This window comes from Phascolarctobacterium faecium (genome assembly GCF_003945365.1).
Lineage (GTDB): Bacteria > Bacillota > Negativicutes > Acidaminococcales > Acidaminococcaceae > Phascolarctobacterium > Phascolarctobacterium faecium.
The window spans coordinates 230,686-345,414 of sequence record NZ_AP019004.1; the positions used below are offsets into that span (position 1 = coordinate 230,686).

The 114,729-nt window shown below is 46.7% G+C and carries 114 protein-coding genes, 2 tRNA genes and 2 riboswitches (2 of these 118 cut by a window edge); of the genes, 51 read left to right on the top strand and 65 right to left on the bottom strand.

The window, feature by feature from the left end; genetic code table 11:
• Positions 1-953: the beginning of a diguanylate cyclase gene (locus PFJ30894_RS01085; RefSeq protein WP_021719077.1), read on the bottom strand. The gene continues 1,177 nt to the left of window position 1, outside the view; 953 of the gene's 2,130 nt are visible here — the first part of the coding sequence; the start codon lies at positions 951-953; the stop codon falls past the left edge of the window.
• Positions 954-1,097: 144 nt separating this feature from the next.
• Positions 1,098-2,294 carry an alanyl-tRNA editing protein gene (locus tag PFJ30894_RS01090; RefSeq protein WP_125668808.1) on the bottom strand — a complete coding sequence of 399 codons (1,197 nt, stop codon included), beginning with the start codon at positions 2,292-2,294 and terminating at the stop codon, positions 1,098-1,100.
• 379 nt (positions 2,295-2,673) lie between these two features.
• Here PFJ30894_RS01090 and PFJ30894_RS01095 point away from each other — a divergent pair, with 379 nt between their 5' ends.
• The 9 genes from PFJ30894_RS01095 (at position 2,674) to PFJ30894_RS01135 (ending at position 14,169) form a co-directional block, all read left to right on the top strand.
• The gene (locus tag PFJ30894_RS01095; RefSeq protein ID WP_125668809.1) at positions 2,674-3,324 is read left to right on the top strand and encodes an HAD hydrolase-like protein; all 651 of its coding nucleotides are present in this window, start codon (positions 2,674-2,676) and stop codon (positions 3,322-3,324) included.
• Positions 3,325-3,572: 248 nt separating this feature from the next.
• Positions 3,573-3,743: riboswitch (cobalamin riboswitch) on the top strand.
• Between the two features lie 170 nt (positions 3,744-3,913).
• Entirely contained in the window at positions 3,914-6,073 is a 2,160-nt protein-coding gene (locus PFJ30894_RS01100; protein ID WP_125668810.1) for a TonB-dependent siderophore receptor, read from the top strand.
• 94 nt (positions 6,074-6,167) lie between these two features.
• Positions 6,168-8,327, top strand: coding sequence for a TonB-dependent receptor (locus PFJ30894_RS01105; protein ID WP_167456995.1), 2,160 nt, complete (start codon positions 6,168-6,170; stop codon positions 8,325-8,327).
• 72 nt (positions 8,328-8,399) lie between these two features.
• Entirely contained in the window at positions 8,400-9,230 is an 831-nt protein-coding gene (locus PFJ30894_RS01110) for a class I SAM-dependent methyltransferase (RefSeq protein ID WP_125668812.1), read from the top strand.
• A 15-nt stretch (positions 9,231-9,245) separates the two neighbouring features.
• The gene (locus tag PFJ30894_RS01115) at positions 9,246-10,805 is read left to right on the top strand and encodes an ABC transporter substrate-binding protein (RefSeq protein WP_125668813.1); all 1,560 of its coding nucleotides are present in this window, start codon (positions 9,246-9,248) and stop codon (positions 10,803-10,805) included.
• The gene (locus tag PFJ30894_RS01120) at positions 10,805-11,746 is read left to right on the top strand and encodes an ABC transporter permease (RefSeq protein ID WP_125668814.1); all 942 of its coding nucleotides are present in this window, start codon (positions 10,805-10,807) and stop codon (positions 11,744-11,746) included. The genes PFJ30894_RS01115 and PFJ30894_RS01120 overlap by 1 nt, the downstream gene beginning before the upstream one ends.
• Positions 11,743-12,567: an ABC transporter permease gene (locus PFJ30894_RS01125; protein ID WP_021719086.1), complete on the top strand. Its 825-nt coding sequence runs from the start codon at positions 11,743-11,745 to the stop codon at positions 12,565-12,567. The genes PFJ30894_RS01120 and PFJ30894_RS01125 overlap by 4 nt, the downstream gene beginning before the upstream one ends.
• Positions 12,561-13,505, top strand: a complete 945-nt coding sequence (locus PFJ30894_RS01130) for an ABC transporter ATP-binding protein (RefSeq protein ID WP_125668815.1) — start codon at positions 12,561-12,563, stop codon at positions 13,503-13,505. The genes PFJ30894_RS01125 and PFJ30894_RS01130 overlap by 7 nt, the downstream gene beginning before the upstream one ends.
• Positions 13,498-14,169 (top strand): ABC transporter ATP-binding protein, encoded by a 672-nt coding sequence (locus tag PFJ30894_RS01135; RefSeq protein WP_021719088.1) that lies wholly within the window; start codon positions 13,498-13,500, stop codon positions 14,167-14,169. The genes PFJ30894_RS01130 and PFJ30894_RS01135 overlap by 8 nt, the downstream gene beginning before the upstream one ends.
• Before the next feature lie 71 nt (positions 14,170-14,240).
• On the opposite strand, the gene PFJ30894_RS01140 is transcribed toward PFJ30894_RS01135, so the two are convergent.
• Both PFJ30894_RS01140 and PFJ30894_RS01145 read right to left on the bottom strand, forming a co-directional pair.
• Positions 14,241-16,658 carry a PAS domain-containing hybrid sensor histidine kinase/response regulator gene (locus tag PFJ30894_RS01140; protein WP_125668816.1) on the bottom strand — a complete coding sequence of 806 codons (2,418 nt, stop codon included), beginning with the start codon at positions 16,656-16,658 and terminating at the stop codon, positions 14,241-14,243.
• A gap of 32 nt (positions 16,659-16,690) precedes the next feature.
• Positions 16,691-17,359, bottom strand: coding sequence for a TetR family transcriptional regulator (locus PFJ30894_RS01145; RefSeq protein WP_113077516.1), 669 nt, complete (start codon positions 17,357-17,359; stop codon positions 16,691-16,693).
• A 275-nt stretch (positions 17,360-17,634) separates the two neighbouring features.
• On the opposite strand from PFJ30894_RS01145, the gene PFJ30894_RS01150 reads away from it, so the two are divergent.
• The 6 genes from PFJ30894_RS01150 (at position 17,635) to PFJ30894_RS01175 (ending at position 25,126) form a co-directional block, all read left to right on the top strand.
• The gene (locus PFJ30894_RS01150; protein ID WP_021719091.1) at positions 17,635-17,817 is read left to right on the top strand and encodes a 4Fe-4S binding protein; all 183 of its coding nucleotides are present in this window, start codon (positions 17,635-17,637) and stop codon (positions 17,815-17,817) included.
• Positions 17,818-17,835: 18 nt separating this feature from the next.
• Positions 17,836-18,972: a 2-oxoacid:acceptor oxidoreductase subunit alpha gene (locus PFJ30894_RS01155; RefSeq protein WP_125668817.1), complete on the top strand. Its 1,137-nt coding sequence runs from the start codon at positions 17,836-17,838 to the stop codon at positions 18,970-18,972.
• 26 nt (positions 18,973-18,998) lie between these two features.
• Entirely contained in the window at positions 18,999-19,820 is an 822-nt protein-coding gene (locus PFJ30894_RS01160) for a thiamine pyrophosphate-dependent enzyme (protein ID WP_044492193.1), read from the top strand.
• A gap of 2 nt (positions 19,821-19,822) precedes the next feature.
• Complete coding sequence (locus PFJ30894_RS01165) at positions 19,823-20,350, top strand: 2-oxoacid:acceptor oxidoreductase family protein (RefSeq protein WP_021719094.1); 528 nt, start codon at positions 19,823-19,825, stop codon at positions 20,348-20,350.
• A 106-nt stretch (positions 20,351-20,456) separates the two neighbouring features.
• Positions 20,457-21,062 carry a pentapeptide repeat-containing protein gene (locus tag PFJ30894_RS01170; protein ID WP_167456996.1) on the top strand — a complete coding sequence of 202 codons (606 nt, stop codon included), beginning with the start codon at positions 20,457-20,459 and terminating at the stop codon, positions 21,060-21,062.
• 203 nt (positions 21,063-21,265) lie between these two features.
• Positions 21,266-25,126 carry a PAS domain-containing hybrid sensor histidine kinase/response regulator gene (locus tag PFJ30894_RS01175; protein WP_125668819.1) on the top strand — a complete coding sequence of 1,287 codons (3,861 nt, stop codon included), beginning with the start codon at positions 21,266-21,268 and terminating at the stop codon, positions 25,124-25,126.
• A 47-nt stretch (positions 25,127-25,173) separates the two neighbouring features.
• Here the strand turns inward: PFJ30894_RS01175 and PFJ30894_RS01180 are convergent, their stop codons facing one another.
• The 7 genes from PFJ30894_RS01180 to PFJ30894_RS01210 form a co-directional block, all read right to left on the bottom strand.
• Positions 25,174-25,605 (bottom strand): VanZ family protein, encoded by a 432-nt coding sequence (locus tag PFJ30894_RS01180; protein ID WP_125668820.1) that lies wholly within the window; start codon positions 25,603-25,605, stop codon positions 25,174-25,176.
• A gap of 18 nt (positions 25,606-25,623) precedes the next feature.
• Positions 25,624-26,454, bottom strand: coding sequence for a bifunctional 5,10-methylenetetrahydrofolate dehydrogenase/5,10-methenyltetrahydrofolate cyclohydrolase (locus PFJ30894_RS01185; protein WP_125668821.1), 831 nt, complete (start codon positions 26,452-26,454; stop codon positions 25,624-25,626).
• 14 nt (positions 26,455-26,468) lie between these two features.
• Positions 26,469-28,139 carry a formate--tetrahydrofolate ligase gene (locus tag PFJ30894_RS01190; protein WP_125668822.1) on the bottom strand — a complete coding sequence of 557 codons (1,671 nt, stop codon included), beginning with the start codon at positions 28,137-28,139 and terminating at the stop codon, positions 26,469-26,471.
• Positions 28,140-28,252: 113 nt separating this feature from the next.
• Positions 28,253-30,274, bottom strand: a complete 2,022-nt coding sequence (locus tag PFJ30894_RS01195) for a penicillin-binding transpeptidase domain-containing protein (protein ID WP_125668823.1) — start codon at positions 30,272-30,274, stop codon at positions 28,253-28,255.
• On the bottom strand, positions 30,274-31,482 hold the full coding sequence (locus PFJ30894_RS01200; protein WP_125668824.1) for an FtsW/RodA/SpoVE family cell cycle protein: 1,209 nt from the start codon (positions 31,480-31,482) through the stop codon (positions 30,274-30,276). The genes PFJ30894_RS01195 and PFJ30894_RS01200 overlap by 1 nt, the downstream gene beginning before the upstream one ends.
• An 11-nt stretch (positions 31,483-31,493) precedes the next feature.
• Complete coding sequence (trmB, locus tag PFJ30894_RS01205) at positions 31,494-32,132, bottom strand: tRNA (guanosine(46)-N7)-methyltransferase TrmB (RefSeq protein ID WP_021719102.1); 639 nt, start codon at positions 32,130-32,132, stop codon at positions 31,494-31,496.
• Positions 32,133-32,329: 197 nt separating this feature from the next.
• Entirely contained in the window at positions 32,330-32,950 is a 621-nt protein-coding gene (locus PFJ30894_RS01210) for a hypothetical protein (RefSeq protein WP_125668825.1), read from the bottom strand.
• 315 nt (positions 32,951-33,265) lie between these two features.
• On the opposite strand from PFJ30894_RS01210, the gene PFJ30894_RS01215 reads away from it, so the two are divergent.
• Positions 33,266-35,110 (top strand): TonB-dependent receptor plug domain-containing protein, encoded by a 1,845-nt coding sequence (locus PFJ30894_RS01215; protein ID WP_125668826.1) that lies wholly within the window; start codon positions 33,266-33,268, stop codon positions 35,108-35,110.
• Between the two features lie 69 nt (positions 35,111-35,179).
• On the opposite strand, the gene PFJ30894_RS01220 is transcribed toward PFJ30894_RS01215, so the two are convergent.
• Genes PFJ30894_RS01220 through PFJ30894_RS01230 form a run of 3 tightly spaced genes read right to left on the bottom strand, consistent with a single transcriptional unit; the run spans position 35,180 to position 38,729 of the window.
• The gene (locus tag PFJ30894_RS01220; RefSeq protein ID WP_113077856.1) at positions 35,180-37,069 is read right to left on the bottom strand and encodes a sigma-54-dependent Fis family transcriptional regulator; all 1,890 of its coding nucleotides are present in this window, start codon (positions 37,067-37,069) and stop codon (positions 35,180-35,182) included.
• Between the two features lie 53 nt (positions 37,070-37,122).
• Positions 37,123-37,803 carry a C40 family peptidase gene (locus tag PFJ30894_RS01225; protein WP_044492197.1) on the bottom strand — a complete coding sequence of 227 codons (681 nt, stop codon included), beginning with the start codon at positions 37,801-37,803 and terminating at the stop codon, positions 37,123-37,125.
• Positions 37,804-37,829: 26 nt separating this feature from the next.
• Positions 37,830-38,729, bottom strand: a complete 900-nt coding sequence (locus PFJ30894_RS01230) for a radical SAM protein (protein ID WP_021719106.1) — start codon at positions 38,727-38,729, stop codon at positions 37,830-37,832.
• A 488-nt stretch (positions 38,730-39,217) separates the two neighbouring features.
• On the opposite strand from PFJ30894_RS01230, the gene rsxC reads away from it, so the two are divergent.
• The 10 genes from rsxC to PFJ30894_RS01280 all read left to right on the top strand — a co-directional run bounded on the left by rsxC (position 39,218) and on the right by PFJ30894_RS01280 (position 47,191).
• Complete coding sequence (rsxC, locus tag PFJ30894_RS01235; RefSeq protein WP_021719107.1) at positions 39,218-40,579, top strand: electron transport complex subunit RsxC; 1,362 nt, start codon at positions 39,218-39,220, stop codon at positions 40,577-40,579.
• Positions 40,580-40,612: 33 nt separating this feature from the next.
• Positions 40,613-41,647 (top strand): RnfABCDGE type electron transport complex subunit D, encoded by a 1,035-nt coding sequence (locus PFJ30894_RS01240; protein WP_125668827.1) that lies wholly within the window; start codon positions 40,613-40,615, stop codon positions 41,645-41,647.
• Entirely contained in the window at positions 41,640-42,224 is a 585-nt protein-coding gene (locus tag PFJ30894_RS01245; RefSeq protein ID WP_125668828.1) for an RnfABCDGE type electron transport complex subunit G, read from the top strand. Before PFJ30894_RS01240 ends, PFJ30894_RS01245 begins: the two co-directional genes overlap by 8 nt.
• Positions 42,225-42,226: 2 nt before the next feature.
• Positions 42,227-42,829, top strand: coding sequence for an electron transport complex subunit RsxE (rsxE, locus tag PFJ30894_RS01250; RefSeq protein WP_021719110.1), 603 nt, complete (start codon positions 42,227-42,229; stop codon positions 42,827-42,829).
• Entirely contained in the window at positions 42,819-43,394 is a 576-nt protein-coding gene (locus tag PFJ30894_RS01255; protein WP_021719111.1) for an electron transport complex protein RnfA, read from the top strand. Before rsxE ends, PFJ30894_RS01255 begins: the two co-directional genes overlap by 11 nt.
• A 12-nt stretch (positions 43,395-43,406) precedes the next feature.
• Entirely contained in the window at positions 43,407-44,312 is a 906-nt protein-coding gene (locus PFJ30894_RS01260; RefSeq protein ID WP_113077859.1) for an RnfABCDGE type electron transport complex subunit B, read from the top strand.
• The gene (locus tag PFJ30894_RS01265; RefSeq protein WP_113077860.1) at positions 44,309-45,334 is read left to right on the top strand and encodes an FAD:protein FMN transferase; all 1,026 of its coding nucleotides are present in this window, start codon (positions 44,309-44,311) and stop codon (positions 45,332-45,334) included. Before PFJ30894_RS01260 ends, PFJ30894_RS01265 begins: the two co-directional genes overlap by 4 nt.
• A gap of 2 nt (positions 45,335-45,336) precedes the next feature.
• The gene (locus PFJ30894_RS01270) at positions 45,337-45,705 is read left to right on the top strand and encodes a NusG domain II-containing protein (protein WP_167456997.1); all 369 of its coding nucleotides are present in this window, start codon (positions 45,337-45,339) and stop codon (positions 45,703-45,705) included.
• Positions 45,689-46,207 carry a Gx transporter family protein gene (locus PFJ30894_RS01275; RefSeq protein ID WP_046431149.1) on the top strand — a complete coding sequence of 173 codons (519 nt, stop codon included), beginning with the start codon at positions 45,689-45,691 and terminating at the stop codon, positions 46,205-46,207. The genes PFJ30894_RS01270 and PFJ30894_RS01275 overlap by 17 nt, the downstream gene beginning before the upstream one ends.
• Positions 46,208-46,288: 81 nt before the next feature.
• Positions 46,289-47,191 (top strand): HlyD family secretion protein, encoded by a 903-nt coding sequence (locus tag PFJ30894_RS01280; RefSeq protein WP_167456998.1) that lies wholly within the window; start codon positions 46,289-46,291, stop codon positions 47,189-47,191.
• 89 nt (positions 47,192-47,280) lie between these two features.
• On the opposite strand, the gene PFJ30894_RS01285 is transcribed toward PFJ30894_RS01280, so the two are convergent.
• Both PFJ30894_RS01285 and PFJ30894_RS01290 read right to left on the bottom strand, forming a co-directional pair.
• Positions 47,281-47,814, bottom strand: a complete 534-nt coding sequence (locus tag PFJ30894_RS01285) for a hypothetical protein (RefSeq protein WP_021719117.1) — start codon at positions 47,812-47,814, stop codon at positions 47,281-47,283.
• A gap of 28 nt (positions 47,815-47,842) precedes the next feature.
• On the bottom strand, positions 47,843-48,571 hold the full coding sequence (locus PFJ30894_RS01290; RefSeq protein WP_021719118.1) for a potassium channel family protein: 729 nt from the start codon (positions 48,569-48,571) through the stop codon (positions 47,843-47,845).
• 188 nt (positions 48,572-48,759) lie between these two features.
• On the opposite strand from PFJ30894_RS01290, the gene PFJ30894_RS01295 reads away from it, so the two are divergent.
• Positions 48,760-49,305 (top strand): zinc ribbon domain-containing protein, encoded by a 546-nt coding sequence (locus tag PFJ30894_RS01295; protein ID WP_125668832.1) that lies wholly within the window; start codon positions 48,760-48,762, stop codon positions 49,303-49,305.
• A 38-nt stretch (positions 49,306-49,343) separates the two neighbouring features.
• On the opposite strand, the gene PFJ30894_RS01300 is transcribed toward PFJ30894_RS01295, so the two are convergent.
• Positions 49,344-50,345, bottom strand: coding sequence for a nucleoid-associated protein (locus PFJ30894_RS01300; protein WP_125668833.1), 1,002 nt, complete (start codon positions 50,343-50,345; stop codon positions 49,344-49,346).
• A 173-nt stretch (positions 50,346-50,518) separates the two neighbouring features.
• Between PFJ30894_RS01300 and PFJ30894_RS01305 the strand changes: the two genes are divergently transcribed.
• On the top strand, positions 50,519-51,664 hold the full coding sequence (locus tag PFJ30894_RS01305) for an AI-2E family transporter (protein WP_167456999.1): 1,146 nt from the start codon (positions 50,519-50,521) through the stop codon (positions 51,662-51,664).
• Between the two features lie 82 nt (positions 51,665-51,746).
• Here the strand turns inward: PFJ30894_RS01305 and PFJ30894_RS01310 are convergent, their stop codons facing one another.
• The 8 genes from PFJ30894_RS01310 to PFJ30894_RS01345 all read right to left on the bottom strand — a co-directional run bounded on the left by PFJ30894_RS01310 (position 51,747) and on the right by PFJ30894_RS01345 (position 58,295).
• Positions 51,747-52,997 (bottom strand): S-layer homology domain-containing protein, encoded by a 1,251-nt coding sequence (locus PFJ30894_RS01310; protein ID WP_125668835.1) that lies wholly within the window; start codon positions 52,995-52,997, stop codon positions 51,747-51,749.
• A 12-nt stretch (positions 52,998-53,009) separates the two neighbouring features.
• Positions 53,010-53,378: a prenylated flavin chaperone LpdD gene (gene lpdD / locus PFJ30894_RS01315; protein ID WP_125668836.1), complete on the bottom strand. Its 369-nt coding sequence runs from the start codon at positions 53,376-53,378 to the stop codon at positions 53,010-53,012.
• Positions 53,371-53,934, bottom strand: a complete 564-nt coding sequence (locus PFJ30894_RS01320) for a UbiX family flavin prenyltransferase (RefSeq protein ID WP_125668837.1) — start codon at positions 53,932-53,934, stop codon at positions 53,371-53,373. Before PFJ30894_RS01320 ends, lpdD begins: the two co-directional genes overlap by 8 nt.
• A gap of 13 nt (positions 53,935-53,947) precedes the next feature.
• Positions 53,948-54,268, bottom strand: a complete 321-nt coding sequence (locus tag PFJ30894_RS01325) for a hypothetical protein (RefSeq protein WP_125668838.1) — start codon at positions 54,266-54,268, stop codon at positions 53,948-53,950.
• A 107-nt stretch (positions 54,269-54,375) separates the two neighbouring features.
• Positions 54,376-55,329, bottom strand: coding sequence for an SLC13 family permease (locus PFJ30894_RS01330; protein ID WP_125668839.1), 954 nt, complete (start codon positions 55,327-55,329; stop codon positions 54,376-54,378).
• A gap of 68 nt (positions 55,330-55,397) precedes the next feature.
• On the bottom strand, positions 55,398-55,826 hold the full coding sequence (locus PFJ30894_RS12065) for a UbiD family decarboxylase domain-containing protein (RefSeq protein ID WP_125668840.1): 429 nt from the start codon (positions 55,824-55,826) through the stop codon (positions 55,398-55,400).
• A gap of 36 nt (positions 55,827-55,862) precedes the next feature.
• Positions 55,863-56,774 (bottom strand): UbiD family decarboxylase, encoded by a 912-nt coding sequence (locus PFJ30894_RS01340; protein WP_125668841.1) that lies wholly within the window; start codon positions 56,772-56,774, stop codon positions 55,863-55,865.
• Positions 56,775-56,798: 24 nt separating this feature from the next.
• Positions 56,799-58,295: an L-lactate permease gene (locus PFJ30894_RS01345; RefSeq protein WP_125668842.1), complete on the bottom strand. Its 1,497-nt coding sequence runs from the start codon at positions 58,293-58,295 to the stop codon at positions 56,799-56,801.
• A gap of 380 nt (positions 58,296-58,675) precedes the next feature.
• Between PFJ30894_RS01345 and PFJ30894_RS01350 the strand changes: the two genes are divergently transcribed.
• Both PFJ30894_RS01350 and PFJ30894_RS01355 read left to right on the top strand, forming a co-directional pair.
• Positions 58,676-59,101 (top strand): Crp/Fnr family transcriptional regulator, encoded by a 426-nt coding sequence (locus tag PFJ30894_RS01350; protein ID WP_125668843.1) that lies wholly within the window; start codon positions 58,676-58,678, stop codon positions 59,099-59,101.
• Positions 59,102-59,214: 113 nt separating this feature from the next.
• A tRNA-Gly gene (locus PFJ30894_RS01355) sits at positions 59,215-59,289 on the top strand.
• 136 nt (positions 59,290-59,425) lie between these two features.
• Here PFJ30894_RS01355 and PFJ30894_RS01360 read toward each other — a convergent pair.
• The 4 genes from PFJ30894_RS01360 to PFJ30894_RS01375 all read right to left on the bottom strand — a co-directional run bounded on the left by PFJ30894_RS01360 (position 59,426) and on the right by PFJ30894_RS01375 (position 63,226).
• A complete protein-coding gene (locus PFJ30894_RS01360; protein WP_021717714.1) occupies positions 59,426-59,920 on the bottom strand; it encodes a hypothetical protein in 495 nt (164 codons plus the stop codon).
• Positions 59,913-60,110, bottom strand: a complete 198-nt coding sequence (locus PFJ30894_RS01365; protein WP_227202832.1) for a hypothetical protein — start codon at positions 60,108-60,110, stop codon at positions 59,913-59,915. The genes PFJ30894_RS01360 and PFJ30894_RS01365 overlap by 8 nt, the downstream gene beginning before the upstream one ends.
• On the bottom strand, positions 60,097-60,921 hold the full coding sequence (locus PFJ30894_RS01370; RefSeq protein ID WP_021717716.1) for a 4Fe-4S binding protein: 825 nt from the start codon (positions 60,919-60,921) through the stop codon (positions 60,097-60,099). The genes PFJ30894_RS01365 and PFJ30894_RS01370 overlap by 14 nt, the downstream gene beginning before the upstream one ends.
• Positions 60,922-60,982: 61 nt before the next feature.
• Positions 60,983-63,226, bottom strand: a complete 2,244-nt coding sequence (locus PFJ30894_RS01375; RefSeq protein ID WP_167457000.1) for a TonB-dependent receptor — start codon at positions 63,224-63,226, stop codon at positions 60,983-60,985.
• A gap of 171 nt (positions 63,227-63,397) precedes the next feature.
• Positions 63,398-63,574: riboswitch (cobalamin riboswitch) on the bottom strand.
• Between the two features lie 118 nt (positions 63,575-63,692).
• Here PFJ30894_RS01375 and PFJ30894_RS01380 point away from each other — a divergent pair.
• Positions 63,693-64,523, top strand: coding sequence for a MerR family transcriptional regulator (locus PFJ30894_RS01380; protein WP_113077873.1), 831 nt, complete (start codon positions 63,693-63,695; stop codon positions 64,521-64,523).
• Between the two features lie 172 nt (positions 64,524-64,695).
• Positions 64,696-65,406 carry a DUF554 domain-containing protein gene (locus tag PFJ30894_RS01385; RefSeq protein ID WP_021717719.1) on the top strand — a complete coding sequence of 237 codons (711 nt, stop codon included), beginning with the start codon at positions 64,696-64,698 and terminating at the stop codon, positions 65,404-65,406.
• 66 nt (positions 65,407-65,472) lie between these two features.
• Here PFJ30894_RS01385 and PFJ30894_RS01390 read toward each other — a convergent pair whose 3' ends face one another.
• Both PFJ30894_RS01390 and PFJ30894_RS01395 read right to left on the bottom strand, forming a co-directional pair.
• A complete protein-coding gene (locus PFJ30894_RS01390) occupies positions 65,473-65,973 on the bottom strand; it encodes a hypothetical protein (protein ID WP_021717720.1) in 501 nt (166 codons plus the stop codon).
• Positions 65,974-66,200: 227 nt separating this feature from the next.
• Positions 66,201-66,446 (bottom strand): hypothetical protein, encoded by a 246-nt coding sequence (locus tag PFJ30894_RS01395; protein WP_021717721.1) that lies wholly within the window; start codon positions 66,444-66,446, stop codon positions 66,201-66,203.
• Positions 66,447-66,610: 164 nt separating this feature from the next.
• On the opposite strand from PFJ30894_RS01395, the gene PFJ30894_RS01400 reads away from it, so the two are divergent.
• Together PFJ30894_RS01400 and PFJ30894_RS01405 are read left to right on the top strand one after the other, a co-directional pair.
• Positions 66,611-67,294: a phosphoribosylaminoimidazolesuccinocarboxamide synthase gene (locus PFJ30894_RS01400; RefSeq protein ID WP_021717722.1), complete on the top strand. Its 684-nt coding sequence runs from the start codon at positions 66,611-66,613 to the stop codon at positions 67,292-67,294.
• A 126-nt stretch (positions 67,295-67,420) separates the two neighbouring features.
• Positions 67,421-68,524: an amidohydrolase gene (locus tag PFJ30894_RS01405; protein ID WP_125668844.1), complete on the top strand. Its 1,104-nt coding sequence runs from the start codon at positions 67,421-67,423 to the stop codon at positions 68,522-68,524.
• 115 nt (positions 68,525-68,639) lie between these two features.
• Here the strand turns inward: PFJ30894_RS01405 and PFJ30894_RS01410 are convergent, their stop codons facing one another.
• The 6 genes from PFJ30894_RS01410 to PFJ30894_RS01435 form a co-directional block, all read right to left on the bottom strand.
• Positions 68,640-69,185, bottom strand: a complete 546-nt coding sequence (locus tag PFJ30894_RS01410) for a cupin domain-containing protein (protein WP_021717724.1) — start codon at positions 69,183-69,185, stop codon at positions 68,640-68,642.
• A 46-nt stretch (positions 69,186-69,231) separates the two neighbouring features.
• Positions 69,232-69,639 carry a MerR family transcriptional regulator gene (locus tag PFJ30894_RS01415; RefSeq protein WP_021717725.1) on the bottom strand — a complete coding sequence of 136 codons (408 nt, stop codon included), beginning with the start codon at positions 69,637-69,639 and terminating at the stop codon, positions 69,232-69,234.
• Positions 69,640-69,641: 2 nt separating this feature from the next.
• A complete protein-coding gene (locus PFJ30894_RS01420; RefSeq protein ID WP_021717726.1) occupies positions 69,642-69,893 on the bottom strand; it encodes a hypothetical protein in 252 nt (83 codons plus the stop codon).
• Positions 69,894-70,149: 256 nt separating this feature from the next.
• Positions 70,150-71,049 carry a LysR family transcriptional regulator gene (locus tag PFJ30894_RS01425; protein ID WP_125668845.1) on the bottom strand — a complete coding sequence of 300 codons (900 nt, stop codon included), beginning with the start codon at positions 71,047-71,049 and terminating at the stop codon, positions 70,150-70,152.
• A 155-nt stretch (positions 71,050-71,204) separates the two neighbouring features.
• The gene (locus PFJ30894_RS11995) at positions 71,205-72,182 is read right to left on the bottom strand and encodes a M23 family metallopeptidase (RefSeq protein WP_125668846.1); all 978 of its coding nucleotides are present in this window, start codon (positions 72,180-72,182) and stop codon (positions 71,205-71,207) included.
• An 11-nt stretch (positions 72,183-72,193) separates the two neighbouring features.
• Positions 72,194-73,810 carry a putative polysaccharide biosynthesis protein gene (locus tag PFJ30894_RS01435; RefSeq protein WP_113077878.1) on the bottom strand — a complete coding sequence of 539 codons (1,617 nt, stop codon included), beginning with the start codon at positions 73,808-73,810 and terminating at the stop codon, positions 72,194-72,196.
• A gap of 170 nt (positions 73,811-73,980) precedes the next feature.
• On the opposite strand from PFJ30894_RS01435, the gene PFJ30894_RS01440 reads away from it, so the two are divergent.
• From PFJ30894_RS01440 to PFJ30894_RS01450, 3 genes are all read left to right on the top strand, one after another.
• On the top strand, positions 73,981-75,081 hold the full coding sequence (locus tag PFJ30894_RS01440; protein WP_021717730.1) for a BMP family ABC transporter substrate-binding protein: 1,101 nt from the start codon (positions 73,981-73,983) through the stop codon (positions 75,079-75,081).
• Positions 75,082-75,117: 36 nt separating this feature from the next.
• Positions 75,118-75,720 carry a hypothetical protein gene (locus PFJ30894_RS01445; RefSeq protein ID WP_125668847.1) on the top strand — a complete coding sequence of 201 codons (603 nt, stop codon included), beginning with the start codon at positions 75,118-75,120 and terminating at the stop codon, positions 75,718-75,720.
• Positions 75,721-75,926: 206 nt separating this feature from the next.
• A complete protein-coding gene (locus tag PFJ30894_RS01450; protein WP_113077880.1) occupies positions 75,927-76,472 on the top strand; it encodes an NADH peroxidase in 546 nt (181 codons plus the stop codon).
• Positions 76,473-76,642: 170 nt separating this feature from the next.
• On the opposite strand, the gene PFJ30894_RS01455 is transcribed toward PFJ30894_RS01450, so the two are convergent.
• The 7 genes from PFJ30894_RS01455 to PFJ30894_RS01485 form a co-directional block, all read right to left on the bottom strand.
• Positions 76,643-77,983: a pilus assembly PilX family protein gene (locus PFJ30894_RS01455; RefSeq protein ID WP_113077881.1), complete on the bottom strand. Its 1,341-nt coding sequence runs from the start codon at positions 77,981-77,983 to the stop codon at positions 76,643-76,645.
• Between the two features lie 254 nt (positions 77,984-78,237).
• A complete protein-coding gene (locus PFJ30894_RS01460; RefSeq protein ID WP_125668848.1) occupies positions 78,238-79,545 on the bottom strand; it encodes a pilus assembly PilX family protein in 1,308 nt (435 codons plus the stop codon).
• A gap of 252 nt (positions 79,546-79,797) precedes the next feature.
• Positions 79,798-81,033 (bottom strand): pilus assembly PilX family protein, encoded by a 1,236-nt coding sequence (locus PFJ30894_RS01465; RefSeq protein ID WP_125668849.1) that lies wholly within the window; start codon positions 81,031-81,033, stop codon positions 79,798-79,800.
• Positions 81,034-81,053: 20 nt separating this feature from the next.
• Positions 81,054-82,121 carry a prepilin-type N-terminal cleavage/methylation domain-containing protein gene (locus PFJ30894_RS01470; RefSeq protein ID WP_113077884.1) on the bottom strand — a complete coding sequence of 356 codons (1,068 nt, stop codon included), beginning with the start codon at positions 82,119-82,121 and terminating at the stop codon, positions 81,054-81,056.
• A 17-nt stretch (positions 82,122-82,138) separates the two neighbouring features.
• Entirely contained in the window at positions 82,139-82,576 is a 438-nt protein-coding gene (locus tag PFJ30894_RS01475) for a type IV pilus modification PilV family protein (protein ID WP_113077885.1), read from the bottom strand.
• Positions 82,577-82,736: 160 nt separating this feature from the next.
• Positions 82,737-83,825, bottom strand: a complete 1,089-nt coding sequence (locus tag PFJ30894_RS01480; protein WP_113077886.1) for a M48 family metallopeptidase — start codon at positions 83,823-83,825, stop codon at positions 82,737-82,739.
• Between the two features lie 31 nt (positions 83,826-83,856).
• Positions 83,857-85,008 (bottom strand): CaiB/BaiF CoA transferase family protein, encoded by a 1,152-nt coding sequence (locus tag PFJ30894_RS01485; RefSeq protein ID WP_113077887.1) that lies wholly within the window; start codon positions 85,006-85,008, stop codon positions 83,857-83,859.
• A 145-nt stretch (positions 85,009-85,153) separates the two neighbouring features.
• Between PFJ30894_RS01485 and thiW the strand changes: the two genes are divergently transcribed.
• From thiW to PFJ30894_RS01500, 3 genes are read left to right on the top strand one after another with little or no spacing between them, the layout of a single operon-like run.
• On the top strand, positions 85,154-85,669 hold the full coding sequence (gene thiW, locus PFJ30894_RS01490) for an energy coupling factor transporter S component ThiW (protein WP_113077888.1): 516 nt from the start codon (positions 85,154-85,156) through the stop codon (positions 85,667-85,669).
• Positions 85,666-85,938 (top strand): hypothetical protein, encoded by a 273-nt coding sequence (locus PFJ30894_RS01495; RefSeq protein WP_021717740.1) that lies wholly within the window; start codon positions 85,666-85,668, stop codon positions 85,936-85,938. Before thiW ends, PFJ30894_RS01495 begins: the two co-directional genes overlap by 4 nt.
• Before the next feature lie 8 nt (positions 85,939-85,946).
• The gene (locus tag PFJ30894_RS01500) at positions 85,947-86,306 is read left to right on the top strand and encodes an ArsR/SmtB family transcription factor (RefSeq protein ID WP_113077889.1); all 360 of its coding nucleotides are present in this window, start codon (positions 85,947-85,949) and stop codon (positions 86,304-86,306) included.
• 52 nt (positions 86,307-86,358) lie between these two features.
• On the opposite strand, the gene pdxT is transcribed toward PFJ30894_RS01500, so the two are convergent.
• Entirely contained in the window at positions 86,359-86,922 is a 564-nt protein-coding gene (gene pdxT / locus PFJ30894_RS01505; protein ID WP_113077890.1) for a pyridoxal 5'-phosphate synthase glutaminase subunit PdxT, read from the bottom strand.
• A complete protein-coding gene (gene pdxS, locus PFJ30894_RS01510) occupies positions 86,922-87,800 on the bottom strand; it encodes a pyridoxal 5'-phosphate synthase lyase subunit PdxS (RefSeq protein WP_113077891.1) in 879 nt (292 codons plus the stop codon). The genes pdxT and pdxS overlap by 1 nt, the downstream gene beginning before the upstream one ends.
• Before the next feature lie 107 nt (positions 87,801-87,907).
• Between pdxS and pdxR the strand changes: the two genes are divergently transcribed.
• From pdxR to PFJ30894_RS01540, 6 genes are all read left to right on the top strand, one after another.
• On the top strand, positions 87,908-89,254 hold the full coding sequence (pdxR, locus tag PFJ30894_RS01515) for a MocR-like pyridoxine biosynthesis transcription factor PdxR (protein WP_125668850.1): 1,347 nt from the start codon (positions 87,908-87,910) through the stop codon (positions 89,252-89,254).
• Positions 89,255-89,398: 144 nt separating this feature from the next.
• Positions 89,399-89,593, top strand: coding sequence for a sulfur carrier protein ThiS (gene thiS / locus PFJ30894_RS01520; protein ID WP_113077893.1), 195 nt, complete (start codon positions 89,399-89,401; stop codon positions 89,591-89,593).
• A gap of 2 nt (positions 89,594-89,595) precedes the next feature.
• Positions 89,596-90,237 carry a sulfur carrier protein ThiS adenylyltransferase ThiF gene (gene thiF / locus PFJ30894_RS01525; RefSeq protein WP_113077894.1) on the top strand — a complete coding sequence of 214 codons (642 nt, stop codon included), beginning with the start codon at positions 89,596-89,598 and terminating at the stop codon, positions 90,235-90,237.
• Between the two features lie 24 nt (positions 90,238-90,261).
• On the top strand, positions 90,262-91,032 hold the full coding sequence (locus tag PFJ30894_RS01530; RefSeq protein ID WP_125668851.1) for a thiazole synthase: 771 nt from the start codon (positions 90,262-90,264) through the stop codon (positions 91,030-91,032).
• Between the two features lies 1 nt (position 91,033).
• Positions 91,034-92,197 carry a 2-iminoacetate synthase ThiH gene (gene thiH / locus PFJ30894_RS01535; RefSeq protein ID WP_113077896.1) on the top strand — a complete coding sequence of 388 codons (1,164 nt, stop codon included), beginning with the start codon at positions 91,034-91,036 and terminating at the stop codon, positions 92,195-92,197.
• Positions 92,184-92,789: a thiamine phosphate synthase gene (locus PFJ30894_RS01540; protein ID WP_113077897.1), complete on the top strand. Its 606-nt coding sequence runs from the start codon at positions 92,184-92,186 to the stop codon at positions 92,787-92,789. The genes thiH and PFJ30894_RS01540 overlap by 14 nt, the downstream gene beginning before the upstream one ends.
• Before the next feature lie 80 nt (positions 92,790-92,869).
• On the opposite strand, the gene PFJ30894_RS01545 is transcribed toward PFJ30894_RS01540, so the two are convergent.
• From PFJ30894_RS01545 to PFJ30894_RS11855, 9 genes are all read right to left on the bottom strand, one after another.
• Positions 92,870-92,945, bottom strand: a tRNA-Lys gene (locus PFJ30894_RS01545).
• 129 nt (positions 92,946-93,074) lie between these two features.
• On the bottom strand, positions 93,075-94,364 hold the full coding sequence (locus PFJ30894_RS01550) for an adenylosuccinate synthase (RefSeq protein WP_113077898.1): 1,290 nt from the start codon (positions 94,362-94,364) through the stop codon (positions 93,075-93,077).
• A 21-nt stretch (positions 94,365-94,385) separates the two neighbouring features.
• On the bottom strand, positions 94,386-95,678 hold the full coding sequence (purB, locus tag PFJ30894_RS01555; RefSeq protein WP_021717751.1) for an adenylosuccinate lyase: 1,293 nt from the start codon (positions 95,676-95,678) through the stop codon (positions 94,386-94,388).
• 245 nt (positions 95,679-95,923) lie between these two features.
• Positions 95,924-96,184, bottom strand: coding sequence for an Imm17 family immunity protein (locus PFJ30894_RS01560; protein ID WP_021717752.1), 261 nt, complete (start codon positions 96,182-96,184; stop codon positions 95,924-95,926).
• Between the two features lie 36 nt (positions 96,185-96,220).
• Positions 96,221-97,576 carry a replicative DNA helicase gene (gene dnaB, locus PFJ30894_RS01565; RefSeq protein WP_021717753.1) on the bottom strand — a complete coding sequence of 452 codons (1,356 nt, stop codon included), beginning with the start codon at positions 97,574-97,576 and terminating at the stop codon, positions 96,221-96,223.
• Positions 97,577-97,595: 19 nt separating this feature from the next.
• Positions 97,596-98,042, bottom strand: coding sequence for a 50S ribosomal protein L9 (gene rplI / locus PFJ30894_RS01570; RefSeq protein ID WP_021717754.1), 447 nt, complete (start codon positions 98,040-98,042; stop codon positions 97,596-97,598).
• Complete coding sequence (locus tag PFJ30894_RS01575; RefSeq protein WP_021717755.1) at positions 98,014-100,065, bottom strand: DHH family phosphoesterase; 2,052 nt, start codon at positions 100,063-100,065, stop codon at positions 98,014-98,016. Before PFJ30894_RS01575 ends, rplI begins: the two co-directional genes overlap by 29 nt.
• A 15-nt stretch (positions 100,066-100,080) precedes the next feature.
• Entirely contained in the window at positions 100,081-101,046 is a 966-nt protein-coding gene (locus tag PFJ30894_RS01580; RefSeq protein WP_125668852.1) for a YybS family protein, read from the bottom strand.
• Positions 101,047-101,172: 126 nt separating this feature from the next.
• Complete coding sequence (locus tag PFJ30894_RS11855; RefSeq protein WP_197714964.1) at positions 101,173-102,336, bottom strand: hypothetical protein; 1,164 nt, start codon at positions 102,334-102,336, stop codon at positions 101,173-101,175.
• A 402-nt stretch (positions 102,337-102,738) separates the two neighbouring features.
• Here PFJ30894_RS11855 and PFJ30894_RS01590 point away from each other — a divergent pair, with 402 nt between their 5' ends.
• The 5 genes from PFJ30894_RS01590 to PFJ30894_RS01610 all read left to right on the top strand — a co-directional run bounded on the left by PFJ30894_RS01590 (position 102,739) and on the right by PFJ30894_RS01610 (position 107,479).
• On the top strand, positions 102,739-103,125 hold the full coding sequence (locus PFJ30894_RS01590) for a cobalamin B12-binding domain-containing protein (protein ID WP_021717758.1): 387 nt from the start codon (positions 102,739-102,741) through the stop codon (positions 103,123-103,125).
• Between the two features lie 97 nt (positions 103,126-103,222).
• Positions 103,223-104,722, top strand: coding sequence for a methylmalonyl-CoA decarboxylase subunit alpha (gene mmdA / locus PFJ30894_RS01595; protein WP_125669912.1), 1,500 nt, complete (start codon positions 103,223-103,225; stop codon positions 104,720-104,722).
• 195 nt (positions 104,723-104,917) lie between these two features.
• Positions 104,918-106,186 (top strand): SLC13 family permease, encoded by a 1,269-nt coding sequence (locus tag PFJ30894_RS01600; protein ID WP_021717760.1) that lies wholly within the window; start codon positions 104,918-104,920, stop codon positions 106,184-106,186.
• A 111-nt stretch (positions 106,187-106,297) separates the two neighbouring features.
• The gene (gene gluQRS / locus PFJ30894_RS01605) at positions 106,298-107,263 is read left to right on the top strand and encodes a tRNA glutamyl-Q(34) synthetase GluQRS (RefSeq protein WP_125668853.1); all 966 of its coding nucleotides are present in this window, start codon (positions 106,298-106,300) and stop codon (positions 107,261-107,263) included.
• Positions 107,264-107,275: 12 nt separating this feature from the next.
• Positions 107,276-107,479, top strand: coding sequence for a hypothetical protein (locus PFJ30894_RS01610; protein ID WP_125668854.1), 204 nt, complete (start codon positions 107,276-107,278; stop codon positions 107,477-107,479).
• Between the two features lie 31 nt (positions 107,480-107,510).
• On the opposite strand, the gene PFJ30894_RS01615 is transcribed toward PFJ30894_RS01610, so the two are convergent.
• The 10 genes in view from PFJ30894_RS01615 to PFJ30894_RS01660 are tightly spaced (at most 29 nt apart) and all read right to left on the bottom strand, a layout consistent with a single transcriptional unit that may run on beyond the window.
• Positions 107,511-108,326, bottom strand: coding sequence for a PHP domain-containing protein (locus PFJ30894_RS01615; protein ID WP_125668855.1), 816 nt, complete (start codon positions 108,324-108,326; stop codon positions 107,511-107,513).
• Complete coding sequence (locus tag PFJ30894_RS01620) at positions 108,326-109,018, bottom strand: phosphonate C-P lyase system protein PhnL (RefSeq protein ID WP_113077903.1); 693 nt, start codon at positions 109,016-109,018, stop codon at positions 108,326-108,328. Before PFJ30894_RS01620 ends, PFJ30894_RS01615 begins: the two co-directional genes overlap by 1 nt.
• An 8-nt stretch (positions 109,019-109,026) precedes the next feature.
• Positions 109,027-110,211, bottom strand: a complete 1,185-nt coding sequence (locus tag PFJ30894_RS01625) for an alpha-D-ribose 1-methylphosphonate 5-triphosphate diphosphatase (protein ID WP_021717765.1) — start codon at positions 110,209-110,211, stop codon at positions 109,027-109,029.
• 29 nt (positions 110,212-110,240) lie between these two features.
• Complete coding sequence (locus tag PFJ30894_RS01630) at positions 110,241-111,080, bottom strand: ATP-binding cassette domain-containing protein (protein WP_125668856.1); 840 nt, start codon at positions 111,078-111,080, stop codon at positions 110,241-110,243.
• Positions 111,077-111,388, bottom strand: a complete 312-nt coding sequence (locus PFJ30894_RS01635) for a hypothetical protein (RefSeq protein WP_113077906.1) — start codon at positions 111,386-111,388, stop codon at positions 111,077-111,079. The genes PFJ30894_RS01630 and PFJ30894_RS01635 overlap by 4 nt, the downstream gene beginning before the upstream one ends.
• Complete coding sequence (locus tag PFJ30894_RS01640; RefSeq protein ID WP_021717768.1) at positions 111,388-112,236, bottom strand: alpha-D-ribose 1-methylphosphonate 5-phosphate C-P-lyase PhnJ; 849 nt, start codon at positions 112,234-112,236, stop codon at positions 111,388-111,390. Before PFJ30894_RS01640 ends, PFJ30894_RS01635 begins: the two co-directional genes overlap by 1 nt.
• The gene (locus PFJ30894_RS01645; protein WP_125668857.1) at positions 112,226-113,290 is read right to left on the bottom strand and encodes a carbon-phosphorus lyase complex subunit PhnI; all 1,065 of its coding nucleotides are present in this window, start codon (positions 113,288-113,290) and stop codon (positions 112,226-112,228) included. Before PFJ30894_RS01645 ends, PFJ30894_RS01640 begins: the two co-directional genes overlap by 11 nt.
• Positions 113,291-113,294: 4 nt before the next feature.
• Positions 113,295-113,873: a phosphonate C-P lyase system protein PhnH gene (gene phnH / locus PFJ30894_RS01650; RefSeq protein ID WP_021717770.1), complete on the bottom strand. Its 579-nt coding sequence runs from the start codon at positions 113,871-113,873 to the stop codon at positions 113,295-113,297.
• A 5-nt stretch (positions 113,874-113,878) separates the two neighbouring features.
• Complete coding sequence (phnG, locus tag PFJ30894_RS01655) at positions 113,879-114,304, bottom strand: phosphonate C-P lyase system protein PhnG (protein ID WP_125668858.1); 426 nt, start codon at positions 114,302-114,304, stop codon at positions 113,879-113,881.
• A gap of 18 nt (positions 114,305-114,322) precedes the next feature.
• Positions 114,323-114,729 carry the 3' end of a PhnE/PtxC family ABC transporter permease gene (locus PFJ30894_RS01660; protein WP_021717772.1) on the bottom strand. Its footprint extends 424 nt past the window's final position, so 407 of the gene's 831 nt are visible here — the last part of the coding sequence; its start codon lies off the right edge, out of view; it ends in the stop codon at positions 114,323-114,325.

Consider the following 114,729-nt stretch of genomic DNA (forward strand, 5'->3'; position numbering starts at 1 on the left):
GCACCTTTATAACAGCGGACACTGGTCAAAGCGTCATAACAGTCGGCCAGCGACACGATCTGCGCATAAATAGGTATCTCTTTGCCGATCAGTCCGTCAGGATAACCGCTGCCGTCCCATTTCTCATGGTGCCAGCGGCAAATATTGTAATGATAGCGGTACTGCTCTTTATTCTGCTTCAGACTGTCGATACTTTCCAGAATCTCACAGCCGTACAGCGTATGCTCCTTCATAATTGCAAATTCTTCTGCCGTCAGCCGACCGGGTTTATTCAGGATATAGTCCGGGATCGCGATCTTGCCTATGTCATGCAGTGCCGCCGCCATCGAAATATCCTCGATGGTCTTATCGCTCATTTTATATTCGGCATTCTGCCGTCCCAGCTCCTTCAGCATGATCTTGGTCAGCTGACGGATACGCTGGACGTGCTGTCCTGATTCGCAGTCGCGGAATTCAACGATCGTACTCAGGGTATCGATCATAGCCACGTTGAAATTACGCAGCTGTTCGTTCTGTTTTTCGATTTTCGTCATCTGTTCCTGGACCAGCTTTTCCAGTTTATAACGATAACGGTACAATTCGATGATATTATTAACGCGCTGGCAAATATTATCTGGGTTGAACGGTTTTAAAACGACATCAACCACACCCAGACGAAAGCCTTTGGAAATAGCATCGTTGGACGATTCGGCCGTGATCAGAAAAATAGGCGTTTTCTCAGTCAGGCCTTTGCCGTTCATAATTTCCAGAGCTTCCAACCCGTCCATGATCGGCATCACGATATCCATCAGCACGATCGCTATTTCCTCGTGATACTGCTCCATCAGATCTACAGCCGTTTTACCGTTATCTGCTTCCAGTATTTCATAGTCACCGGCAAAAAGCTCACACAGGATCGCCCGGTTAAGCTCAACGTCATCGACTATCAGGATTTTATCTTTCTGCCTCTCCAAGCCTGTCTGCCTCCTTTTGCGGTTACTTATATCACAGATTGCAAGCAACTGTAAAATTCATAATCATCACAATTCTATATGTTCTATTATATTATTTTTTTGTATTTTACACAATAAAAACTTCTTTTTATAAATAAAAGATCACTATTCCTTCAATAATTGCTGCAGCTGCAGTACCTTCTGCCGCCAGTCATCGCTGTACGCTCCGCCGCCCTGAGCAAAATGCTGCGACCCGCCGCCCCTGCCGCCAAACAGCTCGCCTGCCTTTCTGCAAAGACTGCGGCAATCAGCCTGCGTCTGTTCCCCGCTTCCCAAAACGAAATTGATCCGCTCCCCGGATCTGTACACGACCGCAGCTACAGTACGCCCGTCTGCCAGCAGTTTATTCAGCAGCAGTCTGGCATCGGCGGCGCTGCAATCCTCCTGTGCCGCCGCGACATATTTAGTGCCGCCCTCATCAACAGCAGCCTGCGCTAAAAGCTGCGGCGCTAAAAATTCATATAATTTAGCGGTCTGTGCTTTTAACCGTTCATTCAGTTCCGTTACTTCTTCCTGCAGCTTCCTCAGTCCCTGCGGTACGCCCTCCGGCTTCATGGAAAGCAGGCGCCCGGCCTGCCAGACGTATTCATTTTTGCGGCGTGCATCTTCCAGTGCCCAGCTCCCGCATAAAAACTCTACTCTGATCCCATCCTTATGTTTATCAAAACGATTGATCCGGATCAGACCGATCATACCTGTACGTAACGGATGCGTACCGCAGCAGGTACAAATATCCCCGTCTGCCACCGTCACGATCCTCAGCGTGCCTGTCAGCTTTTCATTTTTCTTACGCATCACTAGCGCTGGCAGCTCCGTATGCGGCAAATAACTGACCGTGATCGGCTTATCCTCCCAGATCTGGCTGTTGGCATAATCCTCGGCCTGCGCCAGCTCAGCCGCTGTCAATTCTTTATCCAGGTCAATAGTCACCAAACGTTCGCCCATATGAAAACCAATATTATTAGCTCCGAACAGCTTCCAGACCGCATGCGAAAGAATATGCTCGCCGGCATGCTGCTGCATATGGTCCAGCCGGGCCTGCCAGTCCAGCACCGCTTCGACCTGCTCCCCAACCGGCAAAGGCCGCTCACAATAATGCACTACTTCGCTGCCGCGCTGCGCAGCATAAGTCATCTTCACGCCGCCCAGCGTTCCGCGGTCACTCAGCTGACCGCCGCCCTCCGGAAAAAATACCGTCCTGTCCAGAACCACGGCATACCCGCGTTTATCTTCTGCACAGCTCAGCACCGTTGCCAGGCAACTTTTCAGCATCGAATCCTGTTCATATAATTTTTCTGTCATCTTAAAAACCCCTCGTCAATAAAATTTATATTTTTATTATAACACTGCCGCCGGCAACGGTTAAGCAATATCAGCCGCAGTTTTCTTCAGCATTTAATTTATGTTATAATGTGAACAGTTAAGTGAGCACCGTTTAGTCACGAAGTGAATAAACGAAATTGCGAACTTAGCCAAAAGACGCGATTGTATAATGAGCGTCGTGGGTTTCCTTTTCCGACGAAGTCGGCAAATATATTTTCGAGCCTAGTGAGAACATATGCCCTTGCGGTATCGTTTGATTGCTTAATGAGGTTTTTTCGAATTTAGCAATCATACATGCCCTTGCGGTATAATGTGAACACAAAATCAAACTATCATAATACACTCAAAGGAGCAGGCAATGTATAAATATATCCTTTTCGACCTTGACGGCACCCTTACCGACTCGGCACCCGGCATCATCCGCTGCGTACAGTATGCCCTGGAAAAATGCGGCAAAGGCACCTGCCCCGACCGCGAGCTGCTGCCATTTATCGGCCCGCCGCTGACAGAATCCTTCCAGAAAATCTGCGGCATGACTGCCGCAGAAGCAAATACGGCCCTTGAATATTACCGCGAGCGCTTCGCACGCGTAGGTATGTACGAAAACTCCGTCTACGACGGTATTCCCGAATTACTGCAAAACCTGCGGCAGGCAGGCAAGACCCTTGCCGTAGCCACCAGCAAGCCGCAGCTTTACGCAGAAAAAATCCTGGAACACTTTGGCCTCGCCGCTCACTTCTCAACAATAGCAGGCCCCGGGTTCAACGGCGAGCTGCCAACCAAAGCCGACGTGATCAGCGAAGTGCTGCAGCGGCTGCACCTTACCGCTGCTGATAAGAACGCCGCCGTTATGCTGGGCGACCGCGAGCACGACGCTATCGGCGCACAGCAAAATAAAATCTCCATCATCGGCGCAGGCTACGGCTACAGTTCCCCGGGCGAACTGAGTGCCGCCGGTGTCAGACAAATCGTTTCTGCTCCGCAGGATTTTGCAGAATTTTTATTATGATTTATTTTTAAAGCAGTTACATCGATCATGATGTGGCTGCTTTTTTATTTTCCTCTGCGCCTTGAACTTTTCGCAGAACCATTGACATATAACGCTTCACACTGCATAGATAAAATTGATTTTTCAGACTATTATATATCAACAACTTATTGAGAACAGCTATGTTTTTTAATAAATTAATTTTAGCATAAATTATTACTTGTAATATAAAAAGTTAAATGTTATAATTCTATCTGATTTCAAAATTGAATACTTTATGATAATCAGGTGCATTATTGCCTAACAGAGAAATCGGTGCAATGCCGATGCGGTCCCGCCGCTGTAATGCCGAGCAAACCTCAAAACGTCACTGGGAAACTGGGAAGACGAGGTACGCGATGAAGCAGAGCCAGAAGAACTGCCTGATTATAGCCCATTACGATCCTGCGAAAGACAGGAATGGAGCGTTACAAGAGCTTTTTACGCTTTTCTGTCTTTATGCGCAGAAAAGCGTTTTTTATTTTGCTTTTATTTTTCTGGCACGCGAAACCCGGTCAGCTCGGTCAGAAAAACTAAAGATATAAAAATTATTTGACGAGGTGTTTAAAAGATGGATGGGAAGAAAAAAATCTGGGCAACGGCCATCTTATGCGCTGTTGCCAGCGTTGGCTTTGTAGTACCAGCTGGCGCCGAAGAAACCATGACGCATGATTTGGACGAAGTCATCGTCGAAGCCGACAGAAATACTCTGCCGGGGGGATTTGTAGCCAACAACGACAGAGTTGGCATTTTGGGCAATATCAAAGCAATCGATGTTCCTTTTACACAAAAAAAATATACTGAAAAAACTATTATGACCTTTTATGACCCCAATCAGCCTTTAAACGGTACTTTGGCTAATACCCCTTCTATTCGTATCGGCAGTACTTCTCCCATGTATACAGATTTCAGTATGCGTGGCGTCAATATGAATGCTTCTCATTACTACATCAACGGTATTCCCAATATGTTCAACCAGACCCGCAGCATCCCGGCATATATCCTCAGCAGCGTCGATATAGTCTCCGGCCCTAACACCGTGCTTAACGGCGCTACCTTTTCCAACAACGGCACTAATGGCACCGATGCGCCGGCAGGACTGCTGAACGGTACAACCAAACGCGCTGCTGCAGACCCTGTCACCCGCTATACACAGCGTTTTTCCGGACGCAGTACCTGGACCGAAGACCTTGATCTAGGACGCCGCTTTGGTAAAAACAATGAATGGGGCATCAGAGTCAACGCCCATAATGAAGACGGCGGCCTTTCCATAAAAGGTGCCGATGTACGTGATAAAAGCATTTATATCAACTTAGATCATCAGGACGCTAAAAGTATGACTAATATTTTCGGCGGTTATTATGACTGGAAGGTAAATGGAGGCCAGCGCTGGCTCAGTGCCAGCGGTGTTACCAAAGGCAATCTGGCAGAAACCCCGAACGGTAAAACAGACCTCAGTTTTGACGGTCAGACCAAATATAATCACGGCATGCTGTTTACCTTAAACCATATCCAAAAATTCAGCGATAAATGGAGCGGTTTCATCAACGGTGGCTACGGGCATTATTCAGAGCATAAAAACGATCCCAACAGTGGTTCACTGACTCTCGGTGACAACGGCAAGCTCTCCGGTAAATTCCGCGACTATGTCTCCGACAGTAAAAGCAGTTACTGGCAGGTCGGCGTTTCTAACAAGGCCGCCATCGGTAATGTAAAAAATGACTTGTCTTTTGCCGTTGATTATTTCATGTATAAAAGTAAAGCCGTCAATTCCGGCAGTGCTGCAGGGCAGGCCACTATCGGCGGTGATCTGTGGAATGGCGTTCATATTATCGGCACTCCAATCGCTGCTGCTGACATCGATTCTGTTGGCTACAGCAAAGAATATGCTTATGCAGCAACCCTGGCCGACCGTTTTGAATTTGGCAAAGCTTCGTTATATGCAGCACTGCAATACCGCGATACCGAAACTGAAAGTGCTTCCGGCGCCAAAGTCAGCAAAGATTCCCTTAATCCTACCTTTGCTATCGCTTATAAGCCTGTCGAAAATTTATCAGTATATGCCAGCTACGCCCAATCCTATACCAAACCGGTAGAGGTAAGTAAGTCTTACGATAATGCCGGTGAAATTTTTAAACCTATCAAAAACAAACAAACTGAGGTCGGCATCAAATACCGCGGCGGCGAAATTTTACACAGTTTGGCCTTCTTCGAATTAAATCAGGGCAGCTATATCAAAGAAGATAATCCCGGCGGTAAAATAGGAGAAATCTACACGCAAAACGGCGAAAATAAATTCAAAGGCGTCGAATACTCTCTGACCGGTAAAGTTGCTCCTAAATGGAATGTTATGGGAGGCCTGATGTACCTTGACGGTAAACGTGAAAAGCTTGCTAAAGGCAGTGAGCATCTCGAAGGCCGTTATGCTACCGGTACTCCTAAATGGAACGCCGTTTTGGCAACGGAATATGAAGCGGACCAGAATAATTCCGCTATTTTCCGTATGAACTACGTCGGCAAGTCCCACGTTAACGATAATGGTGTTATGGCCCCCGATTATATGACCTTTGATTTAGGTTATAAACATAAAACCAAAATCAATTCCACACCTGTTACTTTGACTGCTATGTGTTATAACGTTTTAGGCAAAGATTACTGGATCTCCCGCGGTACCTCCGTAGCTCTCGGCGCGCCGCGTACAATGATGCTGTCAGCGCAGTTCGATATTTAGCAGACAGCCACACTGCTTTTAGGAATTAAGTCCAGGTATACCATCAGCGTGCATACCTGGAAAATTTATTAATAAAATTATGAGGTGTTTACCAATGATAAATAAGCACAAGAAATTTTTAACAGCGGCTGTTTTCTGCGCTATTGCCAGCACTGGTTTTGTTCTGACGGCCAGTGCTGAGGAAACCATGACGCACGACCTGGACGAAGTCGTTGTCGAAGCCGATAAAGACGCCCTGCCTGGCAGTTATGTAAAAACCAAAGGCAGTATCGGCATTTTAGGCGAAAAAAGCGTCCTGGACGTGCCTTTCAGCAATATGAACATCACTCAAAAAACCATTGAGACTTTCGGCGGCCCCAATCAGCCTTTACAAAGCATTTTAGCAAATAACCCGGCTGTGCGGATTCAAGGCACGACTTTACACAATGATTTTTCTATCCGCGGCATCAAAGGCAACGGTACCAGTTCCTACCTAAACGGTATCCCCGGTCTAATGACTCAATTTGCCGCCCCTACCTTTATGATCGGCGACATTCAATTTATTTCCGGCCCTAACAGCGGCATTACCGGTATTCCCAGCACTTATGAAACCACGGCAGCCGGCGGTATAGTTAATTTTATTTCCAAAAAAGCAACAGAGGCACCGCTTACACGTTACCGCCAAACTTTTTCAGGCAAAGGGTCTTTTGGTGAATACCTGGATGTCAGCCGTCGTTTCGGCAAAGACAAAGAATGGGGCGTACGTATCAATACGGAATTACTGAATGGCAATACCGCTATTGACAGCAATGATATGGAAGCCCAGGGTATTTTTGCCAACATCGACCACCGTGATAAAAAAAGCAACACCAATTTACTTGTTGGCTACCGGCATTTAAATATCGAAGGCGGCGCACGCTGGTTCTCATTAAAAGCAGCCGCGATCGGCAAAGAAATCACCAAAGTGCCAAGCGCTCCTGAAGCAAGCAAAAATTACGGTTTTGATGGATTGGCCAAAGAATCAGAAGGATACATCATTGCTTTAAACCATGAACAAAAAATGAATGCCGACTGGAAATGGTTTCTGAACGCCGGTATGAACAGCAACAAACTGCAAAGAAACATCATCGGCGCCAGCAGTAATTTCGTTATCATCAATGACAAAGGCGATGTCAGTAATAATTTAATGTCCACACAAACTGTTACCAAAAACTACTATGCTCAGCTCGGTATCAACGGCAATATTAAAACCGGCGCAGTAAATCACGATGTAACCTTAGCCCTGGACAAAGCCTGGCACAGTATCGAAGGCGCCAAAAACATGTATAACAATGGCAGTATGGGCAGTGTCAGCGGCAATATTTACAGCGGCCTGCAAGGCAACAATGTCTGGTATCCCTCAATAGAAACCGGTTTGAGCAGTAAAGATCAGTATTGGGGTATCTCTTTAGCTGACACTGTAAAATATAAAAAAGCCCAGCTTTTACTTGGTGTGCACAAGCATAATGCTTCGGTCGACAGCTATAATAAAATTACCGGACGAGTAACTCAAACCGTTGGCAGCGATGCTTTATGCCCCACTTATGGTTTTGTTTATCAGCCCGATGAGCATACTTCTTTGTATGCCAGTCATTCTGAAAATTTTGATAAGGGCACTATTGTTGCCAGCAAATATGCTAATGCCGGTGAAGTCTTGAATCCAGCCAAAACCAAACAAAATGAAATCGGCTTTAAATATGCCAATGCCGGCTTCCTTACCAGCTTAGGTATTTTTAACATCAAGCAAGCCAACAACATCGAAGTCTACAAAGGCAGCACGTATTTGCAGCAGGACGGCGAACAGGAATACCAGGGGATAGAATTGTCTGTGAATGGTAAACTCGCCGATAAGTGGAATTTCATGGGCGGTCTGATGTATTTGGATGCCACTCAAAACAAAACCCAAAACGGTACTAACGACGGTAAAACTGTCAATGGTGCGGCCAAATGGAATGCTGTGGCCGTACTGGAATATAATCCGGATGAAAAATTCAGTATTGTCGGACGGGCAATGTACACCGGTAAAGCCGATATTTATAATGAACAGCTGCAGATCCCTTCTTATATGACTTACGACTTGGGTGTCAATTATAAAACTGCTTTCAACAAAACTCCTGTTACCTTGACTGCAATGTGCTACAACCTTACTGATAAAAACTACTGGACTGCCTATGGTAATAATCTGATCTTATCCAGCCCGCGTACCCTGATGCTGTCCGCAACCTTCGACATTTAATTTTCACTTCCATTATCAAAGAGGGTATGTATGCCCTCTTTGATTTTGTAATAGCAGGAGGCAGTTACCGCTATGCTTAATTTCACCGATATCGACTTCAACGCAGTCTGGCAGGAAACCTTTGGCTGGAACGCTGCCGGCGATACCGACAACCGCAAATTCAATGACCAGGCAGAAAATGATTTTTGGGTCCGGCTGGCGCCGCGATATACACAGGAATATAATCTCAATCACGATACCGGCCTGATTGCCGATAAACTGGCCGGCCTTCTGGGCAGGAATAAAACCATCTTGGAAATAGGCTGCGGCAGCGGTAATTTCACTTTGCTGATGGCACAATATTCTCAGCAGATCCTCGGTCTTGATTTTTCACCTGCCATGCTGGCTGTGCTTGAAGAGAGGCGGCTTGCCGAAGGTATCGGCAATATTCGCACGCAGGCAGGCAAATGGGAAGATTTTACAACTGACGCTATATTCGACTACATCGTCAGTGTCAATTCACTCTACCGTATCCGCGACATAAAAAGCGCTTTATTGAAAATGCACGCTTACAGTACCCAGGGCTTTATCATCGTCAGAACTATCCAGCGGCCGTTCTTTTACAGCCTTTATCAGAAAAACGGCGTGTCCTGCCCTGAATGTCCTGACTATCAGCTGCTGCCGCTGCTTTTATGGCGGCTTGGTCTGCAGGCCAACGTAGAATTTCTAACTTACCCCAAAAAGAAGTGTTTCCTCGACCTGGCTGATGTAAGTCAGGAAATGCAGGCTGATTTGACTGCGCAAATCTTTCATGAGCAGCAGGCAAAGCTTTTGCAGGCCTTTACCGGACAGGCAGCTTTTACAGACGGACGATATACGATCAGCCAGCCGCGCACTACTGTTATTATTTCTGTAAAAAAATAAATCTGGGATGAAAATATGAAACATTTTTATAAGCCCCTGTTACTGCTGCTTACGACAGCCGTGCTTTTGCTTGGCGGCTGCGGCGTGCAGCAAACTGCCTCAGAACAGGAAAAAAATATCACAGCTGAAAACAGCGCCGTTGTTTTAGCTGCCGGCAGACATTTGGCCCCAGGCGAAAAAGACGGTTACTATTGCAGCAAGATTTTAGGCGTTTGGGAACCACTGATCACCAAAGATGAAAACGGCCTGCCTAAACCCTGCCTGGCCACAGGCTGGGAGATGAAGGACGGCGGCAAAGAATGGATCTTCCATCTGCGCCGGGGCGTACAGTTCCACAACGGCAGCCCTTTTAATGCCGATGCCGTTATCAAAAACTTTGAGCGGATGAAATTAGGCGTCAAACGTTCCTCTTTTTATGGTCTGGATATCAAAACCTTTTATCCGTCGCTGATTCGTTACGAAAAAATCGACGATTACACCTTAAAATTCCTTTTTGCCGAGCCCAACGTCAACCAGCTGTATAAAATGATCGACTTCGGCAGCCCTGTCTATGCCCCGGAATGCTTTGCTCCCGACGGCAATTTTCAGGGCTTCGCTATAGGTACAGGGCCTTATAAGATCACTGAAAACGTACTGAACAAATATGTCCGCCTTACCCGCAGCGATACTTATTACGGCACTAAAGCAAAGGTGCCCGAGATAGTAGTCAGGAATATTCCCAATCCCGACGTCCGTTATGCGGCCTTAAAGGCCAGCGAAATTTTAGGAGTTCTGGACATCAACGCCATTCCGCCCTTTTTGGCTGAGGAAATCAAACAGGATGACCGTTTTGCAATATCGACCAATAAATCGACGATGATCCGCTTTTTGGCCCTGAACGGCAGCAGATTTCCTTTTAACGATGTACGTATGCGTCAGGCCGTCAGCCTGGCGATCGACAGAAAAGATCTGGTCCAGGCATTATATTTAAACTATGCCGAACCAACTGCCAATCTTTTGAACTACACCAGCCCTTATTATAAAGACTATCCGGTAGAATATGACCCCGAAAAGGCGCGAAAACTGGCCCGTGAAGTATTAGGCGGACAACGCTGCGAAGTGGTCTACTGCATCAATGGCGGCGAACCGCTGCAGAAAGGCGAAGCAGAACTGATCTCATACTGGCTGCAAAGCATTGGCCTCGATGTGACGATCCAATCGCTGGAATATGCCACCATGGCCCGGCAGATGCGCCGAGGCGACTATGACATTGCCCGCGTACAGCAGGGCTTGCCTAACGGCGACCCCTACAGTATTTTTTATACTTTTATGATGCCGGACGGCAGCCGCAATAAGATCAGCTGCCTGGCTTACCAAAATCATGAGGTCGCAGCTTTACTGCAGGAGGCCAAGCATTGCACAGATGAAAATAAACGCCGTGCCATTTATGATCGGTTGCAGCTTATTTCCATCGAAGACCAGCCTGTAGTACCGTTATTCAACGACCGCAGCATCGTTGCTTACAGCAAACGTTTAAAAAATTATGATGCGCTGGTTTACGGCGTTAATTTAGCAGAAATTGAGTTGATAGACTGATGATTAGTTATTGCTGTAAAAGAATCCTGACTGCTGTACCCGTATTGCTGGGCATCAGCCTGCTGGCTTTTATACTGGGCGTCTTATCACCCGGCGATCCGGCTGAATTTGTCCTGAATCAGGACGGATTATATGCCCCCAGCGAAGAACAGCTCGAAGCGATGCGCGAAGAACTTGGTTTGAATAAACCACTGTGGCTGCGCTACGGTCTGTGGCTGATGGGAATTCTGCAGGGCGATCTTGGCAGCAGCTATATCACCGGCCGCGACATTGCCGCCGAGATCGTGCAGCGCCTGCCTGTGACGCTGGAGCTGGCTGTACTCGCGCTGCTGATGGCAGGTGTGGGCGGTATCTTTTTAGGCAGCATCTGTGCAGTTTACCGCGGCAGCTTTTTTGATAACTTCGTCAAAAACCTTACTAATGTCATGCTCTCGATTCCCGGTTTCTGGCTGGCTTTGATCCTGATCCTTATTTTCAGCGAACAGCTGCGCTGGCTTCCCACCAGCGGTACGGGCAGCCTGAAATATTTCCTGCTGCCGGCTTTCGTTCTGGCTTTTGCCACCATGGCCACTGTCTGCCGCTTTATGCGCGGCGCACTGCTGACAGAATTTGGCCGTCAGTATTTTCTGGTCGCCAAAGTACGTGGCATCAATAAATTCAACCTGCTCACACGTTATGCCCTGCCTAATGCCATTATCCCCGTCATCGCTCTGCTGGGCAATTATTTTGCCAGCGTTCTGGGCGGTTCTGTAATAGCCGAAAGCATTTTTGCTATCCCCGGTATCAGCAGCATGGCACTGGAAGCCATCCGCTACCGTGACTATCCGGTGCTGCAGGCTTATGTTCTGGTCAGCGGCTGTACGCTGATCCTGGTGATGGTAACGGTCGATCTGCTGATCGCTTATCTCAATCCCAAGGTAAAGCTGGGTGAGCGGTCATGAAAAAATCAAACCTGCAATTTTACTGTGCGGCCAGTGTGCTGCTGCTCATTATCGGCGCCAGTATCCTGGCACCGCTCCTGGTTACACACAATCCCTTTGAACCCGATATGGCAAACCGTCTGCAGCCGCCCTCCTGGCAGCATTTTTTTGGTACTGACGCTCTGGGACGCGATATGTTCAGCCGCATTCTTTACGGTGGCCGTGCTTCGATCCTGCTTTCACTGGCTTCGGCAATTCTGTCGCTTGGTGTCGGCCTGGTAATCGGTCTCTTCTGCGGCTTTTACGGCGGCAAATTGGATATGCTGTGCACTGTCGCCAGCAACATTTTCCAAGGCATTCCGGGCAGCTGCTTTATGATCGCCATTGCCGGCATTTTCGGTCCCAGCATCAAAAGTCTGGTACTGGCGCTGGTCATTACCTCCTGGGCCGGGTTTTCCCGTATCGTGCGCGCTGAAGTCATGCAGCTTAAAGAAGAACCTTTCATCGAAGGTCTGCGCTGTCTGGGATGCAGTGACAGTCGGCTGCTGCTGCATCACATCATTCCCAATATTGTCAACAAGCTGCTTATTCTGTTCACTATCCGTGTGGGACGCGGTATTCTGTCCATTGCCGGACTCAGCTTCCTCGGCCTGGGCGTTCAGCCGCCGACTCCCGACTGGAGCGTGATGGTCAGCGATGCTGTTTTGTATTACCGCAGTTCACCGCATCTGATTTTGATACCCGGAGCCTGCATCTTTTTTCTGATCTACGCTATCAATAATCTGGGCGAATTTATGCGTGACAAACTGGATGTACGCTTTAATGAGGTGCGTAAATGGTAACTTTAAACTCTGCAGCACTTGATCTGGTGCTGCATCAGCTTTACGTGCACTTTCCTGTCCCCGGTGGACTGGTTCGGGCCGTTGACGGTGTTGACATCTGCTTCCGTCACCAACAAATCACTGGTATCATCGGAGAAAGCGGCTGCGGTAAATCCGTTTTGGGGCAGGCTATTTTAGGCATTCTGCCCGATTATGTCGCTCGCAGCGGCAATATTTTCTACCGCAGTACAGATATTCTGGCATACAACACTTCCCTGCCCGGTTTTTACGGACAGCAAATCGCCCTGATACCTCAAAATCCCGGCGACTCGCTCAACCCGCTGCGCACAATAGGCAGGCAATTCGACGATATCCTGCAGACTGCCGGACTCAATGATAAAACCAACCAGCGCAAGCAACAGCTGCTGACCTTTTTCGGATTACCGGATGCAGAGCGCGTACTCGCCGCTTATCCGCATGAGCTTTCGGGAGGTATGCTGCAGCGCGTATTATGCGCGATGAGTATTTGCTGCTCGCCCCTGTGGCTTCTGGCCGACGAACCTACCAAAGGACTGGACGAAACAGCCTGCGGCGTTGTTTATGAAAATCTGCAGAAAATAAAAACCAGACAGTCACTGGGTATGCTCATCATCACCCACGACTTACAGCTGGCACGTTCTATCTGCGCCGACATCGCCGTTATGTATGCCGGCCAGATCGTCGAATACGGTCCCCAAGTCCTTACCGGCCCACGCCATCCATATACCCAGGCTTTCTTGGCAGCACTGCCGGAAAACGGCTTTCAGCCGCTGCCTGGCCTGCCGCCATTACCGCAGGATCATTTGCCCGGCTGTCGGTTTGCGCCGCGATGCCCCAGCTGTCAAAAACGCTGTCTGCAGGAAGTCCCGCCTGTCTATGACAGCGGCACCGCGAAAGTGAGGTGCTTCCTCTATGCTTGAAGCTGTCGAAGTTTCTAAAAAATATTGGGACCGCAGCAGCGGCAGGCAATACGATGTTTTACAAAGCTGCAGTCTGCAGATCGCTGCCGGAGAAGCAGTCGGTATGATGGGACCCAGCGGCTGCGGCAAAAGTACTCTGGCACGTGTATTGCTGCGGCTTCTGCCGACAGACAGCGGCCGTATCATCTTTCAGACGCAGGACGTGACTCAGCTGTCTCAGAAACAGCTGAAACCCTTTCGCCAGCAAGTACAGTTCATATCGCAGCGTCCTGAAAGCTTTTTTGATCCGCTGCTGAAATTGGGTGCCAGCCTGCGTGAACCGCTGCAGATATTTGATCTGCCTGACAGCAGCGAGATTATCGAAGCCGCACTGGCCACAGTCAAACTGTCACCTGCCCTGCTGGACCGTTATCCGCATCAGGTCAGCGGCGGCGAAGTACAGCGCCTGAGTATCGCCCGTGCGCTTTTGCTTAAACCGAAACTGCTTATCCTGGACGAGCCGACATCAATGCTGGATATCTCCGTCCAGGCACAGATCCTACAGCTTTTAAAAAATATTCGCCGGCAGGAACAGATGGCGTTCCTCTTTATCTCCCATGACAAAGCCGTAATCAATTATATGTGCGACCGCCAGCTATATATGCAGGAAGGCAGGATCACCTGACAAAAAAACACCCAACGCTATGCGTTGGGTGTTTTACTTTAATAAGAACATCAGTACCGCTTCTCCTGCCGTTACAGCCATTGTCCCAGTACTTCCTGCAGCCGTTCGATACTGACCGGCTTGCTCAGATGCTCGTTCATCCCGGCATTGAGCGCCATCTTGATATCTGAAGAAAATGCGTCAGCCGTCATTGCCACAATTGGTATCTGCCGCGCATCTTCACGCGCCAGCCTGCGAATCTCCCTGGTTGCTTCATAACCGTTCATAACAGGCATCCGCACATCCATCAATATCATTTCATAATGACCGGGCGCAGATGCATTAAACATTTCCACTGCCCGCCGGCCATTTTCAGCACCCTCGCAGACTACCCCCAGGCTTTGCAGAAACTCCAGAGCGATCTCCATATTCAGGTCATTATCTTCAACTATCAGGACCCGGTGTCCCGAAAAATCGCTCCTGCCCGCAGGCTTTACTGCCGGCAGCGGTTTTACTGCATCATCGCCCAGCCAGCGCAGCGGCAGCGTTAAGGTAAACTTTGCGCCGCCTTCCGGCCTGTTGGCGGCTTCGATAGTGCCGGCCATCAAATTTGTCAGGTTCTTGCAGATTGCCAGCCCCAGTCCCGTCCCCTCGATTTTACTTGTACGGCTGTCTTCACCGCGTTCAAACATATCAAAAATTTTCGGCAGCAGTTCTTCCGACAGCCCCGGACCGTTATCGCTGACAGTAAAAACATACTGCGAACGCTGCGGGATCACTGCGGAAAGCTCCTGCAGCCCCAAAACGATTTCTCCACCTTCCGGAGTATATTTGACCGCATTACCTAAAACATTAAGCAAAATCTGCTTGAGATGCGTACTGTCAGTCATAACCTCCGCATGTTTCAGCTCTTCAAGCTCCAGCCGCAGATTTTGCATTTTTTTACCGGCCATCGGGCGGATGATATTTAGTACATCCTCCAGCAGCTGCGGCAGGCTCAGCTCATCATCTGTTAAAATAACTTTACCGCTTTCGATCTTCGACATACTTAAAATACTGTTGATCAGCTCCAGCAAATGGGCGGAGCTGCTGCCAATTTTATTAAGACAGTCCAGCGTTTTGACTTTATTCTCAATATTCTGCCTGGCGATAGTCGTCATTCCGATGATCGCATTCATGGGCGTACGGATATCATGGCTCATCTGCGACAAAAAAGCGCTTTTCGCCTCATTAGCAGTATGCGCCGCCACCAAAGCTTCCTTCAATTCCTGCTGCTGTTCCATCTCACGGCGGCGCTCATCATCAATAAAACGCGCCACCAGGACCGCCTGTTGTTTTTTCGAACCGCTGTAATCCGGCAGATATGAAACCATCAGACTGATCCATTTATAGACCCCGCCGTTTTTGCGACGCAGCTCCATTTCCAGCTTATCACCGGTTTTAGTCAAAACCCGGCGCATCTCCCGTAAATTAAAACGCTGCCTGAATTTATGCCAGTCCTCGCGCGGTACTACATCTCTGGTATAGGCCAGAAATTCCTCACAAGTGCCGTTATACGGATAGTCCACGCATTTTTGCCCGGTCAGCTCAACAAAATGATAAGTACCTGCGTCCAGATCAAAATGCACTACTGCATAATAAATATCGCCCAGCACGTGATTGATCTCATAATTAAGGCTTTCGACCAGCTGCTTTTCCTGCTGCATCCGTTTCCAGGCGTCGATATCGCGCATCGTACCCACAACGCGTACCGGCAGTCCCTGTTCATAAACAGTCGTTGCCTGCACTAAATACCACTTGTTATCTACCTGTTCGTCAATATAACGGCGCATCCTGATTTCCAGGGCTTCTTCGCTGCGTTCACCGCGCAACAGGCCCAGCCAAGCCTCCCGATCCGATGGATCGACAAGATTTTCTTTTATAACTACGGAAAGATAATCCGGGATATAACTGCGCCGTGTTTTTTCCTGAGAATTTTCAGACGCTATATTGCTCCAGGAATGCATCACCTGTAATCTGATATCATATTCAAACAGCAGATCTATACTGGATTCCATTGCGACCCGGTAACGTTCTTTTTCCTCGTACAGCTGCCGTTCCATATCCCGGCGCTGGGTAACGTCGCGCATAAAACAGCCGCAGTAGCCGTACATCGGCTGATAGCAGTCGACCGACAGATATTTTTTTAAATTTTCGTTATAATCCTCGATATTTTGGGTCAGACCTTCCAACGCTGTTTTCGTATAGATATTCAGCCATTTGGCGCCGTTATCGCCCCAAATATCACTAAAAGACATTCCCAAAAGATAATTTTTACCGTCGATACCCAAAAAAGAGGCACAGGCGCTGTTGGCATAAACAAAGATAAAATCCTGAGGCAGTCCGCTTGCATCGGCCTCTACCCTCAATACATATACTGGCAGCGGCAGCTTATCAAACTGCATCATCATACCACGCTGCATCGCGGCAAAATCTTTGTTGAATTGTTCTAATAAAAGCTTCTTTTCCAAGCTTTCTCACCCTTCCGCGGCCAAAGCCAAGGTTATCTTACAGCATGCCCGTACAAAAACCTGTCGACGATCAGATCCGCCAGTTCAGCATCGGTAAATTCAGGCTGACCCACATAGTGCAGCACCGACATCGTTACCCCGCCGAATAAATGGTGAGCCGTGATCGTAGGCTGCCCCTGCTTCATAAAGCCAGTCTCCATACCTTCGCTGATGATCGTCACCAGACATAGGACCTGCTCCCTGATCAGATTGCGGTACCGCAGGATACGGTTATATTCATCTTCAGACAGAGTATCACCGTACAAAGAACTCATTTCCCATGAACCATCGTTTAAAAATACCGGATGAAAGCCGCGCTGATTGCCGCTCACCTCATACCATAAAATCCGATACAGATCCTTATTATCCCGCAGAAACGGCAGCAGCGCCAGCATATAGCTTCTGATTTTTTCGCTGGTGCTTTTACCTGAAGCAACCACCTCCTGCAGGCATTGCAGGAAAGGCTCTATCTTACTGGCGACAAGTGTATAAAATAAGTTATCCTTATTGCCGAAATATTTATAGACCGTGCCCTTACCTGTATCCGCAAGCGCAATGATCTCGTCTAAAGTCGCCTGCACATAGCCGCGGCGGCTGAAAACTTCCTCTGCTGCCAGCAATATTCTCTGATCTTTAGGTAAGGTTTTGTCTATTTCGCGCATAAATCAAACTTCCTTTCAATAAATATTTCTATTTCTCCATTATTATATATTATTATAAGTTTTTTAGACAAACTTTACAAATTTATCTTTCCAAACTTCACTTTGTTTCATCAAAAAATTTTGCTATTTTATTTTTTCACAATTTTAGGGCTTTATATCGCCGATGCTTTCCTATATAATAGAGTTGAAATCACAGAAAACTATTATTTATTTTTTCTAATTATTTTTGTTCCGCTTAAGGCGGATAGTTTTTGAGAAAGAAGGAGGTCGCGATTATGAGTCTGAAGGTCCATACAAATCGCTGCAAAGGCTGCGGGATCTGCGTAGCATTTTGCCCCAAACAGGTTTTGGCAATCAGCGAGATCGAAAAAGTAGAGGTGGTCGCCGAGGATAAATGTATCCAATGCGGCCAGTGCGAAACACGCTGCCCTGACTTTGCGATTTTTGTAGAAAAGTAAAACGGAGGAGTTGAAATCATGTCCAAAATCCTTTTGTTACAAGGCAACCAGGCAGTGGTCGAAGGCGCCATCGCTGCCGGTGTAAAATTTTTCGGCGGCTACCCTATCACACCCTCTACCGAAGTTGCTGAATCTTTGGCTGAACGCCTGCCTCTCGTCGGCGGTAAATTCATCCAGATGGAAGACGAGATCGCTTCCATGGGCGCTATTATCGGCGCAGCGCTGACCGGCAAAAAAGTTATGACCGCGACCAGCGGACCCGGCTTTTCTTTAAAACAGGAGCTGATCGGTTATGCCTGCATGGCCGAGATCCCTTTGGTCATCGTCAACGTGCAGCGCGTAGGCCCGTCTACCGGCCAGCCTACCTCTCCTTCCCAGGGCGACCTGATGCAGGCCCGCTGGGGCACGCACGGCGATCACTGGCTCATTGCCCTGACCCCGGCCAGCGTGCCTGAATGCTTTGAACTGACGCTGCGCGCTTACGCTCTCAGCGAAAAATACCGTGTTCCCGTTGTACTGCTGATGGACGAAGTTATCGGCCATATGCGCGAGAAGATCGAACTGCCGAACGATTACAGCGAGATCCCGCAGGCAGAACGTAAACAGCCTGAATGCAGCCCCGAAGAATTTAAAGCCTACGCTACCGACGACAGCCTTGTACCCGCCATGCCCGCTTTCGGCAGCGGCTACCGCTGGCACGTCACCGGTCTGGTACACGACGAGACCGGTTTCCCGAAAGGTACACCGGCTGCTACTTTAGCCGCTACCAACCGTCAGCATGACAAACTTTACAACAATCTTGACGACATCGTCCAGGTAGAAAACTACCAGATGGAAGATGCCGAATATGCAGTTATCGCCTTCGGCGGCGGTGCCCGCACCGCTTACGAAGCTGTGGATATGGCACGCAGGGAAGGTCTCAAGGTCGGCCTGATGCGCCCGATCACGATCTGGCCGCTGGCTGACAGGCAGATCAAAGAACTGGCCTCCAAGGTCAAAGGTATTTTGGTGCACGAGCTCAACTACGGACAGTATGTACTGGAAGTAGAGCGCGTCGTCGCAGGACAGGTACCGGTTGCGCTGTACGCAAAATACGACAACGAACCGGCTACCCCCGCTCAGCTGCTGGCTGAGATCAAAAAGGCTATGGCCTAAGAAGGAGAGGAGATTTGATTATGAACATGGAAGCAATGATCGATAAATATTTCCGTCCGGGCCGCCTGCCTCATATCTGGTGCCCCGGCTGCGGCAACGGTGTCGTTACCGGCACCATCGTCAAGGCAGTTGCCAAGCTTGACCTTGATAAAGACAAAGTCGCAGTTATTTCCGGCATCGGCTGCAGCAGCCGTGCCTCCGGCTATTTAGATTTCAATACAGTCCATTCCGCACATGGACGCGCTTTGCCGGTAGCGACCGGCGTTAAACTGGCTGACCCCGGCCTGACTGTCATCGTCGTTACCGGCGACGGCGACGCTACAGCGATCGGCGGCAACCACCTGATCCACGCTGCCCGCCGCAACATCGATATGACCGTCGTACTTTACAACAACAGTATTTACGGTATGACCGGCGGCCAGTATTCGCCTTTGACACCGACAGGCTCCAAAGCGACGACGGCTCCTTATGCGACGATCGAACAGGACTTCAACGTAGCCGAGCTGGTCAAAGCGGCCGGCGCTACCTTTGTCGCCCGCGGCACCACTTTCCATGCCCAGATCCTGGCCGACCTGATCGCCAAGGGTATCGAACACAAAGGCTTCAGCCTGATCGAAGCTGTTACTGCCTGCCCTATCTCCTACGGACGCCAGAATAAAATGGGCGGTCCCGCCGACATGATGAAATGGCAGCGCGACCACGCAGTACCGCTGGCAGCCTGGGATAAAATGACCGAAGAACAAAAAGCGGGCAAATTCCCGATCGGCGTACTGTATCAGGTTGAAGGCAGACAGGAATATACAGCAGCCTACGACGAGCTGATCGCCAGAGCGCAGGGAGGTAAATAATCATGAAACAGGAATTACGTTTATCCGGTACCGGCGGCCAGGGCCTGATCACAGCCGGCATCATTCTGGCAGAGGCGGCGCTTTTAGACGGCAAGCTGGCGATCCAGTCCCAGTCTTATGGCCCGGAAGCCCGCGGCGGCGCCTCTAAAGCAGAGGTCATTATCTCTGATGAAGCGATCCACTTCCCGAAAGTGACCGACCCGAACCTGCTGCTGGCAATGAGCCAGGAAGCAGCTACCAAATATTCACACGACCTGACGGCAGGCAGCGTTATGATCACCGACAGTCTTTTCGTCAGCGACGTGCCTGACTTCGGCGGCAAGGTCTACGAGCTGCCGATCACCCACAGCGCCAAAGAAGTGCTTGGCAAAGCGCTTTTTGCCAACATCATCGCGCTGGGAGCTTTGGTGAAGCTGACCGGCATCGTCAGTGAAGAATCGCTGGTCAAAGCTGTTTTGAACCGCGTACCGAAAGGCACTGAAGAAAAAAATAAACAGGCATTGCAGGTTGGTATGGATCTGATCAAATAAGCTGCTGTAATCCCCGGCATTATTAATAATGCCGGGGATTTTTGCGCATTCCGACCCCTTATGTGTTATAGTAGTAATATACACATCAACATTACGAGGTAAAAACATGTTAACCCAACAGCTTGCTGCATCCCGCAGCGAAGACGACGGACGTATCTCCGATATGTCTTTCCATGATGAAACTCTGAATAATGAAGACCTCAGCAAAATCATTTTTCACAATGTCCAGTTCAGCAAATGCCGCTTTACACGCTGTGATTTCTCACAATCACGCTTTTTGTCAGTCGCTGTAAAAAACTGTGATTTTTCCAACTGTAATTTCAGCGAAAGCTTTTGGAAACAAGTAACTATCACCGACAGCCGCGGCAACGGTGCCGATTTCTCACAAAGCTGCTGCAAGGAATTGACCTTGTGTGACAGTTCCTTTGCATACGCCAATTTCTCCAAATCACAATGGGAAAACTCTGCCGTCAGCAACTGCTCTTTCAAAGAGTCCTTCTGGGCTGAAGTACGCCTGAAGAAACTTACTTTAGCAGCTTCAGTTTTCAGCGGTGCCGACTTCTTTAAAACACCTCTTAAAGACCTTGATTTTTCAGACTGCAAAATCGATGGCATTACTGTTTCAGAAACTTTTAAAGAACTGCGGGGCATGCAGATCAATTTACTGCAATCCGCTGACATTGCCAGACTGCTGGGCATCAAAATAGTTTAAAATCCCGGCTGGCTTTATTTTAATTTTCACACACAACATATAAAACCTGGATTGCTGTTATCAAAAATAACAATAATCCAGGTTTTATATTTTTCTTGATTAATATATTTAACTTTTTATTTTTATATTCATTTAAAAAATGTTATAATTTTAATATAAAAAATTATTTATTATCGTCCTGTTTATCAGGGGGAGGATCTGCAATGAAACGCTTTGACAAAAAACTAAATGCCCAGGATATCATTAACGCTATTCCCGGCGGCGTCGCAATCTATAAAGTTTCCGACATCTTTGAAACGGTTTACTATTCTGACGGCGTACCCGCTCTTTCCGGCTATAGCCGCGATGAATATGACCTGCTCATAAAACAGGATGCTGCTGATCTTATCTATCAGGAAGATGCCGCTATGGTCATTCGGAAGATACGCCAGGTACTGGAAGCCGGAAAATCGGCAAGCTTTGAATTCCGCAAACAGCATCGCGACGGACACATCGTCTGGGTCAATGTTCACGCCCGGAAAATAGGCGAAGACGGAGGACATCCCCTTCTGCAATGTGTATTCCACAATATTTCCGCCTTCAAACAGGCCCGAGAAGAGCTGGCACACGTCATCAATTCTATTCCCGGCGGCATTGCTGCCTATGATTTTAATGATATGCAAAATCCCCGGCGTCTGTTTTGTTCCGATGGTGTTGCTAAACTTTTCGGCTGCAGTGACGCAGCTGATCTGCAGCATTATGCGGCCAATCCCTGGAGCATGGTTTTTAAAGAAGACTATCAGCGGGTCTACGATGCTTTCCAGCATATGTTCATCAGCAGTGACACTCTTGATCTTTCTTATCGTATCACCCGAAAAGATCAGGTACTGGAATGGGTCCATCTGAATGGCAAAGCTATCAACGGCATCTTTTATGCCGTTTTTACCGGTATGTCCGATGAAGCCAAATTATTCCAGCAGATCAGCAACGAAGCGGCCCAGGGTATCTATGTCATTGATAAAAAGAACCATGACCTGCTGTATTACAATGAAAACGTAGAACTTTTTTTAACAGGTAAAAACAATGCCTGGGGTAAAAAATGCTACACCGCCCTGCACGACAAACAGACTCCCTGCACCTTCTGCCCTTTATCAATGATCAAAAATATCGAAAAACCACAGGAGCTTACCTTCTCAAACGGCAAAAGCTACGAGATCCGTGCCAAAGAACTTGAATGGAACGGTCTGCCTGCTTACACGCTTTTTATTAACGACATTACCGATAAAATAACCAGTTCGCGCAAAACCGAGCAACTGGAACAGTTTTATCAGACCCTTGTCCAGAATCTTCCTGGCGGCATTGCAGTCATCCGTTTTGATATGGCAAAAAAACAAATGCTCCCCGAATATATTTCCGAGGGTTTCGCCGCCATGACAGGTATGTCCACTGACGAAGCTTACGCGCTTTACAAAAACGATGCCACAGCTGGCGTCCATCCGGACGACCTTGACTATATCATTGGCCGATTGAATCAGCATCTCAAGAAGCACCTTGATACCTGCGAAAGTATCTACCGGCTGCGCAAAAAAGACGGCAGTTATATCTGGATCAAAAACAATTCTTCACTCATTTTAAGCCCAAACGAAATACCGCTTATTTATGCAGTTTACAGTGATATCACAAAAGAAATAGAAGCGCAGAACAAGCTGCGCCAAAAATACAATGACCTTTTACTTCGTCAGCAGAACTATCCGCTTTCTAACGAAATTCTCAGCGGTTACTGCGATATAACCGCCAACAGGATCCTGCGTATTTACGACAAAACAGGTATCGATCCCCTGCAAAAATTTGGTTTCGAGCGCCAGAACTTTTTCAAGGGGCTGGCCACTCTTATCGAAAGCCCGGAAGAACGAGAGCACTTCCTTAATACCTTCCTCAATGCCCCGCTGCTGGAAAAATTTGCTCAGGGCATCAACAGTCAGGAACTAGAATGCTTTATCCGTATGCCTCATGATAACAGCGGTCATTACCTTAAATGTGTCATCAATATGATAGAATCACCGGATAACGGCCACACGATCGGCGTACTTTCCGTGCTCGATCTGACACAATTTAAGATCAACGACCAGATATCGATGCATCTGGCGCACGCCCATTATGATTTTATCGCTACCTGTGATTTCAACAGCGATAGCTATCAGCTTTTTTTCACAAACAGCAAAGCGAATCTAATGCCGCCTGAACAGGGAAGCTACAGCGAAAATATCGTCGCCTTCCTGCAGACCTTCACTGTCCCCAAAGATCGGGAATTTTGTATGGAAATGTTTGATCCCGCCAATATGCAGCGGCGGCTGTATCACGAAAATTCCTACTCCTTCCATTATTCACTGAAGGATGAACAAGGACATATCTATACTAAAAATATGATCGTATTCCTGATCGATCAGCGGCTGAATAAAGTCGGTATGGCCCGAGCCGATATCACAGACTACGTACGGGAACAGCGAGCGCTGCTGAATACGCTGGCCTATACCTTTGAGCAGCTCAGTATCATCAATCTGGTGACAAAAGAATTTACAATGTATACCCGCAAATCTGTACTGCAAAATCTGTCACCCTATAAATGCGCGGACTTTAACAGAGCACTGCACAAGCTCAGCCTTCCTTATACTAAACTGGCAGCGGATGAAACTGCGGCAGAAAAATTTTCTTTGCCGGTCATCCTCAGCAGGCTGGCAGAGAAACCGCAGGGTTACGAATTTACGCTGCCGTATCTTGCTAATGACGGCAGCGAAAAGAACAAACAGATCAACGTCCTTTGGGGCGACGAAGGTCATCATACGATTTGTCTTGTCCGATGTGATGTTACTGATATCATCAGCGCCGAAAAAAATTCCCGATCCGTACTGCAAAATGCCTTGGATCTGGCTCAGGAAGCCAACCGCGCCAAAACAGATTTTCTCTCCGCTATGAGCCACGACATCCGCACGCCCATGAACGCGATCATCGGTATGACGGATCTGGCCCTGGACGATCTGGATAACCGTCAGCATCTCAGCGAATATCTCGATATTATCAAAAGCTCTTCGTCACATCTGCTGACGCTGATCAATGACATTCTGGATATGAGCCGCATCGAAAAAGGCAAACTGAAACTGGCGCGTACCTCGTTCAACTTGTCCGTAGAAATAGACAGATTCTGCAGCCGTTACCAGCTGTTGATGGATAAAAACAGCCTTAACTTCCTGCATAACGCAGAACTTCTTCACTGCAATTGTATCGGTGATACCGCACAGCTGCAGCGGATCTGGGATAACCTTGTCAGCAACGCCTGTAAATTCACACCTCCGGGTGGCACTGTTACCTTCAGCGCCTGCGAGCTCCCTTCAGACAATGAGCGGCTCGGCTGGTATAAATTTACGATCAGCGATACCGGTATCGGTATCGACAGCGAAAGCCTGCAGCATCTATTCGATCCTTTTTTCCGCAGCAGCGACGTCATCAGCAAGCATATCGAAGGTTCCGGACTGGGACTTGCCATCGTCAAAAATATCGTCGATTATAAAGGCGGTACGATTTCCGTAACCAGCAGGCAGGGTGAAGGTACGACTTTTACTGTTACACTGCCGCTGCACTTCGATACTGCAGCTGAACATCCTGTAGAAAAACCAACGCACACTTTTGGCAGTGCTGATTTTGATTTTTCAGGGAAATCGCTTCTGCTGGCAGAAGATCATCCGATCAATCAAAAGGTCGCCGAACTGATTTTGGAAAAAACGGGTGCGGCAGTCACGATCGTTGAAAACGGTCTGCAGTGCACAGAGCTTTTCACTGGATCTGCAAAGGGCAGCTTCGATGCTATCCTGATGGATATCCAGATGCCCGTCATGAACGGCTATGAAGCCGCCCAGGCTATCCGCAGCAGTACACATCCACAGTCAGCAACGATCCCTATTATTGCCATGACTGCCAACGCTTTTGCAGAAGATATTAAAAATGCGCTGTCAGCTGGTATGAACGCCCATATTGCCAAACCTATCGACCCGCAGAAGCTCTATGAAACTCTGGCAGCTTATATCAAATAACAAAAAACACTGTTACGTATATACGTAACAGTGTTTTTGCATTTTAACTACCGCTTGGCCCAGCTCCAGACCTCACGTGTCAGCCAGATAAAAAAGACCCCTGAAAAATCCAGGATCACGTCCGTAACCAAGGCACTGCGCCCCGGAGCATGCAGCTGGATATATTCATCGCTAACGGCTACTGCCAAACCTAAAAACAAAATATACCCTGTCGCTGTACGATGACTGACACCGAACGCCGCGTAAACATTGCACAGGATCACGCCCAGGATAGCAAACTCCAAAAAGTGTGCCAGCTTGCGGATATTATAATCCAGGTTCTGCTGCGGTACATCAATGCCGAACCATTTCCCCATACCGGTCAGAATCGAGCCGACCAGTTCACTGGCCCGGTGTGATTCTGCCGCCGGCATAGAAGAATTATAAAAAATAAAAGCTACAAAAACGATCAGTAAAAGCAGCCATACAAATCTTCTCACGGTCTTACTTACCTCGCCTTATAAATTTCTGCTTAACATATCCATGACCATCATATTGCTGACGATGCCAATACCGCCTGGAACAGGCGTAAAAGCGCTGGCTTTAGCGCTGACGGCAGGGTCAACGTCACCTACCAGACCGCCTTCGACAGCATTGATACCAACATCGACAATCACGACGCCTTCTTTGACCATTTCAGGTTTAATGAAAGCCGGTACACCCACAGCGGCAACGATGACATCAGCACCGCGCAGCACATCCGCAATATCCCTGGTCCGGGAATGGCAGACAGTGACCGTAGCATGCTCCTGCAGGAGCAGCAGCGCCACAGGCTTGCCAACTACATTACTGCGCCCGACAACAACGACGTTTTTCCCCTTTAACTCAATACCGTAATGAGACAGAGTCGCCATACAGGCCCGCGGAGTGCACGGTGCCCAGCGGCTGCGCCCTAAAAAGACTTCTCCGACGCTTTTAGGGTTTAAACAATCCACGTCTTTGCTCATAGTGATAGCGGCACCGACAGCATCGCCGTCGATATGCTTCGGCATCGGCATCATCGGCAGGATACCGGTAACATAGCGGTTATGATTAAGTTTTTTGATAGCGGCAATAACTTCTTCCTGTGTTGCTGTTTCCGGCATTGCCAGCACCTTGGCTTCACCGCCAAGACTTTCTACCAGTTTTACCAGACGGTCTTTATAAACATGCGAAGCAGGGTCATCTCCCACCACAATGATCGCCAGAGTAACTTTGATCCCTTTTTCCTTTGCGGCTGTGATCTTGGCTGAAACAGTTTCTCTATATGCATCGGCAACGGGCTTGCCCTTCATCAACAAAGTTTCCATTGCTACAACTCCCCTTAAAACAAGCCGCTGATGACGCCGTCATCACTGACATCGATTTTCTCTGCTGCCGGCACCTTCGGCAGGCCGGGCATCGTCATGATATCACCTGTCAGCACGACTACAAAGCCTGCGCCGGCAGAGATCCTGCAGTTTTTGATCGTCATGGTAAAACCGCTGGGACGACCAAGCAACGTCGGATCATCCGAAAACGAATACTGGGTCTTAGCCATACAGATCGGCAGATTGCCATAACCCAGACTTTCAAAATCCTTCAAAGCAGTTTCTGCTTCTTTAGCATAAACTACATCGCCGGCACCGTAAATCTCACGCGCCACAGTTGCGATTTTTTCCTTTAAGGTCAGCTCGGAAGCATAGATAGGAGCAAAATCAGCCTTGCCGCTTTCTGCCAGCGCAACAACCTCCTTAGCCAGCTCCACGCCCCCGGCGCCGCCTTTGGCAAAAACATCGGACAATGCAACATTGACGCCATGTGCAGCACAATGGGCACGTACAGCTTCCAGCTCTTCCGGTGTATCCTGAGCAAAAATATTGATGGCTACTACCAGAGGCAGACCGAATTTTTTAATATTTTCAATGTGTTTTTCCAGATTGACGATACCTTTTTTCACAGCGTCCACATTCGGCGCAGTCAAGTCCGTCTTCGGCACCCCGCCATGCATCTTCAATGCGCGCACTGTAGCAACCAGCACAACAGCATCCGGCTTCAACCCGGCATAACGGCATTTGATGTCAAAGAATTTTTCAGCGCCCAGATCAGCGCCGAAGCCTGCTTCTGTAATCGTATAATCAGCCAGCTTCATAGCCGTCTTAGTTGCCATCACGCTGTTGCAGCCGTGGGCGATATTGGCAAACGGGCCGCCGTGAATAATCGCCGGCACATTTTCCAGTGTCTGCACAAGATTAGGCTTCACAGCATCCTTCAAAAGGGCAGCCATAGCGCCGTGGGCTTTGATCTGCCCTGCGGTAACCGGTTTGCCGTTATAATCATAAGCAACAATGATCTTGCTTAAGCGTTCTTTTAGATCGTGCAGACTGCTGGCCAGGCACAAAATAGCCATGACCTCAGAAGCAACGGTAATATCAAAACCGTCCTGACGCGGTACGCCATGCGCTTTGCCGCCCAGTCCGACAACAATATTACGCAGCTCGCGGTCATTCATATCAACAACACGTTTCCAAACGATCCGGCGCGGGTCGATATTCAAAGCATTGCCCTGCTGCACATGGTTATCGACCATTGCCGAAAGCAGCATGTGTGCAGATGTGATCGCATGGAAATCACCTGTAAAATGCAGGTTGATATCTTCCATCGGCACCACCTGAGAATAACCGCCGCCGGCTGCGCCGCCCTTAACGCCCATGCAGGGTCCCAGAGAAGGTTCGCGCAAAGCTACGATAACGCTTTTATCAATTTTGGCCAGGCCCTGGGCCAGTCCTACGGTAGTAGTCGACTTGCCTTCGCCTGCCGGCGTAGGCGTAATAGCCGTTACTAAAACCAGCTTGCCTGCCGGTTTATCTTCCATGCGGCGGATCAGATCCATAGATAATTTAGCCTTGTAACGGCCATACATTTCAATGTCTTCTTCACCGATGCCGAGCTTAGCGGCAACCTCAGTGATCGGCAGCATCTTGGCCTGCTGAGCAATTTCAATATCTGATAACATAAATAAACGCCCTCCTCTTCACTTATACCTGTGAACCATCTTGTATATCTTCTGTGCCGACAGATTTTTTCCTGCTGCTCTGACAGCAACCTAATGTATACATTTAAATGTTTTTATTCAAACCAGATTTCCAGCTTCGTACCTTCGGCAACTACTGTTCCCGAAGGCTGCGACTGCTTCCGCGCCCGGCCGCTACCATGCGGCACCAGTACCAGACGTCCCTGCTGGATCAGTTCAGCCGTCTGCCGCATATCCAGCCCGCTGAAATCAGGCAGTTTGATCTTACCGTCTGCCAGTATCTCCATCTGCGGCATCTTAGCCGGAGGCGGCACTGTCGAATTAACAGCGGGATTATTCCGTACATGCTGCTCAAATGACGGCAGTCCTTCACTGCTGCTGGGCTGAATGCCCTTAGCTACAAGGATCTGCTGCAATGTATCGCGGAATACCGGCGCCGAAACCTGCGAACCGTAAAAAGCTCCCTGCGGCGTATCCAGCATGATCAGCATCGCATACTGCGGCTTATCAGCAGGTACAAAGCCCACGAAAGAAGCAATATATTTACCGGCTGCATAACCGCCTGTTTCCGCAAGTTTTTCGGCGGTACCGGTCTTACCGGCAATACGGTAGCCTTTGATCCCTGCTGCTTTACCACCACCGGCGGCGACAACCTGCTCCATCATTCCGCGCATCTGTGCGGCAACTTCCTCACTCATCACCCGGCGCACCACTTTTTTCTGCCCCTGGCGCAGAACGCGTCCATCCGGCATCACGATCTTATCGATGATATACGGCTGCAAAAGCTCGCCACCGTTAGCAATAGCGCAGATCGCACGCAGCATCTGCAGCGGCGTTACGGCAATGCCCTGACCGATAGACATGGTTGCAATATCCGGCTGATACATATGATCCGGATTATAAAGGATACCCTCTTCTTCACCCGGCAGCTCTATACCGGTCACACTGCCGAAACCGAACTTCTTGCTGTAATCGATCATCCGCTGTGCGCCCAGCTGCATCCCCAGCTGTACCATACCCGTATTGATAGAAAATTTTATAACATCCTGAAACGGTACCAGTCCCATGCCTTCCCCGTCCCAATTGCGTATCGTACGGTCGGCGATCTGAATACTGCCCGTATCATTGATCATCGTGGTCGGCGTAATAATTTTTTCCGTCAGTCCCATCACGCCCACAATCGGCTTGAAAACCGAGCCCGGTTCGTAAATAGTCGAAACCGCGCGATTAGTCCAGCTGGTAGCCGGATATTTATAAAAAGTATTAGGGTCAAAACTGGGCCGATTGGCCATGCCCAGAATCGCGCCCGTATTCGGGTCCATCAAGATGACCGCCGCACTGGCGGCTTTCGTATCCTTCATCGCCTTATCCAGCGCATCCTCCAGCACAAACTGGATCTTGCTGTCCAGTGTCAGATAGACTGAAGCCATCTTCTGCGGTCTGGCTTTATTGAAACCGCTGTCACCCATGGGGCGCCCCAGCGCATCGACGACCTCCTGCTGCTGTGTTTCCGCACCCTTGACTACCGAGTCCAAAGCCAGCTCGATACCGCTGAGACCGTTATCATCCGTACCGACAAAACCCAGCACCTGAGCCGCCATTGATTTTTTTGTATAATAGCGTTTACTTTCTTCTAAAAAATGCAGCCCCGGCAGCTTATTCTCACGAATGATCCGTTCTACTTCTGCCGCTTCCTTAGGCTCCATCGTTCGTTTGAGCCAGATGAAGCGGGCTTCTGTTGTAAAATCAGCATATAATTCGTCTGCTTTCATCTGCAGCACTCCGGCCAGCAAATCAGCGGCCAGCCGCTTGACGTCACGTTCCGGCTTCTCGCCCTTTTTCGTCGGGTTATCCTGCATCTCGACCGGGTCGACATACAGAGATTTAGACATAATGCTGACTGCCAGCTCCTCGCCGTTGCAGTCCAAAATGGCTCCGCGCGGCGAATATTTAGTTACCTTGCCGGTAACCTGATTGGCAGCACGTCTGGCCAGCTCTTCGTTTTGAATGACCTGCAGCCAGATCAGCCGCAGAAACACCGTTCCAAAACCAAAAAAGATCAGCAGGCCGATAATGGCAAAACGTTTTTTACCGTTTTGCAGCGAAAACTTCTTCATCAGCGCTGCCACCTCCCCTCAGCGGGTGAAACGACATGCATCTGCGTCCTGCGTGTATCGGGCGACAGCCGCTCCAGCTTTTCACGTTTACACTCGTCGCGATAAACTGAAAGCACCAGTCCGATCGAAGCCAGAGTTATCAGCATCGAAGTACCGCCATAACTGATAAAGGACAAAGGCACGCCGATTACAGGCAGCAGCCCGCACACCATTGCCATATTGGCAACCGCCTGTCCCACGATAAGCAGGCTGACGCCGGAAACAAGAATAAAGCCCCGTTCATCTTTAGTATTCATAGCAATACGGAAAAATGCCGCAGCCAGTAACACAAACACCGAAATCAGGATCGCCGCACCCAGCAGTCCCCATTCCTGACAAAAGATAGCAAATGCAAAATCTGTATGCGCCTCAGGCAGATAAAAGAACTTGCCGCTGCCCTGTCCCCACGGCAAACCTGTCAGACCGCCGCTGCCGATCGACATCAGCGACTGTACCATCTGATAGCCCGTATTAGCCTCATCGCTCCACGGGTCCAGCCATACTTTAACACGCTGTAGCCGATAAGGGGCCATGATCGCCCCTGCCACCGCCACTGCGCCTAAAATCCCCAGCAGGCCTACTACCTCACGCAGACGCAGACCTGCCAAAATATACAGACCCACCATCAGCGCTACGATAATAGCCGCCGTACCCATATCCGGCTGTTTCAAAACCAGAATGCCGTAGATCACCGTCCCCACAAAAGGCCAGACGGTATCCTTATTCAGCAGACTGATCGACTGACGCTTACGCAGCATTTCACCAAGCAGAGCTGCCCCCAGAAGGATCACGGCAATCTTCGCCAGCTCTGAAGGCTGAATAGAAATTCCGCCCACATACAACCAGCGCTGAGCACCCTTATTAGTCGTACCGATCAGATCTACTAAAAGCAGCAGGCTGCCGACACCAAAATAGATGGCTTTCAGCCAAAAATCGTTGAGCCACGTTTTATACGAAGGCGCACGAAATCCCAGCCACAGCATCAGCATCAGTCCGGCTGCGCCAAAAATCAAGTACCGCTTCAGATAATAATAACCATCCTCAAACATATCCCGCGCTTCGACAAAGCTGGCGCTGAACACATTGATGCAGCCCACGAGCATCAGCAGTAAAGTCAGGCTGATGATCGCATCCTTGGGATTATCCCAGATCAAAAATCGTTTCTTCATAACAGCCTCTCTTAAAATACCACTTCACAAAAATTTATCGGTGTTCCCAAAGAGCTGAATTTACGCTCATATTCCGTCTGCACTTCATTATCATAATCTGAGTTATGCAGATCATAGCTCAACGCAATGATCTCCAGGCCAAATTCCTTAAATTCCTCAACTGAAAAATCGAACAGCGCTCTGTTATCCGTTTTAAAACGCAGGTGTCCGCCTTTTCCTAAAAGTCTTTGATATTTCGCCAAGAAATTACGATGCGTCAGCCGGCGTTTGGCGTGACGCGCTTTCGGCCACGGATCGCTGAAATTCAAATATAATTCTTTGATCTCGCCCGGCTCGAACCAGTCCTCCATATGCTCTGCATTAGCGCAGATGACCTTGATATTATCCATCTTATTTTCTTTGGCAGTTTTACCGGGATAATAAGCAATATCGTGTTGCGTTTCCACACCAATAAAAGCCTTTTCCGGATGCAGCTCCGCCATCCCGATAATAAAGCGGCCTTTGCCGCAGCCAATCTCCAGACATAAACGCTTACCGGGAAACAGTTCCTGCCAGCGTCCTTTATAATTTTCCAAATCATGCATCAAAACATATTCACCTTTTAAATCCTGCATTGCTTCTTCGATCCATGGTTTTTTTCTTAGTCTCATACTGACCCGCCTTTGTAAAATCTAAATACAAATACAATTTATATTATATAACATAATAGAGTTCTAATCATCATTTTTATAAAAAATTACCATTGTATTGTAACCAGAAAAACCTTTCACACCTGCTGCCAATACCCTGTACAAATAAAAAAAGCCTGCCGCGGCAGCAGCAGACTTTTCCTATTTCAACAATAAATTCATTTTACGCTGGCTATTTTTTCCCTGATCGCATCTAACTTTTCACGACTGACATCCAATTCATAAGCCACATAACTCCAGTCATGCGTCGGCGGACGATGAGCAGCCAAAATGCTCTCTGCCGTGCTGCCAGAAGCTTGTGCCAGAAGTGCGGCATGCAGCACATCATTCAGCGCGTAATTCTGACGCAGGTAAGGAAGGATGTCCCTTTCTTTCAAATCAAGTGCAGCCGCAAAATAACGGGCATCATTTCTGTCACGTGCCGCTTTAATATCGTTGGGCGTGATACCCGTTAAATATTCTACCCTCGGCCAGCTGTTGTTCTCTTTCAGACGCAGGATCTCATTGATATTTTTCCCGGAAGCCAGTGACAGCAGAGCAGCGTGGCGCAGCTCTTTAAAACCCCAGCCCCGGTCAAACTCCGTCTGCAGAACAGACGCATCAATATCAAAACGTTTACTGATCTTCTGCAGTTCTGCAGTTTCACGTACCTGCGGCGGAACCAGTACTTGTCCCGGAGCTGGCCGTACCGGTTTGGCTTCGGCCGTTTGAGCCGCAACAGAAAATGTTATGGCTGTGAAAACAGCCATAATAACGGCCGCTAATTTGTTCTTGAACATGTCAACACCTGCTTTCATACTTTAAGTTGACTTTATTATAATCGTTCAAATTTTACTTGGCAATAAAACTGTACTTTATAAACTTTCTTTTTTTATACTTAACCAGATTATTTTAAAAGTGCAATAGGACAGACCTTCTCTGCACCCTTTATAACTATTTTAAACCCTGCTTTTACCCAAGATTTACAATTTAATTTTCTAAGACATATTGACAAATTTGTGAAATGTGATATAAATATAAATTGTAGTTAGTCTATGCTAACTTAAGTATTATATTAGCTTTATCTAACTAACGAATGATGAGGGAGTGAAACCATGCAGAAATTTTCTAAAAAGAGCAGTCTGGCACTGACTCTTTGTATTTTAAGCGCTATAAGCAGCAGCGGTTATGCTGCAGAAAAAGACAGCCTGCACCAGTATAATCTGGATGAATATGTCGTAACAGCGACCAGAACGGCACTGACACAGAAAGAAGTTCCGCAGAGCGTCGAAGTGATTACTAAAGCCGATATCCAGAATGTCGGCGCTATCAGCGTCAGAGATGTTCTGAAAACAGCAACCAATCTGCACATTGACGACGGCGGCGGCGGTCATGGAGATCAGTTCACCATCCGCGGCAGTGTTACCAACGATATTCTTATCCTAGTCAACGGCCGGCGCATCGCCGGTGAAAACATCTATCCCAACGGCTCGAGCAATACCCGTATCCTTGACCGTCTGAATCTGAGCAACGTCGAACGTATTGAAATCGTACGCGGCCCGGGCGGCGCTTTATACGGCAGCGATGCTCAAGGAGGCGTTATCAACATCATTACCAAAAAATCCGAAAAACCCGAATTTATCATCGGTATGACATCAGGCAGCAGGGAAATGAGCAATTACTATCATTGGGATACAGGACGCGACAACAAATTCAGCGCCGTACTTGATGCCAATTTCAGCAAACTGCGTAATTTCGAAGGTAAAGCTGCAGGCTTCACCTATGGTCCCAAACAAAGCTATACTTTAGATATGGATTACGATATGGACACTAAAAACAGGCTGAACCTGGTACTTGATTATGATAAAGAAAACCTTCAGTATCAGGGTACCAGCAGTATTTCCAAAAGAATCCAAAATAGAAAAACAGCCGCATTGACTTATGAAGGTGAAAACACTAACAGTAAATACAGTCTTACATCCACATACAGTCAGTTTGAAAATGAAACAAGCGATAAAAAATATAAATTTTGGAATGTCGAAGCCCGCGACAGCATTCAGACTGCTGCTAATAATAAAGTTACCTTTGGTACAGAATTCCGTGTTACAGAAGGCAGCGCTTATGTCGCTTCCGGTTCTGACCGAGCCGAACAATACGCGCTCTATGTTCAGGATGAATATCGTGCCGGCAGTAAACTGCTGCTGATCCCTTCCATACGTTACGATCACCACGACAGCTTCGGCAGTCATACTTCGCCAAATCTGGGCGCTACCTACTTTATTGATGATAACTCCCGTTTCAAAGCCAATTACGGCAGCGCCTACCGTTCTCCCTCCGTAGATGAGCTGTACGGTGATTTCAGTCACGGCGGTATGTTTACCGTTTACGGAAATCCCGATCTGAAGCCGGAAAAAACCAGAGGCTATGAGTTTTCCTACGAACATGAATTTAATGACGACACCTCTACCAAAGTTACTTATTTCAAAAATAAAAAGAAAGACGCTATCAGTATGGTAGAACTGCCTGGCGGCGGCATGTTCAAAGATCGTCGCTTCGTCAATATCGACCGCACCTCTTCCGAGGGGATAGAATTTGAAGTAAAGCATAATTTAGGCAACGGCTTCATGCTCAGCGGCAATTATAACTGGCTGGATGCCAAAGATGAATCGACTGGCGAACGGTTATCCTACAGCGCCCGTAATACTTATGTCGCTAAACTGCAATGGACGGAACCTGTCCATAAAGAATGGAGTGTCACGGCCTGGAATAAATGGTACACTGATTACCATGACGGCAGTACCGACAGCAACAGCGGCAACACCTTCAATTTTGTAGTCAATAAACGCTGGGGTGATAAATACCGTGTCTTTGCCGGCATCGATAATGTTTTCAACAAGGAAATTTCTGAACTGAGCTATTACGGACGTCTGTGGCGTGTAGGCGCAGAAATGAAATTCTAAACTTGCTTTCAATAAATAAAAAACAGAGTGCAAATGCACTCTGTTTTTTATTTATTTTTCGAATTTTTATTAATCCTCTTTGCCGACTTTAGGTCCCAATCCATATTTTTTCAAATAACGGTACAGGGTAACACGGCTGACATCAAGCATTCCTGCCAGTTTACTGATATTACCGCCGGCAGATTTCCAGGCCGCAATAAAAGCGTCTTTATCATATTTCCAGGATTTTTCAAGCGTCCGATCACCAGGCAGCTTGATATTATCGGATTCGATGATTGCTCCGGGAGTATGGAAGAATGCCTGCTCGATAACTCCCTGCAGCTGTTTGATATTACCGGGCCAGCTGCAGCTTGTCAAAAGATTCAGCGCTTCCGGCGACAAACGTTTCGGCGGCAGATTATGCTGCGCCGACATTTCAGCCAGAATATGGGAAGCGATGACCTCAATATCTTTCACGCGCTCGCGCAAAGGCGGAACACGCATTGTCGTATCCAATACCAGCTCATATAAGGCTTTTGAGAAAAGTCCCTTATCAGACAAGCGTTTTAAATTAGAATCGCAGGCGGCGATCACACGCACGTTTAACTTCTTGCGAATACCGGTTTCACGGTTTACCAAACCATTTTTCAGGGCATCAGCCAGCTTATCGCCCATTTCCACAGGCAGCTTTTCGACTTCGTCCAGGAAGAGCGTACCACCCAGTGCCAGCTCCAGTTTACCGGCCATTGGCTGACGGTCACCGTCTACACTGCCGAAAAATTCTTCTTCCAACGCCTCGATCGGCGCATTCGAACACTTCACAACGATCAACGGCGCAGCCGCACGCGGACTGGCCTGGTGGATACCATGGGCCAAACGCTGCTTGCCGGTCCCCGGCTCGCCCTGAAGCAGGATATTATTATCGCTGCGGGCAATACGCGAAGCTTTATGCTGCAAAGCCAAAAATTCACTGGTCTCGCCCACCATGCTGTACAGACTGTAGCGGGAGCTGTAGCCGGTAGCATGGGCAATCGTAGTTTTCAGATCTTCGATCGACATCGACATCACCAAAGCGCTTTCGACCTCACTGCCAACTTTGATCGGCATGACTGTAGTAATATCTTCATAGGTACGGTCCTGCGTGATCCAGGTGATCTCACGACGATGCGTTGGTACACCCTGCAGGGCTTTTTTGATGGGAATATGCTCATAATTCAAAAATACGTCTTCCAGGTTCTTTTTGCCATCCAGACGCTTTTGCGCATTGTTATTACAGTATTTCAGCTGCTCGTCCTGACCGATCCAGTACACGGCCACCGGCAGTTCATTCATCATCAGCTGATAAATGCTCCAGTATTCCAGCATGGAAAGATGCTGCTCGATAGAATATTTCATTGTCAAAAGCAGCGACAGCAGCAGGTCATAAGGCAGATCGTTCTGATCCAGCGAAAAGAAGGAAATAATGTAGCGGATCTTACCGTTGACACAGATCGGCGCACTGCAGGCATCGCCGGAATGACTGTCTTTGATCCACATTTCCGGGCCAAACATTAAAAACGGTACATTATGCTCACGCGCAATACTGATGCTCGAGGTGCCTACATCCTCTTCCAGTACGCGCATCCCCTGGATATCTTCGATCACTCTCTGAAAAAAGGGCAGTGCATAATTTTTGATCACATAACCGTCTTCATCAATCAGCAGCATGCTCAGATTATGAATATTGAAATGCTGTTTGCTTTGTTCATACAAACCGTCGACATACTTTACGATAAACTCATGGGTCTTCTGATGTTCAACGATCTCCTCACGGCTCAGTTTATTGAGCTTAGGCATCGTTTCATGGGGCAGTTTCATCGCCCGGCAGCGCTGCCAGGACTCAGCCACCCAGGGATGGACGTTCGGATCGATGACACCGTCTTCCATAAACTTACGATAATAGGAAGCCAGTTTTTCCTTGTTACGTTTTTCACGGATCATTATTCAGACCCCTCCTCGATTTCATCAAATATCATAAAAGCACCTGTTGAATATTACACTTCACCGTTATCGACAAGAATACGGCGCGCCCCGTAATAATGGGATTTCCAATAAGTATTGTCCAGTGAATCGAGTACTACGCCGCGAGACGTCGATGCATTCCAGAACATGCCTTTTCCGGCATAAATTCCAACATGAGATGCGCCCGGCTCATAAGTCGAGAAAAAGACCAGATCGCCTTCCTTCAGCTGGTTTTTAAGGACAAAAACACCCTCTAAGACCTGCACATCCGCAGTACGCGGCAGCTGCGCCCTGTGCTTGCCAAAAACATACTGCACATAGGCCGAGCAGTCAAAGCCTTTAGGCGTTGTCCCTCCAAATTTATAAGGAGTACCTTTATATTTAGAAGCCGTTTTCACGACATCCCTGCCCTTGACATTGGTAATTCCTTCCTTTTTAAAGGCTTCCCATGTGACCTTTTTATAGGTTTTATCGTCCAGGCGTCCATTCGCTTTCAGTTTATGCTTTTTCTGAAAGTTTTTCAAACTGTCGGCAGTTGCTTTACTGAACTTACCGTCGGTACGGTCAGTAGCATATCCCAAAGTTTTCAGCTTCTGCTGAGTGACCATGATTTTCCAGTCCTTGTCACCCTCTTTAAAGGTTTTGGCAAAAGCTGCGGCAGGCAGCAGACAGATTATCAGCACAAAGGTCAGCAATGCGGTCATTTTCCTCATTACCATCGATCCCCTTCCTTGCACACTCAATATCTCGTATTGTTATAAACGTCCCAGTCCTTGATCTTACCCAATTCGGAAGCGCTCCAGGCAATCTCGCCCAGCAGCCTCTCCTTGTCTTTCGGCAGGGTCCCTGCCAGCTGAACATAATTAGAAACATGGTTACTGCGGAAAATGCACGGATGATCTTCCGGCAGTTCGACAGCAGCTAAAATACTATACAATTCTTCCATTAAACCCTGTGGTGGCAGCGGTTCAAATTCTCCGCGTTCAAACTGATCCAGCAGCTCGCTGCCGCGGTACAGCATCAAACACAACGCGCTCAGCATCGTCGGCTTGATAGCATTGATCGCTTTGGCAGTTTCCGCCGCATGGCGCTTGCTGCCTGGTTTGCCCGCCAGGCCCAGAATAATCATCATCGACAGCTTCATGCCTGCCGCAATAACCTTCCGGCCTGCTTCAACAGCCTCTTCGCCGCTGACGCCTTTCTTCACGGCCTGCAAGGTAATGTCATCACCTGTCTCCATGCCGTAATAAAGCAGCTTCAAACCTGCTTCGCGCAGCTCGACCAGCTCTTCATGCGATTTACGCAGGATATCCTTTGGAGCGGAATAAGCCGCTACCCTCTGGAGCTTCGGAAAAGTTTTATATAACGCGTCTAAAATTTTTAAAAGACGCGGCGTCGACAGTACCAAAGCGTCACCGTCGGCTAAAAACACTCTGCGAACCGAATTTCTGCCGTGAACGGCAGCAGCCTCGATCTGTCTGGCGACCTCGTCCTCAGTCAGTACCTGAAACGGCACGCCTCTGTACATATTACAGTAAGTACATTTGTTATGGGCGCAGCCGCGGGTCACACGCAGGATAAAACTGCGGGCTTCACTGGGCGGACGGAAGACAGGAGTGTCATAAGAGTCAAAAAACATGTATACCTCCCGGTATCCTAAATTGTACCGGCAGTATCAAAAATACTCAACTTGATGACTGCCAGGATTACAGTAAAGCGATTTTAAGCTCGTAATAAGCAACTTATAATACACTTTACGATACCTATTATAACTTATTTTACAGTATTCCGCAGTAGTTTTTCGTGAATTTTTTGAGAAAATATGGCTAAAGTGTAAAATAAATCTGCTTTTTTTGTTAAATTTATAGCAAATATTCAGTGTCTTATCAGGAAAAATGCACTTTTTTCAGGTACTTCACATTTTTTGTAGACAATCGTTTTTCTCTGCATTGTATTTACAACAAATATAGTTGACTTGCATTTTATTACATTCTTTACTATTTTTCTGATACCTGGCAATATTACTTGAAAATGTTGCTGAAACAATTGCTATTTCTGCAGTTACGCCTTATAATATATGTTAAATCTTTATTAGTATACACTATTTGTTTTTAACGAGGTGACAACATGTTTTCCCGTCTACATACCTTTATAGGCGGCACTCATATCGATGCTGCTAAAAATTTAACTGCGGAACTGCCGATCGAGGCTATCCCCGCACCCGAGAAAGTCGTGCTGCCGCTCTCGATGCATATCGGAGCTCCTGCCAAACCATTGGTACAGCCTGGCGAAAAGGTATATCTTGGACAAAAGATCGCCGAAGCCCAGGGAGCAGTCAGCAGCAATATCCATGCCAGTGTCAGCGGCATGGTCGTTGGCAGCGAAAGACGCTTTCTTCCCAACGGCACCGTCGCGGCCTGTATGGTCATCAAAAATGACGGCCAGGACACGCTCGACCCCACGATCACACCGCGTGAAAGCGGCCTGGTACTTCCGCCTGATGAGATCAGACAGCTTCTGGCAGAAAAAGGGATCGTCGGTATGGGCGGCGCAACCTTCCCGACACATGTCAAATACGCGCCGCAGAGCAGCGGCCGCATCATTGACACAGTTATCCTAAACGGTATCGAATGTGAACCCTTTATTACCGCTGACTACCGTATTCTTATCGAACATGCCGATGAAGTAATTCGCGGCCTGAAATATTTCCTGAAAGCATCTTTAGCCAACAAAGGCATCATTGCCATCGAAGATAATAAACCACGGGCTATCGAGCTTTTTAATCAGCTTACTGCTGACGATCCTAATATCAGCGTCGTTGTCTGTCCCGAAAAATATCCTCAGGGCAGCGAACGCCATCTGATCTATGCCGTTACCGGCCGCGTTGTCCCTGAGAGAGCCCTTCCCTCGGCTGTTGGCGTAATCGTCGATAATGTAGCCACTGCAATGCAGGCGGCTCTGGCAGTTAAAGACGACCTGCCCTGTTATGAGCGTATCGTCACTGTCAGCGGCAACGCCGTTCACAAACCGGGTAATTATCGTGTCCGCATCGGGACACTTTACAGCCACCTTGTCGAGCAGGGTGCCCAGGGCCTGAAAAACGATCCGGCCCGCATCATTTCCGGCGGTCCGATGATGGGCTTTTCCCTGCATTCGCTTGATTTTCCTGTTCTCAAGGGCACTGGCGGGCTGCTGCTTTTTGATCACCAGTCTGAACTGGCCAAGCTGCCGCCTGAAAATCCCTGTGTTCGCTGCGGAAAATGTGTCGATACCTGTCCGATGTTTTTAGAACCGACCCAGCTTTTCAAAGCAGTCAAACGTCGTGATTGGCCGGCAGCTTTGGCCGGCCACGTTGGTACCTGTATCGAATGCGGCTCCTGCGCCTATAACTGCCCGGCCCATATCCCCCTTGTCCAGTATATCCGCATGGGCAAACAGTTTATCCTTACTGACGGCTTCGGCGGTCATAACCCTTACTATAAAAAATAAGTATCTTGTGCACGTATAGAAAGGAAGACTCTTATGGAACCGGTCAAAGCTCCTGCGCCTTTAGTCATTATATCGTCATCGCCATATATCCATTGCGGCAGTACTATCAGCGCCGCTATGCGCGATGTTTTACTATCACTTCTGCCAGCTCTGGCCGCCGCTGTTTACTTTTTCGGCTGGCCGGCGCTCAGCGTTATCCTTACCTGCTGCCTCTCGGCTGTCATCTGTGAAGCGTTATGTCAAAAGCTCATGCAGAGGCCGATTACCGTCGGTGACGGCAGTGCCCTTTTAACCGGCCTGCTGCTGGCATTTTGCCTGCCGCCCGAATTATCACTGGGTCTGGCTGCCTTCGGCAGCTTCTGTGCTGTCGTTATCGGTAAGCAGGTCTTTGGCGGCTTGGGCAGCAATATCTTTAACCCTGCCCACTTAGGCCGCGCCATCCTGCTCGCTTCCTTCCCGGCACAGATGACGACCTGGACCATGCCCTGGAACACTGCCGCCGCAGAAGCAGTTACTAAAGCCACACCTTATACCGACGCTGTCAGCAGCGCTACACCGCTGGCAGCTCTGCGCCTGGCCGAAAGCGCCTGGCATCGCGGGCTTAATGTCGACCTGCCCTCACTGAACGCACTGTTTTGGGGTAATGTCGGCGGTTCCTTAGGCGAAACATGTGTCCCGGCGCTGCTTTTAGGCGGAATTTATCTGCTCTGGCGAGGACACATCGACTGGCGTATCCCTGCTGGCTATATCGGCACGGTTGTCGTTATTACTGCTATTTACGGCTGGCTGCGCGAATATCCGGCCTGGTTTGCCATTTATCATCTGCTTTCCGGCGGGCTGATCATCGGCGCCTTTTTTATGGCTACTGACTGGGTCACCAGCCCGATCACCAAAAAAGGCCGGCTGATCTACGCACTCGGTCTTGGCATCCTTACAGCATTGATCCGCCTGCGCGGCGGTTATGTAGAAGGCGTCTGCTATTCGATCCTGATCATGAATATGGTCACTCCTTTGATTGACCGTTATGTAACTAACGTCCCCTTCGGAGGAGGTGCCCGCCATGAGTAAAGATATTCTGCGGCTGGCGGCTATCCTGCTCGTTATCTGCGGTATTGCCGCAGCCTGCGTCGGTACTGCCCACGACCAGACAGCACCTTTGATCGAAGCCCGCAAAGCAGACGCTGTCCGCGAAGGTTATAAGCAAGTACTGCCAGACGCCGGTCAGCTCACTGATGAACCGGCAGCAGGAAAGCATATCGTCGCTGTCAAACGTTCTGAAACAGACGGCCAGACCAACGGCTATATCTACACAGTCAATCCGGACGGATACAGCGGTAAAGTAGTTATCATGCTGGGTATCGAATATCCCAGCGCCCGTATCAGCGGTGTAAAAATCCTGCAGCAAAATGAAACTCCCGGTCTGGGAGCAAAATGTACAGAACCGGCTTTTATAGACCAATTTTTGGGTAAGGATCTCAGCCATGATCTGACTGTCAGCAAAAATGCTTCCCAACCGCAGGAGATCCAGGCTATTACTGCTTCAACCATCACCTCCAAAGCAGTTGTCAAAGGCATCAATTCTGCCCGCAGACATTATCAGGAACATTTCGGCGTGAGCAAAGCCGCCGCAGGGAAAGGAGTGTAACCATGCTGCCAGAATTTACAAAAGGTATTATCAGGGAAAATCCGCTTTTTGTTCAGCTTTTAGGCGTCTGCCCGGCCCTGGCGACCACTTCTTCTTTAACTAATGCTCTTGGCATGGGCGCGGCTTTTACTGCGGTTCTGATCGGTTCTAACCTGATTATTTCCGCACTGAAAAAATTTATCCCCGCCAACATCAGGATACCAGCCTATATCGTCGTCATCGCCTCCCTGGTTACCGTGACCGAAATGCTGATGAATGCTTATGTGCCGGCGATCTATGAATCTTTAGGTATTTTTATTCCGCTGATCGTCGTTAACTGTATCATTCTAGGACGGGCCGAAGCTTTCGCTTCTAAAAACGGCCTGTGGCTTTCCTTTCAGGACGCTGTCGGTATGGGTATCGGCTTTACGCTTGCTCTCAGCGCTATCGGCGCCTGCCGTGAATTTTTCGGAGCCGGTACCCTGCTCGGCCATGCCGTAGCACTGCCTGGAACGCAGCCCGTACTGCTGCTGATCCTGCCTGCCGGCGCCTTTCTGACCATGGGGCTGCTGTTTGGGGCACTCAACTATATCAAAGCCAGGCGGGAGGTAAACCATGGACAGTAATTTCGCCATTATCTTTTCTGCAGTTTTTATTTCCAATATCGTTTTATCACAATTCCTGGGCATCTGTTCCTTTCTGGGTGTTTCCAAAAGCCTGCGTAACGCGCTGGGGATGAGCGCTGCCGTTGCCTTCGTTATGGTACTGGCTTCACTGATCTCCTGGCTGGTTTATTATCTGTTCCTGGCTCCCTATGACCTGACCTATTTAAAGACCATCGTCTTTATTCTGGCGATCGCGTCTTTAGTGCAGCTGGTAGAAATGTTCATCAAGAAAATGCTGCCGGCACTGCATAAAAGCATGGGCGTATTTCTGCCGCTCATAACTACTAACTGTGCTATTTTAGGCGTTGCCCTTATCAATATCCAAAAAAACTATACACTCTGGCAAAGTCTGCTTAACGCTGTCAGCACCGCTGTAGGTTATACTCTGGCTTTGGTACTGTTTTCCTGCATCCGCGAACGGCTGGAAGACAGCGACGCTCCGGAATGTATGAAAAACCTGCCCCTTGCCCTGATCACGGCCAGCTGTATGTCGATCGCTATCATGGGCTTTGCCGGCATACACTAAAAGGAGAACACCATGTGGAAATCTGTTGCTTTAGTAGCAGGCCTGGGCGGCATGTTCGGCGCTATTCTCGCTGTGGCAGGCCGCAAGCTGGCCGTACATACCGATCCCCGTATCGAAGAGATCACCAATCTGCTGCCAGGCGCCAACTGCGGCTCCTGCGGTTATCCCGGCTGCGGCGGACTGGCTGAAGCCATCGTTGCCGGACGCGACGGTGTTTCACCCTGTTTGGCCTGCTCGCCTGATTCTAAAAAGAAAATAGCGCGCATCATGGGCTTTACCGGCGATATACCTTTATCGCCCGACCTGCGTAAGGTCGCCCGCGTCGCCTGCAACGGCTGCAAAGAAAATGCGCCCAAGCTGTACAATTATACCGGCATCAAAGACTGCCACCTGGTAGCCAAATACTACGGCGGACCGGGCAAGTGTAACTTTGGCTGTCTTGGTTTTGGTTCCTGCGTAAAAATGTGTCCCTTTCATGCCATTTCCATGAGCGAAAACGGTCTGCCTGTTATCGACTATGGTAAATGCAGCGGCTGCGGTATCTGCGCGCGGCAATGCCCGCAGATGGTATTGTATATTACCAGCGCCAGCACTAAGATCCATCTAAAATGCAATAACCGCGACAAAGGGAAAGCCGCTATGGTAGACTGCAGCGTTTCCTGCATCAGCTGCGGCATGTGCGCAAAAGTCTGCCCCGTGCAGGCCATTACCATGCGCGAAGATGCCAACGGCAGTCTGCCGGTTATCGACCACAGTAAATGTATAGAATGCGGCCTTTGTGTTCAGAAATGTCCGCGTCATTGCCTGCATAAATTAGATCCCATTACTACCGAACACGAGCACGGCACCGTTGCTACGAATAAAAAAAGCAACTGCACATCCTGCCCGCTCGGAGAAAGCTGCGGCCAGAAACAATGAAAAGTTACTGCAAAAAATATCTGCTCTTTCTGATACTGCTTTTAACATTCAGCATCAGCGGCTGCGGCGAAGAAGAACAGATCAAAGTCACCGACACCCGCTTTTCTATGGATACCTTCGTCAAAATAGACGCCTACAGCGATAAACCCGGAGAAGCCCGCTTGGCTATAGACGACGCGATGCAGACCTTCCAAAAAACAGCCCAGGTCACGGACCGTTTTAACGACGGCGGCCCCGGTTCCTTATACGAAGCCAACAGCAAAGCTGCAGCGGCCCCGGTTACGCTGGCTCCACAGCTTGCCGGACTGCTGAACTATCTGGACCATCAACCGGATGCGCAGCTCGATATTGCCATCGCTCCTGTCGTTGACCTCTGGCAGCTGGCCCGCAGCCAGAACAGACTGCCCGCTCCGGAAAAACTACAGGAATCCTTACGCCATACAGGTAAAGACAAATATCATTTTGACGCTGCCGCACAAACACTAAGCTACAATGATCCTGACGTCAAACTTGACCTGGGTTCTGTCGCTAAAGGTTATGCCGTTGACGCGGCGGCGGCAACGCTGAAAAAACATTCTGGTATTACCTGCGCCCTGATCAACGCCGGCGGTAATATTAAAGCAATTGGTAATAAACCCGGAAACATGCCCTGGCGCGTTGCCATCCAGCACCCCCGTGATCCTGAAGCCTTTTTAGGTACGGTGATGCTCCATGACGGCCAGTCCGCCGCAACTTCCGGAGATTATCAGCGGTACTACGAACTGAACGGCATTCGCTACCATCATATTTTAGATCCGCAAACAGGGCAGCCGTCCCGTCTGCATCAATCTGTAACAGTGATCGCGCCATCGGCGCTGGACGCTGATTATCATTCTACACTGTTCTTTTTACTGCCAACAACGGAAATCAAAAACAGGCTTACTGCTGCCAAAGATTTGGCCGTAGTCATTGTCGAAAATGACGGCAGTATTTTCGTCTCCGAAAATCTGCAGCAAACCTGGCAGCCTGCCAAAGGAATATGATTATGCGCCGTAATGATTATCTGCTTTGTTTAGTCATCATAACAGCAGCACTGTGCGGGTTCTGGTATTCAGGCAGCACTGCTGCGGACAGCAATGCCGTTGTACGCATCACCCGGCACCACGAGCTTATCCTGCAGCAAACACTGCGTGATTTTCCCGATCAGTATCTTTTGCCAACTGAACACGGCAGCCTGACGATCACCAAAGCAAACAGCAGCCTTCGCGTCAGCGAGGCCCCCTGCCCTGATAAGCTCTGCGAAAAGCAGGGCCCAATTACCGGCAGCGGTTCTATCGTCTGCATTCCCGAAGGCGTTATTATTGAAATAATAACTTCCAAAGAAGGAGACTCTCCTGATGCGCTCCTCCACTGATACGACAACTAAAACCATGCTTGTCCTGGCACTGCTGGCAGCGCTGGCAGTTTTGCTGCGTCTGGGAGAAAACCTGCTGCCCCTGCCTGTCCAATTGGGCGTAATTCGTCCGGGGCTGGCCAATACTATTACTATTTTATGTTTATATTTGTTCGGTCTGCGCCTGACCGGGCTTTTTTTAACTGTCCGCGTTCTTCTGGTCGGACTTTTGAGCACAGGCCTTTTTACACCTGGTTTTCTTATCGGCCTTGGAGGAACGCTTTTAAGCCTGCTGCTGATGGAAGCAGGACGGCGCAGTCAGCTTTTTTCACCCTATGGTATCGGCATCCTGGGGGCTGCCGCACATAATACAGGTCAGATCCTGACTGCTTCCCTGATAATGCAAAGTTTCTCTTTATTCTCCCTGCTGCCGTTACTGCTCCTTTTATCATTGCCTTTCGGATTACTGACCGGTGCTGTTGCCGCAAAAACATTACCGTTCCTGAAACAATATCTGCATTGAATTCACCGATCCTTCACTTTTACTAAGTTTCAGCTTATGATATAGTAAAAGATGATATCAGATAACGAAGGAAGTTTTTACATGAAAAAATTACTGCTTTTATTCTGCAGCCTGCTGCTTGTGGCCGGCTGCGGTAAATCGGCTGCTACCCTGCCCACTGTTATCGGCAGCGGCAATGTCGATATCCCAGCTTATAAAATAACAGCGCCTGCTGCCGGAAAAATCTTAGGACTGATCCTTGAATCTGGCGAACGTATCGGTAAAGGGCAACCTTTATTTGCAATTGAACAGCCGGAGCTTGACGCCGCTGTTGAAGACGCTGCTACCGAAGCGGCCCGCGCAGATGCTGAGCTTACTAACCTGGAAAGCGGAAGCGGTGAACAGGCCATAGCCGCTGCTGATTATTCACTGCAGAGTGCCGAGAGCTCTTATCAGGCGGCGGAGCAGAACTATCAAAAAATGGCCTCTCTTTACGCTCAAAACGCTATCGCCAGGATCAAAGTGGAACAGGCACAGGCAGCACTGGCGGCAGCAGAAGCCAACCTGGAAGCCGCCAAAGCGCATCAGACACGTTTGACAGCCAAAGCTTCACCCGAAGCTATCGAACAGCAAAAGCAAGCAGCACTCCAGGCACAACAGCATTATCAACAGCTGCTGCAAAAACAGCAGGCCAACGAAGCCCAGAGCCCCTGTACCGGCATAGTGACGGAAAAACTGCTAAGCAGCGGAGATACAGCTGCTCAGGGACAACATATCCTGACTATCCGCGCAACCGAACAATGCCAGGTAAATCTGAAAATGCAGCCGCAGCAGGCCGCAGCTTTAAAAACAGGTCAGGAAGTAATTGCCGAGGCCGCTGTACTCAAAAAAACTTTCCCCGGTACTATCACAGCCATTGATAACGGTACTGTCACCATCATGCTGGAAAACAAACTGGAAGAACTAAAGGCAGCAATGGAAGTCAGCATCAGCCTGAAAAAATAAAACTTCCAAATAAAACATAATAATAAAACCTTCAGCACAGAAACTTAACGCTCTGTACTGAAGGTTTTACTTTTTCATCGATTCTGATATCAATAACGCTCTACCGCCACATCATGCGCCAGTTTGTACTTAAACTGCATCCCCGGTTTACAGCTGACATTTTTGCCTTTAAAAGCCAGACCTGCAAAAGGAACAGCCACACCTGCCGCCAGCGAAGTATAATTCATATCTCCTGAAAATTTTATTTCCTCATTATTCAATCTGAGCAGATAACCATTGGGCAGATAATAATCTTTAAGCCGCATCCTGATCACGCCCTTTTGTGACAGCAGCTTGCCTTTCTGCACTTTTTTCAGGTACCCTTCCAAAACAGTTCCTTTAGGAATGATGACCTCATCAGCAACACTGACAGCTTCCAATAATTTTACAGAAACAGTATCGCCGACTTTATTTCTCTTACTTTCCAGAAAATTCATCAGCTCTAACTGCAGCACAGTATCCTCTGGAATAGTAATGCCGGTTCTCGATATCTGCTGCTCTGCGGCCACCGAACTTCCGATCGGCAGGCAGACCGCGGCAACAGCCAGCAACCCGGACAGTAAACAACACAAAAATTTATGCACTTTTTTTGCCTTCTTTCACCAGCTGTAATTATTGTTTTTTCAGATCGTCGCTGCCCTTAACGCCTGACAGCCACAAGCCAATCGCTACAACATTAATAAACTGCCCTAAAAAACCCTCCAGCAAAACCAGCATTTTTAAAAACCGCGACTCCGGCACAATATCACCGTAACCGATAGTCAAGATACTGACGCCGCTGAAATACAGGCAATCAAGATATCCATTCAGACGATTAACAGTACGCGGCAGCAATTGTTCGTTGCCGCCACTGTCCTTATGCGGCACCAACTCCCAAAAATGCGGAACATTACGCAAAACTGTACTTTCCTGCAGTTCAGTAACATGCATATCGCCGTCCCACTCCTTCACCAATCCTTCGACACTGGTCGTATTAGTAGCCACAAAATTTTCGGTGTCGCTGAAAAAATAATATAAATTGCCGAAGGCCAGCCAAATCATCAGATAGGCGCTGATAATAAGCATCATACGCCGCTGACCCGTAGTATTACTGTTGATTGCCGCCCAGATCGCAATACTGATAAAACTCAATAACAAGAACAGCAGCAGCAGAACGATGCCCAACAGCAGACCTGCCTTGAAGCGGCCATTGCCGTAAATAACTATATAATCAAATAATACACTGGCGATCACGGGCGCGCTGGCCAAAAGACCCAGTGAGATCAAAAATTTATAAAAATTTTCGTCAAGCAGCTGCTTGTACCATTTTTTCAAACCAAAAACATCGATTTTTATTTTCATTCTGCTCATCTCTTTTCTTGCTGACTCTCTTTGCATTGTATCACGATTACAGGTATTTAAGAAAGTATCCTAAGAATTTTTTTATTTAAAAACCGGGCTTCAATATTATCGTAAATATATTATCTGCACGCTTTCTATGCTATAATAAATATGAACAACAAAAATTTATGTATCAGGAGGCAAATATCATGGCACTTTTAAACAAACTTGGCGAAATAGTTAAATCCGCCGCTGAAAAAACTGAAGAACTCACTAAAACTCTTGGTGAGAAAGCAGAAGCTGCCCTCGAAATCCAGCGCCTGAACTCTCAAGTCAATAAAGAACGCAGTAAAATCAGCGATACCCACAAAAAAATCGGTGAGATCCTGTGGGCTAAATTTGAAGCAGGCGAAGAAATACCTGAAGAATTCAAGGAACACTGTACTGCTATCAGTGAAGCTTTGACCAAAATCGATGAACACAAAGTCGCTATTGCCAAAATCAAAGCAACTGCCTTTGACGGAGAAGAACCGAAAACATCCTGCCCATCCTGTGGCGCTCAGGTGACGCTCAACTCAAAATTCTGCGGCGAATGCGGCGGTAAAATGCCGGTCCATGAACCGGAACCCGTTGAAGAAGAAGCTGCGCCTCTGACAGAGACAGTCGACGAAACCAAAGCAGAAACTGCTGAAGTTGTGGATACTCCTGCCGAAGCAGAAGCTGCTGAAACTGAAAAAACAGAAACCAAAGCATAACTGTTATAAGAAAAACCAGTCCATATGGACTGGTTTTTTTATCTGTTCAAGATTTTACCTATATTTTTTATAGAAATAGAAATCTTTCCATCAGGGTTGCTGACAAATTCGATATAATCGTTATTTTCCAAGCATTCAGCCGGCACGATGATCTCGATCCCAGTATCGGTTTTGATCTTCATTGACTTACTCATGCGCAGAGCATAATTTTTATCAACCGGTACCTGCTCAGGAAGCTTCGCTTCTTCCAGGCCTTTTTGCAGCTCCTGCTGCAGAACCTCTGAATCAGAAAACACCTCTTTTACCAACGCTGCTGTTTCCAGTTTACTGTCAGTTTCAGCTGTTTCCGCCAGATAGCTTTTGACCTTAGCAACGGCTTCTGTGCTGCTGTACCCGTAGTTTTCAGCGATCTGTCCTGCCATTTCCGTTACCAGCTTCACTGTTTCCCTCGTTGAGGTGTTAGTGCTGCACTGCAAAATACGCTGCGGCAAAATATAGACATCTTCTCCGCCTATACTGCGTTTTTTATCAGCAAAACGCAGCTCGCCGCTGGCAACATTAACTAAAGCAAAGGTATTGACCTTCTGCACCGGATTAGGCAGGATTGCATAGTGGCGAATGATCTCATTGCGTACGGCAGTGCCATCGTTGACTACCTGATGGGTATACGCGGGCCGGCTGCCATAAAGCATCACTCCCAAATAACGCTCCGTTTCGATCGTAAAATCGCAAACTACTACATCGACTATATCTGTCTCACCAGCATCTGTAAGGCAGGTATCCAGATCCTTGCAGATGCCGGCGCTGAAATCAGAGAAAGTGATATGCTCATCCAAATAATTTGATGACGTTTGACTGAAAATGCTCTCAGGCAGGAACTGACCCGTTTTAGCCGACGCGTCCTTGAATAATTTATCGATATGCCCCGCCAGAAAATCATAAGTACCAGGCGCGCCCATATCCAGCTCTGCACCGGAATAGATGGTAGCCCCTGAATTAAAATCCATAATATGCAAAATCGCTTTGCTGATAACTATCATTTTTTCACCAACTTTTTTAAACTCGTAGTGCTATTATACCACAAGGGTATGTATTCTCACCAGGCTCGAAACTTTGCCAAATGTTCACAATACTAAGACAAATGCCCTTTATAGCCTGCCGGTTATGTGATAAAATAAAAGCAGTTTATAAATATTATACGGGAGCAAAAACAATGGAACGTCAACGATTCCTGCCGTTGCTGGCAGTCATTATCTTTATCTGGGTCCTCTGGCGTTATGAAGCGGCGCTGGCCCTGCTCGGCTTCTTCTGCAATTTAATCATGCCTTTTATCATCGGCGGCTGCCTGGCATTTATCGTCAATGTTCCTTTGGTGCATATCGAACGCCTCTGGCAAAAACTGTTTGCACGCTTTTCTTCAGACTGGCCCCCAAAAATCAAACGTCCGGTCTGTCTGATCTTCACCCTGACTCTTATTATTGGTATCGTTCTGATCGGCGGGCTCAAAATTGGCCCCGATCTGCACCAAAGCTTTAATATGATCGTAAAAACACTGCCTAAAGCATCTGCCGAACTGACCGTCTCCCTTAAAGAAAGATGGTCCGAACTTGCCCTTTCGCCTGACACACTGGATTACCTGCAATCGCAATGGTCAGAACTGCTGCGTGCTGTAGACAGCTACTGGGAAAATAATAAAACAACTTTATTCTATAATACATTAAATATCACGACATCCCTGATCTCACTGGTCAGCAATATTGTTATCGGCGTCGTTTTTGCGGTTTACTTGTTGCTGAATAAAGAAACAATCTCCCGGCAAACCCGTAATATGATTTTAGCATTCTGCAGCGGTAAACGCGCGGCTTACCTGCTTGATCTAGGCAGTGCCGCTCATACTATTTTCTCCGGTTACATCGGCGGTCAGCTGCTCGAAGCTTTCTGCCTGGGATTATTATGCCTCGCCGGGATGCTGCTTTTAGGGCTGCCCTATGCTCTGTCAATTTCGGTCATCGTTGGCTTTCTGGCTATTATCCCGATCATCGGCACTATCATCAGCGCCCTTTTAGGTCTTATTCTTATTGGGCTCGCCGCCCCCGGCAAAATCTGGCTGTTTATTCTTTTCTTCTTCGTACTGCAGCGTATCGAAGGCGATATCCTTTATCCTAAAATCGTCGGCAAATCTGTTGGTTTATCCGAGATCTGGGTTTTGGCAGCAATTACTGTCGGCGGCAGTCTTTACGGTGTTTTAGGCATCATCGTCAGCGTGCCTGTTGCTTCGGTTATAGCCTACATATTATCTGACAGTGTGAAAAAGCGTCTGCAGCAGAAAAACATTGACTTTGAACAGCAAAATCCATAAATATCCAAAAACTACTTTGTTGTTTTTATAAAAAAGGCTCTTCGCAATAATCGCGAAGAGCCTTTTCCTATCATACTTTAAATCAAAAAATATAATATAACTGTGTCCACATCATTCTATCCTTAATAATATTATTATCAGCACCCTGGTAGTCAAAATAGTTAAAAGCCGCCATAACATTACGAGCAACAGTATAATTGACCCCTATTTCATATCCCTTTATACCTGCATAACCAGTTACCAACTCCCTATTTGTTCTCGTATCATACATTTTATTAACATCCATCTCGCTTGTATGATCATAAATAGTAGCTGCCGGCTGATCATAATAAGCCACATAAGTTCCCCATGAGCCTGGATTATTATATTTTGCGCCTTTATAATCCAATCTTGCCGCCCAACCAGCTTTACTGTAACCCTGTTCAGGTAATACAGGTTTATCTGCTTTTAAATATTCCGCATACAAAATAGTACTCTTATCAAATTTATACCCTAACCCTACTGTATAAACATCATTTTTTTGGTAAGCAACTGTATTCCCGTCATAAATTGCTTCTGGGTGATAGTAAGCCGCCTGTGCAAATATTTTTTTATTTACAGGATAAGCTAAATGAAGGCCGTATAATTTCTCATTGCTTTCCTTAGTCGTAACCATATTGGCAAACTGGCCTACAAAAGCACTGGCTTTCAAAACGTTTCCGACATCTACTTTCAATGCTTTGATATTAGTAGCGACCGCATAGAAGCCATAACCAGACTTAAAAAACTGTCGGCCTGCTGTTATCTTTACGCCATTTAAGTTTCCCTGCACGTAAGCACGTTTAAATAAAGTATTTTCATCACCACTATCGTTCCTAAAATTCTGCGTGTTTTCCAACATTGCGCCATATTCCCACTGATCATTGATCTTTCCGTTTATGAATAATCGCGTCCGCAGTTCATCATGACTTCTACTTTTGCTATTTTTGAAAGCATAATCAGCAATCCTGATCTCACCTGTGATTTTTACATTATCAGACTGTTCCTCCAGATTACTCACACGAATGCCTAAATTATCAAGTTCTTCTGCAAATTCAGCAGCCAGTCGGTCTACATCTGCCCCTTTTGCCATCGCTTTAGCAACAATCTGTGCCATTTCATAGCGTGTAATCAGTCTATCACCGCCATAATGTCCATTATTATAACCTTCAATAATACCAGCATCAACAAGCTTATTAATGGAATTATAAGCCCAATGTCCTTCAGGAACATCCGTAAACGGATTATTCGCTGCTGCTAATCCAGTAATTCCCGTCAACAAGACTGCTAAAATACCTATTCTGATTTTTTTCATTTTTATCCCTCCCTAAATTATCTTTCTCAGCTTTTTTATAAGAATTTTTATGCATTGTTCAAAGTTTCTTACCAATAATTCAATTTCTTCCTTCTCTGCATTATCAATATGTATCCCAACACTTACTGTAGCAACACAAGAGAATAAAGAAGTCAATTTCTTAGCTGTATCCTCAGCTAACGCCCCTTCTTTATGCCTGTCTATGACGGTAAGGTTTGCTTCTATATTTTTTCCTAAAAGAAACGCTATTGCACATGCCCCTATATGACCTTTACTTCCACCAACTACAGAAACATTTAAATCCTCCCCACATAAAAAACAGTTACTGATAATTCTATATTTCCCGCTACCGTAGCCACATTTTATAACCACTTTATTCACACCCCTTCCAAGGAATGAATTTCTCATAGTTAAGTCCAAATTGCATTAAAATTTTACCTAATATGTGATTTATCTGCTGTTCAACAGTAATGTCTTGATTATAAAAGGTTAACAGCGGCGGTATAATAACACAATTAAGTTCTGCTGCCTTAACTAGATTTTGCAGATGAATCTTGCCCAGAGGCATTTCTCTTGGAACTAATACTACCTTACGATGTTCTTTTAAACACACATCCGCACTCCGCAGCAGCAAATTTTCAGCATAGCCATGGACGATACCGGCTAAAGTTTTCATGCTGCAAGGGACAATTACCATTCCATCTGTAGTAAATGATCCACTTGCAATAAGTGCTCCCAAGTTATTATTGGCATAAGAAAAATCCGCTAACTTTAAAACCTCAGCAATATCCAGCGTAGTTTCCAATGAAAAATTTTTTATAGCACCTTCTGTTATTACCAAATGCGTTTCTATATCAGTGTAACTTTTTAAAATTTGCAGCAGCTTATAACCAAGCCAAACACCGCTGGCACCCGAAATACCTATCACCAGCCTCATAATCTCACTCTCCTCATTTATCCAATAAACCTATGTACAGCCAGTAAGGATATGTAACAACTTTCATAAATATAATACCTGCTACAACTCTGAACACCATAACTTTGATTAGATGCGTAAGCTTCAGATAACCAAATCCATATACTAGCATTAACGGTGCTATCTCATAAGGAAACAATGCCTGGTTAAATCCCATGATCATAGAATATCCGCCTATAGTAGCGGAATATCCTAAATTACTGCATAAATTAGCTATAGGGATCATCAAAGTTGCAATTAATGCCAGTGGATTAAGTAAAAAATTAGCTAATATAGAAAAAATATAGATGCTCATTACCAGCTCGTAGCTGTTCATTTGTTCAAAATACGGTTGCACAAAATTTATTACACTTTCTGTAATGCCGATACTAGATGCAACAGCTCCAATAGTTACAGCTCCAGCTAAAAAAATACTACTTTAAATTGTATTTTGCTGAAGTCATCTGATTTGAGCAGCCCTATCCCAGGAAAAAAGCCCAAGCACCCTATTCCCAACATAAGTACTCCTTCAGGCAATTTATGCCACGAAGAAAAAATCAATAATATCAGTAATGCCGTGATCAATGTCACAGTCTTTTTTTCATCGATAGTTATCTTTCCCAATTTTCTATATTCAAGTTCTAAATATTCTTTATTTAAATTCAAATGCTGTGGTCTCAGAATATAAATTAAAGGTATTGATACCAGCATCCATAATATCCCCGGAATAAACATATCCTTAGCCCAAGCTAACCATGTTATTTTCACCCCCAGGTATTGCTCTAAAATCCCCGCCGTCAGTATACTGTCAGTAGATGCTGTCATAAACGCCATTTTAGGAGACCATAAAGCGAAAAACACTACCAGCATCAAAGCTGATGCTGTCGCACTTTTTGCCTTAACCTTCAGCACCTTGCAAATACCTATGACAACTGGTACCAATAAAGCAACCTTAGCCATAATAGAAGGTATTAATGGCGTAAAAATCGTGCATGTAAGTACTATCCCCCAAACAATCCCTTTTAAACTTCCTTTGGTCAAAAGCAGTGACTTATAAGCTATGCGTAATACCAAGCCAGATTTTACAATCATCCCACCTATCATCAAACCTCCCAAAGTTATCCAGGGAGTACTGGTTGTCCATGCAGAAAATGCAGTTGCATAATTTGTTATATCAAACAGTATATACAGGCCCGGGAGCATTATTGCAACAATTTCCTCTGGCAGCAATTCAAACATCCACATCATAATCGCCCATAAAGTCACGGCTAAATATTTCTGAAAAATATTGCTGATAGAGCAGAAAAATGGCAACAAAACAACGATAAATGAACATATCCATTTTATTTTGTGCAGAGATAAATTATTCCACTTCATACAGCACCTTCTTTCTAAACAGAACAGGTCAGCAGTAGAAATTGCTGCCGACCTGTTTTTAGCGTCAATTATCTTTCACTACTTATTTCAGGAAAAGAATAATCTTCCCATCCGGCAACTTCGGCAACAGTAGCATATAATTTACCAAAAGGCATTGTCGCATCTATACCAATGGTAGAGTTCGTTTTTTCCTGTAAACTATCGCCGTGTGAAGAAGGATCTAATGGTGCAGAAGGAACGTTATTTACCAAAATAACATCTCTTCCAGGGTCTACGCGAAATGACAAAGCCCATTCTACTTCAGCAGAATCATGAACATTAATGTCAGGATCAACAACCACAATCCATTTAGGTCTTACATTACTGGACATTGCTGATAAAATTACGTGCCGAGCCTCATTGGCATATCTTTGCTTCATTGCGATTACAGCATACAACTGAACTCCACCAGATGGAGTTACCGCCACATCAGTAATAGTAGGGAATTGTTTTTTCATCGCATTATAGAACGATGCTTCTAAAGGAATGTTTTTTTAAATATGGTTTTCCGTAACAGGCTTTCCTGTAAGAAGCACCTGAAAATAGGGATCTTTACGATGAGTTATAGCTTTTACCCTTGCGATAGGTCTTTCGCTGGCAGGCGTCATATATCCAGTATATTCACCCAAAGGACCCTCACTGACCTCAGTTTCAAAATCAATCTCCAATTCAAAAACAAATTCTGCTGTAGCAGGAACCTCAACGTCAATAGTCCTGCATTTTACCAGTTCTACCGGTTGTCCCCGGAGGGCCCCAGCTAAACTCCAATCATCCGTAGTATCAGGGACATTCTGGACCTGACAGGTATATGCAAGGACAGGATCAGTCCCAACAACCAATGCCATCTCAAATTTTTTCATACCTAAAGCTTTTGCTTTATTACAGTTTTTCCCAAGTCTGTGAAACGGCTGCGCCATAAAGCCAAAATAATCTTTACCTATAGCTTGAAACCTGTAATGTCCAAGATCAGCAATTCCAGTTTCAGGATCTTTGGAAATACTGATACCAGCAGTTAAATATGGCCCTCCATCCAACTCAGAAAATTTCGGAATAGGAAATTTTCCAAGATCAACATCTTCACCTTCAATAATAATCTCCTGACACGGAGCACTTTTTACCATAACAGGTGCTATTGGTCTGTCAATTGTTTCTGCAAACCAGGGAAGTACCGTATTATTTTGTGCATTCAAAGCTCTCAATGCTTTTTTTCTATTACCAAAAACTCCTCCTACTGCTGGATAATCAGTACCGTTATTCCTGAAAATAATTACCGGTCCATTATTTGCATAGCTTTTTTTCAAGGCCTTGCCCATTTCTAAATTAACGTCAACATACCGATCTACCTCAATCAAATCATTTTCCTTGCGGCAGCTCTCCAAAAAATCTCTTAAGTCATAAAATGCCATTATAAACTCAACTCCTTTCAATCATCAAATAATAAACAGGGACATTACACAAATAATAAACAACTGTATTAATTGCCATTTAAAAGCCAGATTAAACATATCGCTATCTCTATTGGTAATATTCGCTAAAGAAGACGTAAATTGCAGCAATGATGGCTTCAACGGATTTGCCGGCCCCATCGTAACCATCGCAGCCAGTCCGACTAAAACAGAAGCATTCACATGCAACATTTCAGAAGATGCCATCTGCATTTTCGAAAACATCGCACAAGCCGGTATGCCCTGTCCAAAAGCCATCCCTGCCAAAAAGCCCAATCCAGACAACAACAGACCATAAACCGAACTGCCCCATTGCGTCATATGGCGTGCAAGTAATGTAATCTGTCCTGTATCCAGCATAAGATTTACCATTGCCCCTCCTAAAAATAAGGTGATCAACGAGGGCAGTCCTCTTTTAGAAGCAATAATAAAATCTGCTGTAAAGGTACTGGTTTTCTTTATCGCAAAAAAATAACACAGTAAAGCCGTAATCAAAATATATGTACCAGGAGTATTGATCAAATTAATACTGACAGGTGCATATCCCCATAACGACAATTTAAATACAGTTTTAGCCATAATAGCTTTCAACGGATAAGAAAATATTATTACGATAATAGAACCAACGATCAATGGTAAGAAAGCTTTAAACGCTAACTTTTTAGAAATAATCTCCTTATCATTGGAAGTATTGCTGTAAGTCGCACCTTTTTTACTGTACAGCCATAAAAATAAAAAACTTAATGTTGCCGCAGCAATCAAAGTCAAAATATATAATCGAGGAAATATCTGAGTAAACAGAATAACAGCAGACATATTTGCTGCTATAGTTAAACAGGCTATATTGCGGTTATCACTGTTTTTTAAATCAAAATCAAGAATCTTAAAAAAACCTACTACAGAAACAATTATCATCGGCAGTGTCAATAAACCCATAGTCTGGACGATTCCTTCAATAGGTAATTTTGTAACGCTGCTGGCAATTGTAGCAGCAATAAACAAACTTACGAACGCTATACTCCAGGAAAAATAAACCAAATAGCCAACAGCCGCACGAAAACCGTCAATACCCTGTCTGACCAGTCCTGGTATCGTAACAGGGTAAGTGGCAAACCCATTGAAGGCTCCTAAATAACCTCCTACTACTGAACATAATGTCACAGCTTTTCCCGTTTTACTTGGCAAAACCTGATCTAAGGTATTCAACAGCATATTCAAAGCACCTGTACTTCTAAAACATTGTCCAAAAATCTGTCCCGTCCACAAAACAAGAAATCCATTCCAAATGGTTATATTCCCCCATACAGACGCGGTCAACGTTTTTTGTACTGGCATATGAAAAAATACAACAACTGCAAAGATTTCCAAAAGCCATACATAAAGGCTCAAACGTAAAGCATTCATCTTAAAAACTAAAAAGCCCAGCAGTAAAATAACAAATGGTAGTAATGCTACTATAGTTTGCAAAAACTCATTATCCATATAAAGAACCTCCTTCCATTTTGCTTATATTAACTGTCCTCCTTTCTGATTTCAGTATAATCAATTGTTTATAAAAATTCTGTCATTAACATTACATACTGTTTGTAGCCTATGCTACAAATTTATTATCTGCTCCAAAACATATAGAATTATATTTTTCTCAATGTTATAGTTAATATAAGGACAGAAAGGAGGCGATTCTTATGAAAAAATTCCAATCTACCTGTCAAAATTGTACCAATAAGTTTTGTACAAAGCTTTCTACCGAAGTCAGAGAGGAAATATTCAAAAACAGAATATAGTTTAATTTAAATGCCAAAGAAGAACAACTCTTTTATTTTAATAATAAACAGATTCTTATCATCGAATCAGGCAGTTTCATGACAATTCGTCAAAATAATCAAGGTAAACAAATTGGTGTTGATATTTTAAGGCCCGGCGATTTGTTAGGAATTTTAAACTTTAACGCAGAATCTCCTCAAGATCATATTTTAATCCTGCCATTGACAGATGTTTCAGGCTGTCTGGTTTCAAAAACTATTTTTGATACTTTAATCCAAAAACATTTGTCTCTCAACATAATCATTATCCATCATTTATCTTCCCGTTTTTACCGTATCATCAATCATTTGACCAATCTCGTTTTTGATACCAGTAAAGAACGTATTGAATATTCGTTAAAACTGGCGCACCACAACTTAGGCAATTTTTATCTGACACACGAACAGATTGCTTTATTATCAGGTTTAAACAGGGTCACCGTTTCCAAAACTATTAAAGATGTCAGCTATGACTTTGATAAATGATGACAAAGTTGCTTTTAATATAACTATGTCAATAATCAGCTTTATTAAAACAACCCCAGAACCTTCACAGTTGCAATGGTTCTGGGGTTGTGCTATAATATTTTAGTAATCATGCGGGTGTAGCTCAGTGGTAGAGCAGCGGCTTCCCAAGCCGCGTGTCGCGAGTTCGAATCTCGTCTCCCGCTCCATAAAATATTTTGCCGCAGAACTTAGTTCTGTGGCTTTTTTATTTCTTTGAGTACACTTATAATTTTTCTAAATAAAAAATAAGCTTACCATTACAGCAAACTTTTACTCTGTCAATGATATGTTAGTAAAACACTGTCACTGATATCTGGAATTTACGATCTTCAAATTTATTACAGAATAAAGCTCGTCCTGATTCCAAATTTTTATTTTACCTTCCTGCACATTTCTTCTATAAATATTTTTTGAAGGTACAGCGATTTCTAAATTTATTGGCACTGTATTTTTACTGCGTTTTACTAAAACATCTTCAGATTTTAACTTTTTCCAAATCCCTTTTTTAGAGCCTTGTGAAATTATAGCATCCACGCCTTCTGTTTCACAACGCAGTTTCAAGGTATCGTCCTCCGTCTGACAACGCAAAGCAACGGAAAAAACATTCGGCTCCAGCCAGTATTTAAGCAGACCCATTTTCCCTACGTCAACAGTATATTCAACACTTTTATTTTTATTCAAAACTATTTTTTTAAAGCTCCTGTCGCCTTCATTCTGCATTTTGAAACTGCTGAGTAAGATCATTACCATAACAGCAGCCAACACCAGAAGTATTTTTTTCCCAAGCTGTTTATTCATACCTGGCCCGCCTTTTTTCAGCTATCTTCTTAGAAAAAATTTTAACAGATAAAATAACGACAGCCGCCGCTCCCGGCAAACAGCTTAACTGGCAGCTGCCACAAATACCGGTGCAGCCAAAGGTGCTGCCCCAAGAAGAAATCGGTATACCCATAGCTGCACAAAAAGTAATTACTTTATTCCTCATCATCTTTCCTCCCGTATCTGATCGCCTTTTCCGGACATTTACTGATACAGACCCCACACAGGATACAATTATGTACGCAATTCACAGCTTTCCGCTCTTCTATCACCATCGCTTCCATAGGACAGGCAAGGCTGCAGCTTTTACAGCCAATACATTTTTGGCGGTCTATAATCAACCGATAAACGAATGGCAGCCTGCTGCTGAAAGAATACAACAAATTCTGTACCGCTCCTACAGGACACAAAAAATTGCAAAATCCGCGGCCGCCTTTAGTAAAGATACCAAACAGACCTGCCCACAAAAACAACGTCAGAATCATACTGGAGCTCAAAGAAATAAAATACCCAAAAACGAAATAGTTAACAAACAAATCAAATAGAAAGAAATTGCAATATGCACATGCCAGCAGACTATCAAAAAATGGCAATATCACAAACCCGGCCAGCATGCCATAACGAAACGGAACGATCTCGGTATAAGTACGCCAGCTTATCTGCAGCCTTGATGGTATGACTTTGCTTAAATACTCGGTAAAAGCTCCGGCAGGACATAATCTGCCGCAAAATACAGGACCAAAAAACAAAGTAACTATCAGCAAGATCACGATACAAGCAATAAAAGGAAGCGACATCAGCAGCAACTTTCCATCCAGTAAATGCTCTGTCTGAATGCGAAAACAAAGGCTATGAATGGTCAGCTGCTGCCACTTGCCCGTAAAAGCAAAAAATATTATTTTTTGAAATAGCGCAAAAGGAGCATAGAATAAAATAAAACCTAAAAAATACCCCAAAAGCCGCTGATATTTAAACCCCATTTTTATCTCCACTTCCATGAATTTTCAGGACAGGGAAAATCCCTGCCCTGATTTTATTTACTTAAAAGCTATAACGCAGGCCTACGTTATATGTCCTGCCGGAAGTTGCTTCGCTGGCATAAAATTCTTTATCAAACAGGTTGTTAATACCGAATTGTAAAATCGTACCTTTAGCAATTTCATAATTAAAGGCAGTATTAACGATAAAATACGCGTCTTCCGCCCCATACTCTCCTGTCACATCATCAGGAGCCTGACGAGCGCTCACATACTGACAATCCAGTATAGCGTTGAACTTATCCTTATTATAATTGACGCCGGCATGCAGCAGATGTTTAGGAATGCCATAGTCTGCGCTGTCAGCATCTTTCAGGTTAGTTCCCACCACCGCATTTTGTTTCACTTTCCCCTGCTGCCAGGCATAATTAAAATATGTGCCCCAGTTATCGTTAAATTTATGGTCGACCGTAAATTCTACACCGCGGCGTTTTTCCGTACCGTAGTTTTCATATTTTTTATATTCTGCTGTTGTTGTTCCAGGCTGATAATGGGTCGTATAAAGGATTTTATCATCTGTTTTCACCTGATATAAAGAGATCCCCAGATTAGTCTGCCGCGACAATTTCTTCTTCATGCCAATCTCAAAAGTATTTGAGGTCTCCGGATCAAGATCAGGATTAGCCACTACACCGCCCATACTGCCACCGCCGTCACGATAGACCTGATACAAAGGCGGCGGATTAAAAGAATGTCCATAAGAAACATAGTAATTAGTCTTTTCATCAGCTTTATAATCAAATGCTATTTTCGGGCTGAATTCACTATAACTGACTTCATCATAGTCCAAAGAACGTGTTAAAGCACCGGTATTTTTATCATAATATCTGCTTTTACCGTCCATTTTTGTAAAATGATCATAACGTACGCCTAAATACATCGTCATCGGATCGCTGATCTGATATTCATCCTGCACAAATAAAGCTATGTTCCGCGCTTTACCGCCATGGTTTTCATAAACACCGTTATCGCCAAGTCCGCTGATAACAGAATCATGATCGCGCCAGTTGCTAAGATATTTACGCAGCTGATCAAAGCTCTCCTGTTTAAAACTGCCTCCTACTAGAATAGAATGTTTGCCTACATTATCCCACGCTTTTTGTACATCAAAATTATAGGTTTCACCGGGATAGAAAGAATCAGTACCGGCACCGTTCCAGTCTATAGATTTTGGACTGCTGGAACTGCTATAGCCATTACTTTTCATATCCATGTACCCAAAGTTGGCACTGAATTTATTTTTATTGTCATTATATGACAATGTATGTAAATCGGATTCTTTCCGCCCGTCATAACCAAGATATGTTCCAATGCTTGGCTTCACTATCTGTCCATTACCAACATCAACACTGCCACTAAATACGGGCTTACCGTCTTTATAAATTGTCGTCCACGGATTTTGGTAGCGATACTCACTTTCCGTATGGATAAAAGTATATTTTAAAGATCTGTCTTCATCAAAATCATATTTCACATTAGCGGAAATGTTTTCATTTTCCCAAACCTTTTCTCCGCGTCCGCCTAAAACATATTTGCCGTTACTGAGCTGCGGCAATTCGTGGTCAGGCTTAATCCCTCCACTGCCTTTGGAAGCGCTACCAGTATAATAATAACCCCTATATCCATCTGATTTTCTGTTTTCATAACCTACGCCGAAAGATAATTTTTTATTCACTCTTGCATCTGCGTATAAAGCTTTTTTCCAGGTATTATTACTGCCATAGCTGACTACAGCATTTACACTGGCTCCTTTTTTTTCAGGATTATCCTTAGTGATAATATTGACAACCGCGCCCACAGCCCTACCGCCATATAAAGAAGAGCCTGCTCCCCTTACAACTTCAATTCTGGCTATTTTTTCCACAGGTACCATTTCCCATTCCATACCGTTATTATAAGTAGTATTCATCGGAAGCCCATCCAGCAAAACCAAAATATCACTGGAGCTGAAGCCCCTGATCTGAATCCCTCCCTGTGCTGCTTGGTTCATATAGACGCCCGGCAGAGTCTGCAGAGCTTCAGGTACAGAATTAATATTTCTTTCTTCTATATCCTGTGAGGTGACAACACTGACGCTGGAAGGTACCTCCTGTAGTTCTTTCATAGTTCTGGTTGCTGTAACAACCATCTGATCCAGATTAAATTGCTGCAGCCCCTCTTCGGCGTATACTACTGTGCCCCCCCAAATGACATTGCCAGTTATAAGTACTGTCATCAGTATACTTTTACCCATACCCTTTTTCAACATACTCAACTCCCTTTCCTATTTTTTGTATATTACTAAAATATTTTATGCATTAACCTAATAGATATATGCATAATAACTTTTATTAGAATCAGAAAATACCCTGTGCATAAGACGCACAGGGTATTAAATAGCTAGATAAAAGCTGTTCCATTACCAAACTGTCTCACGCAGCAGTAAATTAATCATCAGGCAGTTCTTCTGACTCAATTTCATCGCTCCTCCAAGCCTTCCCGGATAACTCCAGTGACATAAATATGGATTTGCTCACTTTTACAGCGACGGGATCGTGTGGGCTTTACACCCAGCTTCTCTATTAAGACCTGCGTCACCTGATAACATCATTATTCACTTTTTATATTTTATGATATTATATTCTATTTTATATTAATAATTATATGTTATAATATCATATATGATATATTACTATGTATAGCTACTAGACAGTCAATAGGGAGATAATTATTTTATGAAAGAACCAATTGATAATTATTTTACAACAGGTGAGTTAGCCAAGCTTTGCAAAATACCTCGAAAAACTTTGCTTTATTACGACAGTTTAGGTCTTATAACGCCTGAAGTTATTGAAGAAAATGGTTATCGTTATTACAAACGCACTCAATTATTTGCACTAGAATTGATTTTGACGATGCGTAAACTGGATATTCCTTTAGCAGAAATCAAAACTTATTTATCTAACAAATCCTATACTAATTACAGAAATATTATGTCTGATCGTGAAATATTTCTTGAAAAATTACTCAAAAAGATAATTAAAACAAAAAATGAACTGCATCATTCCCTCCTTATTCTTAACCAATTGGAAAACATTAAATTTAATGATGTACTAACAGTTCGAACAGACAATGAATTTTTATATTTAAGTAAACCAGTCTCTCCCAAAATGAACTTTAAAGACAGAACAAAAATATCCGCCAGTCTGTTTATAAATCTTGCTGAACATATTCCCCTTAACAATCATACTTTTGGTTATGTTGTAGATAAAAATTCACTTTTAGATCAAAAAAAACCTCGTCATATCAAATATTATTTCTGTCCTGTTTTCACTAAAACCGATTATCCGAAATGTTCCATAAAATCAAAAGGAACTTACCTTACCCTTTATTTCAAAGGTATCTACATGAACAATTATGACAAGTATATCAACACTCTGTCAGAATACTGCAAGCATAATATGCTCGTTCCTATATCCGATATTTATATCACATCAATAAAAAACTTTTGGCTTACTGATGAAATCAGCGAATATATTTACAAAATAGAAGTACAAATAAAATAAACCGTTTTCTAATCTAGAAAACGGTTTATTTTATTACTTGTGAAAATATAATTTCTCTAATATTACCAGATATTTTTCTATTTAGATACTTCTTAAAAATACCCCCTATACGATTTGCATTGTTGCAAACGAAATGTTATAATGATGCGATTTTTTGCAAGGAGGTAAAAAAATGTCTATTGGAATCATCGTCAATTCAGCCTGCGTACTTATCGGCGGCCTGCTCGGCAGTTTTTTCGGAAGACTGCTGCCAGTCAAAATGCGTGAATCGCTTTATGGGTTATTCGGTTACTGCTCCATCATCATCGGCATCATTCTGCTGCAAAATATAAAATCTATGCCGGCAGTTACATTAGCTCTGATCTTGGGTACTATCATCGGCGAAGCACTTCGAATCGAAGACCAGATCAATTTCGCTTCGCTTAGGCTTAAAACACTTATCGAACGTATCACCAATACTGCGGCAGCAGATAATGATGCTTATATCAGCCGTTTCGTCGGCCTGCTGATGCTGTTCTGTACCGGCAGTACAGGAATTCTCGGCGCGATTGGTGAAGGCGTAAATGGCGACAGCACTGTTCTTTTAACAAAATCTGTTATGGACATTTTTGCAGCATTTGCTTTTGCTGCTCATATGGGTCCTATGATCGCCTGTATCGCAATCCCCCAGTTTCTTTTTTTCAGCATCCTCTTTTGGAGTGCCGGCTTCATCATGCCGCTTACAGATCCTCTGATGATTGGTGATTTTATGGCCTGCGGTGGCATTTTAGCTATTATTACCGGCTTTCGTATCTGTGAATTGAAAGACTTCCGTGTCGCCAATACGCTGCCGGCTTTATTTATCGTAATGCCGCTCAGTTATCTTTGGCGCACTTATTGCTGAACAGTTAACACTAAAAAAACAGGCCCTGCATACAGGGCCTGTTTTTATTCCATGATACCTGAATCCTCAATAATAATCCAGCTCACGCTCAAAAATAACGCCGGTGGCAGGATTAAACTTTAATTCCCCCTTAAATTTAAGGGTAGTAAATTCGGCTTCATAGTAGGAATTATTGCCTTCTTTGTCCATAGTTACAACAATATTGCGGGCATCCGGGTATTCAGCCATAACAAAGCGCTCGATATCTGCCGGAGTTTTGTTGATAATAGTGCTGCCTTTGACAAATGTTGCACCCTTGACTTCTATCTCTTTGATTTTGGAAGTAGCCGTTGCAACCTTCACATAATAATATTCCAAAGTGTCAGGGTCTTGAAAAGTAATACGGCTTTCATCACCTTTAGTTGTATAACCAATCAGATTACAGTTTGCCGGAATTTCTGCTTTAGCAACTTCGATCGCCGCCCTGCTTTGCCCAAGCTGACTGGGAGCAGGAGCCGCCACAGCCATAGCGCCTACACATAAAACTACTAAAGCTGCCAGTAATGAAAAAACATTTTTCAATTTCATTCGATTCACTTCCTTAAATTATTTTGTATTACTGCTTAAATACATCATACAAAACATTTTTGTTAATTTCAACTGTGTGCTATCTCCTATTTGAATTTATTAATTAATTTATTCCATATTATCAATATTACAAGCATTTATTTTGTTAAAATTCATAAATCTGTTAAGCCCTTCCCATAATAAAACAGACCTCGTCATATTTATGTCCGAGGTCTGTTTTATTATAATCACTGTTCTGCCGATTGTTTTGCATCTTCTTTACAGACCGTTGTTTCTTCGTCTTTAAAAAAGTATTTCATCACACCGCCGACCAGCCCCTGTACCAAAAGAAATTTATATTCGTTTTCGATCCGTCTTACTTCCCGCTGTACCTCTCTCTTAATGATCCAGAAGGACAAAGCCACACCCAGCATCGCCCCAAACAAGGCTCCAAAAAATGCGATCCAGATCGCAGGTATCGAAATATTGATCATTATTGCCACCGCCTGTCTGTTTTCTTTGACTTCAAAATATCACATTAGCTATTGCCTGTCAAATTAAAGAAAATTCACATTTTCTTCTATTGCAACTGCAAGGACAAATATTATATAATATTAGAACAGTTCCAATACTTTAAAAAGTGAAAGGGTTGTTACCAATGGAGAAAATTTACGAAGGCAAAACTAAAACAGTATATTCCCTGGAAAACGGCAATGTACTCTTAAAATTCAAAGATGACTGCACCGGCAAAGACGGTGTTTTTGATCCCGGTGAGAATACCGTCGGGCTGACTATCGAAGGTATCGGCAAAGCAAATCTTGAGACTTCGATCCACTTTTTCGAGATCCTCAAAAAAGAAGGTGTAAAAACCCACTATGTCAGCGCAGATATCGATAACGCCACTATGGAAGTCCTGCCTGCTAAAGTATTCGGTAAAGGCCTTGAAGTCATCTGCCGCTTGAAAGCAACCGGCAGCTTCATCCGTCGTTACGGTGACTACATTGCTGACGGCACTGTTCTCGAAGGCGGCTACGTTGAAGCTACTTTAAAAGACGACGCTAAAGGCGATCCTCTGATCACTTCTGAAGGTTTGGCGGCTCTCGGCATCATGAGCCAGGAAATGTTCAACAGTATGAAGGAACAAACCCTTAAAATCACTAAAATCGTTGCTGCAGACCTGGCAAAAATGGGTCTGGATCTATACGATATCAAATTTGAATTTGGTTACAACAACGACGAAGTAATTCTGATCGACGAAATCGCCAGCGGTAACATGCGCGTCTATAAAGACGGCAAATATGTCGATCCCATCACTCTGACTTCAATCATCCTCGGTAAATAAATCTTTATATTTAAAGGCACAGCTTTTGCTGTGCCTTTTTTGCTTCTTAGGCATGTTGATGCTATAATTATTTTAAAGCGTTTTTAAAGCCCGCTTTAATTTTTGAAAACAAAGGAACGATGCATTATGAACAAATTAGATCCGCGTAATATTTATGACGACTTACATCAAATTCCTGAACTTGGTTTTGAAGAGTTTAAAACCTCTGCCTATCTGGCAGATAAATTAGAAGCAATGGGCTACAAAGTTACCCGTAACATCGGCGGTACCGGCGTTATCGGCGAAATCAAAGGCTCAGAGCCCGGACCTGTAATGATGCTGCGTGCCGATATGGACGCACTGCCCTTTCTGATCGACGGCGAAAAGAAAAATATTCATGCCTGCGGCCACGACGCCCATTCCGCCATGCTTTTAGCCGCTGCCTCCGAGCTGGTAGGCAAGGTTAAACGCGGCACCCTGCGCATCCTGTTCCAACAGGGTGAAGAAACCTTAAAAGGCGCTTTGGCAGTTATTGATGCCGGCGTAATTGAAGACGTCGATATCGCTCTTGGTCTGCACATCCGTCCTGTACAGGACATTGCCTACGGCGAAATGTCGCCAGCAGTGCGCCATGCTTCCAGCACCTTCGTTAACGTCGTTATCAACGGTTTATCCAGTCACGGCGCACGTCCGCACCTGGGTGTCAACGCAATCGAGGCAGCCGCTGTCGCTATCAATGCGATTACGGCTATTAAAATCAATCCTATCATTCCCTGGTCCTGTAAAGTTACCGGCATCAAAGGCGGCGGCGTAGCCCCCAATATCATTCCTGATAAAGTTGAAATGATCGTCGATGCCCGCGCACAAACCAACGAAGCTATGACCGAACTGCTGGAAAAACTGCGCCGTGCAGTTACCAATGCTGCCGCTGCTCTTGGGGCTACTGCCGAAGTCACTACTCCCGGCGGTGTGATCCCCGCTGCTGAATACGATGACGAACTGACTGCAGAAGTTACAGAATGTATCGTCGAGGTAGTAGGCGAAGAAAAACTTGCGAAAGAACTCGTTAACCCCGGCGGTGAGGATTTCCACTACTTTGTTAATAAATATCCCCATATCAAAGCTGCTTACTTCGGTGTCGGCGCAGCTGCAGCTCCGGGCCTGCATCATCAGGATATGCAGCTGAACAAAGAAGCTCTGCCCAGCGGTACTGCGGTCCTCGTTAAAATGGTAGAACGTAAATTAGGCTGATCACTGTTTATTTTTCGCTGCTGAATTATATATAACTGCAAAAACTCAGACTTCCATAAATTATGAAAGTCTGAGTTTTTTATTACTGTACTATGCTTAACTCATTTTCGTATATTTATTTAAGCTGACTGTAAACATTCTGGTCAACAGGCTCCAGCCAGGTAGTACCTGCACCCTTGCTCATAATCGACAGATGCTGGAACCAGCTGTTGCCGGCAGCGCCATGCCAGTGTTTAGTCCCTTCCGGGATCGTCACACTTTCACCGGCTTTCATTTCTACCGGATCCTGTCCCCAGATCTGATAATATCCACGGCCTGATACCCCGACCAGGACCTGACACGAACCGCTGTGAGTATGCCAGTTATTGATACAGGACGGAGCAAAAGTCACGTTAGACACACTTACAGTATCGTTAGCCATGGGAAAAAGAAAGCTCTGTCCGGTAAAATATCTGGCATAAGCCGCATTATCATTACCGATAGGAAATACTGTACCACCTGCCTGCAGCAGCGACGCGCTGATGATCTTTGTCTGTTCCTCTGTTACAGGCTCACCGGCTGCCAAAGCTGCATCTGTACCGCCCATGACCGCAGCAGCCACAACCAGAGCCGCAGCTATTCCTCTAAAAGTGTTTTTGTTGAATCTCTGCCAAAATTTCATATTATTTTCCTCCTCATAATAAATCATTTGTTTATCAACTTCTGGATCAGATTGCTAGTGCTTTCGAAGCCGGATGCCTGTTTAATAAAGCATATGTTTCCGGCTGTAACAAATTCTCATAATTTCTCAGCTGATAATCTGCCAGTTCCGCAACCAACTGCAAACTGTTGATTTTATCAAGCAGCGTTTCACGAGCCTCTGCCAGCAGCTTTTTACGCTCCTGTATCGTAGCATCACCCATTTCTGCCAGCCGAATATAATCAATGATATGTTCCAATGACATCCCGCTGGCTTTCAGCTTTTTGATAAAATTGATAAAATTTACAAAATACTCATCATAATTGCGGATCCCGGCCGCATTCCGTGGCACCGGAGGCAGCAGCCCGATCCTTTCATAATATCTTAAAGTATCAGTTGACATATTGGTTTTTGCGGCAATTTCCCGAATCGTCATTTTTACTCCTCCTCACAGTGATTATGCCTGAGCTGATAAATACTGTAATCTACATTATCCAGCAGCTGTTGTTTAAAATGGATATCATCCAGCAGATAAAAGCGCAGATTTTTCAGCAGCTTGATTTTCTGTTCCTCTGTATTATCGCTGTGCTCAATGATATTTAAAGCTGCTTTTAACCGCTCCGGCCGCTGTTCTGCCGACTGCAGCAGCTGCTGTAAATTCTCCTGCGTACATTTCTGCATCTTTTCCATAGCTACTCAGCCCCACTAAAAATTCTCTCTTTAAACTTTTCCATAACACGTGTTCCCGGATCACTTTCATTATAAATTATTCTTTCTTATATGTATAATACCTATTTCTCATATCCATCAATGCCTTTTAGGCATTGATTTTCCACGACTGTACAAATAAAAAAAGTGCAAGCGCAATCACTTCTGGTGATCTGCACTTACACTTTCTGACCACAGCCTCTGATTCAGCTGCAACTGTCTGCTATTGCTTTTATCTTCACTGTTCCCTATTGTTATATGTTTTCACAAAATTTTTGGCAAACTCAATAAATTTCGTCGTCGTTACACTGAAAGGCTGTCGTTTTTTCCAGGCCAGCACTGTAGTAGCAGCAAGTTCAGGATACAGCGGCAGCGAACAGACCTGTGAGCGGTCCAAAAAAGGACGTGAACCCTCAATATGAAAAGCATATCCCAGCCCGTTCCGTACCATTATCGAAGCATTCGTACTCATATTGCAGGTATACGGAACCATGACCTGCGGAAAATAATCACCAAACCAGCTGACCAGCTCATTTTGCACTTTCAGCCGTGCGGGAAAAAGCAGCTCCTTCCCCACCAGATCTGCCGCCGTAACAAAGCCCTTTTGCACCAGCGGATCTTCGGCAGGCAGCAGCACGGCCCAGCGTTCTTTGACCCCCAGACGGATAAAATCATACCTGTCAATATCCACAGGTTCCAGAAACAAAGCAATATCTGACAGACCTTTTTCGATACGTTCATTAGTATAATCCGCATTACCGGCATATAATTCGTAAGTTACAGCAGGATACTTTTCTTTAAAAGCCCGGAACATTTCAGCAATGACCTGTACCGAAGCCAACTCGCCGCAGCCCACCGATACTACGCCGTTGATCAGCTCGTCGCGTTCTGTCAGTTCTTTTTCCGTTTTATCTGCCAGATCAACGATCTCCTCGGCCCGCCGGCGCAGCAGCATTCCTTCGTCAGTCAACGTCACCTTACGCGCGCCGCGCGAAAACAGCGTTACTCCCACATCTTCCTCTAACTGTGCCAGCTGTCGGCTCAATGTCGGCTGCGTGATATGCAGCAGCTCAGCCGCTTTTGTGATATTCTCCTCACGTGCCACTGCCAGAAAATACCTCAGTATCCGCAATTCCATTGCCTCTGCCTCCTTTTATCCTGGTCAACTGCATCTGCCTGTTCTGTCCTTTTCTTTCTATCATAAAGTATTTTTATGCTCTCAGGCAAGCTTTATCTGTCCTTAAACATAGAAAAGGCATTATTTCCCCAAGGAAACAATGCCTTTCTTTACTGCTATTTATTCAGCCGCTGGCCGATTTTCAGCATATACATCGGGTCAACGTTCTGCCCATCGACAAAAACCTCAAAATGCACATGCGGGCCGGTACTATATCCGCTGCTGCCGACAAAGCCGATGATCTCACCCTTACGCACGCTTTGACCGGGCGCAACGGCAATCCCGCTCATATGCCCGTAAGCAGTTTCATAACCGTTGCCGTGATCGATACGTACATAGCGTCCATAACCGCCGTTCCAACCGGCAACCTCTACCGTCCCCATCGCACTGGCGTAAACCGGCTCGCCGAATTCAACAGCAATGTCAACCCCGGGATGCCAGTCGTAACCGCCACCGATCGGTCCCGTACGTCCACCGTAGGGAGAGCTGATCGTACCACCTTTGGTCGGCCACAGATCAGGAAAGACCGAGCGTTTATTATTGCGCCCTTCCAGCTCCGAAAGCAGTTCACTCATCGAAGTTTTCTTCTCGTCGATCTGCTGCGCCATATTTTTATTCTGAGCCGTCAGTACTGCCGCCATTTCCTTAACGCCCAAATCAGCAGGACCTCCCTGTCCCAAGTAACGAGGAGCATTGCCTGCCGTTGCCGTTTCGCCTGACGCGCTGCTCAAATCACTGCCCAGCTTAGTACTGTCAGTGTCACGAATCAATGCCCGGCGCAGTTTAGTTTCCAATGTCGTGATTTCAGACATATCACGCAGCATTTTTTCGTTATCCGCCAGCAGGCTTTGCAGCTGTGCTTCCAACTCGCCTTTTTTAGCCTGATATTCTAAAAAATCAGTCCGTTCCTGACGGAACTGATAAAAATTATAACCCATATAACCAAGCGCGCCCACCATACAGACAGTACATACCAATACAGCGCCGGCCAGCAATTTAAACCGCCGGGCGCCAAAATGGTAAACTTTCTGCCCTTCCGCCCGAGGTACTGTAAAGGTATATTCTTGCTGTTTCTGTAAATATTTTTCTTCCATATTTTAACCTCTTATCTAAAATACCCTAACTTCTGGCCTGCTGCCAACAGCCTGTGCCCAATAAAAGGCAGACTTTCCAGATCATCCTTACCCATACCGCCCACTGCCAGCAATACGCCGCCGTAAACAGGCACAGCCACGGCAATAGCCGCTAAAATCGCCCAGGCTCCCCAGCTTGCCGCCAGCGTGATCACGCCATAAACAGCCGCTCCCATAGCTGCGGCTGACACAGCAGGCTTAAATACACCGCTGAAGGATAAAGCAAAACCTGTATATTTGTAAATAAAAATCATATTTAAAACTGCTGCCAGGCCAAAATCCACTACCGTAGCCATTGCCGCACCCTTGATACCCAAAGTCGGTATCGCCGTCAGCGTCCAGCTTAAAAACACCTTGACCGCAGCCGCTAAAATCATATTGATGACCGGGATCGAAGTCCGACCCAGCCCCTGCAGAATTCCTGTACTGATCTGATGCAGACCCAACAGCAAGATACCTACGCTCATAGTTTGGATAGCATCGGCAGCGCCAGGCGCATTATAAATCAGCGCCGCTATTTTTTCAGCCAGAAAATACATACCTACAAAACAGGGACAGGTAATGATCAAAGCGACTCTGAAGGCCGTCCTGGTTTTGGCCCTGATGCCGAAAACATCATTCAGTGCCCGCGATTCAGAAATCGCCGGTACCAGGCTGATCGTCATAGCCGCCGTGAAGATAGTCGCTAAATTGATCAACGGCACAGCCATACCTGTCAGATAACCGAAAAACTCTGTCGCCTGACTGATATGAAAACCAGCTGCTTCCAACCGCTGCGGCACGATCAAAAGATCAAGGTTCGCCACAACCGGCAGCATCAGGCTGGACATGGAAACAGGCAGCGCCAGCCGCAGCAGGCGGCTGATGATGGCCCGCGCCGACTCTCTCGTAGCCAGTGGATTCTGCTGCTGCAGATCCGCTTTCAGCTTCTGCTTGAGCCGTCCATAGAACCACATCAAAACCAAAAGCGCGCAGAAGGCGCCGACTCCGGCGCCCATACTGGCGCCGCCAGCCGCATAAGCCAAACCATGCGGCATAAACATATTCGCAAAAACGATCATCGTCACAACACGCATCAGCTGCTCTACTATCTCGGAAGCCGCCGTTGGCGTCATGATCTGCCAGCCCTGCAGATAGCCGCGGAAACTGGCTAAAAATGTAACAAAAAATACGGCCGGAGCCAAAGCAATAATAGAGTAATAAGCGCGGCTATCACGGATCCAGTGATTATCGATCAGCCAATGAGCGCCGAAAAAAAGTGCCGATGCAAAAACCAGGCCTGTAACGAACAATAACCGCAGAGAAACATTAAAGACACGTTTGGCTCCCAGAAAATCCTTCTGCGCCAGCTTTTCAGCCGTAATAATCGAAATTGCGACCGGTATCCCTGCCGATGACAATGTTATTGCCATCAGATAGATCGGAAACCCCATCTGGTAAAGGCCGATCCCTTCGCCGCCCAGTACACGCGACAAAATGATCCAATTCAGCGAACCGATGACCTTGACGACGATACTGGAAACCGTCAAAATCAGTGTACCTTTTAAAAATTTATTATTACTGCTAGCACTCTTTTCGGTATCGCTCATGATTACCCGCCTTGTCAAATTTTACAATTACACATACTCATACATTATAATTATCACCTTAAAGCCACTTTTTGACAAGCTTTTTCGGTTTTATTTCACAAAATATTGCTTTATTGCCCGGCCATTGTTACAATTAAAGTTAGAAATAATTTATCAAGGAGGTCATTTGCATGAAGAAAATCCTGTCCATCGCTCTGGTTAGTCTGCTGGCCTGCGGCGCGTTACTTGCCGGCTGCGGCGGTGAAAAGAAAGCTGACCCTAAGGCTGCAGGCGACAAAACCAAAGTTGCCTTCGTTTATGTCAGCTCCGCCAAAGACGGCGGCTACTCTATGGCACATGAACTGGGGCGTCAGTATGTTGAGAAAAACATGCCCAACGTTCAAGCAAGTTACATCGAATCAGTTCCTGAAGGTGCCGATTCCGAACGTGTAATTACACAACTAGCTTCCCAGGGCAACAAAGTTATTTTCACCACCAGCTTTGGTTATATGGACCCGACGATCAACGTCGCGAAAAAATACCCCGACATTACCTTCCTGCACTGCTCCGGCTTCAAAACAGCCCCCAACGTAGGCAACTACTTCGGCCGTATGTACGAAGCCCGCTATGTCACAGGTATCGTTGCCGGTAAAGAAACAAAATCCAACGTTATTGGTTATGTAGCAGCGTTCCCGATCCCGGAAGTAATCCGCGGCATCAATGCCTTTACCCTGGGCGCGCAAAGCGTCAACCCTGACGTACAGGTCAAAGTCCTCTGGACCAATACCTGGTATAATCCAGCTACCGAAAAACAGGCTGCTATCACACTGATCGATGCCGGTGCCGATATCATCGCTCAGCATCAAAATACCCCCGGTCCGCAGCAGGCAGCTGAAGAACGCGGCAAATATGGCATCGGCTACAATGTCGATATGTCTGCCAATGCTCCTAAAGCATCCTTGACCTCCGCGATCTGGAACTGGGGACCGTATTATGAAGAAACCATCAAACAGGTTAACAACGGTACCTGGAAATCCGGCGCTTACTGGGGTTCCATGAAAGATAAAGTAGTCGACATCGCTCCCTACGGACCCGCAGTCAGCGATGAAACAAAAAAACTGGCTGATGCTGCCAAAGCAGATATCATTGCCGGCAAACAAAAAGTTTTCACCGGCCCGCTGTATGATCAAAGCGGTGCCGAGAAAGTTCCTGCAGGCACTACTCTGACCGATAAGGAACTTTTGAGTATGGACTGGTTCGTCAAAGGCGTTGACGGTAAAATCCAGAACTGACTCGCTTGAGTGTTTTAGTAAGGAAGGTATAAAGGAATGAAAAAGACATTAATTTTAAGCTTAGCACTGGCTTTAGGAATCACCACTGTTTGCGCTGCTTCTCCGCTCAAAAACTATAACGCGGGCAAAGTAGCTGTTGATCTGGGGCTTAACGTCCCTACCAGCAATACTTATGAAGGACACAGCGTCGGCAGCAAAAAAACGTCTCCCTATGCCGGTATCACCGTAGGCCTTGGCAGCAATACCGCTGTCAACTACAAATGGAATCAATACAAAAACAGCGGCAGTAACAAGGTCGAAGCCCAGCAGCTCAACCTGATGTACAAAGTCCTGCCAGTACTTGATGTTTACGCAGGTTATGTCGACAGTGACGTCAAACTGCACGGCGACAGCCGCAGCCGCAGTTCCGGCCAAGTCGGTGTCCAGGGACGTGTCGAATTGCCTTTTCTCTGTACTTTATGGGGCAGAGCAGGCGTGGGCAACAAGCTCAACAGCTATGAAATCGGCCTGAGCCGTACTCTGGTATCCAATGTAGAGCTGAATCTGTCGTACTATGACAACAAATTCAAAGATTCTGCGCCCGGCGGCAGCGACGTCAAAACCAAAGGCGTTAATATGGGTATCACCGTCAAATTCTGACCTGCATCTATTAATCATCTAACTAAATAAACCTCAAAATAAGGCCTGGAAGCAAAAATTCCCGGCCTTATTTTTCTATAATACTAACGGATAATTATTATTGACAACTGACAAAAGCTGTGCTATTATAATTACATTGAAAACTTACATCTGCGTAAGTTCTGCTCACAAAAAAATAAATTTTATAGCACTTGGAGGAATGAAGAATGAAAAAATTCGTATGTCAAATCTGTGGTTATGTTTATGAAGGCGAAGCAGCACCTGAGTACTGCCCGCAATGTAAAGCTCCTGCATCCAAATTCACCGAAATGTGCGGCGACCGTACCTGGGCTGCTGAACATATCGTAGGTATAGCAAAAGACGTCGCAGAAGACATTAAAATGGATCTGCGCGCTAATTTTACCGGCGAATGCACCGAAGTTGGCATGTACCTGGCAATGAGCCGTGTTGCTCATCGTGAAGGTTATCCTGAAATCGGCATGTACTGGGAGAAAGCAGCTTTTGAAGAAGCTGAGCATGCAGCTAAATTCGCTGAACTTTTAGGCGAAGTCGTTACCGACTCCACTCAAAAGAATCTGGAAATGCGTGTAGAAGCCGAAAACGGCGCTACCGCAGGTAAATTCGATCTGGCCAGCCGCGCTAAAGCAGCAGGTCTGGATGCTATCCATGACACCGTGCATGAAATGGCAAAAGACGAAGCCCGCCACGGCAAAGCTTTCGAAGGCCTCCTGAAACGTTATTTCAACAAATAATAAGTACCTTACCCACTACCTTTATACATCATCTACTTCCCTCAACAAAAACAGCCCCTGTTTCCTTCAGGAAACAGGGGCTGTTTGATTTTACACACCATATTTTTCTTTACTCTTACATACGTTTAAACTTTTTTACCACTTTTGCCGACTTTTACCAGTCCTTTTCCTTATGCGGCCCTTAAATAATACATATTCGGCATTTTCAATTTTTCGCCGATTTTATTAAAGCGCAGAACAAGTTTTCCTGTACTACCGCTTTGCCCGCCAATACTAATAAGACCTGCAGACTGCATCTGTCCATAAAAGGTAGCTGTCACATTTCCGCTGACCAGCATTTGCATATTACCTGCCGAAGAAAGGAAACAGCCGCCGTCAAGCTGTTTATCTGCATTGATAAAAGGGTCTGACAAACTCAAATTTTTATTGGCAATAAAAAGTATCCTGCTGTTGTCTACCGACTTGATCGAATTTACAGCTATCGACCCACCGGAAATAAAGCTTACCTGCCCACCGCCCTTGATCGTAATATTCTTTAAAACCACATTATCATAATCTTTGATAGTACCATAGTCACAAATAATAAATTCTAAAGTTTTTCCTTTAGGAACAGTGATTTCTACGTTATCCATAGTTAAAAAATTTTTATACAACATATAGCCAATACCCAGCTGTTCACCGATCAATAAAACAGTATTATTGGCAACACTTATCTTCGTTCCCGAAAAGCTGGCTTTAGCGGCCCAATATTGCCCGTTGGTAATATTCCAGTTACTTAAAGGCCTGTCTTCAGTCGCACCTGTAGACTGAAGCTCCGGATAAGTAGCTTTTTCAAAAACTTCCGGCGATGCAGCACTTTTATATTTAGGCTCTGTCACAAACTCCTTATTGATTACCTGCCCGCCCACTGTATAGTCACCAAAATATCCACTGTAATATACCTTATTATTGGGATCATAATCTACATCGTTATTAATAATCAATGCTCCGCTTGAAGTAATAAAGCTGTCATTTATATAGGCGTCTGGAGGCTGCTCCGGTTCTTCTCCGCCTCCGGTACCGCCATTATCACCTAACGTATGGACTTTACGGATAACCTTGCGAATCCCCTGGCAAGCTCCTACTGAGGTTATTTGATAAGCAGCGCTCTCTTCAGGAGTATAGTCAGATGCCAGATCAATATTATTTTCAGTAATTCCCACAGCGTACCAGATGCCATTCTGGTCAGCTTTACCGCCGTCTATACTTAAATGTCCAAAGCTGCCGCTGTCACTGCCTTGTATATAGTTTTCCGGTGTCAGCCACGTCCAGTTGCTGTTTTTATTATCTAAAGCTGCAACAGCTTTTTTATATCCGGCTTCAGCAGCATACCATGCCTGCTGCTCCCGATAATCTGATGAGGCAGCCGTTTTTTCTATTGTCATCATCGGCAGCCAGGCAATGGCCACTACCATCAAAAACAACAGCATTACTATAGCTATGACAGTTACCGAACCACGTTGTTTCTGCACACATTTCACCTCATCGCTCTTTTTGTATATGTTATAAATTAAAACCTATAATATAAATTATTTGATATTTTTTAATTTATTATATCATTTGTATTATAAAATCACAATATATTGTACCTATTTTAATAAATATTTATTTAGGCTATATTTAATAATCTTTTATTAAACAAATATAAAACCTGTCAATACCATACAAAAAAAACAGTACCGCTGCTATATAATAGCAGCGGTACTGTTTACTTCTTTATGCGTTTTTATTTCATACCTTTGGGAACGGTAAAACCAGGAGCTTTGAGCACACTATCATTAAACTGTATCAGACCACTTGTCTTAAAATTGCCCCTGCACTGAATCTGACCTTGAAATGAAGCACTCTCAACTATCGTAATATCTTTATCAGAAGATAAAAATCCTCCACCCGGATTATTTTTATAACTCCAAATACTGCTGCATATTTTCATATCACCATTAGACATGAACATCGTCAAGCCATTATAGGCAACGGTCTCAGTCCCCATGCCAAACTGAAAATCGCCGGCAAAAAACATTCGTACGTTGCCTGTAATCGTTCCAGTTAAAACTACTGGTTTAAGCGCGCTGAAAATAAAGGTTACAGGCAAATCACTTTCAGGACCGTTGATTTGATTTAATTGTATTCCATTATTGTAATTTTGATTGTCTATAAAAATTATTCTACCGGCAGAGTTCCCTGCATCTACAACTTTAACTCTTTTTATATTATAAGGATCACTCTCATCTACTAAATTAGACAAATCCCAATAATAATCTGTATTCTTTGCTGTCTTAATTGTAGAAGGCCATGTCATGTCAGGCATAGGAGGCATTTTGGGATATTTACTTATATCAAAAATTCTCTCCGGAAGTCTTGTTTTTAGAGTCGGCCTGTTAACACTGTCAGTCCATTCATTCGTAAATGAATTATTATTTTTCACGTTGTAAAAACCAGATCCATATAATTTTCCCAGAAACCTAGTATCTATATCGTCAATATTAAAATCCTTTTGGTCTTGTACTACTGTGACCGTACCTCCGGCCTGTACCAAGCCAGGTAATTCCAAAACTTCTTCTCCCACGCTGTCACCACCGCCAGACCCTCCGTCATCACCAAAAATATAGGTTTTTCGCATAACTTTGCGTATACCCTGGCAGGAACCGACTGATGTAATTATATAGTTGGCCTTATCGCCTGGTATAGTAACATCCACTTCATTGTCATCTTTGATCTCCGTAATCGCAGTTGCATACCAGACTCCCTGCTTATCTGCTTTTTGGTTATCAAGGCTATTTAAATAAAAATCCCCAGACTTTATTTCTGCGATTTTACTTAACCAATTATTCCATTCACTACTCCCATCATTAAGAGCAGCTATTGCACGCTTATATCCGGCTTCAGCAGCATACCACGCCTGCTGCTCCCGATAATCTGATGAGGCAGCCGTTTTTTCCATTGTCATCATCGGCAGCCAGGCTATCGCTATAATCATTAAAAACAACAGCATTACTACAGCTATAACAGTTACCGAACCACGTTGTTTCTGCACAAAATTCACCTCGCCGCCTTTTGATATAAATTATAAATCTAGGTTAAAAGCATATATTATTTGTTATTCTTTAATTATTATATCATTTACATTATAAAATAACAATATATCAAGTTTTTTGTAAACATTTGTTTAATCTATACTACGCCAATTCTTCATTAAACTAATATATATAACGCTACTAAAATTCAAAAAAAACAGTATCGCTGCTATTTATATAGCGGCGATACTGTTTACCTCTTTATGCGTTATTTAATTCATACCCTTGGGAACTGTAAAACCAGGAGCCTTTAAAACAGCATCACTGTAATGAATTGTACCTTTAGTTTCGAAATTTCCTTTGACTTGAGCCTGCCCATAGAAAGCCTGGTTGGCAATTATTATATTTTTGTCAGATGACAAAAATCCTTTATTTATAGAACCAATTATTTCCATTTTTCCGTTGGACATAAACATAATCAATCCTGTTGCTGCCTGATTATCAAAAGTAAAATCAGCAGAAGTAAATATTCTCACATTTCCAGTAATCTTAGCATTTATTTTGATAGTTTTTGTAAAAATAAATGTTACCGGTTTTCCTTGGCTTGGCCCTATTATATTTCCCTTAAGGTACTCAGTACTATTATCAATAAAAATAACCTTCCCCGATGATTCTTCAGCATTTATTGTACACTCATTACCAACATAATTACCAACATTCCAGGCAACATCACTTTTTAAATCCCAAATATAATTCTTACCTGCTTCCAAATTAAAAATCCAATTCCATTGATCTGTTCTTAACATAGTATTCAAATCTTTATAACTACTTTTTTGAAAAACACTTTCAGGGATATGTGTCTTCAATGTATTTGGATATGTTCCCTGAGTATGTCCACTACTAAATTGGTTTCCGCTGGAATCAAAAAAACCTGAACCATATAAATCGCCGTTTAATTCTCCTGCCTGGTTATTGGTTATGGTCACAGTACCGCCAGCCTGTACCAGACCTGGTAATTCCAGTGTTTCCTCACCGCCGCTGTCACCACCGCCAGAACTGTCGTCATCACCTAAAACATACGTTTTACGGATAACCTTACGAACGCCCTGACAGGAACCGACAGCAGTGATCTGGTAAACAACATCTTCTCCAGGAATATATCCCGAAACTATATCAGCATTATTTCCCATAATACTAACAGCGTACCAAATTTCATCTTGGTCAACTTTATTACCATCTATACTCAAATGCGCAAAATTCGCACTATCACTATCTCGAATATATTCTTCCGGTGTAAGCCATCGCCAGTCATTATTTTTGTTTGATAACGCAGCCACAGCTCTTTTATAGCCGGCTTCGGCGGCATTCCAAGCCTGCTGTTCCCGATAATCAGACGCAGCAGCCGTTTTTTCCATTGTCATCATCGGCAGCCAGGCTACGGCAACAACCATTAAAAACAACAGCATTGCCAAAGATATGACAGTTACCGACCCGCGTTGATCTTTCATTTCGTCACCTCATAATCAAATTAACTTCTACCAACGATTTCCCATCCAGATCCATTAATCAAATCTTTTACTTTATTAAATGGCAAACTGACCGATACACCACCATTTTTAATTAAGTGATACCATTTCTTATTTTCCGGATTATAAACATAATTTACATTCCATCCGGTTGTTTTATCCGGGTCGGTATAGCCAATAAGAAAAACATTATCTACAGTAATGGGAACATTTGTATCACCATATCCATATGGATTCATATAGACTGTTTTGCCATTTATATTTACGCTAAACCAGGCTCCACCATATTTTTCACTTAATAAATACTCTCTTATTTTATCATTATTACCCAATTGCCAAAGTGAATCATTACTTGTTCCAAAAAATTTCTTAAAATCGTCTAACGAATTTCTTTCTGAACTTGTTAAAACTTCTCCATTTTTTAGCTTATGCCAAATACTTACTAAGCTTGTATATTCTTTAAGCATTTTTTCTTCAGGTGTTTCTGTTACTTCTTCTTCACTCGGCACAACTTTAGTTTCCAAGGTCTGTGTTTTCATTTGCCCATTAAATTCATACTGCAGCGGCAAAGCGATCTTATACATGATCACTGTATTACCGTCATTTAAAGTAAGCGTTTCAGAAGTAACAGGAAATTTACCCTCGAAAATACTATTATTGCTGTCATTTGGAAAAACAGTTATTTTTTTACTGCCGTCAGTAATATCTTCCCGCGTTACCTGCAATTGTTTTTTTGTATCATCTTTCCACTCGACAGTCACTTTATATTCTTTATTGGTTCCTTGAGCAATATCCATATGCCTGTCCCAAAGATTACCTTTATAGGAAAATTTACTTGTGCTGACCGTCGGCTGCTCCGGATCAATACTGTCCTTATCTGCATAACGCAGCGTAGTTTTCAGTTCGTTCATCAGCAAACGCGCCTCTTCATAAACGACTTCCTGCCTGGCGCCTACATGCAGACTGGTAACACTGCTGCCAAACAAATGTACCATTGCCCCCATGATCAGCCCCAATACTGCCATCGCTACCACTAATTCTATTAATGTAAATCCGGACTGCTTCTTCATGCCGCCGCTCCTTTAAATCAATCTTTTGTACGGATATATGTCTGCAGATCCAAGACCTGCGGCTTGGGATCTGTCCACTTCACTTCTACCCTGACCAAATACAATTCGCTCTCACCCGGATAATTATTCCCCAGGCTTCCATCACCGCCGCGAGCATTAATCTGGTACTCAATGCCGTCCTGGGTAACTGTATTATTACCTTCTTTATTGATATATTCAACTATTTCTCTGATATCACTGCTGCTGTGCCCATCGGCTGCCTTTAACAGTTCAATTTTCTCCGATGCTATCTGTACAGCCTTTTCCTGTCTGTCCGCCGATACCATCACACCGATACCATAAGTATATAAAGCCGCTAATGCAGCCAGGCCGATAGCTACTACCAAAACCCCGATCATAGCATCGACCAGTAAAAATCCCTGTTTATTTTTGCGGAACTGTTTTATGCCATTCATCTTCACAGCCGTCCTTTACTCATAAAATCCCATATTTATTATATCACATATTTTCTTTAGTTTATAAATAATAACTATCATATATTTTAAAAATACTTAGAAAAATATGTATTAAAATTGCCTCTTCTTAATTAATTAAGAAGAGGCAATAAATTTTCAGTTATTTCTTTTTATCTTTACTCTTGGACTGCACTGCCGTATCGTTGGCATTCGCAACCGGCACCCACTGGCGCAGCAGCTCGGTACAGGCCGCCGCATAGCTGCCGGCACTGCCGAAGCCGCCCGCATACGCATCCTGATTGTAAACAGTGAGGATCTCGATGTCATCATAGTAAATAGTGGCACTGCCGCCGTTATCATAGACGATAAAGCGATATGGATCGATATGGCCCTTATCACGTTCACGCACGCAGTATAAACCGCCGGCAAGCATATAAGCGCGATATTCCGGGCGGTCATTACCGACAGTCTGCGTGATATTAAACCCCCAGTCACCTTCATGCACTCTGGCTGTATTATCTTCGTTAAGAGTTATTTCCGGATGTACTTTAAGCGCTTTGATCTGCTTCATAACACGTTTCAAACGTTCTTCCGGCTCGGGATGGCTCGAAAAAATACCATAGCCTGGATTACCCTGTTCCTTCGCCAGGTCTTCCAGCTTGTTGATCGTCAGCACGACACTGTAAGGATTATAACCGGCTGCTACACACAGATTAAAACCGCCCTTATCTGCGCCGCGTTCGTCGGTACGGCTGTAACCGGCCGCTAAAGCCTGCGTCGCCAGTCCCGCTATGCCTAAATCACCTTTGGTAACGATAGCAAAAGCCAAAGTCGTTAAAAGCTGTTTTTCTATTTGATGCACAGTGTGCTTTTTGACAACGTGTGTGATCTCGTGACCTAATACGCCAGCTAATTCTGCATCGGACGGCATATAATCGATCAGTCCCTTGAATACATAAATGAAACCGCCGGGGCAGGCCAGCGCATTTACTTCGTCACTGTTCAGCACCTTAAAGCTGTATTCCAGATCCTGCCGTTCGCTGACCTTGACCAGACTCTGACCGATCCGGTTGACACGTTCCTGCAAGGCATAATCCTGCACGACACCGTATTTAGCTTCCAGCTGCATCGCCGTCTGCCGGCCCATCTCTATTTCCTGTTCCTTGCTGATCAGCCCCGCTTCTGCCGGCGGCGTCATCCCCAGGCTGCAGCAGAATACAAAGACTATTGCTAAAATAAAGCGTTTCATCTTTTCACACCCCTTGTTTTAACGTAAACTGTCAAATCGCACCATTTTCTTTCAACTTCATAATCTCTGGCTCCGTATAACCCAGTTCAGTCAGCACCTCAGCCGTATGTTCTCCTAAAAGCGGCGCCCGGCGTTCGATGCTGCCCGGCATATCCGACAAACGGATCGCCGGTTTGACATACTGCAAAGTGCCGATATCCTCCTGTTTTTGCGCCAGCATTTCTGACTGCTGTGTCAGCTCGCTGTTTAAGGCTTCCTCCAGCGAACAGACCGGCGTCACGCAGAATTCTTCCTCACCGATCAACGCCAGCCATTCGGCCTGCGTTTTGGTCTGGAATACTGCTGCCAAATGCTCCTGAAGCTCATTACCATGTTCAAAATCATGCTGACGCTCGATCAGCTCTTCACAACCCAGGATTTCGCACAAACGCCGCCAGAATTTAGGTTCGATCGTCCCCACGCTCAAATAACGGCCGTCCTGCGTCCGGTAAATATTATAATAATGTGCCGTGCGCCCGAAAGGCTGACAACCTGTAGCCTTACAGCCCCACAAGCTGCTGATGCCGGTTGTCTGCAGACTCAGTGAAGTATTATATAAATTGATATCTACAGCCTGACCTTCCCCGGTACGTTCGCGCGCCAGCAAAGCCAGCAGAATGCCGCTGACAGCGTTCATACTGCTGCCCAGCGCCGCAATCTGTACCTCTGAAACGCAGGCACTGCCAACGTCATCCAGTGAATTCAGACCTGCAAGTCCGATCACATTCAGGTCATGGGCCGGTTTATGACGGTAACTGCCAGTCTGCCCAAAGCCGGTGATCGAACAATAGACCAGCTGCGGGTTGATTTCCCTGACAGTTGCGTAATCCAAGCCATAACGCGCCAGATAACCCGGCCGGAAGCCTTCTAAAAATACATCTGCTTCTGACAGAAGACGTAATAAAAGCTTACGTCCGCCTTCAGTTTTTATATCGGCCGTAATGCCGCGTTTATTACGGTTAAGCGCCAAATGCCAATAGCTCATGCCTGGCAGCGCTTCCGGAAAAAATCTGCGTGTATCATCGCCTGCAGGCGTTTCCACTTTGATAACATCGGCGCCGAAATCTCCCAATACCATACCGCAGTACTGCCCCGGCAGCCATTTAGAAAAATCTATCACCTTGATACCGGTCAAAGCCTTCATTCTTCTGACCCCCAATATTTTAACTGCAAAATATCCTCTGAAAATATACTTTATAATATTCTACATTTTTTACTGTTTCCCTTTAATTTATTTGCTGTGAAATGCTATAATAAGTTATAGAAGTTGTCTGAAGAGGTGTCATTACATGAAGATCCATAAGCTCACTTTAACGGCGCTGCTGGTTGCCATCGGCACCCTGAGCGCGCATCTTATTTATATACCGGCCGGCATTTCCAAATGCTTTCCCGTGCAGCATGCCATCAACGTGCTGGGAGCGGTGATTTTAGGCCCCGGCTATGCGACAGCAGCGGCCTTTGTCATTTCCTGCCTGCGCAATATGTTCGGTACCGGCTCACTGCTGGCTTTTCCCGGCAGTATGATCGGTGCCTGTCTGGCCGGACTTTGCTATAGCAGGTTCGGCTCTGTCAAAGCGGCTATGGCCGGCGAGATTTTCGGCACCGGTATTTTAGGCGGACTGACTGCCTGGGTCATCGCCCGTTTCTTCTTGAACAGCGCGGCAGCAGCCTGGTTCTTTATCCCGCCGTTCCTGATCAGCACTGTCGGCGGCAGCATCATCGCCGGACTGATCATTAAAAGCGGTATCCTTGCTTACGCTCTGCCAAATCTTTTTGCTAATAAAGGAAATAAATCAAATTTATGAATATTGATACCATGCTTTCACAAATTTTATATTGCCTGAGCGGCTTCCTTTTCGGTATTTTCGCCTCACGCTACAGCGTCATCAGCTGGCGCACTCTGGCCAGCCGGCCGCCGCTGCTGCAATGCGCGCCCTACGTGCTGTTTATCATCGCAGCTTTTACGCTGTTTCCCTTCTGGCTGATTACCCGTACCGAAGCCGGCGGTTTTATTTATTATGCGACGCTGCTGTTCTTTTTCACAAAGGGCTACCGCGCTGATAAGAAAGGATGAGCCCCAACATGAGCGAAAATAAAACTAACAATACTGTGATCTGCGATTCCTGCGGACACAGCGCCAGAATCCACCCCCAGCTGGCCGATAAATATGTACAGCCGATGGCGGAAATATTCAAGGTTTTAGGTGACCCGACCCGCATTAAAATTTTAGAACTGCTCTCCCACGAGGATATGTGCGTCAGTAATATCGCCGAAATGCTGGATATGACCCATTCTGCTATTTCTCATCAGCTGCGGCAGCTGCGCCATGCTCAGCTGGTCAAGTTTTCCAAGTCCGGCAAAGAAGTCATTTATTCGCTGGACGACGAACACGTCCTGACGCTGTTTGCCCAGGCGCTGGATCATGTCAAACATAAGGTTTAAGCATTCCGCACATAAAAACGGAGCCTGCTGTGCAGACTCCGTTTTTTTATTTTTACAGCTGCAGAAAATAACGATAGACAGCATCGCTGTCTGTCAATTCCGGGTGAAAACTGGTCGCCAGCAGCTTTCCTTGCCGGGCAGCTATGATATGCCCTGCATACTCCCCCAAAATTTCTGTCTGTTCGCCAACCCTTTCTATCCACGGAGCTCTGATAAATACCAGTGGCAGCGGTTCTGTCCCCAAAGCAGGCAGCAACTGCCTGCAGCTGAAACTGTTGAGCTGACTGCCATACGCATTACGGCGCACGGTAATATCCATCACCCCTAAATGCGGCTGTTCACCGACAATATTTTTTGCCAGCAGAATCAGCCCCGCACAGGTCCCCCAGACAGGCAGCCCCTCTTTCACCCTCCGTTTTAAAAGCTCAGACAGTCCCGTTCGCTGTAAAAGTCTGCTGATAGCAGTGCTTTCACCACCGGGAAGGATCAATCTGTCCACCTGCTCTAAATCAGCAGCCGTTTTTACGGCAACCGGCAAAACCTCCGTCAGCTGCGCCAGTTTAGTCAGATGCTCAGAAAATGACCCCTGCAGTGCCAGTACGCCTACACTCTGCATTACCAGCCACGCTCCGCAAAGGTTTGTTCCGCCGGTATAGTTTTGATATCGATACCGCTCATGGCCTCGCCCAGATCTTCTGATACTTCGGCTACGATTTTAGGATCGTTATAATAGCTGGTCGCCAGTACGATCGCCTTGGCGCGCTTAGCCGGATCGCCGCTGCGGAAAATACCTGACCCGACAAAAACACCTTCGCTGCCAAGCTTCATCATCAGGGCCGCATCTGCAGGCGTAGCAATACCGCCGGCGGCAAAATTAACTACCGGCAGCCTGCCGCCCGCAGCGACTTCTGCCACCAGTTCATACGGCGCTCCCTGTTCTTTGGCAAAGCTCATCCATTCCTCCCGCGGCAGATTCTGCAGCAATCTTATCTGTCCCATCATCGTCCGCATATGCCGCACTGCTTCTACCACATTGCCGGTACCAGCCTCTCCCTTCGTGCGGATCATTGCCGCTCCCTCACCGATGCGGCGCAGTGCTTCGCCCAGATTGCGGGCACCGCAGACAAAAGGGCTCTTAAAAGCATGCTTGTCGAGATGATATAAATCATCGGCCGGTGTCAGAACTTCACTTTCATCGATATAATCTATTCCCAGCGCCTCCAGAATCTCCGCTTCCACAATGTGACCGATCCTGACCTTGGCCATTACCGGAATCGATACGGCGCTTTTGATCTCTTTAATAAGCTTCGGGTCGCTCATTCTGGCAACGCCGCCATCCCTGCGAATATCAGAAGGCACACGTTCCAACGCCATAACAGCTACTGCGCCTGCAGCTTCGGCAATTTCAGCCTCTTGGGCATTGGTGACATCCATGATTACGCCGCCTTTGAGCATCTGTGCTAAATTACGATTTAAAATTTGTCTATCTGTCATCTTTATTCCTCCTAAAAACTTGCTTTCGTTAACGACAGTTTTTATGATACAATAATTCTGTACAGCAATAAATAGCCAGAAACTATTTTTCTAAAGGGGACAGTTTTATGCTTTTGACTAATCTTAAACTTGACAAACAGACCGACACGCCTTTATATACCCAGATCATTGACTCTATCAAAAACCAGCTCTACAATGACCAGATCGCAGCCGGCGACAGACTTCCGTCTGTACGCAGGCTCTCAGCAGCGCTGCAGATAAGCCGCACGACTGTCGAAAACGCTTACAATCAGCTGGTTGCCGACGGTTATCTGCAAAACGAACCTAAGCGCGGTTATTTTGCAGCAGCACTGTCAGGCCTGAGAAAGCACAGCGACGCGCCTGTGACACAAAGTATCGAACCGCCTGCCGTACGTTATAACTTTGCCAATAATTATATCGATCCCGCTTCTTTTCCCTCCGAGCTTTGGCGGCGCTATCTGAACCGTGCCTTAAAAAATAAACACCTGCTTTCCGGCTATGGCGAGCCGCAGGGTGAAACAGAACTGCGCCGTACACTGGCCAAATACAGCTCGGTGGCCCGCGGCGTTATCTGCAGCCCCGAACAGATCGTGATCGGCGCCGGTGTGCAAAGCCTGCTGCAGATCCTGATCGACATTCTACAGCCAGATATCACCAGTATTGCTCTGGAAGCGCCAGGCTTTGCCCAGGCAGAGCGGCTTTTTACTTCGCATGGCTGGCAGGTACGGCATTTCAGCACCGACCAGTTAGAGACTTCCCTGCCCAGGCTGCTTTACGTCAGCCCTTCCAATCCCTATAAAGGCCGCTCGCTCTCGCCGCAGCAAAGACTGAACCTGCTGCGCTGGGCAACGCAGCAGCAGACCTATCTGCTGGAAGATGACTATAACGGCGAGTTCCGTTATTTCGGACGGCCGGTATCCTCACTGCAGGGCATGAGTGATGGCCGTACAGTTATCTATCTTGGTTCTTTTTCGCGGCTGCTGCTGCCTTCCCTGCGTATTTCTTACATGGTATTGCCGCCGCTGCTGTTAGACCGTTACCGCCAGCTGGGACACCTTTATAACCAAACGTCTTCTACGATCGAACAGCTGGCACTGGCCGACTTTATTGCCGCCGGCGCACTGCGCCGCCACGTTAAACGACTGCGCAGGCTCTACAGTAATAAAAACACACTGCTGCGGCAAGCTTTAACGGAAATCTTCGGCAGCAGAGTCATTGTACGAGCCTATGAATCCGGTCTGCATCTGCGCCTGGCTGTCGTCACGCAGCAAACTGCCGATACCCTGTCCGAACTGGCACTGGAAAACGGCGTCCGGATCCTGCCGGTTTACGACAGCAACGGTAATTTACCAGAGATCCTGATTTCTTTTGTCGGTATTCAGGAAAACGACATCCGACCGGCACTGCTGCAATTAAAAAAAGCATGGTTTTAGTATCTGCCAAGCTCTTGACAGTATTGACCTGCAGATGCTATGCTAAAAAAAGAGTGAAGCCGTAAGGCGTCACAAAGGGGTACACCACCACGGGTGTAGCTTTTTGTGGCGCCTTTTTTTATTTTTCTTCAAGGAGGGTTCCCTATGCAAATCAACGGTCAACCAATCAGCACCGCTGCAGGCAGCACCTTGTCGCAATTATTGGCGCAGCAGGGTTTTGACGTTGCCCGCGTCGCCGTCGAACTCAACGGTAAAATCATCTGCCGCAGCGATTTCAGCAAAGTGCAGCTCGCCGACAGTGATACCATCGAAGTTGTACAGTTTGTGGGCGGAGGTTAAAAATGACTAAACAAATCACCAGGCAACAGCTTTCAGCAGCACTGGTTGAACGGCACGGACAGGAACGCCAGCAGCATTTGTACACCGCCAGTGTCGGTATCGCCGGTTTAGGCGGGCTGGGCTCCAACATTGCCGTCCAGCTGACGCGCCTGGGCATCGGATACCTGATCCTCGCCGACTGCGATCGGGTCGAGATCAGTAATCTCAACCGGCAAAGCTACCGACTCTGTGATATCGGCAGACCTAAACCCGAAGCCTTGACAGAACAGCTGCTGCAGATCAATCCCTATTTATGCTACGAGCCGCACTTTCTAAAGCTCACGCCGCAGAATATCCCGGAAATTTTTGCCGGCTGTAATATCATCTGCGAAGCTTTTGACGACCCTGAACAAAAGGCCATGCTGACAGAAACCGTCCTGCAGCGGCTGCCGCAGGCAAAACTGATCGTTTGTTCCGGCATGGCGGGCGCTGGCAGCGCCAATGCTATTACTACCAGCCGCAGGCTGAACCGTTTCTACCTGTGCGGCGACGGTACTGCTGATATTGCCGCGGACGGCAGCCTGCTGGCCCCGCGCGTCAGCGTCTGTGCCGCCCATGCGGCGACCATGGTCATGAGACTGGCGCTGGGCTTCACCACACCTTAAACAAAAGGAGAATTTTAAACTACGATGCAAGAAGATAAACTTATTTTAGGCAGCTACAGCTTCAGCTCCCGCTTTATTCTTGGCAGCGGCAAATATTCGCTTCCGCTGATCAAAGCCGCTGCCGAACAGGCCGGGGCGCAAATCATCACCTTAGCGCTGAGGCGCGCTCAATCGCAGCAGGACAATATCCTCGATTTTATTCCCTCAGGCATCACACTGCTGCCCAACACCTCAGGTGCCCGTACTGCTGAAGAAGCAATACGCATAGCCAGGCTGGCCCGTGCCTGCGGCTGCGGCGATTTTATCAAACTGGAGATCATCCGTGATTCTAAATATCTGCTGCCGGACAATCAGGCAACGATCAGGGCAACGGAAATCCTCGCTAAAGAAGGCTTTATCGTCATGCCTTATATGTATCCCGACCTTAACACCGCCCGAGATCTGCGTGACGCAGGCGCAGCCTCGATCATGCCCCTGGGAGCGCCGATCGGTTCCAACAAAGGGCTGGCAACCCGCGATTTTATCAAGATCATTATTGATGAGATAGCACTGCCTGTTATCGTCGACGCCGGGATTGGCCGCCCCTCCCAGGCCTGTGAAGCCATGGAAATGGGTGCCGCTGCCGTCATGGCCAATACCGCCATCGCTACAGCCGGCGATATCCCTCTGATGGCTGCAGCCTTCAAGCAGGCTGTTGAAGCAGGGCGTGCCGCTTACTTAGCCGGGCCGGGACGTGTTTTAGAGCAGGGTGCGGCTGCTTCATCGCCTCTGACAGGCTTTTTGGAAGACAGGTGATATGAATATGAAAATCGATCAGCATACCGATCCGATGGCTTATCAGCCGGATATGGAAATAACCTCGTCAGCTATTATGGAACAGGTGCTGGCCGCCCGTGCAGCTTACGACGAAACTGTTTATACGGCGGACGACGTGAAACAGGCCCTGCTTCAGGATCACCTGACGCCTGAAGCATTCGCCGCACTGCTCGCGCCGGCCGCAGCACCATTTCTGGAACAGCTGGCACAAAGGGCACAGGCAGAAACACGTAAACATTTCGGTAATGCCGTCAATCTGTTCACCCCGCTTTATATCGCCAACTACTGCGAAAATCACTGCATCTACTGCGGCTTTAACTGCTACAACAATATCAAACGCGCCAAGCTTACTGCCGCTGAAATAGAAACGGAAATGCAGGCTATTGCCGCTCAGGGCCTGGAAGAAATCCTGATCCTGACCGGGGAAAGCCCGACTATGAGCGACGTACAGTATATTGGTGCAGCCTGCCGGCTGGCCCGCAAATATTTTCGTGTTGTCGGTCTTGAGGTCTACCCCATGGACAGCAGTGATTATGCCTATCTGCATCAATGCGGAGCTGACTTCGTCACCGTTTTCCAGGAAACCTACGCCCCTGATAAATACGGTCAGCTGCATCTGGGCGGACGTAAACGTATTTTCCCCTATCGTTTTAATGCACAGGAACGGGCTTTACAGGGCGGAATGCGCGGAGTTGGCTTTGCCGCTCTGCTGGGACTGGATGATTTTCGCCGTGACGCTTTGGCAACAGGTCTGCATGCTTATCTGCTCCAACGTAAATACCCTCAGGCCGAGATCGCTTTTTCCTGTCCGCGCCTGCGCCCCATCATCAACAATGAGCAGATCAATCCCAAAGACGTCCATGAGCGGCAGCTGCTGCAGATCATCTGCGCCTACCGCATCTTTATGCCCTTTGCCTCCCTCACTATTTCCTCCCGTGAATGCGCCCGTTTCCGCGATAACGTAGTCGGACTTGCTGCAACTAAAATTTCTGCCGGCGTTGAAGTTGGCATCGGCGGTCACAGCCAGCAGAGCAAAGGCGACGAACAGTTCCTGATCGACGATAGCCGTACCGTCCGTGAAATCTGCGCAATGCTGACGAATCGAGGACTGCAGCCGGTCATGAGTGATTATGTCTATGTTTAAGCTGCTCGCCGTTACCGACCAAGCTTCCTGTCCTGAAAATTTTTGGACGCAGCTCCAGCTTTTAGCTGCTTCTGAAATCGACGCTCTTATTTTCCGTGCCAAAGAATTACCGCCGCAGGAATATTATCGGCAGGCCTCACAGGTGCAGAAAATCTGCCGGACACATCAGCTGCCGCTGATCCTGCATACTTATCAGGACATCTGCCGCCGGCTTGATACGTATGGACTGCAGGTAAGCTATCAGCAGCTCCTATGCCAGCCTCAGCTGCGGGCACAGGTACAATGCCTGGGCGTTTCCATCCACCATGCTGACGAAGCGGTACGTGCCGCTGACTTGGGCGCCGATTATTTAATAGCCGGGCATATCTTTGCTACAAACTGCAAGCAGGGGCTGCCCGGACGCGGTCTTGATTTTCTCAGCGCCGTCTGCGCCGCTACATCCCTGCCCGTCTACGCTATCGGCGGGATCACTCCTGCCAATATCGGACAGATAAAAAAAACAGGCGCCGCCGGCGCCTGTCTGATGAGCAGCCTGATGACCTGCCCGGAACCAGCAGTACTGGTACAAAAACTGCGGCAGGCTTTACTTTAGGCCCGCATAAACAAAAAATCCCGCTTCTGTCATAAGAAGCGGGATTTTATTTCATCAGGCAAACATCCAGACAAAAAAAATGGTGATCCACCCGCGACTCGAACGCGGGACACCCTGATTAAAAGTCAGGTGCTCTACCGACTGAGCTAGTGGATCACATAGTTATCAAGTTTCAAGCCAACTTGACAACGATATAATTATAACTACCTTTCACTGTTCTGTCAAGAAATAATTTTCAAAAATATAAAAACCGTCAGAAAAAATCTGACGGTTTAAATTTTTGATTTACAGCAATTTTTTCAGTACGATAGTCTGTTCACGTTCCGGACCTACGGAAACAATACCCAGTTCGACACCGGCAACCTCACTCAGACGGTTCAGATAAGTTTTCGCCTGAACAGGCAGCTCGTCAAAGGTGCGGATAGACGTAATATCAGTCAGCCAGCCTTCAAACTCTTCAAAAACCGGTTCAACCTTTGCCAGAACGTTCAGGCTGGCAGGAATCTGTTTGATTTCCTGTCCGTCGATCTTGTAGCCGACGCACATTTTGATCTTCGGCATTTTATCGAGAATATCCAAACGGGTCACTGCCAGGCAGTCCAGGCTGTTCAGACGTGCGGAATATTTGAGCATGAAAGCATCAAGCCAGCCACAGCGGCGGGGACGTCCGGTAACGGTACCGTATTCATGGCCTGTTTCACGGATCTGATGCCCGGGTCCGTCAGTATCAAGCAGCTCAGTAACAAAGGGACCTTCGCCGACGCGTGTCGTATAAGCCTTGACTACGCCCACCACATGGTCGATATAACGGGGGCCGATGCCGCTGCCGGTGCTGGCATTGCCGGCAGTCGGGTTCGAGCTGGTAACATACGGATAAGTACCATGATCGATATCAAGGAAAGTAGCCTGCGCGCCTTCAAACAGCACGTTTTTACCCTCGCTGAAAATTTCGTCTAAAACTACGCCGGTATCGGCAATATACGGCCGCAGCTCTTCGGCATAAGCCAAAAATTCCTGCAGCATAGTTTCATAATCAAAAGGTTCGCCGCCATAAATTTTAGTAATAATGGCATTTTTGGCTTCCAGGTTGATTTTCAGCTTTTCTGCAAAAGTATCGGGTTCCATCAAATCACAGATGCGGATGCCGGTACGGGCAACCTTATCCATATAGCAGGGGCCAATACCGCCTTTGGTCGTACCGATCTTATTACAGCCCAAAGCTGCTTCCTGCAGTTCATCCAGACGGGCATGGTAAGGCAGCACCACATGCGCACGGTCAGAAATGACCAGATTGTCGCAGCTGATGCCTTTAGCCTTCATATCAGCAATTTCATGCAGAACTACGCCGGGGTTGATAACGACGCCGTTACCCAGCACATTAGTCTTATCACTGTACAAAACACCGGAGGGAAGCAGACGCAGTTTATAGGAAACGTCATTGACGACTACCGTATGACCTGCGTTGGAACCGCCGGAATAACGTACGACGGCATCGGCTTTCTGTGCCAAATAATCAACAATCTTACCTTTACCTTCATCGCCCCATTGGGCACCAATAACTACAACAGATGACATGTGAGCATCTCCTTATCTAAATCATAATCCGAAGCGGGACATAATCAAATCTACATGACGCAGCATGGGTTTAGGATCGAAGCAAGCTTCGATTTCTTCTTTGGAGAGATATTTTTGGATATCCGCATCCATTTCCACGTTGGTCTTAAAATCAGCGCCTTCAAGCCAGCGGGCCATAGCGTTGCGCTGCACCCATTTATAAGCGTCTTCACGCAGCACGCCCTTGCTGACCAGTGCGATCAGCAGATTCTGGCTGAAGATCAGGCCGCCGGTTTTGTTCAGGTTCGCCATCATCGCTTCCGGATAAACCAGCAGCTTGTCGACGATACCGGTAAATTTACGCAGCATATGATCCAGCGCGATAGTAGCATCCGGTAAAATCACACGTTCCACAGAAGAGTGGGAAATATCGCGTTCGTGCCACAAAGCGACATCTTCCAGCGCAGCAACGGCATACCCTCTCAGCAAACGCGCCATACCGGAGATTTTTTCGCAGGTGATGGGATTACGTTTATGCGGCATCGCCGAGGAGCCTTTTTGCCCGGGAGCAAAATATTCTTCAGCTTCACGAATGTCCGTACGCTGCAGATTACGGATTTCCGTAGCCATTTTATCAAGAGAAGAACCAATGATCGCCAAAGTAGTCAGAAAATCGGCATGGCGGTCGCGCTGAATGACCTGGGTAGCCAGACGGGCAGCCTTGATACCTAATTTTTCACAAACATATTCTTCAATAAACGGGTCAATATTGGAGTAAGTGCCGACTGCGCCCGAAAGCTTACCGACCGCAATAAAATCACGCGCCTGCTTCAACCGTTCGATATTGCGCTCTGTCTCATCCATCCACAGCGCAAACTTCAGCCCGAAGGTCATCGGTTCGGCATGGATGCCATGAGTACGACCGATCATAATCGTATGCTTGTGTTCAGCGGCACGGCGTTTCAGGACAGCATGGAATTTTTCCAGATGACTCAGTAAAAGGTCGGCAGACTGTTTCATCATCACACCCAAAGCGGTGTCCTTGACATCGCTGGAGGTCAGGCCTTTATGGATGTATTTGGAAGCATCGCCCACATATTCGGCCACATTGGTCAGAAAAGCAATGATGTCATGGTTGGTGACAGCTTCGATTTCTTTGATGCGTTCGATGCGGAAATCAGCTTTAGTCTGAATATCCTTCAATGCGTCATCAGGAACGATGCCCAGTTTGTTCATCGCCTCGCAGGCCAGAATTTCTACCTGCAGCATTGTTCGGAATTCGTTTTCCAAAGTCCAGATATGACCCATCTCGGGATGAGTATAACGTTCGATCATTTTTTTGTTTCCCCCCGTAAAATCGGTGTTTTTTGCAATAAGAATAGGAAGAAGGCCTGCTTGCGTTCTTCCTCTCTTATAAATAAACTTTTTTATCCTCTCATATCATAACATTTTCAGTTCTTCACTGCAATACTACTGAACATTTTTTGCAAATTTATTTAAAACATTCGCAAAATAAACAACAGCGTGAAAACCTGTTATCACAGGCGTTCACGCTGTTTTTCTTTAAAGCGCTCCATTATTTATGACAAAAATAAAAATACCAGACCACACAAAATAATGACCAGTCCACTGATACCCATCAGAAAACGATACCCCTGATCGCCGAAAAAATCATGTACCAGCGTATCAAAGGCAAACGGGCGCACCCGCCTGTGGTCAAATTCGCAGACCCAACGCCAGTTTAAAAGCGCGCCGATAAAAATCAGCAGGCCGCAGCCGATGATAGTAAACTGCCAATGCTTCTGCAAAAAAGCCATCAGCTGCTCCATCCATATTTCCACGCGCCGCCTCCTTCTCATCTGCTCACAGGTCTGAGTTTACTCCTTACGCTTACTGAGTCCCACAAATTTGGTATATTGTTTGTGGAAGAACAGATTGACCGTATCGACAGGGCCGTTACGGTGCTTAGCGATAATCAGTTCGGTAATATTTTTATTCTCCGTTTCCGGATTATAGTAATCTTCACGATATAAAAAGGCTACGATATCCGCATCCTGCTCCAAAGAACCAGACTCACGCAGGTCAGACAGCATCGGACGTTTGACCTGACGCGCTTCGACGCTGCGGCTCAGCTGCGATAAAGCAATGACCGGAACATCAAGCTCACGGGCCAGCGCTTTCAACGAACGTGAGATCTCTGAAACCTCCTGCTGCCGGTCACCGCTGTTGTTCTTTTTACCGCTGCCCTGCATCAGCTGCAGATAATCGACTACGATCAGATCAAGACCGTGTTCGGCTTTCAGCCGGCGGGCGCGCGACCTCATATCCATGGCAGTGATACCTGCTGTATCGTCGATATAGATATTAGCACTGGAAAGCGTATCTGCCGTATTGATGAGCATCGCCCAATCTTCATCACGCAGCTCGCCGATACGCAGCCGCTGCGAATCAATGTTGGCTTCGGCGCAGAGCATACGCTGTACAAGCTGCTCCTTGCTCATTTCCAAGCTGAAAAAAGCAACTGTTTTCGGAGCTCCGCCAACCTTTTTGGCAGCTCGGATCGCCACATTCTGTACCACATTGAGCGCAAAAGCAGTTTTACCCATGGAAGGACGGGCCGCAAGGATGATAAAATCACTGCCATGCAGGCCGGAGGTCAGATTATCAAGATCTTCAAAGCCTGTAGGCAGTCCGGTAAGACCATTCTTATTGCCCATCAGCGCTTCGATACTCTTAAAAGAATCAAGAACGATCTCATTGATCGGCGTAAAATCAGCTGTCTTCTTCCGGTTGGAAATCTCCAGAATCTTGCTTTCAGCACTGTCGATGATGTTTTTCACATCATCATTAGCCTCATAACCCATCGAAGCGATCTGCGTCGATACGGAAACCAGCTGACGCAGAATCGATTTTTCTTCAATAATGCTCGCATGATAGGTTACGTTGGCCGCAGTCGGCACAGCATTAGCCAGCGAAGTGACATAAGCGATACCGCCCACATCCTCCAGCTTGTTGTCACGCTTCAGAATCTCCGTCACCGTGATCATATCCACAGCTTCGTTCTTATTGTAAAGCTCCAGCATAGCGTTAAAAATGACGCGGTGCGCCTCACGGTAAAAATCAGTATCCCGCAGGATCTCCATGACCTTGGGGATAGCCTCTTTCTCGATCAGCATCGCGCCCAGCACTGACTGCTCGGCTTCTATATTTTGCGGTGGTACTCTGTCCTGCATAACCTTCCCTGTCTTTCGCTTATTCCGCTTCAACTACTACGGCAAATTCCGCAGCAATCTCAGGGTGCAGTTTAGCTACAGCTGTATAATTGCCTAAACCCTTAACAGGTGTTTTCAGTTCTATCTTCCGGCGGTCGATATCCAGCTTGGTCTGTTCGATCAATGCTTCCGCCACGTCTTTAGACGCAACCGAGCCGAACATTTTCCCATTATCACCGACACGTACCTTCAAGGTAACGGTCACTTTTTCGATCTGAGCTGCCAGAACGGTAGCTTCATCTTTTTTCTGCGCGGCACGACGGGCAGCATTGGCCTGATCCTGCTTGGCCTGATTTAAATTAGCCGCACTGGCTTCTTTCGCTAATTTGCGAGGCAGCAGATAGTTGCGGCCATAACCTTCGGCCGTTTCTACGATATCGCCTTTTTTACCTAAACTTTTAATATCTTGCAGTAAGATCACTTTCATTGTTATCAATCTCCTCTAACTGTTTTTTTGCCAAAGAGATGATCTGCGGCATGATATCCACAGCCCTCTTATTGTCAAGCTGTACGCCGGCCACAGTCTGATGACCGCCGCCGCCCAGCTCTTCCATAATGATCTGTACGTTGACCGTACCGTCGCTGCGGGCACTGATGCCCAGCGAACCGTCAACATATTCCACAATAACGACACTGACATAAATACCGCTGATGGCAACCATCGTGTCGGCAGTCTGAGCCGCTATGACTGATGATTTCGCTTCTTTGGGAGCCTGTTCATAAACGGAAACGATCAGTCCCGGTTCCGGGCTTTCTGCTTCGGCAATCAGCCGCGAACGGATCTGGAAGGTTTCCATATCGTCCTTGAACAGCTGCCTTACCACAGTCGGGTCAGCCCCGCTGCGGCGCAGTAAAGCTGCCGCTTCAAAGGTGCGCTCACCGGTCTGTACGGCAAAATTTTTCGTATCGACAACGATGCCCGCATAAAGCGCGGTCGCTTCGCCTTTAGTAAATTCCAGACGGTCATTAAAATAGCCTACAAGCTCCGTCACCAGTTCGCTGGTCGAGGAAGAAGAAGGCTCCATATATTGCAGCACCGTTTCTTTGATGGCGTCTTCCGCACGGCGATGATGGTCGATAATGATCCGTTTCGGGATCGCTTCCATAACCTCTTTGCTTGCGCACAGCATCGGCCGGTGATGGTCGACCAGAAACAGCAGGCTGCCGGGCGTAATATGGGCCATTGCCTCCGGTCCTTCCAGCATCAGTTCCAGGTACTGTTCATCATCCTGGATCAGCTTCAGTTCATCACGCTGCAGCATTTCCTTGATCTTATCCAGTGCGTCAGTTTCGCCGCTGACAACGATATAAGTTTCCTTCTGCAGTGACAGCGCCATTTTCGCTACACCGATAGCACTACCGATCGAATCAAAGTCCTCCATCATATGCCCCATAACGAAAACCTTATCTGCGGCAATGATCTGTTCATGGATCGTATGCGCTACGATACGTGCGCGCACGCGTGTACTTTTAGCAGTTACGGTAGTCGTGCCGCCAAAGAACTGTGTCCCGCCGTCTACGGCTACGACCACCTGGTCGCCTCCGCGCCCCAGCGCCAGATCCAATGCTTTGACTGCGTTCTGGCTCAGTTCTTCCAGATTGTCGCCTTCGCAGGCAATACCAATGCTCACTGTCGGAGTGATCTTATTGCCGACATGGATCTCACGTACACTGTCTAAAACGGGGAATTTCTGCTCCATTAAATCACGCAGGACCGCCTGATTAAAACCAATCAGACACAATTCTTTATTAGAACGGCTGATAAAGCCGTTTTCTTCCTCGGCCCACTTGCTCAGTACTTCATTGACCTCGCCGCTGATATTGGCGCGGGTCGTTTCGCTCATACCCTTCATCACGTCTTCATAATTATCAAACCTGACGTAGGCCAGACACAGCTTCTCATTATCATATTTCTGGCGCAGCAGCTCAAAATCAGTCACGTCGCTCAGATAAACCATCAGGCCCGTGCCTTTTTTCTCACCTTTTTCCGATGTCTGCACCCGGCAATGCTTCAAATTATAGTAGCGGTCCTCGATCTGGATCAGGCGTTCGCCGTCCTTCACGCTCAGCGTGTCGAACGCATTGGCCGGCAGCGGCAGAACATCTTCCGGACGTTTGCCCTCCAGATTTTTAGTACCCACATATTTACTGAACAGCTCATTTTTCCACTGCAATTTACCGTCTTTGGCAAAAACAGCCATCCCGATATCCAGATTCTGAACGGCATGATGATTAGTACGCTCAATATTACGCACTACCGTATCCAGATAGCTGTTAAAGCGTACTTCCTTACTGCGCAGACTTTTTTTGTTGTAATAATACAGCAGGCCGATCAGCAGAATACATACCGGTATCCATAACGGTTCGTAAAAACCGATAATGAACGTCAGAAAAACGATCAGTATCAGCGGTATGATATCACTGCGCGAATCCCAAATTTTGTTAAACATATACTCGCCTCATCTCTATGCGCGCTTGGAAGTCCTTTTCCCGCTGAGATTACGGAAATCAAATACCAGGTCAAACGCGCCCACAAACACAATAATCTGAGAAAATATCTGGACAAAAAACAACAGTGCCACCGATACAGTTCCCCACCATTTCGGTTTATTGTTTTTTTCCAGCCACCAATAGATCAAAGCAATACCCTGCAATACAAAGAAAACACTGGTTATCACCTGCAGATTAACTGAGATATGGTACATCAGGCTTTCCGGATACTGAACATAATAGGAAACCATCAGCAGCGAAATACCATAAGGCCACAGCAGCCAGCCAGGTACGTTCCATTGCGTAAAAGGAGGAAACTCCTCAAAAGCAGCTCCCAGCTTACTCAAAATTTTACGTGCGGCCAGATAATTGACAAAGGCAATAATCGGAGCGCACAGGAAAAAAGCTCCCGGCATGATCAGTCGCATCATCCGAAGCATCTCGGCATTGCTTTTAACGGCTGCGTCGATCTCGGTCTGGCTCATTCCCATGGACTGGTAATAGCCTACGCTCTCACGGGCAGCCTCTTCCAATGAAGTAAACATCATATCGACCGGCTGGATACCCATGATATACAGCGCAATCAAAAAACTGGCACCGATAGAAATCAGGCAGGCCACCGAGCTGATCAGCATCAGCTTGAAAGGCTTATACCCGCGGCGCATACACTCGCCCAAGGTCAGCCCCACTAAACCAAAAGCAGCCAGCAGCGAAAAAGCATGCAGCGGGCTGATCAGAACTGCTACGGCAATATCAGCTACTATCAGCGTCATAACGCTCCAGCGCAGTCCGTTGCGCATACCGCAGATAGCGATAGGCAGGGGCCATAAAAAATTGATAAAGCTGCCGATGACCGGCACATACATGCTGATAATAGCAAAAACTATGGCGATAGCGGCCAAAATGCCCGCTTCTACCATGGCAGAAGTTTTACGAATCACTTAATTTCCTCCTTCGTAGCTATACATACATATATATAGCTAGGTATGTATATTCTACACCGAAAACGGCAAAAACGCAAAAAATAAGTGGCGCTGCCCAAAGCAGCGTCACCTTATAAAACGGTTTTATTTCCATTCAGTTTTAGCTTTTACCAGAACGCCATCGGCCTGAGGCACCAGCTCAACCAAATGTACTACATCGAACAGTGAACGATCCAGGACTTTTTTCTGCTGCAGCCTGCTTTGCTGCAGCGCAGCCGTAAAATCGACACTGATACTGCCCTGCTCATACTTGGTCGTAACACTATCCGCATCGATATCAACCCTGTCGATCACCAGATCTACGATAGCCATGATCAGTTTGCTCCCCATCAGCTCCACTACCAGCTGCGCAAAATCATTGTCTGCGACTGCAAAATCGACCAGCTTCAGCCTTGTAAAAGCAGCTTCGGCATCGACATTAAACACCTCGACCTGCAGCAGCAGCTCCAAAGTGCCGTGCGTTGTATGCTGCAGCTCCAGCCGCAGCAGATCAGGCTCGGCATAAGCCAGAGACTGTAATGTAAATTCGCTGCCGGCCAGGCTTTGACGCACATAATCCACGATTTCATCATAAGGGACTACCAGACCGCCCTGGCTCAGCTGCTCCCATTTCTGCGCCGAGAACCACAGCTGCCCCTTATCTTTCAACGGCCGCAGTCTTTCACTGACCGTTGCGATTTTTTCTGATAAAACCGTTTCCGCCCGATCAGCATGTTTTTCTATTTTAGAAAACAAATTTCCTGATTTGTTTCGCAAAGCTTCCTTCAGCTCACGCAATTCAAAACGTTTGCTTTCATCGCCCAAAGGCGTGTCTTTGCAATCCATTTTTTCAAAATCTTCACTGTGCTTCATTCCCTCTTTACGGGCGCTTTCATAAACTTCCCGGAATTCAGCAATATCTTCGGGACGCCCGGCCTTAATCCAGGCATTAGCGGCCTTGCCTACAGCATAAGTCACCGATACACCTACCGGCACCTGGATCGGAGCTATTGGAATCAACGTTACCAGTGTCTGACCGACAAAAGTCGCCCCCAGTGAAGTCAAAAGTCCCAAAACAGCACTTTCTTCCAGCTTTACTCCGCGCAGCTCGCCCAGGCGCATAATCATATAGACCTCGTTAGCCATCAAAGCCATTGTTCCCACCAAAGGCGCAACTACAATCACACCGGCACGGGCTGCTCCCCAGCGGCAGATCTTTTCAGCTTCCCACTCTATATCGACAGGCTGTAATTCTTTTTCTTCGGTCATGGTATCACCTCTTTGCGATTCTTCCTGCTGTTATAATTCGCTTTTGCGTCAACTTATCCTGCAATGTTACTAAAATATCACAAAGCCGCTATTTGTAAATTTTCATTAAAATATTATCCAATTATAATATTTTTTGATATCTGGATATATAAAAACAACCAACTTTACTGGATAGAATATCTATCAGGCTGCCCTCTGAATGGTTTTAGACAGTTTTTATAATCATCCGGTCCTTTAACCATTTATTTTTTATTGTTACTTATCAATTTCGACCCGTTCACCTAACAAACATCCATATTTTTCAAACAAATATCCAGCTTATATAATTAGGTTAAATAAACTCAGGCAGATATTTATTGCCGCTTAAATCAAAAAACTATATTTTATTGAGGAGTGTTGTAAATGAAAATTCGTGTTTTAGTAGCTAAACCAGGCCTTGACGGACATGACCGCGGCGCCAAAGTCGTCGCCCGCGCCTTACGTGACGCAGGCTTTGAAGTTATTTATACCGGGATCAGGCTGACCCCGGAACAAATCGCTGAAGCAGCTCTTCAGGATGATGTCAAGGTCGTCGCCCTGAGCCTGCTTTCCGGAGCACATAACACCCTGTTCCCAAAAGTGGTCGAATTAATGCGGGCCAAAGGTTTAAACGATGTACTGGTTATCGGCGGCGGCGTTATCCCTGATACTGATATTCCCGGTTTAAAAGCCGCCGGTGTAGCCGAAGTCTTTACCCCAGGTACTCCTACCGGTAATATCGTCGATTTTATCAACGCCAATACCCACTGACCGCAGCCGGTAAAACAGTTCTCTTAAATCACACTGGCTTTAACAGCCAACCATTCAGGAGGTGTTTCCCTTGTCAACCCAGGTAAAAATAGAAAAAATGCTGCAGAAAACAGCTGTAGTTTTAGCGGCAGGCGGGGAAAAACGTATCGCCAAACAGCACGCAGCCGGTAAAATGACAGCACGGGAAAGGATCGCCTCACTGCTGGACGAAAACTCCTTTGTTGAATTAGACCGTTTCGTCAAACACCGCTGTACTGATTTCGGCCAGTCCCAAAAGGCGCTGCCCGGCGAAGGAGTCACAACCGGCTATGGTACTGTTTCCGGCCGTCTGGTCTACGTTTTTGCCCAGGATTTTACAGTCGAAGGCGGTTCCTTAGGCGAAATGCACGCCGCAAAAATCGTCAAAGTCCAGCGCCTGGCTCTGAAAATGGGTGCGCCGCTTGTCGGACTTAACGATTCCGGCGGAGCACGTATTCAGGAAGCTGTCGATGCCATGTCCGGCTATGGCAAGATTTTTTTCAATAATACTCTGGCCTCGGGAGTAATCCCGCAGATCTCGGCCATTATGGGACCTTCAGCCGGCGGCGCAGTCTACAGTCCGGCACTGACAGACTTTATTTATATGGTCAGAAACACCTCTAAAATGTTCATCACCGGCCCAGCAGTTGTTCAAGCCGTCACCGGCGAAGATGTGACCCAGGAACAATTAGGCGGCGCCATGACCCATAACGGTACTTCCGGCGTAGCGCATTTTGCCGCTGAAAATGATAGCGACTGTCTGCGGCAAATCCGTTATCTTCTCAGCTTTCTGCCTTCAAATAATCTGGAAGCGGCGCCTGTCGTCGACACAGGAGATGCTCCACAGCGGATCGACGCCAGACTGAATACCCTGCTGCCGGACAATTCCAATCAGGCCTACGATATGAAAACCGTTATCACATCAATTGTTGACAACGGCGAATTTTATGAATCACAACAATACTGGGCTGCAAATATCATCACCTGTTTTGCCCGTATGGACGGACAGACTGTTGGGATCATTGCCAACCAGCCTAAAATCATGGCAGGCTGCCTTGATATCAACGCCTCTGATAAAGCGGCACGCTTTATCCGTTTCTGCGATGCCTTCAATATCCCCCTGCTGAATCTGGTAGATGTTCCCGGGTTCCTGCCGGGCTGTAATCAGGAATACGGCGGTATTATCCGCCACGGAGCCAAAATGCTGTATGCTTATTCCGAAGCTACTGTACCCAAGATCACAGTCATTACCCGTAAAGCCTACGGCGGTTCATACATCGCCATGTGCTCACAGGACCTCCGTGCCGATCAGGTCATAGCCTGGCCAACTGCGGAGGTAGCAGTAATGGGTCCTGCCGGTGCAGCTAATATCATTTTCAAAAACGACCCTGATGTAAAAGCCAAAACTGAGGAATACATCGACAACTTTGCCACACCATATCAGGCTGCGATGCGAGGTATGGTCGATCTGGTCATCGAACCGCAGAACACCCGTCCCACTGTCATCAACGCCCTGCAAATGCTGCAGAGCAAACGCGAGACCCGCCCTGCGAAACGTCACGGAAATATTCCTTTATAGTCAGCTGTACATCCTTTGAAAATAAAATAGCTTCGTTTGTAAACCGCAAAATAATGTCCTTTAACAGGTAACCTCATACACCTTTAAGCGGCACATTATCTTTGCGGTATTTTTTACCCATAAATTGTCCTGCTGTACTGTCTATTGCCAGCTTCAGCAAGACTGTTATTTTCTGGAGAGAAGGAGTTGATAATCATGACCCCGGACGTACAATTTTTATTACTGCTTGCTGTTATTGCTTTACTTTTCATTACCGAACTGATTCCGCTTGCCGTCACATCGATCGGCGGCGCCGTTGCCTGCGGCCTGTTAGGCTTCATCACACCCAAAGCCGTCTTTTCCGGCCTTTCCAATTCTTCAGTACTCCTATTTGCCGGCATGTTCGTCGTCGGTGCAGCAATGTTCCATACCGGGCTGGCGCAGAACATCGGGAAAAAAGTAGTCTCGGTATTCGGTACCAGCGAAAAAAGCCTGATGCTGGGTATCATGATCATCGGCGCTGTCCTGTCAGGTTTTTTGTCTAATACCGGCACGACGGCCTGCCTGATGCCTGTTGTACTGGGCATCTGCTCCGCTGCCAGGCTTCCGGCTTCCAGGCAGCTGCTGCCGCTGGCATTCGGCATCGCTTTCGGAGGCATCTTCACTATTATCGGTACACCGCCGAACCTGATCGCTTCCAACGCTTTAGTCGAAGCAGGTTTCAGGCCTTTTGGCTTTTTTGAATTTGCCTGGGTCGGTATTCCTATCGCTATCGCCGGCACCCTGTACATGATGTTCATCGGCTACCGTTTTCTTCCTAAAGTCAATGCGGCCGCCGATATAGAAATCGAACAGGAATTCGACGTCAGTAATGACAATCCTCAAAAACAGCTTATTTCCGGTCTGATCCTTTTAGGCGTAGTCATCGTTATGGCTTTGAACCTGAAATTCATTACCCTGGAAATGGCGGCTGTTATCGGCGCGCTCGTCGCCGTATTGACCGGCTGCCTGACTGAAAAGCAAGCTTATGCCAGCATCGACTGGGTTTCAATCTTCCTGTTCGCCGGTATGATCTCCGTTTCATCGGCCATGGATAAAACCGGTGCCGGCAAACTGCTGGCTAAATTCTGCGTCGACCTGCTCGGCGGCACGCCTTCACCCTTATTCGTAGCCGCATTGTTATTTTTAGTATCCAGCTTTTTGACACAATTTATGTCCAACACAGCAACAGCAACATTACTCTGCCCCATCGGAGTTGCTATTGCCCAACAGATAGGTGCTTCACCTCACGCCGTCGTCATGTCGATCACCATCGGCATCGCCTGCGCCTATGCCACTCCTGTCGGTACACCGCCTAACACACTGGTTTTAGGACCTGGCGGCTATCGTTTCATGGATTATGTTAAAGTTGGCACTCCTTTGATTTTCGTAAGTTTTATCGTTTCCATGATCGTTATCCCTATCGTCTGGCCTTTCTTTAAATAAACTTTCACAGCACCTGTTCAGCAGCAGGTGCTGTTTATTTTATAGCAAACCTTTTTTTGTCTCCCGCTCCGTGATACAATAATAAAAAAGTCTGAAAGGAGCGGTCGGTTTATGGCAAAAGCCGTCTGCGGGCGCTTTGCCCCTACGCCCAGCGGCAGAATGCACCTCGGCAATGTTTTCTGCGCCCTGCTGGCCTGGCTGTCAGCAAAAAAACAGGGCGGAACCATCACACTGCGTATCGAAGACCTTGACAAGCCCCGCTGCCCTGCCGGCAGCGACATGCTTTTAGAAGATGATCTGCACTGGCTGGGCCTGGAATGGGATACCGGAGGCAGCGCCGGCGGAAAAGATGCACCCTATTATCAAAGCCGCCGTTTTGACATCTATGCCGCCTATTTTGCACAGCTGCAAAAACTGGGACTGACTTACCCCTGCTTTTGCAACCGGGCTGAGCTGCACGCCGCCCAGGCACCGCATCTAAGTGACGGACGCATTCTATACGCCGGTACCTGCCGCCATTTGACAGCCGAACAGACTGCTGCCAAAGCCCGCACCAAAGACCCGGCACAGCGGCTGCGGCTTCCTGATACTGCTGTCAGCTTTATCGACGGACATTATGGTCCGTATACGCAGAACCTGGCTGCTGAATGCGGCGATATCATCCTGCGGCGCAGCGACGGTGTTTACGCCTATCAACTGGCAGTGGTCGTCGACGATGCCCTGATGGGCATCACGGAAATTGTCCGCGGCTGCGACCTGCTCAGTTCCACACCGCAGCAGCTTTATCTGTACCAGCTGCTGGGCTTTACCCCACCGGCTTTTATTCATGTACCACTGCTGATGGCTGCAGATGGCAGACGTCTTTCCAAACGCGACCGTGATCTGGATCTCGGCTTTCTCCGTCAGCATTTTGTCAGTCCTCAGCCGCTCATCGGCCTCCTTGCCTTCCTGGCCGGACTGCTGCCGGCACCTGAATCAGTCAGTGCCAAAGAACTGCTTCCGTTGTTCAACTGGCAGAAAGTGCCCCATAACAATATCATCGTCAGTGAAAAGCTTTTAAATTTATTTAAACTATAAAGGAGCAACGCTATGCTTTATGTAGTTCTCGCAACCTTTGCCGCCGGTATGGCGACAGAATATTTTTTAGGCAACCGCTGGATAGGTTTTTTCGCAGTCGGCGTACCGGCTTGCCTGTATTTTTTCTATCTGGATTATCAAAAACGTGCGGCCGCAAAAAAAGAAGAAGAAGAAAAGCGTGCCAAACGTAAAGAACGTAAACAACAGCATAAATGATAAAAAGAACGCATTGGATAATGCGTTCTTTTTATTTATCACTGTTATTATTAAATATTATCCGCAGAGCGTTTTCCGTCGCCAGGCAGGAACCAAGCTCACTGCTGCCATCCTCCAGTGTGCCGTGGTAATCGCTGCCGCCGGTAAGAAATAAACCGTATTGAACAGCCATCTGTCTGATAGCTTCTTTATCAGCCTCTGTATTTTTACGGTGTTCCAGCTCAATACCCTTTAAGCCATACCCGACCAGTTCAGGCACAAGCTCAAGATTTTGCTGCTGCCCCGGATGGGCCAATACTGCCAATCCTCCGGCTTCTGTAATCACACGCACGGCAGCGGCAGCATCCAGGTACTCAATATCGAAATCACAATAACCGCCGTTTTTAAATGTTTCATGATAAAAAGTGCCAAACATTTCTTCTACCTGCTCCGTCGCCACCAAATATTCCATAAGATGCTGTTTGTAAATAACGTGTCCGGCCCGTTTCACAAAATTCTGAGGACGGATACGAAAACCATGCTCTGCCAGAAGTGCGATCTGACGCAGGCTATTAGCCTGCCTGCGTTCCAGCAGCGGACGGCAGAAGGCCGTCACTGATCTCGTGTCACGCATGGCATAACCTAAAATATGCGCCTTCCGCTGCTTTTGAAAATCATAGGCCGAAATCTCGATTCCAGGCATCACCTTCAAAGCAGTGACCGGCGGAATATCACCGCAGCGCGGCACCCGGTCATGGTCGGTAATGGCGATATGGGTCAGCCCCCTGCTCACCGCCTGCTGGATCAATTCAATCACCGTAGCGCTGCCGTCAGAATATGCAGAATGTAAGTGCAGATCACCGCGCATCAGGCAAAACTCCCTTCGGACATATTGAAGACCTTATCACAAACGCCTTCCATAAATTCCAGATCATGAAAAATTCCCAGCATACTGGTCTTTTCTTCTTTTAACTGCTGCAGAATATCCTTTACTAAAACTTTAGTCTTATTATCCAGAGACGCCGTTGGTTCGTCCAGCAGCATCAGCCGCGGCCGTTTGACCATAGCGTGCGCCAGATTCAAACGCAGCCTTTCACCTCCGGAAAAGGTCTGCGGATAAATATCCCACAATTCCTCCTGCAAACGAAAATAATCCAGCATTTCCTTAGCACGGCGCTCGGCCTCGCCGGCGGCGACGCCGATCTCCAGCAGTGCCGACATAACATGCTCTTTTGCCGTCGTACGCGGCATCACATTCAGAAACTGAGCCACATAACCGATTTCATAGCGGCGCAGCTGCAGCATCTGCCGCTCGTCGGCCTGAGCCAAATCAATAGGCCCAAAAGCCTGACTGTTATAAACGATCGTACCCTGCAGCGGCAGATAGGTACGGTTGATACATTTAAGAATGCTCGACTTACCGGCACCGGAACGCCCCACTATACCGATAAATTCACCCTCATGCAGCGTGAAACCGATATCGCGGCAGCTCTTGATAGTTTTGCCCAAATTATGCAGATAAAAATTTTTCGTCAGCCCTTCAATGGCAAGTATCTCCATAACTCCTCCTAAACCCTGTATTCCAACTGTGAAATAACCTTGCCGTCAACCAAAGCGTGAGTAATAACAGGATAACCGTCTAAAATCTTGATAATCAGCAGATCGGCCTTTTTTCCCACCGCCAACGAGCCATAATCGTTATCGATACACATCGCTCTGGCCGGATTCAGCGTCAGCTTATTGACGATTTCCGGCAGCGGCACGCCGTGCTGCTTATGCATAATGAAAATACTGTGCAGCATTGCCGCAGGATAATAGTCGGAGCAGAGAATATCGGCGCAGCCTTCCTTGACCGCTTCTGCCGCAGACAGATTGCCGGTATGTGAACCGCCCAGCAGAATATTAGGGGCTCCGACCACTGTAGCCAAACCTAACTGCTGTGCCTGCCTGGCAACGTCGATCGTAATGGGAAATTCACTGATAGCAACGCCCAGCTCCTTATTTACCTGCAGCTTGGCAGCAGTATCGTCATCATGTGACGCTGCGGGGATTCCGTTAGCCCTGGCCAGTTCCGCCAGCTCATGCAGCTGTTCAAAGCTCAGGGTCCGTTTGTTTTTATGATGTTCCAGCACGCCCTCAAACCCCAGCGTTGTTACAGTTTCGCCGTGATAAGCGGTAATAGTTTTGCGGTAAGTCTCGATATTGCGGTACTGCCCCTGCCCGGGCGTATGGTCCATAAACGATATCTCATGCACTGTTTTTTCCCGCAGCATTTTGCTGACGATATCAAACGCTTCCAGATTATCGATCTCGATCCGCAAATGCAGACGATGATGAATAAGGTGATGACGCTCGTGGATATTATTGATCAGCTCAGCCAGCTTCAGCACATTTTTCTTATAGCGCAGCTCCGAAGCCCCAAAATAATCGTCCTGGTAGAGTGATATCGAATGGTAGATCGTTGTGATCCCCTGATTGATCAACTGCCGCTCGATCTCCTTCAGTCCCATCTCGAAATCCATCACGCTGGTAGGACGCGGCTGAATGATCTGTTCGATCTTGTCAGAATGAGTATCGATAAAACCGGGGCAGACATACCTTCCGTGCGCATCGATTTTTTCATCATATTGCCCCAGATCGATAACATCCTCTGCAAGAATATCAATAATACGGTCATTTTCCAACACCAGCACTTTATTTTCCAACACCTCGGCAGGTGTGATCAGTTTACCATTATAAATAGCTGTTTTCATAGTCATCCTTTCCCGCGGCAGCGCCGCTGTTAGAGCAATGAGTGTACCAGCTGCTGTGTATAAGCATGCTGCGGATCCTCTAAAATCTGATCGGTAAGACCGCTTTCCACTACCTGGCCATCCAGCATGACCATCGTCCTGTCTGCCAGCATCCTGATCACTGCCAGATCATGCGAAACCAGAATGATCGAAATATTATAACGGCTGCGTATTTTCCTGATCAGGTCTAAAACCTTGGCCTGTACCGAAAGATCCAGCCCGGTGGTGACCTCATCCAAAAGCAGCAGCCCCGGATTATTGGCCAGCGCCTTGGAGATCTGTACCCGCTGCTGCATACCGCCCGAAAAATTTCTGGGCGGTTCCGCACGCCTGGAAGTCAGTATCTCCACCGCTTCCAAAAGCTCCACTGTTCTGCCATCCATAAAAGCTACATTACGGTTGCCGGCGGCAATGATCTTTTCAGCAACATTGGCAGCAGATGAATAATCCATACGCAGACCCAGCAGAGGATTCTGATAAACCATCCCCATCAGATGATTTTTGATATACCGGCGCTGCTGTGAACTGGCGCCGAAAATATTGACCTTTCCATCCTGATACTGCTTCAGAAAGGCACTTCCTCCTGTTACTTCATGATCGAAATACAGACTTTTCATCACGCTGGATTTTCCTGAGCCTGATTCACCGACAATGCCTAATACTTCTCCGGGATAAACGTCAAAGGATACATTGCGTACAGCCCAGACAGTACCGCAGCGGGGACAGCGGTTCTTTTCCAGCGGCTGCCGGCTGCGGCAGCACTCGCAGCCGTTGCCATAACGCAGCAGCAGATCGCGCACCTGTAAAACGGCCTCTTCTTTATTAATCATATCTGCCGCCCCTTTCCGCGCACAGCATCCTGTTCTTTTACATATTCACGGAATTTCTCAGATTCTTTGACTCTGGAAGTGGTTTCCATTTCACAGCACCCCGCCAGCACCGTGATCTTCTCCCTCAGCAGCGGCTGCAGGCAACAGGGCAGATGCTCAGCGTGATAACGATGCAGCGCTACACATTCGCGGCACTTCCCGTGCCATTCGCAGCGGCTGTAAGGACAACTGCAGTCCAGCACCTCCTGGCTCTCCAGCAAGGCCCTGTTTTTTAATGTATCTTCATAATATTCCTCTTTAGTACGCATCAGCAGTCCGCCTCCTTGCGCAGCCTTCGTTTAGAGCAGTAACCTGTATCCGAGCACTGATAGCTGACAGCGCCTGTCTCTCTGTCGATAAGCTCGTCAAAATAAACATTTTCCGCTCCACATAAACGGCAGCGGCGACCTTCCATATGTTCGATCTCAAAAGGCACATCGTCAAACGCCAGCGACACGACCTTTGTATGAGGCGGGATCGCATAAATTTTCTTCTCGCGCCCTGCTCCGAATAAATACAGACATTCCGACTCATGCAGTCTGGGATTGTCATATTTCGGGATCGGACTGGGGTTCATAACATATCTGTCCTCAACAGTAACCGGATATTCCGTAGCAATCGTGACCTTGCCATATTTCATAATGCTTTCATAAAGCTGCAGCCAAATGCCCGTGTAATCTGCTTCTGCATGCATCAGCTTCGTTGCTTCCTCGCTTGGTTCTATCACCCGCAGCGGTTCCGGCAAAGGCACCTGAAAAACCAGCAGCTGGTCATTACGCAGCGGTTCCTCGGGTATACGATGACGCGTCTGGATCAGGGTTGCTTCCGTACTGTCTGTAGTAGTCGCCACATCGCTGCACAAATTGATAAATTTCTTGATATTGACAGCGTTGACACTATCGTCGCTGCCCTGATCGATAACCTTCAAAACATCACGCGGACCGATCAGCGACAAAGTGAGCTGAATGCCTCCCGTCCCCCAGCCGCGCCCTATCGGAAGTTCGCGCGAGCCGAACGGCACCTGATAACCGGGTACAGCCACCGCCTTTAAAATACTGCGCCTGATTTCCCGTTTAGAACCTTCGTCCAGGAAAGCAAAATTATATTCAGGATTCATGCTCCGGCTCCTTTCTGGTCTTGCGTACGCTGTCCAGCTTAGACTGGAAGGTAACGTAATGCGGCAGCTTCAAATGAGAAATAAAGCCGTTCATCTCCAGCGAATCACCATGCAGCAGTACAAATTCTTCATCCTGCGCAGGAGCAGGCCCTTCTGTTTCCAACGATGCGTCCAGCACCGCCATCGAGATCGCCTTATTTTCGTTCCGCCCCAAAACTGCGCCATAGCCTACTGCCAATTTCAGTTTCTTATCGTCATCCTCAGGAATAAAGCCCTCTACTTCCGTCAGCAAAATTTCACCGATGCAGATACTTTCCGTCTCGTCAAACAAATATGGTACTTCCAGCTCCACATAGCCGCAGCGCAGTTCACCTACAGTTGGATGTACGGCGCCATAACCACGGATCGAACTATACGCCAGTCCGCCGATAAAGCCCCCGTCAGCCCGGGTCAGAGTCTGCAGACGTGCGCTTCTGTCAGCAGGGAATTCCAGAACATTCTTCGTTACATCCACAGGTTCCATATCATCGATCTCACAGCTGTCGATCAATCCCTCTGCCTTCAGATACTCCGAAACCCTCGGCAGCTTTACTATCGGTACAGGCTTCGCCTCTTTAAGGCAGCACTGACGCCGGGCGCATAATTCCACTGCCGACGGCTGTTTAAATTCAATCAATCGATGTGTATAATCATAGGTCGCTCCCAGGATCTGTCCGCCCTGGATATCCTTAAAGGCTGCCGAGATCCTGCGGACAGCGCGCATCTCTGTTCCGCTGGCCGGCAGGGTATAATAATTACGGCTCAAAGTCGAACGATAAGCCCGCAGCAAAAAAACTGCTTCTTCGATACTGCCTTCCGCCTGTTTCAAAGCCAGTGCCGCATAAGCCGGCGCATATAAGCCAGACTCGCTCATTACCCGGTCCACTAAAAGGCCCAGCTTTTTTTCTATCGCTTCTACTTCCAGCTCTTTAAAAGTACTGCCGCGCATACAATGCAGCAGCCTGATGCTTTCCTCTATTGCTTCCTGACCGCCGGAAACTGCCACATAAGCCATCTGTTCACCTGCTTTCTATTCTTGTTTTACGTGGTATACCCATCAGGCAGCCCCGCTGATCCAGCACAAAAAAATCAAGGCCCAGCGGATACTCATATTCCTGCTCATCACGTTTCCCCAAAGCCGCCTGCAGTTCCGGGCACATAATTATTTCCTGGACAGCCTTGATCCCGGGCCCGCTGATCCGCTGCAGCTTGCCTGCCTGCAGATCCGCTGTGCACAAAATGACAGTCGCGCTTTTATGAGGATCGCGCAGTGTACCGCACTTAGCAGCCTGTACTGCTTCCTGCCAATCCGCATTCTCCGTCACAAAGATATAATCCGCTTTACTCACAGCAGCTGTTTTAGCCAGAGTCAGCTCAGTAATTTTCTCTGCCAGCGCAGGAGAACCGCAGACTGCAAAACTGACCTCATTGTCCAAAAGCACTGCCGCCACAGTCAGCGGCATGGCATAAGCTCCACCCAGTTTCCGGGCCAGAGGTCCCAGCTCAACGATGCGTCCCGGATTGCTCAGCGCTTCCAGCAGCAGACGGAAAGCAGCCTGAGTGTCATATACAAAATCAAATTCATAAGCTTTCTGCATTATCTTTACTCCTGATCCATAGTCTGAAAATCAACCATCGTTTTGGCATACAATCCGTTTTCCAGTTCCTGTTCCCGCTGCTGCCGCATAGACAGCCGCTGCAGCACTGTCTTCAGTTCATCCAGTTCGCTGACCTGCCTGTTAAAAGCAGCGTCGATCACCGCCATGGAGCTGACTTTGTCAAAATCATCACCCATCACAACAGCTGTCCCTTTAGTGCCACCCAGTTCCACAACTGTATCGCACACCAGCGCCTCACCCAGATAAAACAGGCTGTTTTTTACCGGCTCACGCAGCTTGATCATCGCCAGTGTTTTAGCAGGCGCCTTCACAACGCTGACACCATATTTTTCAGCCAGCGGCTGAGCCAGCTCACGCAGCATACTGCCATCGGCGGCCGCCATAATCCGGAACAACTCTTTTTTCTCCATAACATCACCCTTTATCTGTCAGATATAGTTTTTCTTGATTGTTGTAAAAACCAGCTCCACGCAATAGGCAAATACAAAAACCAGTACGATCGCCAGCCCTGCGGCCCCAAACTGATAGCCCTGGATATTATTCGCAATCGCAAAGCCGATTCCGCCGGCACCGATCATCCCCAGGATCGCTGATTCAGAAAAATTTATTTCAAAACGCAGACCAGTCCAGGCCATGATCTGCGAAGCTGCCGCAGGCAGTATCGCCGACAAAAAAATATGCAGCTTACTGGCTCCTGTTGCCTCAAGCGCCTCGATCACTTCCTCAGGCACATCTTCAAAGCTTTGCGTAAAAGCCCTGGCAAAAAAAGCTGTGGCATGCACACACAGTCCTACGATGCCCGCAGCAGGCCCCAACCCCAGACAGACCAGCGCCA

What these genes read in the sequence shown, in the direction of transcription:
- PFJ30894_RS01125 (WP_021719086.1), top strand. Translation starts at nt 11,743, where the DNA reads ATGAAAAAATCAAACCTGCAATTTTACTGTGCGGCCAGTGTGCTGCTG.
- PFJ30894_RS01230 (WP_021719106.1), bottom strand. Translation starts at nt 38,729, where the DNA reads ATGTTTTTTGACTCTTATGACACTCCTGTCTTCCGTCCGCCCAGTGAA.
- PFJ30894_RS01495 (WP_021717740.1), top strand. Translation starts at nt 85,666, where the DNA reads ATGAATATTGATACCATGCTTTCACAAATTTTATATTGCCTGAGCGGC.
- dnaB (WP_021717753.1), bottom strand. Translation starts at nt 97,576, where the DNA reads ATGCAGGACAGAGTACCACCGCAAAATATAGAAGCCGAGCAGTCAGTG.
- PFJ30894_RS01240 (WP_125668827.1), top strand. Translation starts at nt 40,613, where the DNA reads ATGGAACCGGTCAAAGCTCCTGCGCCTTTAGTCATTATATCGTCATCG.
- PFJ30894_RS01115 (WP_125668813.1), top strand. Translation starts at nt 9,246, where the DNA reads ATGAAACATTTTTATAAGCCCCTGTTACTGCTGCTTACGACAGCCGTG.
- PFJ30894_RS01130 (WP_125668815.1), top strand. Translation starts at nt 12,561, where the DNA reads ATGGTAACTTTAAACTCTGCAGCACTTGATCTGGTGCTGCATCAGCTT.
- thiS (WP_113077893.1), top strand. Translation starts at nt 89,399, where the DNA reads ATGCAAATCAACGGTCAACCAATCAGCACCGCTGCAGGCAGCACCTTG.
- PFJ30894_RS01415 (WP_021717725.1), bottom strand. Translation starts at nt 69,639, where the DNA reads ATGACGATTCGGGAAATTGCCGCAAAAACCAATATGTCAACTGATACT.
- PFJ30894_RS01260 (WP_113077859.1), top strand. Translation starts at nt 43,407, where the DNA reads ATGTGGAAATCTGTTGCTTTAGTAGCAGGCCTGGGCGGCATGTTCGGC.
- PFJ30894_RS01170 (WP_167456996.1), top strand. Translation starts at nt 20,457, where the DNA reads ATGTTAACCCAACAGCTTGCTGCATCCCGCAGCGAAGACGACGGACGT.
- phnG (WP_125668858.1), bottom strand. Translation starts at nt 114,304, where the DNA reads ATGGAGAAAAAAGAGTTGTTCCGGATTATGGCGGCCGCCGATGGCAGT.
- PFJ30894_RS01620 (WP_113077903.1), bottom strand. Translation starts at nt 109,018, where the DNA reads ATGGAGATACTTGCCATTGAAGGGCTGACGAAAAATTTTTATCTGCAT.
- PFJ30894_RS01615 (WP_125668855.1), bottom strand. Translation starts at nt 108,326, where the DNA reads ATGCGCGGTGATCTGCACTTACATTCTGCATATTCTGACGGCAGCGCT.
- PFJ30894_RS01110 (WP_125668812.1), top strand. Translation starts at nt 8,400, where the DNA reads ATGCTTAATTTCACCGATATCGACTTCAACGCAGTCTGGCAGGAAACC.
- PFJ30894_RS01160 (WP_044492193.1), top strand. Translation starts at nt 18,999, where the DNA reads ATGGAAGCAATGATCGATAAATATTTCCGTCCGGGCCGCCTGCCTCAT.
- PFJ30894_RS01370 (WP_021717716.1), bottom strand. Translation starts at nt 60,921, where the DNA reads ATGGGGTTTAAATATCAGCGGCTTTTGGGGTATTTTTTAGGTTTTATT.
- rplI (WP_021717754.1), bottom strand. Translation starts at nt 98,042, where the DNA reads ATGAAAGTGATCTTACTGCAAGATATTAAAAGTTTAGGTAAAAAAGGC.
- PFJ30894_RS01645 (WP_125668857.1), bottom strand. Translation starts at nt 113,290, where the DNA reads ATGGCTTATGTGGCAGTTTCCGGCGGTCAGGAAGCAATAGAGGAAAGC.
- PFJ30894_RS01410 (WP_021717724.1), bottom strand. Translation starts at nt 69,185, where the DNA reads ATGAAATTTTGGCAGAGATTCAACAAAAACACTTTTAGAGGAATAGCT.
- PFJ30894_RS01400 (WP_021717722.1), top strand. Translation starts at nt 66,611, where the DNA reads ATGGAGAAAATTTACGAAGGCAAAACTAAAACAGTATATTCCCTGGAA.
- PFJ30894_RS01640 (WP_021717768.1), bottom strand. Translation starts at nt 112,236, where the DNA reads ATGAATCCTGAATATAATTTTGCTTTCCTGGACGAAGGTTCTAAACGG.
- PFJ30894_RS01475 (WP_113077885.1), bottom strand. Translation starts at nt 82,576, where the DNA reads ATGAATGGCATAAAACAGTTCCGCAAAAATAAACAGGGATTTTTACTG.
- PFJ30894_RS01220 (WP_113077856.1), bottom strand. Translation starts at nt 37,069, where the DNA reads ATGATCCGTGAAAAACGTAACAAGGAAAAACTGGCTTCCTATTATCGT.
- pdxS (WP_113077891.1), bottom strand. Translation starts at nt 87,800, where the DNA reads ATGACAGATAGACAAATTTTAAATCGTAATTTAGCACAGATGCTCAAA.
- PFJ30894_RS01225 (WP_044492197.1), bottom strand. Translation starts at nt 37,803, where the DNA reads ATGAGGAAAATGACCGCATTGCTGACCTTTGTGCTGATAATCTGTCTG.
- PFJ30894_RS01185 (WP_125668821.1), bottom strand. Translation starts at nt 26,454, where the DNA reads ATGGAAACTTTGTTGATGAAGGGCAAGCCCGTTGCCGATGCATATAGA.
- PFJ30894_RS01145 (WP_113077516.1), bottom strand. Translation starts at nt 17,359, where the DNA reads ATGCGCGAAATAGACAAAACCTTACCTAAAGATCAGAGAATATTGCTG.
- PFJ30894_RS01100 (WP_125668810.1), top strand. Translation starts at nt 3,914, where the DNA reads ATGGATGGGAAGAAAAAAATCTGGGCAACGGCCATCTTATGCGCTGTT.
- PFJ30894_RS01200 (WP_125668824.1), bottom strand. Translation starts at nt 31,482, where the DNA reads ATGAAGAAACGATTTTTGATCTGGGATAATCCCAAGGATGCGATCATC.
- PFJ30894_RS01485 (WP_113077887.1), bottom strand. Translation starts at nt 85,008, where the DNA reads ATGAAGGCTTTGACCGGTATCAAGGTGATAGATTTTTCTAAATGGCTG.
- PFJ30894_RS01275 (WP_046431149.1), top strand. Translation starts at nt 45,689, where the DNA reads ATGCGCTCCTCCACTGATACGACAACTAAAACCATGCTTGTCCTGGCA.
- purB (WP_021717751.1), bottom strand. Translation starts at nt 95,678, where the DNA reads ATGATCGAACGTTATACTCATCCCGAGATGGGTCATATCTGGACTTTG.
- PFJ30894_RS01470 (WP_113077884.1), bottom strand. Translation starts at nt 82,121, where the DNA reads ATGAAGAAGCAGTCCGGATTTACATTAATAGAATTAGTGGTAGCGATG.
- PFJ30894_RS01530 (WP_125668851.1), top strand. Translation starts at nt 90,262, where the DNA reads ATGCAAGAAGATAAACTTATTTTAGGCAGCTACAGCTTCAGCTCCCGC.
- thiW (WP_113077888.1), top strand. Translation starts at nt 85,154, where the DNA reads ATGAAGATCCATAAGCTCACTTTAACGGCGCTGCTGGTTGCCATCGGC.
- PFJ30894_RS01280 (WP_167456998.1), top strand. Translation starts at nt 46,289, where the DNA reads ATGAAAAAATTACTGCTTTTATTCTGCAGCCTGCTGCTTGTGGCCGGC.
- PFJ30894_RS01600 (WP_021717760.1), top strand. Translation starts at nt 104,918, where the DNA reads ATGACCCCGGACGTACAATTTTTATTACTGCTTGCTGTTATTGCTTTA.
- PFJ30894_RS01175 (WP_125668819.1), top strand. Translation starts at nt 21,266, where the DNA reads ATGAAACGCTTTGACAAAAAACTAAATGCCCAGGATATCATTAACGCT.
- PFJ30894_RS01135 (WP_021719088.1), top strand. Translation starts at nt 13,498, where the DNA reads ATGCTTGAAGCTGTCGAAGTTTCTAAAAAATATTGGGACCGCAGCAGC.
- PFJ30894_RS01265 (WP_113077860.1), top strand. Translation starts at nt 44,309, where the DNA reads ATGAAAAGTTACTGCAAAAAATATCTGCTCTTTCTGATACTGCTTTTA.
- PFJ30894_RS01405 (WP_125668844.1), top strand. Translation starts at nt 67,421, where the DNA reads ATGAACAAATTAGATCCGCGTAATATTTATGACGACTTACATCAAATT.
- PFJ30894_RS01165 (WP_021719094.1), top strand. Translation starts at nt 19,823, where the DNA reads ATGAAACAGGAATTACGTTTATCCGGTACCGGCGGCCAGGGCCTGATC.
- PFJ30894_RS01365 (WP_227202832.1), bottom strand. Translation starts at nt 60,110, where the DNA reads ATGATGAGGAATAAAGTAATTACTTTTTGTGCAGCTATGGGTATACCG.
- PFJ30894_RS11995 (WP_125668846.1), bottom strand. Translation starts at nt 72,182, where the DNA reads ATGGAAGAAAAATATTTACAGAAACAGCAAGAATATACCTTTACAGTA.
- phnH (WP_021717770.1), bottom strand. Translation starts at nt 113,873, where the DNA reads ATGCAGAAAGCTTATGAATTTGATTTTGTATATGACACTCAGGCTGCT.
- rsxC (WP_021719107.1), top strand. Translation starts at nt 39,218, where the DNA reads ATGTTTTCCCGTCTACATACCTTTATAGGCGGCACTCATATCGATGCT.
- PFJ30894_RS01105 (WP_167456995.1), top strand. Translation starts at nt 6,168, where the DNA reads ATGATAAATAAGCACAAGAAATTTTTAACAGCGGCTGTTTTCTGCGCT.
- PFJ30894_RS01500 (WP_113077889.1), top strand. Translation starts at nt 85,947, where the DNA reads ATGAGCGAAAATAAAACTAACAATACTGTGATCTGCGATTCCTGCGGA.
- PFJ30894_RS01540 (WP_113077897.1), top strand. Translation starts at nt 92,184, where the DNA reads ATGTCTATGTTTAAGCTGCTCGCCGTTACCGACCAAGCTTCCTGTCCT.
- PFJ30894_RS01120 (WP_125668814.1), top strand. Translation starts at nt 10,805, where the DNA reads ATGATTAGTTATTGCTGTAAAAGAATCCTGACTGCTGTACCCGTATTG.
- PFJ30894_RS01090 (WP_125668808.1), bottom strand. Translation starts at nt 2,294, where the DNA reads ATGACAGAAAAATTATATGAACAGGATTCGATGCTGAAAAGTTGCCTG.
- PFJ30894_RS01420 (WP_021717726.1), bottom strand. Translation starts at nt 69,893, where the DNA reads ATGGAAAAGATGCAGAAATGTACGCAGGAGAATTTACAGCAGCTGCTG.
- PFJ30894_RS01295 (WP_125668832.1), top strand. Translation starts at nt 48,760, where the DNA reads ATGGCACTTTTAAACAAACTTGGCGAAATAGTTAAATCCGCCGCTGAA.
- gluQRS (WP_125668853.1), top strand. Translation starts at nt 106,298, where the DNA reads ATGGCAAAAGCCGTCTGCGGGCGCTTTGCCCCTACGCCCAGCGGCAGA.
- PFJ30894_RS01095 (WP_125668809.1), top strand. Translation starts at nt 2,674, where the DNA reads ATGTATAAATATATCCTTTTCGACCTTGACGGCACCCTTACCGACTCG.
- PFJ30894_RS01575 (WP_021717755.1), bottom strand. Translation starts at nt 100,065, where the DNA reads ATGTTTAACAAAATTTGGGATTCGCGCAGTGATATCATACCGCTGATA.
- PFJ30894_RS01465 (WP_125668849.1), bottom strand. Translation starts at nt 81,033, where the DNA reads ATGAAAGATCAACGCGGGTCGGTAACTGTCATATCTTTGGCAATGCTG.
- PFJ30894_RS01630 (WP_125668856.1), bottom strand. Translation starts at nt 111,080, where the DNA reads ATGATTAATAAAGAAGAGGCCGTTTTACAGGTGCGCGATCTGCTGCTG.
- PFJ30894_RS01325 (WP_125668838.1), bottom strand. Translation starts at nt 54,268, where the DNA reads ATGAGCATCTATATTTTTTCTATATTAGCTAATTTTTTACTTAATCCA.
- rsxE (WP_021719110.1), top strand. Translation starts at nt 42,227, where the DNA reads ATGCTGCCAGAATTTACAAAAGGTATTATCAGGGAAAATCCGCTTTTT.
- PFJ30894_RS01270 (WP_167456997.1), top strand. Translation starts at nt 45,337, where the DNA reads ATGCGCCGTAATGATTATCTGCTTTGTTTAGTCATCATAACAGCAGCA.
- PFJ30894_RS01345 (WP_125668842.1), bottom strand. Translation starts at nt 58,295, where the DNA reads ATGGATAATGAGTTTTTGCAAACTATAGTAGCATTACTACCATTTGTT.
- PFJ30894_RS11855 (WP_197714964.1), bottom strand. Translation starts at nt 102,336, where the DNA reads ATGACCGAAGAAAAAGAATTACAGCCTGTCGATATAGAGTGGGAAGCT.
- PFJ30894_RS01390 (WP_021717720.1), bottom strand. Translation starts at nt 65,973, where the DNA reads ATGAAATTGAAAAATGTTTTTTCATTACTGGCAGCTTTAGTAGTTTTA.
- trmB (WP_021719102.1), bottom strand. Translation starts at nt 32,132, where the DNA reads ATGAGACTAAGAAAAAAACCATGGATCGAAGAAGCAATGCAGGATTTA.
- PFJ30894_RS01150 (WP_021719091.1), top strand. Translation starts at nt 17,635, where the DNA reads ATGAGTCTGAAGGTCCATACAAATCGCTGCAAAGGCTGCGGGATCTGC.
- PFJ30894_RS01445 (WP_125668847.1), top strand. Translation starts at nt 75,118, where the DNA reads ATGAAAAAGACATTAATTTTAAGCTTAGCACTGGCTTTAGGAATCACC.
- PFJ30894_RS01435 (WP_113077878.1), bottom strand. Translation starts at nt 73,810, where the DNA reads ATGAGCGATACCGAAAAGAGTGCTAGCAGTAATAATAAATTTTTAAAA.
- PFJ30894_RS01195 (WP_125668823.1), bottom strand. Translation starts at nt 30,274, where the DNA reads ATGAAGAAGTTTTCGCTGCAAAACGGTAAAAAACGTTTTGCCATTATC.
- thiH (WP_113077896.1), top strand. Translation starts at nt 91,034, where the DNA reads ATGAATATGAAAATCGATCAGCATACCGATCCGATGGCTTATCAGCCG.
- PFJ30894_RS01380 (WP_113077873.1), top strand. Translation starts at nt 63,693, where the DNA reads ATGAAAGAACCAATTGATAATTATTTTACAACAGGTGAGTTAGCCAAG.
- PFJ30894_RS01330 (WP_125668839.1), bottom strand. Translation starts at nt 55,329, where the DNA reads ATGAAGTGGAATAATTTATCTCTGCACAAAATAAAATGGATATGTTCA.
- pdxR (WP_125668850.1), top strand. Translation starts at nt 87,908, where the DNA reads ATGCTTTTGACTAATCTTAAACTTGACAAACAGACCGACACGCCTTTA.
- PFJ30894_RS01375 (WP_167457000.1), bottom strand. Translation starts at nt 63,226, where the DNA reads ATGTTGAAAAAGGGTATGGGTAAAAGTATACTGATGACAGTACTTATA.
- PFJ30894_RS01300 (WP_125668833.1), bottom strand. Translation starts at nt 50,345, where the DNA reads ATGATAGTTATCAGCAAAGCGATTTTGCATATTATGGATTTTAATTCA.
- PFJ30894_RS01155 (WP_125668817.1), top strand. Translation starts at nt 17,836, where the DNA reads ATGTCCAAAATCCTTTTGTTACAAGGCAACCAGGCAGTGGTCGAAGGC.
- PFJ30894_RS01320 (WP_125668837.1), bottom strand. Translation starts at nt 53,934, where the DNA reads ATGAGGCTGGTGATAGGTATTTCGGGTGCCAGCGGTGTTTGGCTTGGT.
- PFJ30894_RS01635 (WP_113077906.1), bottom strand. Translation starts at nt 111,388, where the DNA reads ATGCGTACTAAAGAGGAATATTATGAAGATACATTAAAAAACAGGGCC.
- PFJ30894_RS01210 (WP_125668825.1), bottom strand. Translation starts at nt 32,950, where the DNA reads ATGTTCAAGAACAAATTAGCGGCCGTTATTATGGCTGTTTTCACAGCC.
- PFJ30894_RS01305 (WP_167456999.1), top strand. Translation starts at nt 50,519, where the DNA reads ATGGAACGTCAACGATTCCTGCCGTTGCTGGCAGTCATTATCTTTATC.
- pdxT (WP_113077890.1), bottom strand. Translation starts at nt 86,922, where the DNA reads ATGCAGAGTGTAGGCGTACTGGCACTGCAGGGGTCATTTTCTGAGCAT.
- PFJ30894_RS01385 (WP_021717719.1), top strand. Translation starts at nt 64,696, where the DNA reads ATGTCTATTGGAATCATCGTCAATTCAGCCTGCGTACTTATCGGCGGC.
- PFJ30894_RS01290 (WP_021719118.1), bottom strand. Translation starts at nt 48,571, where the DNA reads ATGAAAATAAAAATCGATGTTTTTGGTTTGAAAAAATGGTACAAGCAG.
- PFJ30894_RS01440 (WP_021717730.1), top strand. Translation starts at nt 73,981, where the DNA reads ATGAAGAAAATCCTGTCCATCGCTCTGGTTAGTCTGCTGGCCTGCGGC.
- thiF (WP_113077894.1), top strand. Translation starts at nt 89,596, where the DNA reads ATGACTAAACAAATCACCAGGCAACAGCTTTCAGCAGCACTGGTTGAA.
- PFJ30894_RS01550 (WP_113077898.1), bottom strand. Translation starts at nt 94,364, where the DNA reads ATGTCATCTGTTGTAGTTATTGGTGCCCAATGGGGCGATGAAGGTAAA.
- PFJ30894_RS01450 (WP_113077880.1), top strand. Translation starts at nt 75,927, where the DNA reads ATGAAAAAATTCGTATGTCAAATCTGTGGTTATGTTTATGAAGGCGAA.
- PFJ30894_RS12065 (WP_125668840.1), bottom strand. Translation starts at nt 55,826, where the DNA reads ATGAAAAAACAATTCCCTACTATTACTGATGTGGCGGTAACTCCATCT.
- PFJ30894_RS01245 (WP_125668828.1), top strand. Translation starts at nt 41,640, where the DNA reads ATGAGTAAAGATATTCTGCGGCTGGCGGCTATCCTGCTCGTTATCTGC.
- PFJ30894_RS01625 (WP_021717765.1), bottom strand. Translation starts at nt 110,211, where the DNA reads ATGAAAACAGCTATTTATAATGGTAAACTGATCACACCTGCCGAGGTG.
- PFJ30894_RS01425 (WP_125668845.1), bottom strand. Translation starts at nt 71,049, where the DNA reads ATGGAATTGCGGATACTGAGGTATTTTCTGGCAGTGGCACGTGAGGAG.
- PFJ30894_RS01480 (WP_113077886.1), bottom strand. Translation starts at nt 83,825, where the DNA reads ATGAAACGCTTTATTTTAGCAATAGTCTTTGTATTCTGCTGCAGCCTG.
- PFJ30894_RS01395 (WP_021717721.1), bottom strand. Translation starts at nt 66,446, where the DNA reads ATGATCAATATTTCGATACCTGCGATCTGGATCGCATTTTTTGGAGCC.
- PFJ30894_RS01190 (WP_125668822.1), bottom strand. Translation starts at nt 28,139, where the DNA reads ATGTTATCAGATATTGAAATTGCTCAGCAGGCCAAGATGCTGCCGATC.
- PFJ30894_RS01255 (WP_021719111.1), top strand. Translation starts at nt 42,819, where the DNA reads ATGGACAGTAATTTCGCCATTATCTTTTCTGCAGTTTTTATTTCCAAT.
- PFJ30894_RS01610 (WP_125668854.1), top strand. Translation starts at nt 107,276, where the DNA reads ATGCTTTATGTAGTTCTCGCAACCTTTGCCGCCGGTATGGCGACAGAA.
- PFJ30894_RS01310 (WP_125668835.1), bottom strand. Translation starts at nt 52,997, where the DNA reads ATGAAAAAAATCAGAATAGGTATTTTAGCAGTCTTGTTGACGGGAATT.
- PFJ30894_RS01340 (WP_125668841.1), bottom strand. Translation starts at nt 56,774, where the DNA reads ATGGCATTTTATGACTTAAGAGATTTTTTGGAGAGCTGCCGCAAGGAA.
- PFJ30894_RS01590 (WP_021717758.1), top strand. Translation starts at nt 102,739, where the DNA reads ATGAAAATTCGTGTTTTAGTAGCTAAACCAGGCCTTGACGGACATGAC.
- PFJ30894_RS01350 (WP_125668843.1), top strand. Translation starts at nt 58,676, where the DNA reads ATGACAATTCGTCAAAATAATCAAGGTAAACAAATTGGTGTTGATATT.
- PFJ30894_RS01360 (WP_021717714.1), bottom strand. Translation starts at nt 59,920, where the DNA reads ATGAATAAACAGCTTGGGAAAAAAATACTTCTGGTGTTGGCTGCTGTT.
- mmdA (WP_125669912.1), top strand. Translation starts at nt 103,223, where the DNA reads ATGCTGCAGAAAACAGCTGTAGTTTTAGCGGCAGGCGGGGAAAAACGT.
- PFJ30894_RS01215 (WP_125668826.1), top strand. Translation starts at nt 33,266, where the DNA reads ATGCAGAAATTTTCTAAAAAGAGCAGTCTGGCACTGACTCTTTGTATT.